Genomic DNA, 113,464 nt, shown 5'->3' with positions numbered 1-113,464 from the left:
CTAGCGATGGGTAACGCAGCAGCGCGCCACTTATGGAAGCTAGAAAACACAAGAATTTATTGGGGGTTACTCAAGGCCGGAGCGCTATTTGTTTTTACTCGTCGTACGAAAATACGTATGCCTCATAAAGGATGTCTAGTGAGCCAAACCCTGGTCCAGAAACTCTGCCGCACCAAGCCGATCGATACCACGGTCGAGTATGGTGAAGGCCTCAGCAGCAGCGGCTTGAGCCGCTCCATCGGCCTGTTTTCCCTCACCATGATCGGCGTCGGCGCCACCATCGGCACGGGCATCTTCTTTACCATGGTCGAAGCCGTGCCCAAGGCGGGCCCATCGGTCATCCTGTCCTTCCTGATCGCCGCCATTACGGCCGGCCTGACAGCCTTGTGCTATGCGGAATTGTCGTTCCGCATACCGGCCTCCGGCTCTTCGTATTCGTTTGCCTACGCCACCGTGGGCGAGTTTCTTGCTTTCATCATGGCGGCCTGTCTGCTGCTCGAATACGGGCTGGCCGGCAGTGCCGTGGCCATCGGCTGGTCGTCCTACCTGAACAATTTCCTGGAAAACGCCTTCGGCTGGCATATTCCGGAAATGCTGCGCACGCCGATGATCGTTTCCGGCCCGCATGGCATGGAGTTTCACGCCGGCCACATCAACTTGCCGCCCATCTTCCTGATCTGCATGTGCGGCTTCTTGCTGTTGCGCGGCGCTAAGGAATCGGCCCTGATGAACGCCATCATGGTCCTGATCAAGCTGGCGATCCTCGTGTTTTTCATCGTCATCGCGTTTTCCGGTTTCAACGCCGACAATTTCTTCCCTTTCTTCAATAGCGACAACAGCAAGGGCTTTGCCGGCATGACGGGCGTCACGGCCGCGGCCGGCACCGTGTTCTTCTCCTTCATCGGCCTCGATACGGTGGCGACGGCCGGCGACGAAGTGAAAAATCCCACGCGCAATGTGCCGCGCGGCATCCTTGGCGCCTTGCTGATCGTCACCGTGTTTTATCTGCTGGTGGCCGTGGCCGCCCTGGGCGCGCAACAGGCGAAACTGTTTGAAGGCCAGGAAGCGGGCCTGGCGGTGATCCTGCAAAACGTCACGGGCAAGACCTGGCCCGCGCTGGTGCTGTCGGCCGGCGCCGTCATTTCCGTCTTCAGCGTAACCCTGGTAACGATCTATGGCCAGACGCGCATCCTGTTCGCCGTCAGCCGCGACGGCCTGATCCCGAAATCGTTCCAGAAGATTCATCCGCGCACCCTGGTGCCTGTCAGCAATACCATCATGGTCTGCCTGGTGGTGGCCGTGGTGGCCGGTTCCGTCGATGCGACTTACTTGTGGGACATGGTCAGCATCGGCACCCTGACAGCCTTCATGGTGGTGTCGATCGCCGTGCCCGTGCTGCGCCACAAGCAGGGCGCGAACCGCATCGAAGGCTTCAGCGTGCCGTTCGGCCCCTACGTGATACCGGGCCTGAGCGTGTTTGCCTGCCTGTACATCATGCGCGACTTGCCGCATACGACGTTTGTCGTGTTCAGCGTGTGGATGGCGGTGACGGTGGCCATTTACTTCCTGTACAGCATGCGCCATTCACACCTGGGCAAGAAGGCCCGCTGATGCAGTCTGTTCCATCCAAAACCGCCGCGCTTGCCGGCGGTTTTTTTTATTTCTAACCGGAATTTACATGATGAAAATAACTGATCTGGCCGCTTGCGGCTTGCTGGCAAGCAGTCTTCTGGGTGCCGCGGCGCAGGCCGCGCCCGCCGGCGACCTGGCCTTGCGCGATTACCGCGCCGTGGCCCTGTCGGGCAATGGCCAGCGCATTGCCGCCATCGAATCGAGCAAGGCCGGTGAGCAGCCGCAGCGTCCGCATGCTGCCATCGTCGTGCGTGACGCCGCCAACGGCGCCATCGTGCAGCAGTTCGACCCGTGCGCCGCGTGTTCCTACGACAAGCCCAGCTGGTCGCCCGATGGCAGGCAGCTGGCCTTTATCGGCTACGACGCCAAGGCGGGCATGGCGCATCTGTACCTGGCCACAATGACACAGGCGCAGGCGCGCGTGTTGACCAGTATCAAAGGCGTGGCCAGCACGGCGCGCTGGTCGCCCGATGGCCTGCAACTGGGCCTGTTGGCCACGGTGGGGGCGCGCAAGCTGGCCGGCGCCGTCGAGGCGGGCGCGAGGCAGGTGGGCGAAGTGGGCAGCGATGATGATGCCCAGCGCATCGCCGTCGTGCCTGCCAGTGGGGGCGAGCCGCGTTTGCTGTCGCCCGCCGACACCTATGTGTATGAATACAACTGGACGCCCGATGGCCGCGGCTTTGTTGCCACCAGCGCGCAAGGCAATGGCGACAGCAACTGGTGGGTTGCCAAGCTCAGCCATATTGACGGGAACACGGGCGCCCTGCGCGTGATCGCCGCGCCGGCCATGCAGCTGAACCTGCCGTCCGTCTCGCCGGATGGCAAGACGGTGGCCTTCATCGGCGGCCTGATGAGCGATTTCGGCTCCATCGGCGGCGATATTTATACCGTGCCGCTGGCCGGCGGCATGCCGCGCAATCTCACGCCAGACTACCGCGGCACCTTCAATGGCGTCGTCTGGCGCGGCGCCGGCTTGCTGGCAACGGCCCTGATCGACTCGCAGCTGGCGCTGGTGCCTGTCGACGCGCAGAGCGGCCCTGCCCAGCCCGTGCTGCTTGGTGAACTGAGCAGCAGTGGCAGCGATGGCCGCCTGTCGTTCAGCGCCGATGGCAGGCAGGCAGCGGCCGCGCAGGAAGATTTTGCGCACGCCAGCTATTTGGTGGCCGGACCTTTGCGCCAGCTCAAGAAAATAACGCGCGACAATGACGGCTCCATGCCCCAGCTGACGGTGCAGAACGTGGGCTGGAACAACGAGCAATACAAGGTGCAAGGCTGGCTGCTGGGGCCGTTGAAGACGGAGGCCGGCAAGCGCTATCCGATGGTCGTCAACGTGCATGGCGGGCCCGGCGCTGCCGCCTCGCCCCGTTACGTGGCGGCGAGCACCCTGATCCACGAATTGACGCAAAAAGGCTATTTCGTCTTCCTGCCCAATCCGCGCGGCAGCTTTGGCCAGGGCCAGGCATTTACGCGCGCCAACATGGCCGACTTTGGCGGCGGCGACTGGCGCGACATTCTCACCGGCATCGATGCCGCGCAAAAAGTGGCGCCCATCGACGGCCAGCGCCTGGGCCTGATCGGCCATTCGTATGGCGGCTTCATGACCATGTGGGGCGTCACGCACAGCGACCGTTTCAAGGCGGCCGTGGCGGGCGCGGGCGTGTCGAACTGGATCAGTTATTACGGCCAGAACGGCATCAACCAGTGGATGATTCCCTTCTTCGGCGCCTCCGCGTATGACAATCCGGACGTCTACCGCCGTGCCTCGCCCATTGAATCGATCAAGGCGGCGAAGACGCCGACCCTGATCTATGTGGGCGAGCGCGACGTGGAAACGCCGGCCGCCCAGTCGCTGGAATTCTGGCACGGCTTGCGCGCCATGGGCGTGCCGTCCAGCCTGTTCATTTACGACGGCGAAGGCCATTCCTTCCGCAAGCCCGAGCACCAGCGCGACTTGCAGAAGCGCACCATTGGCTGGTTTGAACGTTATCTGAAATAAATCGCTGGTGTTTAGCGTGGCGACACGATATGCACGATCGCCGCGCTATGCACCACGATCTTGTCGGCATCTGCCTGCAACAATCGGATGCGGCGCTGCACCAGCGGCCAGCCCGACCAGGCCACGTCGCTGACGGGCGGCGCCGGCGGCGTGGGCAGGGGCGCGCTGATGGCCGCCTTGTCGTCGAGCTGGTCAAGCGCACGCGACAGTGTCAAACACACTTGCGTGTGGCTGTGGCTGAGCAAGGCATTGACGGGCGCGACGGGCAGCTGGCTGGCATGGCGCCCCAGGATGGAGCGCAGCGCCGCCACGTGGGCCACCAGCAGGTAATTTTGTACGATGAACAGATTGATGTCTTCCACGGCCCGCTGCTTGCTGGCCGGTTCATCGAGCATGCGCACCAGCGCCGAGCTGAGCGCGGCCAGGCTGTCCATCAGGCGCTTGCGTTCGATGCGGTAGGCAAAATCATCGAAGCATTTCCCCTGCAGCAACTCGAAGCTGGCTTGCATGTACGACAGGTTGACGTTGAGCACCTGGCGCACCAGCCGCGGCAAGCTCTGGTATTCCCAATTGGCCAGCACAAAGCTGAACACGGTGGCCACCGCCGCGCCGATCAGGGTGTCGATCAGGCGCTCGCTGACGAGGTTCGGGTTGCTGGGCGCCACCAGATGCATCTGCAACAGTATCATCAGGCTCACGGCGATGGCCGTGTAGCGGTAGCGCAGATAAATGAAGGTGGGCGTGGCCACGATGGAGAGGAACAAAATGGCCATCAGCACGATATTGCTGTGCACGAAGCGGATCACGATGGCCGTGATCACGCAGCCGATGATGGTGCCGATGATGCGGTCGGCACGGCGCTGGCGCGTCATGCTGAACGTGGGGCGCAGGATGATGACGATAGTCAGGACGATCCAGTAGCTGTGGGCCGCATACGGCAGCCAGTGGCCGATCAGCAATCCCACCGAGATGGCCATCGATACGCGCAGCGCGAAGCGGAAGACGGGCGATTCCAGACGCAGGTTAGACAGCAGGGTCTTCAGTTCGTATTTCTGCTGCGACAGGAAGGGCGCCATGTCCGCGCCGCTCCAGAACGGCACGTTGTCGTAGACTTTTTGCGTGGCCAGGTGTAACTCCGTGATCATTTTTAAGATGGCACGGATCTTGTTGCGTTGCGCGCGCAGGGTGGCCAGCGCTTCCTGTGCGGTGTCGCCTTGCGCCTGCAGGCGGGCGATTTCCGCTTCGATGTCGGCCCATTCCTTGTCGTAGCTGATCTGCGCATACGAGGCGCGCTTGCGCGTGACGGCATACGCCACGGATTCGATGTCGCGCGCCGCCTTGCAGGCCAGGTCGTGCAGGGAGTTGAGTACGTCGGAGTCGGCCAGGTGCTGGCGCAGCAGCGCGTAATCCGTGTGCGTGGACAGGATCAGTTCATATAAATCGAGCATGCACACATGCACTTGCACGACGATGGCATCCTTGCTGTTCTTGTGGCTGCGCAAAATCAAGTCGCGCGATGCTTGCTGGCGGTCGGCCAGGATGCTCTGGTGGCGCACCAGCTTGTTGAACTGCTCCGTCAAATTGAAGCGCGTGTCGTAGAAATCGGCCTTGATGTCGATGTAGGCGGCCAGTTCGAACAGGGCTTCGGCCAGCACTTGCTGCTTGATGCGGTGGCGCAAGACCCAGGCGATGGCCATGGCGTAGGCCAGATAGATCAAGCCGCCCAGCATGAACAGGCCCGCGTGGTGGAACGATTGCTGCCACGTCATCTGGTGTTCCATCGACATGGTCATGATGAACAGGGCGGCCAGCTGCAAGGGCATGGATTTCTTGCCGTACACCACCATCATGCTGGCGAGAAAACTGACGAGGACGAGTACCGTCATCAACAGCCACTGCACGGGACCGCACAGGCTGATCAATAACGTGACGGCGCTGCACAGCAGCACGGAAGCCAGCATTTCGTTGAGCTTGTGGCGCAGCGGGCTGGGCATGTCCATCAGGGTCGTGCACAGGGCGCCGATGCACACCGTCATGGCGGTGGTGCTGTCGCTGACTTCCTGGACCAGCAAGGCCAGGCCCACCAGGCCGATGGCCACGCGCAAGCCCAGGTAAAAATAATGGCTGTAAATAAAGGTGCGCAGGTTCAGTGCGTAGTGCATGGGATTACCTTGTGGGCAGGGCACAGAAAGAGGCGCCGCACCGGGGTCTCCGATGCGGCGCCAGGATGTTGCAGTCGCTACAGCCTTGATTTACATCAGGGCAATGACAGGATATCTCCGCCACTCGGGCTCGGCAAAGCGCTGGCAGTGCTCAAAAATGAAGTCGAGCACGGCTTCCTGGTTGCTCAGCAAGGCAGGATTCGCTGCCTTCCAGTCGGAAAACTTGGCCGCCAGTGCAGGTTCATCGCGCAGCAGCTCGGACGCCATGTCTTCAAAGACGTAATCGGAGAACGCTTCCTTCTTCTCCAGCACGCTGTTGAAGAAGCCCCAGCGGAAGAAGCTGTCGTGGGCCTGCGGTTCCAGCGTTTCCACGGCGTAGCGCGCCTTGTCCTGGTCCAGGCTGACCACATAATCGCCCGCCTGCAGCGTGAACTGGCCCGTGCGCGCTTCCACATCGACCGTGTCGTGGAACATGTGGCCTTCGTAGGCCGTGGCCCGCGTGCCGACGTTCTTGATATGGTAGTAGCGTGCCGTTAAGGTCTGTTCGGCGGTGATGCGGGTCATTTCGACGCCGTTCCAGCGCAAGCGTTCGATGACTTCGCGCCAGGCTTGCGGCACCACATAGGCTTTCGGCGCGGTGACGGTGACATCCGCATCAAAGCGGTTGTAATACTTGATATCGCGTTCCCACGGCTGCGAGCGGTCATACGACAGGCGCTGGTAGTCGCCCAGGATGCTCGGCGTGTATTGCGCCGCATAGCCCTTGAAGGGGAAGGTCGACGGTTGTTCTTCGTTCATGGCCCAGTGGATGGGCCACTCGGCTTGCGTGCGTCCGGCCGTCTTGGCCTGCGCGCGCAGTTGCCTGATCTGTTCGCCGTGTTTGACTGTAAACGCCATCGTGATGTCGAGCAGGGCGCGCATGGACGCGTAGCGGTCGGCAAACGGTTTCAACATGTGCGTTTCCGGCATGAAACCGATGACATGATGCAGGGCCGCAAAACCGGTCGAGAAACGGGGGACTTCGAGGAATTCGGCGATGCCGTGGTCCGGGCTGTCCTTGACGGGATTCACGTACGGGCAGGTGGGCCAGCCGGCGTGTTCCATCTGCGCAAAGATGTGCGGCAGCATGGTGTCTTGCAGGAAGGGACCGAGGCCATTGCCCAGCTTATCCGTCTGCGTGTGGATCAGGGTCATCGTGTACGGATAGTCGGCGCCGTTCGACGTGTGGGTGTCGACCATCACGTCCGGGTCCCAGCTGGCCAGCAGGCGGTTGAACACTTGCGCGTTCAGGCTGTCGCACTTGACGAAATCGCGGTTCAGGTCCAGGTGGCGGCTGTTGCCGCGGAAGCCGAATTGCTCCGGACCATCCTGGTTCACGCGCGAGGTATTGGCGCGGTTCAGGCTGCCATCGACGTTGTAGATCGGAATGAACAGCAGCACGGTGCTGCCCAGCGCCGCCAGGCGCTCGGGCTGCGTGCAGAGGTCGCGCACGATGGCCATGCAGGCGTCGATGCCTTCCGGTTCGCCCGGATGGATGCCGTTATTGTTGAAAAATACGGTGCGCCCTGCGCGCTTGATTTGCTCGCGGTCGAACACGCCATCCGCGCTGACGACGCCAGCGTGGATGGGCACGCCCGAGTCGGACAGGCCGATCTGTTCGAAGTGCAGCACCTGCGGGTAGCGTGCGGCGAGATCTTTATAGAAAGTAATGCATTCCAGCCAGGTCGTGGTCTGGTTGTGGTTACCGAGTTCGTAGGTCGTGCGCAAGTCTGGTGGCATAGCGGTCTGAGTCTGGGAGGGGGAAGGCGCACTGGGTAAGTACGCCCGCTAGGGGCCAATTGTAGCACCGGCGCCCTGGCCTTGATGTGCCGCAGCAGGCGGGCGCCAGACTTGTGTTATGAATACGTTTCACGCGCAAGGGAGGCGGTATGGGTAAGGTGGCGCTGGCGGCGCTGGTGTGGAGTATATGCCTGGCGGCGCAGGCGGCGCCGCTGCGCTTGCCGGCTGGCAAGGAGCCCGTGGCGCAGGGCGGCTCCGTCACGGCCGCCGCGCAGGGCGCGCTGATACGCTACCGGGACTGGCTGCTGGCCGTTGACGGAGCGCAAGCTGATGAAATGGCCGATGTGGTGTTGATTTCCGGAAGTGCCCGTCAGGCGCCCCGTCTGCAGGCGGGCAAGCTGGCGCGCACCTTGCCTGTGTGGGAGGCCTTCGAGTTGATCAAGGGCAGCACGCGTTTGCGCGTCACGGCGCTGCCGGGGCCGGATGGGCTTCCTGCCCTGCTGCTCGACTTTGGCGATGGCGATTACCGCATCGTGATTCCCGCCGCGCGCATCGAACGCCACGCTTATCCCTTGCTGGCGCAGCGCTTTCCCGGCGCCGACCTGGCCCTGCTGCTGCAGGATGGCCGGAGGGTGATGCTGCCGCTGGGAAAAAGCCGCGCACAGGTGTTTGGCGAGGAGCAAGCCGCGCCCTACCGCTTTGCCAAAGTAAAACGCCAGGCGAAAAAAAGCCACTCCCGCAGGAGTGGCTCAGGCTAAAGCGCCCGTTGCCGGGTTATTGCTTCTTGTTATTCAGCGCCCATTTCTTTCAGCAGGTTGTCTGCGTGGTCGATGTGTTTCATGTTCCACAGCATGTAGCGCAGGTCGACCTGGATCGAACGGGTGTTGGCCTTGTTGTAGTCCCAATCGGAAATGATCGAGTCCAGCGTGCCGTCGAAGGCCAGGCCGATGAATTCACCTTTCGAATTCAGGGCAGCCGAACCGGAGTTGCCGCCGGTGATGTCCAGGGTGGCCAGGTAGTCGACCGGCACGGTTTTCAGCTTAGGATCGACGAACTTGCCGAAGTCCTTGGCCTTGATCGCAGCCAGCTGATTCGCCGGCGCATTGAACTCGCCCTGGCCGGTGGCCTTGGCGGCGACGCCATTGACGGTGGTGAAGGCGGTCCAGGTGGTGCCGTCGGCGCCATGGTCACGGCCGGCAACTTTGCCGAACGTTACGCGCAGGGTGCTGTTGGCGTCAGGGTAGACGGCTTGGCCCTTGCTCTTCATGAAGGCGATTTTTGCTTTCATGTAGTTGGCGTAGGCTTGCTGGATCTTGCCTGCCAGTTCTTCGTCTTCCGCTTCGTTTTTCAGCGAATCCGGGTACATGGCGACGGCGGCCTGGATGAAGCTGTCTTTGCTGGCCTGGAACTCGGCTGGCGTGCGTTTCAGCCATGCAGCGCGCTCGGCCTTGTCGCCCAGCTTGCTGCCGGCATACAGTTTGTCCAGGGCGGCGGCCAGCTCGGCCTGCGACATGCCATCCTTGATGCCGATGGCGGCGTCGAAGCTGGCGCGGCGTTGTGCTGCCGGTTGCGCGGCGTACTTGGTCAGGCTGTTCAGTACCAGCGCCTTGTCGACTTTTTCATCGTAGGTGCGCTCGACCGAGGTGATGCCCGCTTCCAGGCGTGGCAAGTCGCGCGTCTGGTAGCCGGACTTGCGTTCCGTATCGGCCTTGGTGCCTTCGTTGGACAGGCGGTACAGGCTGCGTGCCGTGCTCAGCAGGCGTGGCTGGGCGTAGCTGAGGAAGAAATCGCGCTTGGTGTCGGCATCGCGCTCGGCGATCAGCTTTTCCACTTGCTCGATGTCGCCGGCAAATTCCGCCTTGCGTGCCGGCGTGGCGTTGACCCAGGTTTTCAGGGCTTCGTGTTGGGCCGTCTTGCGCGCCAGGAAGTCGCTGCCGGCGTAGGAATCGAGCATGCCTTGGCGGTTCTTGTAGTAATTGTTCACGCCGGCGACCTGACCCGCGTATTTCAGGGCTACATCCTTGTTGTCCTTGGTTTCGCGCGCGATGATGGCCAGGGTTTCACCCGACGCTTTCACGAAGGCCGGGTAGTTCCAGTCAAACGTAAACGCCACTTCCGACGGCAGGCGGTGACGGTTGGTGCGGCCAGGGTAACCCAGCGCCATGACGAAATCGCCTTCCTTCAAGCCATCCTTGGCCAGTTTCAGCACGTGTTTTGGCTGGTATGGCACGTTGTCCTTGCTGAAGTCGGCAGCTTTGCCGTCGCGGCTGACATAGGCGCGGTAGAAACCGTAGTCGCCCGTGTGGCGCGGCCACATCCAGTTGTCGGTGTCGCCGCCGAACTTGCCCACGCCGGCCGGAGGCGCGTGTACCAGGCGCACGTCGCGGATTTCCAGTTGCTTGATCAGGTAGAACTCCAGGCCGCCGTAGTAGCTCGACACGGTGCAGCGGAAACCGGCTTCTTTTTCGCACTCGGCGACCAGTTTCTTCTGGTTTTTCTCGATCGCGTCGATGCGTGCCTTGCCTTGCAGCTTGGCCACGTCGGCGGTGATGATCTTGTCGCTGACATTGGTCACGGCCGAGGTGACGAAGATGCGGCTGCCTGGGGCGGCCGGCAGTTCTTCAGCGAACGTTTTGGCCAGGAAACCGTTGGCCAGCAAATCGCGCTCCTTGGTCGAATTGACCGCCACGCTGTTGTAGACGCAATGGTGATTGGTGGCAACCAGGCCTTGCGGCGAAACAAACGAGGCCGAGCAGCCGCCCAGGCTGACGATGGCGCCCATCGGGAACTCGGTCAGTTTGGTCAGGGTGGTCGGATCGAGTTTCAGTCCGGCCGCTTTCAGTTCCTTGGCTACTTGTGGCAGCTGTTGGGGCATCCACATGCCTTCGTCGGCGTGTGCGAAGTTGCTCAGGATGGCGAGCGCGATGAGAGATTTTTTCATTCGAGTTCTGTTCTTTTACATTGTAGGGAAGTCGGAATCAGCGGAGTACCCGCTGATTGAGCAGCGGGCGACATAGAGTATCCGTATCGAACTCGCACTAGTCAATCACATTTTCCGGACAGCATGTTCGCGCGCGCTTGCTTGAAAGGTAATATTTTCGCTAATGCAGGGGCTGCAACCGGCTGCCAAGGCGCATTTTTCCGTGCGGCGGCTGTGGTATTGTCCATACAATTATCCTACCGGCAATAAAATATGGCCGGGCGCTTGCGCGGCCCGGCCACTTGCTCGGCGCTGCTTTTTTCCTGCCTAGCGTATTTTGCCGCGGCGCAAAAGATTCACGATGCCCAGCAGGATCACGGCGCCCAGGAACGAGACCAGCAGCGAAGACAGGCTGAAATTGTCGCTATTGATGGTGCCCGTGCCGAACAGGGGCGCCAGCAGCCAGCCGCCCAGGAAGGCGCCGACGATGCCGACGACGATATTGAGGAAGATGCCTTGTTGCGCATCGGTTTTCATGACCATGCTGGCCAGCCAGCCGATGACGCCGCCAATAACGATCCAGATAATGAAATTCATGTAATCCTCCGCGCGATGAATGAGTGGTTGTGCCATGTCAGAAAAACATCATGGCAAATCGATACTGATGCCGCACGATAGAAAAGTCCAGCGGATTCGCGTCGCGCATGCAAAAGCCCGCCTGGCTGCGGGCAGCGAGGCGGGCTTGTCGTGCGGCAAGGTCGTGTTTAGTCGGCCTTGATCGCTTCGACCTGGATGGCCAGCTTGACTTCCGGCGAGAACGCCGGCATGCCGTAGTTCAGGCCAAAGTCGCTGCGCTTGAATTCCGCGCTGGCATCGGCGCCGCACACTTCACGCTTGTAGCGCGGGTGCATGATGCACTTGAACTTGCTCACGTTCAGCTTGACGGGCTTGGTCACGCCCAGCAGGGTCAGCTCACCATCGACTTCCACCAGCTGCTCGCCGTTGAACTTGAACGACTTGCTCTTGTAGCTGATTTGCGGAAATTTCTCGACGTTGAACATATCCGCTTTTTTCGCGTGCGTATTCATGGCGTCCAGGCCGAAATCGATCGAATCGGCATCGATGACCAGGTCCAGGCTGCCGCTCTTGGCGGCGCGGTCCAGGGTCACGGTGCCCTTGGTCTTGTTGAACTTGCCACGCCACACGGACATGCCCATGTGATCGGCTTCAAAGCTGGGGAAGGTGTGCGTCGGGTCGAGGTTGTAGGTGTCGGTAGCGGCCATGGCCGAACCCGCGCCGGCGGCTGCCAGCACGGCGATCATCAAATGCTTGAATGTCATGAATATCCTAAGGTTGAACAAGGGGTGTGGCGATTACTGAGCAGAAACATGAAACTTAATCGTGACCTCGTCGGCAACCATGCTCGTGTCTTTCCACTCGCCTTCGCCGATGTTGTAGGTCAGGCGCTTGATCGGCAGGGCGCCGTCAAACGCGTATTTGCCGCCATCGGCCTTCACCGTTAGGGGGAAGGTCACGTCCGTGGTCTTGCCCTTGATGCTCAGCTTGCCGCTGACCGTCAGCTTGCCGGCGCCGGCGGCCTTGATGCTGCTCGAAACAAAGGTGGCTTTCGGGAACTGGGCCGAATTGAACCATTCTTTCTTGGCCACTTCCTTGTTGTATTCCGGATCGCCGATATCGATGCTGGCCGTCTCGATGTCCACCGACGCCTTCGAGGCGTCCGGCGCGGCCGGGTTGTAATCGATGGCGATATTGAATTTCTTGAATTTCGCTTCCACGGGCACGTTCATTTGCTTGAACACGGCCGACACGCTGGTCTTGGCGGGATCGACTTTCAGCAGGGTGGCGGCGGTGGCGGCCACGGACAGGCCCAGCAGGGAAGCGAGGACGATGCGTTGGGTGGTTTTCATCTTGTTTTTTCCTGTGTTTCAGTGAGCAAAGCAGATTGAGACGGACTTGGAACGCCGGACAAAACCGTAGCGAGCGGAAGTGCGGCTCGGCGCCCCCGTTGGTCCGAGAAGCGGAACTGTGCTTTTAGCACAGTGAGCATCGCAGGCCGCAAATCGCGACGCGCAGTAGGTTTGGTTCGACGTTCTTAGGGCAGCATGCGCTTAAGCACGCCGTCACGGTCGATGAACTGGTGCTTCAGCGCCGCCAGCACATGGGCGGCCACGGCGGCGGCCAGCGTCATGTTCAGAACATAATGAATTTCTTTTAAGAGCGGCTTAAGTTCCGGGTTCGGCGCCATGATGACAGGCAGCTGGAACAGGCCCAGGTAGACCACCGGCACGCCCGCGGCCAGCGTGTACAGGTAGCCGGAGATGGGGACGGCGAAGATCAGGATGTACAGCAGCACATGCATGGCGTCGGCCGCTTTCTTTTGCCAGGCAACCATGCTGGCCGGGTGCGGCGGCGGCACGTTGGCCTTGCGCCACAGCAAGCGGATGGCGGCGATGGCCAGCACGGTCACGCCCAGCCATTTGTGCCAGGAGAAATATTTGAGCTTGGTGGGCGTCAGGCCGGGAATATCCGTCATGACCAGGCCCATGACGAAGGCGCTGATGATCAGCAGGGCGGTCAGCCAGTGCAGGATGATGGCGGTGGTGGTGTAGCGTTGCATCGGCGGCTTTCTGGAATGTAGTACGTATTAGGACTAATTCGGCCTAATATACCAAAGAAAAGCAAATTGCGCTGCGTGCTGGAGATTCTACAAGAAAGATTGCGTGAAAAACCGCGGGGCAGGCAGCATTTGTATGCCGGCCGCCCCGCGGAGCGGGATCGGATGATCCCCGTGTGGTAAGGGCTTAGATGGCCTTGGCCAGCTGCGCCGCGATGCCGATGTAGTTACCTGGCGTCATCGTCAGCAAGACATCCTTGGCGTCCTGCGGGATGGCCAGGCCGTTGACGAATTCCTGCAGCGCTTCCTTTGAGATGCCCTTGCCACGCGTCAATTCCTTCAGCTGCTCGTACGGGTTTTCGATGCCATAGCGGCGCATCACGGTTTGTACGGGCTCGGCCAGCACTTCCCAGGTGGCGTCCAGGTCTTGCGCCAGGCGTGCATGGTTCACTTCCAGCTTGTTCAGGCCGCGCAGGCAGCTGTCATAGGCCAGCAAGGTGTAGCCGAGGCCCACGCCGATGTTGCGCAGCACGGTCGAATCGGTCAAATCGCGCTGCATGCGCGAGACGGGCAGTTTTTCCGACAAATGTTTCAGGACGGCATTGGCCAGGCCCAGGTTGCCTTCCGAGTTTTCGAAGTCGATCGGGTTGACCTTGTGCGGCATGGTCGAGGAACCGATTTCGCCCGCTTTCAGCTTTTGCTTGAAGTAGCCCAGCGAGACATACGTCCAGATGTCGCGGTTCAGGTCCAGCAGGATCGTGTTGGCGCGCGCGAAGGCGTCGAACAGCTCGGCCATGTAGTCGTGCGGCTCGATCTGGATGGTGTACGGGTTGAAGACCAGGCCCAGGCGCTGTTCGATGACGGCTTGCGAGAATGCGGGCCAGTCGAAGCCGGGGTAGGCCGACAGGTGGGCGTTGTAGTTGCCGACGGCGCCATTCATCTTGCCGAGGATTTCCACTTGCTCGATGCGTTTTACGGCGCGCTGCAGGCGGGCCACGACGTTGGCGAATTCCTTGCCCAGGGTGGTCGGGCTGGCCGTCTGGCCGTGCGTGCGCGACAGCATCGGCACGTCGGCGTTGTCGTGCGCGATCTGCGTCAGCCTGGTCACCAAGCCTTGCAGGGCCGGCAGCATCACGCCATCGCGCGCGGCCTTGAGCATCATGCCGTGCGAAGTGTTGTTGATGTCTTCCGAGGTGCAGGCGAAATGGATGAATTCCGACGCCGCCACCAGTTCCGGCACGTCCGCCACTTGTTCCTTCAGCCAGTACTCGACGGCCTTGACGTCATGGTTGGTGACCGCTTCGATGGCCTTGATGCGGGCCGCGTCGGCTTCCGAGAAGTCGGCCGCCATCTTGTCGAGCAGGGCGCTCGCTTCTGCCGAAAACGGCTTGATTTCGGCGAAACCGGCTTGCGACAGCGCTTGCAGCCAGGAGATTTCCACTTTCACGCGGTGGTGCATGAAACCGGCTTCGGACAGGATCGGGCGCAGCAGATCGGTCTTGCTGGCGTAGCGGCCATCGAGCGGAGACAGGGCCGACAGCGTGGAATACGGAGTAGTAGAAGTCATGAGAGCGGACGCAAGTTAAAGAAACGGTTGGCGCGTGGCGCGCGGGGAGGGCAGGGCTATTGAAATACAGCAACACTGACGGCGCCACAGTAAAGGGCGATTTTACCACCGCTGGGGGCTCGCCAGCCGTCCGTCGGGCGCCGGTGCACCGCAATCTGGCCGAATCCGGCCCCGATGCGGCATGCCTGCCACACTGGGCGGTGCGCCGGGCGCGCGCTGCCAAAAGGCGGCGGCCGCCGATGCTATACTGAGCGCTGCTCCTTACCTTAAAGTACCTATGAAACTGATCGGCTCCCTCGCCAGCCCGTATGTCCGCAAAGCCCGTATCGTGCTGGCGGAAAAAAAGCTCGACTATGTATTCGAGCTGGAAAACGTGTGGGTGCCGGAAACCCGCATCGCCCAGGCCAACCCGCTGGGCAAGGTGCCTTGCCTGGTGATGGAAGATGGCAGCGCGCTCATCGATTCGAGAGTCATCGTCGAATATCTCGACACGCTCACGCCCGTGTGCAAGCTGCTGCCGGCCGGCGGCAATGGCCGCGAGCGGGCCGACATCAAGAACTGGGAAGCGCTGGCCGACGGCATCCTCGACGCGGGCGTGCTGGTGCGCCTGGAGCGCACGCAGCGTCCGCCCGAGCAGCAGAGCGCGGCCTGGATCGCGCGCCAGCTGGAAAAAGTCACGCTGGGCCTGGCTGCGCTGGAAGCGCGCCTGGGCGAGAGCGCCTATTGCGCCGGCAAGAGCTATACCCTGGCCGACGTGGCCGTGGGCTGTACCCTGGGCTGGCTCAGCTTCCGCTTCCCGGAAATCGACTGGCGCGCGGATCACCCCGCGCTGGCGCGCCTGTTCGACAAGCTCTCCGAGCGGCCATCGTTCAAGGACACCGTGCCGCAGTAAGGCGCGGACGAAAAAAAACCGGCTGTTGCCGGTTTTTTTATTTCACCACCAAGGTTGCAACGCCTGATAAAACCGTAGCGAGCGGAAGGAAGAGGTGGCCGAGAAGCGCAACCGTACTCCAGTGCGGTGAGCATCGCGGGCCGCCGATGCCGACGCGCAGCAGGTTTTATCAGGTGTCATCACTCCTCAATCGCCATCTGGCTCTGCAGATAGTTCTGGATGCCGACCTTGTCGATCAGGTCGATCTGCGTTTCCAGCCAGTCGATATGCTCTTCCGTGTCTTCCAGGATCATCAGGAACAGGTCGCGCGAGACGTAGTCGCCCGCTTTTTCGCAGGTGGCGATGCCCTCCTTGACGGTGGCGTGCGCGGCGCGTTCCAGTTTCAGGTCGCAAGCCAGCATTTCCGGCGTGTTCTCGCCGATCAGCAGCTTGTGCAGCGCTTGCAGGTTAGGCAGGCCGTCGAGCATCAGGATGCGGTCGATCAGCTTGTCGGCGTGTTTCATTTCGCCGATCGATTCTTCGTATTCCTTCTTGCCCAGCTTTTCCAGGCCCCAGTGCTTGTACATGCGGGCATGCAGGAAATACTGGTTGATGGCGGACAGTTCGTTGGTGAGCTGTGCGTTGAGCAAGCGGATGACTTCTTTATCGCCCTTCATGGGATTTCCTTTGTTCTGTGTTCGATGATGAAACCGGAAGCTGTTGGCGTCCACGGCCGGGTGGCGCAAAGGCTGCCTGGTGGCGCGCATATTGCCGGTTTCGCTATGCCCGCATGATAGCGCAAAATGTTGGCGATTTCGGGTGGTAAACGGCATTTTTCCGTCTTTTTAACGTAAAAATCGTGCGAATAAAACCCATTCTCAAGTGGATCTCGCCACTTTCCCGTTTTTTATTTGTTAAGGAAAATGAAGGCCATTCTCATTCGCGTTCATGGCGCCGTTTGTGTGCGGCTGGCGCGCCTGCGCGGCGGCATGGAAACGCTGGAAATGTTTGCGCCATTCTTGCCTTTGGCTATTCTGGCCGGGCAGTGGCGGTGCGATAATCGGGCAGCGATTTTTACTGAGAGGATAGCAAGATGATGCTGCATATACCCGGCGTGCTGACGCCGGAACAGGTGACGCAGTTTCGCCAGCGACTGGCGCAGACGGACTGGATCGACGGGCGCGCCAGCGTGGGCGCGCAAGGGGCGCAAGTCAAGCGCAACCGCCAGCTGGCCGAAGGTTCGCCGCTGGCGCTGGAGCTGGGCGAGATCGTCAGCCGCGCACTGATGGCCAACCCGCTGTTCTTTGCCGCCGTGTTGCCGCTGCGCATCCTGCCGCCCTTCTTCAACAGCTATGCGGGCGGCGAGCACTACGGCCTGCACATCGACGGCGCCATCCGCACGCCGAAAAACGGCATGCAGTCGATGCGCGCCGACGTCTCATCGACCGTGTTTTTGAGCGAACCGGACGAATACGAGGGCGGCGAGCTGGTGGTGGTCGATGCGTACGGCACGCATGAAGTAAAGCTGCCGGCCGGCGACGTGATCGTGTATCCGTCGAGCAGCGTGCATCAGGTGCTGCCTGTCACCAGCGGCGAGCGCATCTGCTCCTTCCTGTGGACGCAAAGCATGGTGCGCGAGGACTGGAAGCGCAGCATGCTGTTTGAGCTCGATCAAAACATCCAGAGCGTGCGCGCAGAACACGGCGATTCGCCGGCGACCGTGGGACTGACGGGGCATTATCATAATCTGCTGCGCATGTGGGCGGAGATGTAACGCGAAACGCGCATGGCGGCGTTGCTTAGGCTCGCCGTACATTCGTACTGTCTTCGCCGTCGCGCCTTGCCCTGTGCGCTTCGCGGCGCAGTCGCGCAAATGCGCAGGCAAAAAAAAAGTCTGCCTGGCCCGGGGATGTAGGCTGGCAGACTGAAACAAGCAGTTGCTTGACTGGTACAGAAAACAGGGCGCAAAAAAGCCAGCAGGGCACACGGTGCGGTGCTTGCGGGCTGGCAGCGGCGCGGTGGCCGCCGAAGGCTAGCTCAGCTGGAAGGTCAGCGGTACTAAAACGTAGACGGGGACGGGTTTGCCGTTTTCGATCATCGGCTTGAACAGCGCGCGTTGCGCGGCCTGGCGGCCCGCTTCATCGAGGTTGCCGTAGCCGGTCGATTTGTGGATCAGGATTTGCTCCGGCAAGCCCTTTTCATTGATCAGGATGCGCAGCACCACGGTGCCGCTTTCGCCCAGGCGGCGCGACAGGTTCGGATACACCAGTTGCGGCGCCTTGATGTATTCGACGCTGCTGACGGTGCGCGGCGTCGCTGGGGCCGGCGGTGTGGGCGATGGGGCCGCTGGCGCTGTCGGCGCGGCCGTGGCCACGGGCGCCGCTTCGGCGCGCGTGGCCTGCGGCGGCGTGATCGTCGGTTCGGTAGGCGCCACGGCGATCAGCGGCAGCGGCGGGATCACGGCGCGCGGCACGGGCGCACTCAGTTCCACGGTTTTCGGTACGGATGGCGCCGGCGGTTTCGGCGGCGCCGGCGGGGCAATGATGCTGATGGTGGTGATGGTCGGCATGGCCGCCGTGACCACGCGGCTCAGCAGGCCGCTCTGGATGGCGTAAAAGCCGGCGATATGCAGGACGACGATGGCCATCAGCGGCGCGAATTTGTTGCGCTTCTTGTCGAAGTCGGCAAATTGCGGCACGGCCTGCACCGTTACGGGCGGGGGCATCATCGTCATGGCGTTATCGCTTTCTTTAGTTTGTCAGTACAGCTCGCATCAATACGGTTTCTTGCAGCACCGCGGTGGCGTTCAGGTGATCGTTCAGCACTTCCCGCGCGCAGGTGTGGCATTTGCCGCAGCAGGTGGCCACGCCCAGGTCGCGGCGCAGTTCGGCCATGCTGGACAGGCCAAGATCGACGGCTTGACGGATTTCACGATCAGATATGTTGTTGCAGACACATACAATCATTGATACACCTTCTGGCTGGAGGATGAACAGACACTAGTGCTTGAAAGCATTGTTGCTAGTGTTTTAATGAGAATCATTATCATTACGTTTCATTGTCGCGCAAAGTGCAGGACAATGCAAGCGATTTTGATCAAGTGTGCGGCAGTTGGCGGCGTGGCGCGGCGCGGTTGTCGGGGGAACATGCGCATGCTGCCGCCCTTGACAGGGGCGGCTCTCCGGGCTAAATAAAAACAATTCGCATTCATGTTTATAATGCTGGTATTGTCTCGGACGGTCGCCGTCCGGATAGATCGAAAGGCCGCTTGTCGGTAATGCGCAACAGTTGCGTTTTACCTCACAACACCCAGGGCATGCGCCATGCGCGGCAGGCTGTCCCCGGTGTTCTTAATTTGAACGGAATTTGCTCATGACTCTAGTTCCACCCCTGATGACGCTCGATGCGCTGGCAGTCGGCCAGAGCGGCACGGTGTTGCATATCACCCCCCATGCGGCCGGACAGATGGAAGACGGCGTCGACCTTGCCCGGCGCCTGATGGAGCTGGGATTCGTTCCCGGCGAACGAATCCGCATGCTCAAGCGCGGCCTTCCCGGCGGCGATCCGCTGGCCATCAAGGTCGGTAACGCCACGTTCGCACTGCGCCGCTTCGAAGCGGCACTGATTACGATTCAACCGCTGATTCAACCGGAATAATTATGGGTGCCGTAGAAACTATCGTGGAAGCGGGCGCGCACAAGCCGCCGCACCAGCCACAAATCGCCTTGCTGGGCAATCCGAACTGCGGCAAGACGGCCCTGTTCAACCGTTTGACGGGCGCGCGCCAGAAAGTGGCGAACTACGCGGGCGTGACCATCGAGCGCAAGGAAGGCCATTTCACCTCGCCCGCCGGCAAGCCCGTGCGCCTGCTCGACCTGCCGGGCGCCTACAGTCTGTCGGCCACCACGCCCGATGAAGCCATCACGCGCGACGTCGTGGGCGGCCTGCGCCGCGGCGATCCGCGTCCGGACGCCATCATCTGCGTCGTCGACGCCACCAATTTGCGCCTGAACCTGCGCCTGGTGCTGGAAGTCAGGCGCCTGGGCTTGCCCATGCTGCTGGCGCTGAACATGACGGACGTGGCGCGCAAGCGCGGCATGGTCATCGACACGGCCCGGCTGTCGCAGGAACTGGGCATGCCCGTGGTGGAAACCGTCGCGGTGCAGCACGATGGCGAAAAAGCCCTGCTCAATGCTATCGACGCCATGCTGCCGTTGCCGGCCGTGGAGGCGAAACCGCTGGCGGCCATCGACGCCGTCAGCGTCGAAGAAACCCAGCGCGAAGTGCGCCGCATTCTCGCTGCCGTCAGCAATGACGCCGGCGACACGGGCAACCTGACGGAAAAGATCGACGACGTGGTGCTGCACCCCGTCTTCGGCCCGATCATCCTGGCCGTGCTGATGTTCCTGATCTTCCAGGCCGTGTTTGCCTGGGCCGCCACGCCGATGGAAATGATCACCGATGGCGTGGGCCACCTGGGCGCCGTGCTGACGGCGAACATGCCCGACGGCCACCTGAAAAGCCTGCTGGTGGAAGGCATCATCGGCGGCGTCGGCAGCGTGCTGGTCTTCCTGCCGCAAATCCTGATCCTGTTCTTCTTCATCCTGAGCCTGGAAGACTGCGGCTACCTGCCGCGCGCGGCCTTTTTGCTGGACCGCCTGATGGGCGGCGTGGGCCTGTCGGGCCGCGCCTTCATCCCGCTGCTGTCGAGCTTTGCCTGCGCCATTCCCGGCGTGATGGCGGCGCGCACCATCCAGAACCCGCGCGACCGCCTGGTGACCATCATGATCGCGCCGCTGATGACATGCTCGGCGCGCCTGCCCGTGTATGCGCTGATCATCGCCGCCTTCATCCCCCAGCGCCAGGTGTGGGGCTACCTGAGCCTGCAAGGCCTGGTGCTGTTCATCCTGTACTTCGCCGGCATCATCTCGGCCATGGCCGTGGCCTGGGTCATGAAGCGCGGCATGGGCGTGCGCGGCAACCAGCCGCTGCTGCTGGAACTGCCGGCCTACCACTGGCCGCACTTGCGCAACCTGGCCGTCAGCCTGTGGGAGCGCGCGAAGATCTTCCTCACGCGCGTCGGCACCATCATCCTGAGCCTGATGATCATCCTGTGGTTCCTCAGCACCTTCCCCGGCGCGCCGGACAATGCCATCCATCCGCCCATCTACTACAGCCTGGCCGGCATCCTGGGCCGCGGCCTGGAAGTGATCTTCGCGCCCATCGGTTTCAACTGGCAGATCTGCATCGCGCTGGTGCCGGGCATGGCGGCGCGCGAAGTGGCCGTCGGCGCGCTGGGCACCGTGTATGCGCTGTCGCAGACGGGCGATGCGCTGGCCTCCACGCTGGAACCGCTGATCGCCCATTCGTGGTCGATGGCCACCGCGCTGTCCCTGCTGGCCTGGTATGTGTTCGCGCCGCAGTGCCTGTCGACCCTCTCCGTCGTCAAGCGCGAGACGGGCGGCTGGCGCTATCCGCTGCTGATGGCCGGCTATATGTTCGCGCTGGCCTATGCCGCCTCGTTCATCACGTACCGCGTCGCCCTGCTGTTCGGCGCCTAGGAGCACACCATGTGGCAAACCCTGATCGTCGCCCTGATCGTCGCAGCCGCGCTGCTGCATTTTTCGACCAAATACCTGCCGGCCGGCGTGCGCCGCGCCATCGTGCGCGGCCTGGTGCGCTGCGGCCTCGATGAAGCGAAGATGTCGACCTTCTTCAGGGTGGCGCCGGGCTGCGGCAGCGGCTGCGGTTCCTGCGGCTCCTGCGACAGCCCGCCGCCGCCGTCCGCCACGCCGCCGGCCGACGGCAGCAGCAAGCGCGTGATCCTGATGCAGGTGCAGCGCCAGGATTGATGTACATCTGGTCATGGGCGCGCCCGTGGGCTACACTGGGCTTTCCGCATGGCAAGGAGTGGCAATGGCGATACTGTTGATCTTCATGTTTTTGTTTGCCGTCGCCACCTGGCTGCTGGCCAGCCGGCGCGGCCGACACGGCGGACTCTGGTTCGGCATCGGCCTGTTCCTCGGGCCATTCGCCTTGCTGGCGGTAGCGGCCCTGCCGCCCGTGTCACCAGTTCAGCGGCCCTGAACGTAAAAAAACCCGCGACTGCGGGTTTTTTTACGCCGATACTGCGCTTACGCCTGGCCGGCCAGTTTTTCCACCACTGGCACGAGCGCGGCGGGGCGGCAGCCGAAGGCGGCCAGGCGGCCTTGCGCCTGCGGCGCCAGATCCAGGTCATACGGCAAACGGCCCGCCACCAGCCACAGTTTATCGTGCGGCAGGGCCTCGACGAGGCGGCGTTGGCCGTCGACGAACATGGCGTTATACGTTTGCAGCACGATCTGCTGCGCGCCTTGTGCAAAATCAATGGCAGCGGCCACTTCCTCGTCCAGCGCCTCGGCCGACAGGGCGTACTCGCGCACGTCCAGGCCCGCTTCGAGCAGCGCCGGCAGCATCGAGCTGCGCGCCTCCTTGTTGCGGCCCAGCGCCACTTCGTCGATTTCGCTGCGCGAGCGCACTTCCACCGTCAGCAGGGTCACGGGCAGGCCCGCGTCGAGCGGGCGGTATGCGCCCTGCACGCGCAGTGCCGCTTTTTGCAGCAGCTGCGACAGAGCCATGGCGGCCGGCTGCATCAGCGCCGGCGGGACGACAGGACGTTCGCGCCAGTCGCGCACGGCGCGGTTGCGCTTGAGTTCAGCCACGCGGGCGCAAGCGGCGTCGATGCGCGCCATGGCAATGTCGCCCCGTTCCACGGCGGCAAGGACGGCGTCGATGGCGGCCGTCTGCTGCGCTTCGCGGTGCGAGATGAGGACGATGTCGGCGCCCGCCTGCAAGGTGGCGATGGCGCCCTGGGCGATGCCGATGCCGTCGGCGATGGCGGCCATTTCCAGGCAGTCGGTGATGACCACGCCCTTGTATTGCATTTCGCCGCGCAGCAGGTCCGTCAGCACGCCTTTCGACAGCGTCGCCGGCACGCTGGTGTCGGCCTCGAAGGCGGGGAAGACCACGTGCGCCGTCATGATGGCGTCCACGCCGCCGGCAATGGCCGCGCGGAAGGGCGCCAGTTCCACCGCGCGCAGGCGTTCCTTGTCGTGCGGGACCAGCGCCATGGCGTAATGCGTGTCGATGGCCGTGTCGCCGTGGCCGGGGAAGTGCTTGGCGGTGACGGCCAGGCCGCTGGCGCGCTGGCCGCGCATGGCCGCCATGCCGTAGTCGATGACGGTGGCGGCGTCCTCGCCATACGCGCGCACGCCGATGACGGGGTTGCTGCGGTTGTTGTTCACGTCCAGCACGGGGGCGAGCAGCATATTGATGCCCACTTGGCGCATTTCATCGCCGCTGATCTGGTTCATGCGTTCGCAGTCTTCCACGGAGCCGGCCGCCTGGAAGGCCATCGCGGCGGGTATCGGCGTGACGCCCTGCTCGATGCGCATGACCATGCCGCCTTCCTGGTCGATGGAGATGAGCAGCGGGATGTCGGACACTTCCGCGTTGATTTCCTGCAGCTCGCGGCACAGGGCCGACACTTGCGCGGGCGTGTGCACATTGCGGCGGAACAAAATCACGCCGCCCACCTTCTTGTTGCGTATCAAGGTCTTGATATGCTCGTCCGCCTGCAGGGCGTCGAAGCCCACCATGAATAGCTGTCCTACTTTCTCGCGCAAACCCTGCTCCATGCTGCAACTCCTCCGGTATTCATTCAGATGACGACAAGTCCGTATTGTGGGCCACGGTGACGCATCGGAGCGGTCACCGGAAAAGCTGCCTTTGTTTTATGCTTATTTTGGTATTGTATTGGATTTGGATATTTGCGCAAGTGGTTATTAAGTGGTATTGCTTGCGCAAGGGCGGGCTCAGGCCAGGCTCTGGAACGATGCGGCCTGGGCCTTGGGCCAGTACTGGCCGAACACGGGCGGCAGCTGCGGCAGCTGGCTCGGATCGAGCAGCTGGCCCGCTTCCAGGAAGGGCAGCAGGGCCGAGGCCAGTTTCACCTGGTTCGGCGAGATGCGCCGCACCAGGTGATGCGGACGCAGCTCCTGCGGGTGCGACAGGCCGGCGGCGGCGATCAGTTCGGCCAGCGCCTTCATGGTGTTCTGGTGGAAGTGCGCCACGCGAGAAATCTTGTCGTCGACCACCAGCGCGCGCTGGCGCTGCGGGTCCTGCGTGGCCACGCCCGTGGGGCAGCGGTCCGTGTGGCAGCTTTGCGACTGGATGCAGCCCAGCGCGAACATGAAGCCGCGCGCCGAATTGCACCAGTCGGCGCCCAGCGCCAGCAGGCGGGCGATGTCGAAGGCCGTGATGATCTTGCCCGAGCAGCCGATCTTGATCCTGTCTCGCAGATTGGCGCCCACCAGCGTGTTATGCACGAGTACCAGCGCTTCCTGCAGCGGCGTGCCCACGTGGTCCGTAAATTCCAGGGGCGCCGCGCCCGTGCCGCCTTCGCTGCCGTCGACGACGATGAAGTCGGGCGTGATGTCCGTTTCCAGCATGGCCTTGACGATGGCAAAAAACTCCCAAGGGTGGCCGATGGCCAGCTTGAAGCCCGTCGGCTTGCCGCCCGAGAGCGTGCGCAGGCGGTCGATAAAGCGCAGCATTTCCAGTGGCGTGGAAAAGGCGCTGTGCGCCGCCGGCGAGACGCAATCCTCGCCCACCATCACGCCGCGCGTGGTGGCGATCTCGATCGTCACCTTGGGACCGGGCAGCACGCCGCCGTGGCCCGGCTTGGCACCCTGCGACATTTTCAGCTCGATCATTTTCACCTGTTCGGAGCTGGCGTTGGCGACGAAGCGCTCTTCGGAAAACGTGCCGTCCTGGTTGCGGCAGCCGAAGTAGCCGGAGCCGATTTCCCATACCAGGTCGCCGCCGTTTTCGCGGTGGTAGGGGCTGATGCTGCCTTCGCCCGTGTCGTGCATGAAGCCGCCGCTGCGCGCGCCGCCGTTCAGGGCCAGGATGGCGTTGGCCGACAGGGCGCCAAAGCTCATCGCCGAGATATTGAAGACGCTGGCCGAATACGGCTTGGCGCGCGGGCAATCCGGATGGTTGCCGATGTCGATGCGGAAATCGTGGCCCGTGACCTTGGCGGGGGCGATGGAGTGGTTGATCCATTCATAGCCCGCTTCATACACGTCGAGCTGGGTGCCGAACGGGCGCTTGTCCGTCTGTTCCTTGGCGCGCTGGTAGACGATGCTGCGCTGGCTGCGCGAGAACGGCGTCGCCTCGCTGTCGCTTTCCAGGAAATACTGGCGGATCTCGGGGCGGATGCTTTCAAAAAAGAAGCGGAAGTGGGCGAGGATGGGATAGTTGCGGCGCAGCGCGCGCTTCGTCTGCAGCAGGTCGCTGATGCCGACCAGGGTCAGCGCGCCGGCCAGCACGGGCAGCCAGTAATGGTCATAGTAAAACACGGACAGGACAAAGATGGCTGCCGTCGCAATGAAGGTCAGGTAGCGAAATGGTACTAGGTGCATGGGCACTCCGGGGAAGTCAGACTGATACTGCTGAGTGTACCGGTGATTTGTGGATCTTGCTGAATGGGAAAGTGTGCGGTTGGAGCGACGCTATCCACGCATGCGACACCTGACAAAACCGTAGCGAGCGGCAGTGATTTGTGGCCGAGAAGCGCAACCGTACTTTAGTACGGTGAGCATCGCCGGCCGCAAAGTGCGACGCGCAGTCGGTTTGGTCAGGTGTTCACCGTTGTGCCGCGCGGATACGTTCGACCCGTTCGGTGCTGGCCGGATGGCTCGACAGGTAGGGCGTGCCGTCGCCCAGCTTGCCCAGGGCGACAAACACCTGCGCCAGGTGTTCCAGCGCGATGCCGTTCTGGCGCAGCATGGCGATCGCGTAATCGTCCGCGTCGCGCTCGACGTCGCGCGAATACTTCAGGTCCAGCAGCATCGGCGGCAGGGTCGCCACCACCGTCGACACGTCGCCGAACAGCAGCGCCGCGCCGGCGCCCACGGCCGAAGTCTGGATGATGCGCCGCGTCAGGTGGCGCTGCTGCAGATGGCCCAGTTCATGCGCCAGCACGCCCATGATGGCCTGGTCGTCCGGCAGCAGTTCGACCATTTCATCGGTGAGCACGATGTCGCCGGAAGGCAGGGCGAACGCGTTCGGGCCGATCTTGCTCTTGCGGAAAACGATGCGGTGCTCGGGCGCGCTGTTGCCGGGCGTGGCCAGGCGCGCAAACTGGCTGCGCAAGGCTTGCTGGCGCGCCGCATCGAGTTGACTTGGCGCAAACACGTGCTGGTCGAGGAAATCGAGCACGCCCTGGCCCAGCTGGCGCTCGACCGATTGCGGAATCGCATGGGCGATGCCTTGCGCCGCCAGCGGCAGCAGGTATTGATAGCTGAGCCAGAGGGCCAGCACCGTGGCCACCGTCGCCAGCAGCGCGCCGCGCCAGCTTTGCTGCAGCCGCACCACCCAGCCGTCGCGGTGGCCGGTGGCGTGCAGCAGGCTGTTGAAGGCCGCCTGGTCGGCGATTTCCAGGTAGGCGCCGTCAGGAAAGCTGACCTTGCGCACGGCGTGGCTGCTGCGTTCGGACACGTGCAGCTCGCCCAGCGGGCAGCTGCGCGCGATGTCGCCCGCCAGCACGGCCACGCCATCGCGCACGCTGAGCGTGACGCGGTACAGGCGCGAACTCTGGCCGTCGAAATAGCGGGCGGCCAGCGCGGCGTGGTCTTCTTGCGTGTCGGCGTTCATTGCTTACATCGACAGGTCGAAGTCCAGCAGGTCGGCCATGCCTTCGCCCGTGGCCGACACTTGCTGGCCCGTGGCGGCGACAAACTCGTCCAGGCTGCCATGCACGAGCATCGACGTCGCCTCCAGGCGGTACTTCAGCCAGCGCACATGGGCGAATGGCGCGAACAGGCCCAGGGTGAAGACCACGCCCAGCAGGTTGGTCAGCATGATGAAGGTGGTGCGGCCCCAGGTCAGCTGCGACTGGAACTGGTGCTGCTGCAAGCGCGTATTGTTCCAGATCAGGTTCTGGATCATGGTCAGGAACAGCGGCAGCACGGTAAACGCCCACAGGTACAGGGCGCCGATGGCGAACAGCAGGCTGCCGACCTTGGCCCTGTCGTTCAGATTGGCGGCAAACGAGGCGAACACGCTGCCGAAGACGACGAAAATCAGGACCAGCAGGCCGCCCAGCAGCAGCGCGAAGAACAGCAGGTAGGTCTTGTAGAAGCTGCCGACCGTGGCGTCAAAGCTGAACGGGCTGGTGCCGAAGCGGCTTTGCGTGTGCTGGAAGCGCTTCAGGCGCTGGTGCAGGAAGGGCGTCATCAGGCCCAGGGTGAAGGTATTGAGGATGGGCAGCCACAGGAAATACTTGTAGGCCTCTTTGGCGCTGCCGCCGAAACCGAAGCGGATGCCCCGGTAGCTGGTGTTGTACAGCTTGAACTGCAGGCTTTTCCATACCAGCCAGGGCAGGATGGCGGCCAGCAGCACGAACATCAGCAGGCCCACGATGGGTGAAAGCTTCAGGGCGATGTTGTAGCCGCCGATCAGCACCACGGCCGCGATGCGGCCTTTCAGGATGGCGACGGCATTGCCATGGTATTCGAAGCTGCTGCCGGCCAGGTGGGTGCTGGAATAGAAATAGCGGTTGCGGCGCACCTTGGCCCAGGCCGAGTAAATGCCCAGGGTGACGATGCTCAGCAGCAGGTTGACGATCCAGATACGGAAGTATTCGCTGCCCGTGGCGCTGAAGGTGATGGCTTCGCGCCGGGGAGTAGTGTTGTTGGTGTCGAAATCCACAGGGGGGTTTCCTTACTTATTGGAAACAAAACAAGATAAGGGAATATTGAAAAGTTATCAATTGAAAATACTGTTTTTCGCAATTATTTTTGGTGCTCGGCCCCTGCCGCCGCGATTTTCCCGTCCCGGCTATACTGGAACTCAACCATCGCCTAACGGAACAACCATGATCGTCGTCCACCATCTGAACAATTCGCGCTCGCAGCGCGTGCTCTGGCTGCTCGAGGAACTGGGCCTCGACTACGAGGTCAAGCGCTACCAGCGCGATCCGCAAACCATGCTGGCGCCCGCCTCGCTGAAGGCCGTGCATCCGCTGGGCAAGTCGCCCGTGATCACGGACGGCGCCAACACGATCGCCGAATCGGGCGCCATCATCGATTACCTGGTGGAACGCTACGGCAATGGCCGCTTGATACCGGCGGCAGGTTCGCCCGAGAAGCTGCGCTGGACTTACTGGCTGCACTTCGCGGAAGGCTCGGCCATGCCGCCGCTGCTGATGAAGCTGGTATTCGACAAGGTCGAGTCGTCGCCGATGCCGTTTTTCGTCAAGCCGATTGCGCGCGGCATCGCCGGCAAGGTCAAAAGCAGCTTCATCTTGCCCAATATCAATAGCCAGCTGGCCTATATGGAAGCGGAACTGGAGAAAACAAAATGGTTTGCCGGCAACGAGTTCACGGCGGCCGACATCCAGATGAGCTTTCCGCTGGAAGCGGCCGCCATGCGCGCCGGGCTCGACGAGCGCCTGCCGAAACTGACGGCCTTTTTGCAGCGCATCCACGCGCGGCCCGCCTACCGGCGCGCGCTGGAGCGGGGCGGGCCCTACGATTTCGCAAAGTAATACGCCGTGCCTGGGGAGGTGGCATGCAAAGAAAGTAATATTACCTGTTTGCATGATTTTGCTATAAAATATTTTCCTTTATGCAACTATCTGACCGCGCTGCGATGCGCGCCCCCTCATGATCAAAAAAATTACGCTGCTCTCCGCCGTGGTCTTCCTCTTCACCGGTTGCGCCATTACGCAAACCGTCAAGCCGGTCGAGCATTTTGCCAGCAAAGAAGTGTGCATTCTGGAAAACCCCGATGTCCGCGTCGGGTTCATGGCTTCCTATAAACGTGCGCTCGAAGGCAAGGGATATGTCGCACGCCAGTTGCCTGCGGCCGCGTCGATCATCGAATGCCCGCTGACGTCCACGTACACGGCGAACTGGCGCTGGGATCTGGCGTTGTACATGAATTATGCAAACATCAAGGTGTACAACAAGGGCAAGGTGATCGGTGAAGCCATGTACGACGCCAATCGCGCCGGCATGAATACGGCCAAGTTCATCGATGCGGACAAAAAGATAGGCGAATTGGTCAACCAGCTTTTCCCGGGCGGCGCTGGCGGCTGAAACTGCGGATGGCCCTGTCCATGCGGTAAAATGCGTGCTTGAACAAGCATCAATAGTCCTTTTAACCGCATGGCCAGACTCCTCGCTATCGACGGCTTGAATATCGTACGCCGCGTCTACGAAGCCAGTCCTGAACCCGATTCCGACCTGAAGGCGGAGATCGCGCTGCGCCATGCGCTGTCGTCGTTCCGCACCCTCATCAACGACCACGAGCCGACGCACATCCTGCCGGCCTTCGACTATGGCGGCCCCACCTGGCGCCACGCCCTGTATGCGGGCTACCGCGAGGGGCGCCAGCCCATGCCGCAAGTGCTGCGCGACGCCTTGCCCGGCTTTTACGCCACGCTGGCCAGCTTCGGCATGCACGTGGTGAGCATCCCCGAAGTGGAGGCCGACGACGTGATCGGCACGGCCGTCATGCGCTGGCTGCACGAGGGGCGCGGCGCGGCCGTCATCGCCACCACCGACAAGGATTTGCACGGCCTGATCGCCCACGGCGCGCTGGTATGGGACCATTTCAAGGGCATCTGGCACGACCATGCCTGGGTCGAGAAAAAGTTCGGCGTGCCGCCGGACCTGCTGCCCGACCTGCTGGCGCTGATGGGCGACGTCACCGACAGCATCCCCGGCGTGTCGAAGATCGGCCTGAAGACGGGTGCGAAACTGTTGCGTGCGTACGGCAATATCGACGCCGTGATGGCCGGCGCGGGCATTTTGCCCGGCGCGCTCGGTGAAAGCCTGCGAAAAGAGCGGGAAATACTGTATCTTTCAAGAAAGTTGGTCGAACTCAAGACCGACGTGACGTTGGGCGTGACCTGGAACAAGCTGGCGTGGGAGAAGTAAGCGCTGGCGCAACACAAGAACAATCAAGCAAGGATGTAAATCATGATGTTAAAGACAGTCCTGATCGATAGCAGCGCCGTGGCGCGCGGCCTGCTGAACACGGTCCTGACCGATGGCGGCTACGATGTCTGCGGGCAGACGCATACCAGCGCGCTGGGACTGGCGCTGCTGGTCAAGCACCACCCGCATTTCGTCTGCATCGCGCGCGAGCAGGTGGAAGACGGGACCAACGTGGTGCAAACCATCCGCGCCCAGTACCCGAAGACGCTCATTTTCATGGTTTCGGGCGGCATAGACGCGGCCTCGCTGCAGGCGGCCCACGCCATGGGCGTGTCGGGCTTCATCGTGAAACCCTTCATGGCCGACACGGTCCTGAAAACCGTGCGCAATACCGTCATTGCCATGGTGCGCAAGCAGCAGCAGGCGCTGGCCGCCGCTGCGAAAGACACCTGATAAAATCTGCTGCGCGTCGCGATTTGCGGCCGGCGATGCTCACTGTACTAAAGTACAGTTGCGCTTCTCGGCCACAACTCACTGCCGCTCGCTACGATTGTCTCAGGTGTTGTTATTGAGTTGGATTGGTAAAAATCTACTTAACCAAGCTGACTTTAGGCCAGGCCCGTCGCGCTGGCGATGATGCCGCCACCGAGGCAGACGTCGCCGTCGTACAACACGGCCGACTGGCCCGGCGTGACGGCCCATTGCGCCTGATCAAAGGCCAGGCCAAAATTTTCATTTCCATCAGGCAGCAACTGGCAGGCCACGTCGGCCTGGCGGTAGCGCGTCTTGGCGGACAGGGCGCCCGCTTGCGGCGCGCTGCCGGCGACCCAGCTGGCCTGGTCGGCCGTCAAGGCCGGCGACAGCAGCCAAGGGTGGTCGTGGCCCTGCACCACCCACAGGGTGTTGTTGGCGATATCCTTGCGCGCCACATACCAGGCGTCGCTGCTGCCGTCGGCGTTCTGGTATGACTTCACGCCGCCGATGCCGATGCCCTTGCGCTGGCCCAGGGTATAAAAACTCAGTCCCACGTGTTCGCCCACGGTCTTGCCGTCGGCCGTTTTCATCGGACCCGGCTTGTACGACAGGTAGCGGTTCAAAAATTCGCGGAACGGGCGCTCGCCAATGAAGCAAATGCCCGTCGAATCCTTTTTTTGCGCATTCGGCAGGGCCAGCTTTTCCGCGATCTGGCGCACTTGCGTCTTCGGGATTTCACCGAGCGGAAACAAGGTCTTGGACAACTGCGCCTGGTTCAAGCGGTGCAGGAAGTAGCTTTGATCCTTGCTGGCGTCGACGGCCTTGAGCAGTTCGTAGCGGCCCGCGTCGGTGGGCGCCTGGCGCACGCGCGCATAGTGGCCGGTGGCGATCAGGTCGGCGCCCAGGGTCATGGCATGGTCAAGAAAAGCCTTGAACTTGATTTCGGCGTTGCACAGCACGTCCGGGTTCGGCGTGCGGCCGGCCTGGTATTCGCGCAGGAAGTCGGCGAAGACGCGGTCCTTGTATTCGGAGGCGAAATTGACGGCTTCGATATCGACGCCGATGACGTCGGCCACGCTGGCCGCGTCGATCCAGTCCTGGCGCGTGGAGCAGTATTCCGAATCGTCGTCATCTTCCCAGTTTTTCATGAACAGGCCGATGACTTCATAGCCTTGTTCCTTCAGCATCCATGCCGCGACCGAGGAATCGACCCCGCCCGACATGCCGATAACGACTTTCTTCTTGCTCATCTTGCTTTCCAGTGTACTTTAGATAATGTTGCCATGCGCGGGTCTATGCGCTGTTAAAGACCGACGTATGCGTGTGCAGCAGGGCCAGCGGCGCGCGCCGGCCAGCCAGGTATTCGTCCACGCACTGCAGCACCAGCGGGCTGCGGTGGCGCTCCTGGCACGCCGCCAGCTCGTCGCGCGTCATCCACAGGGTGCGGATGATGCCTTCGTCCAGCGGGCGGTCATGCTCGGCGCCGGCCGTGCCGCAAAAGGTGAAGCGCAGATAGGTCACATCCTCGCCCGTGCGCAGCGACTGGTAGCGCGACATGTACATGCCGACCAGCGCCGTGGGAATGAAATCATAGGCCGCTTCCTCCAGCGTTTCGCGGATGACGGCCTGCTCCAGCGATTCGAACGGGTCGAGATGGCCGGCCGGCTGATTGATCTTGATGCCTTCGCTGGTCTCTTCTTCAATCAGTAAAAACAGGCCGTCGCGCTCGACGATGGCGGCAACGGTGACAGAGGGTTTCCAGATTCTCGGCATGATTCCATCCTTGAAAGAGCCGACATTTTATCTTGTTCTGCGCGCGCGGTTTGAACGCGGCCTTCTGTTGCGCGGACATATTGATAAATGACAACGTTTTAGCAAATAGCGGTGGGAGGTACTTACGTCTTTCCCGGGGAGCGCACTAGCATGGGGGCTTAGGCGGCAAGGCGGCAGGAAGCGCTCGTCAATATAGGCCTTCCGCCTGGTCAAAACAAGCGCGCATGCGGCGTGGACTGTGGTGAGATTGACACACATTTCCCATAATACGGTCGCTGCACCGCATGGCGAAACGAGCGCTGCCATTTCGGGGGAATTAGTGTCCTGTGCCTAAAAGTTGCTGGTTCACAAACGTTTAACGCGCGGCTTTCCGTGTTAGATTCTAGTCAGTTTATCAATTTGCGGAGGCATCATGAGGATAGGCATACCGGCCGAAACGCGGCCCGGTGAGACCCGGGTGGCAGCGACGCCCGAGACAGTCAAGAAGCTGGCGGCCAGGCATCAGGTCGTCGTACAGGCGGGCGCGGGCGTGCAAGCGTCGATTCCCGACGACGCGTACGCCGCCGCCGGCGCGCAGATCGGCACCGCCCAGGAAGCCTACGGCTGCGCCATCGTGCTCAAGGTGCGCGCTCCCGATGCCGAAGAACGGACCCTGATGGCCGGCGGCACCGTGCTGGTCGGCATGTTGAACCCGTTTGACGCGGACAATATCGCCGCCATGGCCGCGGCCGGGCTGTCCGCCTTCGCCCTGGAAGCCGTGCCGCGCATCACGCGCGCGCAGTCGATGGACGTGCTGTCCTCGCAGGCAAATATTGCCGGCTACAAGGCCGTGCTGGTGGCCGCCAATACCTACCAGCGCTTCATGCCCATGCTGATGACAGCGGCCGGCACGGTGAAAGCGGCCCGCGTGCTGATCATGGGCGTGGGCGTGGCCGGTTTGCAGGCGATCGCCACGGCCAAGCGCCTGGGCGCCGTCATCGAGGCGTCCGACGTGCGCCCGCCCGTCAAGGAACAAGTTGAATCGCTGGGCGCCAAGTTCCTCGACGTGCCTTTCCTCACCGAGGAAGAAAAGGAAATCGCCAAGGGGTCGGGCGGCTATGCGCGCGCCATGCCGGCCGACTGGATGCGCCGCCAGGCCGAACTGGTGCACGAACGGGCGAAACTGGCCGACATCATCATCACCACGGCACTGATCCCCGGCCGCGCCGCGCCCGTGCTCATTTCCGAAGAAACGGTGAAAGCCATGAAACCCGGTTCCGTCATCGTCGACCTGGCCGTGGAGCAGGGCGGCAACTGCCCGCTGTCGGAACTGGGCAAGACGGTGCTCAAGCACGGCGTCTACATCGTGGGCGAGCCGAACCTGGCGACCCTGGTGGCGGCCGATGCCTCGGCCCTGTATGCGCGCAACGTGCTGGACTTTTTGAAGCTCATCATCGACAAGGACGATCAGCTGCTGATCGACCGCGAGGATGAAATCATCAAGGCCAGCCTGGTTTGCGCGGACAGCGTGATCTTGCGCAAATAAGTTACGAAAATAATGCGGCACAGGGAGAGAACAACATCATGGAAATCAGTCACACCATCACCAACCTGATCATCTTCGTGCTGGCCATTTATGTCGGCTACCACGTCGTCTGGACCGTCACGCCGGCGCTGCATACGCCGCTGATGGCCGTCACCAACGCCATTTCCGCCATCATCATCGTTGGCGCCATGCTGGCGGCCGGCCTGACGGATGGTCCGCTGGCGCAGGCGGCCGGCACGCTGGCAGTGGCGCTGGCCGCCGTCAACGTGTTCGGCGGCTTCCTCGTCACGCAGCGCATGCTCGAGATGTTCCGTAAAAAAGAACCGAAAGCCAAGCAAGGAGCGAAAGAATGAGTCACGCCATGAGCTTCGTCACCATGAACCTGGTGACGATGATGTACCTGATCGCGTCGGTGTGCTTCATCCAGGCCCTGAAAGGGCTGTCGTCGCCCTCGACGGCGCGCCGCGGCAATGCCTTCGGCATGAGCGGCATGGCCATTGCCGCCGTCACCACCGTGGCGCTGATCCTGAAACTCAAGGAGCAGCAGACGGGCGGCATGGGCCTGACCCTCGTCATCATCGGCATCGTCACGGGCGGCGCCATCGGCGCCTACCTGGCAAAAACCGTGGAAATGACGAAGATGCCGGAACTGGTGGCGGCCATGCACTCGCTGATCGGCCTGGCGGCCGTCTGCATCGCCGTGGCGGCCGTGTCGGAACCGTGGGCCTTCAATATCGCCAAAAACGGCGAGGCGCTGCCCATCGGCAACCGCTTCGAGCTGTTCATCGGCACCTTTGTCGGCGCCATCACGTTCTCCGGTTCGGTGATCGCCTTCGGCAAGCTGTCAGGCAAGTACAAGTTCCGCCTGTTCCAGGGCGCGCCCGTCAGCTTCAAGGGCCAGCACATGCTCAACCTGGTGCTGGCGCTGGTGATGGTGGGCCTGGGCCTGGCCTTCTGCTTCGCCGACGGCGTGCAGCCGGCGTGGACGCCGTTCATCATCATGGCCCTGATCGCCTTTGCGCTGGGCGTGCTGATCATCATCCCCATCGGCGGCGCCGACATGCCGGTGGTGGTGTCGATGCTCAACAGCTATTCGGGCTGGGCCGCGGCGGGCATCGGCTTTTCGCTGAATAACTCGATGCTGATCATCGCCGGCTCGCTCGTGGGGTCTTCGGGCGCGATCCTGTCGTACATCATGTGCAAGGCCATGAACCGCTCGTTCTTCAACGTCATCCTCGGCGGCTTTGGCGGCGATGCACCGGCCGCGGCCAGCGGCGGCGCGCAGGAACAGCGCCCCGTCAAATCGGGCTCGGCCGACGATGCCGCCTTCATCATGGGCAATGCGGAAACCGTCATCATCGTGCCAGGCTATGGCCTGGCCGTGGCGCGCGCGCAGCATTCGCTCAAGGAACTGGTGGAAAAGCTCACGCACAAGGGCGTCACCGTCAAGTATGCGATCCACCCGGTGGCGGGGCGCATGCCGGGCCACATGAACGTGCTGCTGGCCGAGGCCGAGGTGCCGTACGACCAGGTCTTCGAGATGGAAGACATCAACGGTGAATTCGGCCAGACCGACGTGGTGCTGGTGCTGGGCGCGAACGACGTCGTCAACCCGGCGGCAAAAGACCCGAAATCGCCGATCGCCGGCATGCCGATCCTCGAGGCGTACAAGGCCAAGAGCATCATCGTCAACAAGCGCTCGATGGCGTCCGGCTATGCGGGCCTGGACAATGAGCTGTTCTACCAGCCGAACACGATGATGGTATTTGGCGACGCCAAGAAGGTGATCGAGGACATGCTGAAAGCGGTCGAATAAACGCCAGCGCCGCAGGCGACGCCCGGACGGCCCGCCTTTGCGCGGGCTGTTTTTATTCGGCGGCGCTGGCCATGACCTGGTTGCGGCCCTGGTGCTTGGCCACGTACAGGGCCTTGTCGGCTTCCGACATGGCCGCATCCATGCTGGCGCCTCGCGCCAGCGGCGCCAGGCCGATGCTGATGGTGACATGCAGCGCGGAACCGTCCGGCAGCACGGTGACGGCCGCCGCCACGGCCGCGCGGATGCGCTCGGCCACCAGCTGCGCCTGCTGCAAGGTCGCGTCGGGGAACAGCAGGCCGAATTCCTCGCCGCCCATGCGCGCCGCCACGTCGGTGACGCGGCCCGTATCGCGCAGCACTTGCGCCACGTTGCGCAGCACGGCGTCGCCCACGGCGTGCCCATGGCGGTCGTTGATTTTCTTGAAATGGTCAAGGTCGGCCACGCCCACCGTCAGCGCGGCGCCGCTGCGCGCCGCGCGCGCCATGGCCTGCTCGGCCTGGGCCTCGTAGGCGCGCCGGTTCGGCAGCGAAGTGAGGGCATCGTACAGCGCCTGCTGTTCCAGCTGTGCCAGCAGGCTGGCGTTCTTGGCCGCCAGTTCGCGCCGTTCGCGCACGTCGAGCAAAAAGGCGCCGAAATAGCGCATGCCGTCCACCACGCCCAGGTCCAGCGCCTTCATTTCGATGGGGATCATCTGTGTGTCGCGGTGGCGGATGGCGAATTCGCGTATTTTTCCCAGCACGCTGGAGGTGCGCGAGCTGCGGATGTAATTGATCACATGGTTGTCGTGCTGCGCGCCGACGGCGTCTGGCAGCAGGCCATTCAGGGTCTGGCCCAGCAGTTCTCCGCTGGCATAGCCCGACAGCGCCTGCATGGCGCCATTGATGTAGCGGATGCGGCACTGCTCGTCGATGATGATGACGGCGTCGAGGGCGTCTTCCAGCAGGCGGGAAAAGAGTATTTCGGGAAGAGCGGCAGGCGGTGCTGCGGGCAATGCGTCTGTCATGGAACGGTCGCCAGAATCCAGGTGACAGTCATTGTCGCATCCGCGGGCCGTTTACTCCATGCCGGAGATGCTGCCTGTTTCTTTTTCGCCCGTGCTCTTTCTTTATTGATAAGGTTCAGCGGCGGCCGTACATCATCAGTTCCGCCAGGCTTTTGCGCGCCGGGCTGACGGCGTCGAGCAAGCCCAGCGACAGGCCCAGCAAGCCTTGCGTGGGCGCGCTGCCCGTAAAAATGCGCGCCATGGTGTCGGTGACGCGCACGGTCAGTCCGCGGTCGGCCTGGCGCAGGCTGGCATAGCGTTCCAGGCCGGCCGGGCTGCTGTCCTGCGCCAGTACGCGGGCCAGCACGGCGGCGTCGCGCAAGCCCAGGTTCAGGCCTTGTCCGGCCACCGGATGCAGGGTTTGCGCCGCATTGCCGATGGCGACCGTGCGCGCCGTGCCGCCCGCCTGCGCGTTCAGGCCCAGCGGATAGGCCAGGCGCGCCGACGTGCGGATAAAACGTCCCAGGCGGCTGCCGAAGGCCGCGCCCAGGCGCGCCAGGAAGGCGGCGTCGTCGAGCGCCAGCAATTGTTCGGCGCGCGTGGGCGGCACGCACCAGACCAGCGCGTAGCCGTCGTCCTGCGGCAGCAGGGCCAGCGGACCCTCGTCGGTGAAGCGCTCAAAGGCGCGGTGGGCGATGGGCGCGCTGACATGCACGTGGGCGATGATGGCGCTTTGGCCATAGTCGCGGCTGACGGCGCGCTCCTGCTGCTGGCCGAACAGGCCGCCCTCGGCCTGTACCAGCAATTGCGCGCGCAGGCTGGAAACGGCGCCGTCCTGTTCGATCTGCACGCTGACGCCATCGCCATCTTCGGCGCTGGCAGTCACCAGGGCCGGGCGCACGGTGGCCACGCCGAGGCGCCCGCATACCTCGGCCAGCGCGCCGACCACGGCGCCATAGCGGGCCACATAGCCCAGGGCTTCGACGCCATGCTCGCTGCGGTCCATCAGGCTGCGCCCGAAACGGCCGCGGCGCGAGACGTGGATGGCGTGGATGGGCGTCGCCTCGACGGGCCAGGCGCCAGCTTCCTCCAGAATCTGGCGGCTGCCATACGACAGGGCGATGGTGCGCGGGTCGCGTTTGGCCTGTTCGATGGACTTGGCGTCGAGCAGGGCGATGCCGGCGGCGCGGCTGCCGCGCTGCACCAGCAGGGCGGCCAGCGCCATGCCGACGGGGCCGGCGCCGCAGATGGCGAGATCGAAAGTGGACGGTGTATGCATGCGGCGGCGTTAATCCTGTGTCATCAGTTGTTCGATTTCAGCGACGCTTCTGGGCGCCGTGCTGAAGACTTCATGGCCTTGCGGCGTGACCAGCACATCATCTTCGATGCGGATGCCGGTGTGCCAGAACTGTTCCGGCACGCCGGCGCCGGGGCGCACGTAAATGCCCGGCTCCACCGTCAGCACCATGCCCGGTGCCAAAGCGCACCACGGCTTGCCGGGGGCGGTCGTGTCGCGGTAGGCACCCACGTCGTGCACGTCCATGCCCAGCCAGTGGCTGGTGCCGTGCATGTAGAACGGCGCGTAGCCCTTGTCGGCGATGACGTCCTGCACGCTGCCGCATTTTTGCGGATCCAGCAGTTTCAAGTCCAGCATGCCCTGCGCCAGCACCTGCACGGCTGCCTCGTGGATGGCGCTGTGCGGCAAGCCGGGACGCACCACGTCCAGCGCCGCCTGTTGCGCCGCCAGCACCAGTTCATACAGCGCCCGCTGCGGGCCGCTGAAGCGGCCATTGACGGGAAAGGTGCGCGTGATGTCGGAGGCGTAGCCATCAAGTTCGCAGCCGGCGTCGATCAATACCAGCTCGCCGTCTTTTAATGCCGCATTGTTGGCGCTGTAATGCAGGATGCAGGCGTTGCCGCCGCCGGCCACGATGGAGGAATAGGCGGGAAATTGCGCGCCGTTGCGGCGAAATTCGTACAGCAGCTCCGCTTCCAGCGCATATTCATGCATGCCGGGCCGCGTGGCGCGCATGGCGCGCGCGTGGGCGGCGCTGGAAATGGCCGCCGCGCGGCGCATCAGGCTTTGCTCTTGCGGGTCTTTCAGCAGGCGCATGGCGTCGAGCATGCCGTTGAGGTCAACCGCCATCGCGGGTGCCGTGACGCCGCTGCGGGCCTTTTGCCGCACGCCGTGCAGCCAGACCCTGACTTGCGCGTCGAGGCTGCCGCCCAGCGGGTAATACAGGGCAGGCGCATCGGCCAGCAGGCGCGCCATTTCCACGTCGCGCTCCTCGATGGGAAAGGCGGCGTCGAAGCCGAACGTGGCGCGCGCCGCCTCGGGACCATGGCGAAAGCCGTCCCAGATTTCGCGTTCCGTGTTCTTGGCGCGGCAGAACAGGATGGCGCGCGCGGGCGCCGTGGCGCTGGCGGCCACGAGGGCCAGCGCGCTGTCGGGTTCCGTAAAGCCGCTCAGGTAGTAAAAGTAGCTGTCGTGGCGATACGGATAGTCGCAATCGCTGTTGCGCGGCACTTCGGGCGCCGTGGCGAGGAAGGCCACGCTGCCCGGCAGCATCTGCGCCAGCAGCGCCGCGCGCCGTGCCGCGTAGTTGGCCATCATGGCGCTGGCGCCTTCGGGCTGGTGCCGGCGACGCCGTTGAGCGCGTCGAGCTGCTGCGGCGTGCCCACGTTGGTCCACTCTCCCGGGTAGACTTCGCCGCCCACGCGGCCCTGGTCCGCATACTTGCGCAGCAGGTCGCCCAGCCTGGCGTGGCTGCCCGGTTGGATGCCATCGAACATTTCAGGACGGTAGACGCCGATATTGGCGAAGGTCCATTTGGTGTCGTCCGTATTGTTGATCGAGAACAAGGTCAGGCCGAAGTCGCCCCGCGGGTGGAAATCGGGATTGGGTACCAGGTAAGTCCAGGCGATGTCGCGCTGGTCGGCCGGATACGGCGTGCCCAGCACATCCTTGTCGGCCAGCACGTCGAGTACTTGCGTAAAATCAAAATACGGACAATAGATGTCGCCGGAAATGGCGAGGAACGGTTCCTCTCCCAGCAAATGGCGGGCCTGGGCGATGCCGCCCGCCGTTTCCAGCGGCGTCGTTTCCGGCGAGTACGCGATGCGCGCGCCATACGCGCTGCCGTCGCCCAGGGTTTCCTCGATCAGATGGCCCAGGTGGGAATGGTTGATGACGATGTCCGTGATGCCGGCGCGCACCAGGTTCAGCACATGCCAGACGATCAGCGGACGGCCGCGCACTTTCAGCAGCGGTTTGGGGCAGGTGTCGGTGAGCGGACGCATCCGTTCACCGCGGCCTGCGGCAAAGATCATGGCTTTCATGGGTAGTCGTTTTCAGTATCGGTAAGTCGGCTGCGCGGACAGGCCGCGCAGCGGGAAAGCGCCTAGAAGGTATAACCGACCTGGGGCGTTTTATTCTCCAATGCATCGAGCAAACGCACCAGCGGCTTGAGTTCCGTGTAGCGGTTGGCTGTCTTGCGCACGTAATCGAGCACGGTCGGCAGGTCGCCCATGTACAGATCCTTGCCATCGCGGTAATTCAGGCGCGAGAACAGGCCGAGGATTTTCAGGTGGCGCTGCAGGGCCGTGAATTCGAAATCACGGTAGAAGGCGTCGATGTCGGGATTCACCGGCAAGCCCAGCTGTTTGGCGCGCTGCCAGTAGCGGATCACCCAGTCCAGCACCAGCTCTTCGTCCCACTGGATATACGCGTCGCGCAGCAGCGAGGCGATGTCGTAGGTGACGGGGCCGAAGACGGCGTCCTGGAAATCGAGGATGCCGGGATTGGGGATGGAACCATCGTTGATGTGCATCAAATTGCGCGAATGGTAGTCGCGGTGCATGAATACCTGTTGTTGCGACAGGATATTGGCCGTGATGGCATCGAAGACCTTGTCCAGCTGGGCTTGTTGCACATCCGTCAGGGTGGCGCCCAGGTGCTTGCCGATGAACCATTCCGGGAACAAATTCATTTCGCGCAGGATGAAGGCGCGGTCGAACTCGGGCAGCACGTCGGGGGCGCTGGCCAGCTGGATTTTCATCAGCGATTCCAGCGCTTCGGCATACAGCACGCTGGCGTTGTCGTGGTTCAGGGCGTCAAGATAAGTGGTCGTGCCCAGGTCGGAGATCAGCAGGAAGCCGTTATCCACGTCTTGCGCGATGATCTCGGGCACGGACACGCCTGCCCCCTTCAGCAAGCCGGCCACCTTGATGAAGGCGGGCACGTTTTCGCGTTCGGGCGGCGCATCCATGGCAATCAGTGTGCTTCCTGGCAAGGTTGTATTGCCTGGCAGCACATCAAGGCGGTAGTAGCGGCGGAAGCTGGCGTCGCTGGAGGCGGGGCGGGCGGAATCGGGTGAAACGAGGTTCAGCGGGGCCAGCCAGGCTTTCAACAGGGTCAGGCGGGCGTCGGCGGAGGCCGGCGCGGCAGGGGAATTGGGGGAGAGTGACATTAAGCGGCCTGTGGAATCGGGTTGATGGTGCGCAGGGCAGGAGTCCCCATTGCTGGAAGCTCTTCCCCCAAGAACCGTGCGCGTGAATATCACCGCACACGGCTCAAGCATGATAAAAGTCCCTGTACGGGGACCGGCTTCGCAACCTGTAAATCGTCTGCGTGCACATTTGTATGGCAATTTGGGTGCAATAATACGCGATTTCCAAGGGTGTCGGAACCACCGGCGACACGCTGTTCCATGTGCTGGCCACACCGTCGGGCTTGCATTTCATCGTGGATTGACACGCAGCGCACAAGTTGCGCTGCTCGCCATGGCGCCTGGCCCGCTCGCGCCGGCAAGCCCTGTTTTTTTTCACCAGGCGTTCCGCCGAAGGGGGGCCGTACAGTTCCCATCCGGCAAGACTGCCAGCGCTTGCCTTCATGCCGAACTTCGGCCCGCCGTTCCGGCGAGCAGCCCCGCATGGCCAGGATGACGCCGGATGCCGCGGGTGTCCTGGCTCGGGCCGGGACAAATCGTGAACCCTGCAGGGCATGGTTGAAATGTGAAAAATTGCAAATAAATGTAAAATATTGACACGCTTTGCAAATCAACTACAGGCGCGGCGCTCATGGAACAAAGCCGGCAAGGAAATAGCTGGTCGCCGCTGGTGCGGCGAGGCTGCAAGCCTGGCAGGGCGCCGATTCGCAGCGCGCCTGTGCTGCCGACCATAGCGACTGCGGGAGCGTTCCTGACGGTTTTATCGCTGCGATCCCGGTGATTTGCCGGTGCAGTTCCTGCGCCGCCAGCCCTTGCTGCCACGTTGCGAGCGGAGACAGCTACCTGAGCTTTCAGGCGTGTCGCACAGATTCCCATATAATAAGGGATTCAAATCAAAAAATCGCCTGTCAATGGTGCTTGCCCCTTCCAATTCATGAGCTGGTTTTCGGCCTCCCCCCCTTCGCAGCGCTGGGCTTTCGCCATCAGCGCGCTCGTCGCCGCCACGACGGTGCCTGTTCACGCCCAGAAGGCGCCACGCCCCGTGCATGCGGAGGATCCGGACGCGCCCACCGTCATGACGGCGGAAAGCATGCATGGCAGGCCGGAACGCGAGCTCAATCTCGACAGGAATGTCGTGATTGAGCGCGGAAAAACCACAAAAATGACCTCCGACACAGCTTGTTACAAACAAGTTGAAGATGAATTCGATGCGGACGGCCATATCAAGATGTGGCGTTTCGGCGACTACTACACGGGCGACGTGCTGAAGCTGAACATGGAAACGGGCAAGGGCTTCCTGCTCAATCCTACCTACCGCTTTGAAGTGGGCCACGGCCAGGGCAAGGCCGAGCGCGTCGACTTCATCAATCCCGACGAAGCCAACGTCATCGACGGTACCTACAGTACCTGCGAAGGACCGAACCCGGACTGGTACCTGAAGTCGAGCACCCTGAACCTCGATACGGGGCGCGATGTGGGCACGGGCAGCAAGACCATCATTTATTTCAAGGGCGTGCCCATTCTTGGCACCCCCGGCATCTCGTTTTCGCTGTCGGGCGCGCGCCGTTCGGGCTGGCTGGCGCCCACGCCGGGCTTTGCCTCGAAGAATGGCTTTGAGCTGACGGTACCGTATTACGTGAATATCGCGCCGAACCGCGACCTGACGCTGTACCCGAAATACATACAGCGGCGCGGCATCCAGCTGGGCGCCACGGGCCGTTACATGGGCGAGACGGACGCCGGCTTTTACAGTGGCGAAACGTCGTTCGAATTCTTGCCCAACGACAAACAGACCAAGACCAACCGCTATCTGATCAAGTCCAAGCACGAGCAGGCCTTGGCCACGGGCTGGACCTATGGCTGGGATGTGCGCGACGCGTCCGACAATAATTATCCGAACGATTTTTCGAAAAACGTGGCTTCCGCCACCGAGCGCCAGTTGCTGCGTGAATTGCGTACCGACTACCGTACCGAGGACTGGAGCCTGACGGCGCGCGTGCAGAATTACCAGGTGCTGCAGGATCCCGACCCCAGCGTGATCGTGCCGCGCCCGTATGACCGTTTGCCAGCGGTGAATTTCCACGCCGGCAAATATGACGTCTGGGGTGGTTTCGACTGGACGTTCGACGCGGAAGCGACGCGTTTCGTGCATCCGACCCTGGTGCAGGGTTCGCGCCTGGTGGCCGTGCCGCAGGTGAGTTTTCCGATTATCCACCCTGGCTATTTCATCACGCCCAAGCTGATGCTGAACGCCAGCGCATACCAGCTCGACAACAACGCCACGACCAAGGCGCAGTTTCCGAATACCTCGCTGACGCGCGCCGTGCCGACCTTCTCGGTCGACAGCGGCCTGGTGTTCGAGCGCGACACGAACCTGTTCGGCGCCAAGGGCGGCACGCAGACGCTGGAGCCGCGCCTGTTCTACGTCTACACGCCATACCGCGACCAGTCGCAGTTCCCGACCTTCGACACGGACAACGGCACCTTCAACCTGACGCAGATCTTCACGGAAAACCGCTTCGTCGGCAGCGACCGCATCGGCGATGCCAACCAGGTCACGGCGGCCGTCGTCTCGCGCTTCCTGCAGCCCGATGGCGCCGAGCGCATGCGCCTGACGTTTGGCCAGCGCTTCTATTTTGCCGACCAGCGCGTGCAGCTCAAGTCGACGACGCCGGTCAACCAGTCGCGTTCGGATATCCTGCTGGCGGCCACGGGCCGCGTGTCCGAGACTTGGACCGTCGACAGCCTGGTGCAGTACAATCCCAGCGACCGCCAGTTGATGAGCTATAACTACACGCTGCAATATCAGCCCGGCCCGAAGAAAGTATTGAATATCAGCAATCGTTTCCAGCGCGGCAGCATGCGCTATGCGGAAGTGTCGACGCAATGGCCGCTGACGGACCGCCTGTATGGCGTGGGCCGCATCAGTTACTCGCTGCTGGACCGGCGCCTGGTCGATAGCCTGATCGGCCTGGAATACAAGGGCGATTGCTGGGTATTCCGCATGGGCGCACAGCGTTTCGTGACGTCGACCAGAGATGCATCGACGCCGATTTTCTTCCAGTTGGAGCTGACAGGCTTGTCGAATGGCCTGGGACTGGGCGCGAACGGCCTGGAAACTTTTACAAAAACCATCCCTGGTTATCAGGCATTGAGCCAGCCACTCCGTTAAGATAGTCGTCGTTGCCGCCGCCGGTGTCCCCGGCGCTGGCGCAAACCGGTTTTTTTATTCACCTGAACTCATGAGCGCTCTACACATTATGCGTAATGCCAGTATGCACCAACTCAAAATTGCAACGGTTTTGTTGTGCGCCATTTCCGGCGCCGCGACCAGTAGTGTCTGGGCGCAACAGGCCGCGCCTGCGCCTGCCGCCGCTCCCGCCGTCAAGGGTTTCACGCCGCCAGCGTCGAGCAGCGGCAAGACCATCGACTCCATCGCCGTCGTCGTCAATGACGATGTGATCACGCGCAATGAAGTGGCGGCCCGCATCAAGAGCGTGGAGCAGCGCATGAAGGCGCAGAACATCCCGCTGCCCGATCCTGCCGACCTGCGCCGTCAATTGCTCGAACGCATGATCGTTGAGCGCGCGCAAATGCAGCTGGCCAAGGAAATGGGCGTGCGCGTGGATGACCTGACCCTGGACCGCGCGATTGCCCGTATTGCGGAACAGCAAAAAATGACAGTGCAAGACCTGCGCAACCAGATGGAAAAAGAAGGTACGCCGTTTGCAACTTTCCGTGAAGAAATTCGCGATGAGATCATCATGCAGCGCCTGCGCGAACATGAAGTCGACGCCAAGATCCAGATTTCGGATTCCGAAGTGGACAATTTCCTCGACGCGGAAAAAGCGGCGGCCAGCGAACAGGTGGAACTGAACCTGGCGCAAATTCTCGTGCGTATCCCGGAAAACTCCAGCCCGGAACAGATCGCCGCCCGCCGCGCGCGCGCCGAAGAAGTCAGCCGCCAGCTGCGCACGGGCGCCGATTTCGCCAAGATGGCCGCCACCTATTCCGACGCCAGCGATGCGCTGAGCGGCGGCGATATCGGCTGGCGCCAGAGCGACCGCCTGCCGCCCCTGTTCACCGAGCAGCTGCTCAAGCTGAAACCGGGCCAGATCACGCCCATCATCAAGAGCAACACCGGCTTCCATATCCTGAAACTGGTGGACCGCCGCAGCGCGGCCGAGGCGCAGGCCGTGGCCGCCGTGCAGCAGACGCATGCCCGCCACATCCTGCTGAAAGTGACGCCGACCCTGTCGGCCGCCGAAGCCAAGCGTAAATTGCTGGAATTGAAAGAGCGTCTCGACAACAAGGCCGCCAAGTTCGAAGACCTGGCCCGTTTGTTCTCGAACGACGGTTCGGCGGCCAAGGGCGGCGACCTGGGCTGGCTGTATCCGGGCGACACCGTGCCGGAATTCGAGACGGCCATGAATGCGCTGAAACCGGGCGAAGTGAGCCAGCCGATCGAATCGAGCTTCGGTTTCCATCTGATCGAAGTGCTGGAGCGCAAGAGCGACGACGTCTCGAAAGAGAAGCAGCGCAATGCCGCGCGCAACGCCTTGCGCGAACGCAAACTGGAAGAGGCGACGGAGAACTGGGCGCGTGAAGTGCGCGACCGTGCCTACGTCGAATTCCGCGCGGACGACCAGTAATGCTGCTGATTAATTGCGCATGAGTAACTTGCCCCTTGCACGCCGCCCGGCCATCGCCATCACCTGCGGCGAACCGGCCGGTGTCGGCCCGGAAATCTCCATACGCGCCGCCTGGGCCATGCGCAATGAAGTCAACTGCATCCTGCTGGGCGACGCCGCCTTCCTGGCCATGACGGCCAGCCTGATCGATCCGGAGATCCGCCTGGCGGCGCTGTCGCTGCAAGCCGTGCGCAACAGCGGCTTGCCCCAGTTCGGCCCCGGCCGCCTGGCCGTGATCGACATTCCTACCGTCAACAATGTCATCCCTGGCGTGCTCGACAAGGAAAATGGCCGCGCCGTGCTGGCCACCCTGGATGCGGCCGTGGAAGGCATCGCGGCCGGCTGGTTCGGCGCCATGGTCACGGCGCCCTTGCAAAAAAGCACCATCAACGATGCGGGCGTGGCCTTTTCCGGCCACACGGAATACCTGGCGGAAAAGACCGGCACGCCGCAAGTGGTCATGATGCTGGCCGGCGAACCTGGCCATGGCGAGCCGACCCTGCGCGTGGCGCTGGCCACCACGCACCTGCCATTGAAGGACGTGTCCGCTGCCATCACGATGGACAGCCTGGCCGTCACGCTCGATATCCTCCAGCTTGATCTGCAACAGAAATTCGGCATCGCCGCGCCGCGCATCCTCGTGACCGGCCTGAACCCGCATGCGGGCGAGGGCGGCTATCTGGGGCGCGAGGAAATCGACGTCATCGCCCCGGCGATTGCAGCCGCGCAAGCGCGCGGCATCGATGCGCGCGGCCCGTACCCGGCCGACACCTTGTTCCAGCACAAGTACCTGGCCGACGCCGACTGCGTGCTGGCCATGTACCACGACCAGGGCTTGCCCGTGCTGAAATACGCGACCTTCGGGCGCGGCATCAATGTCACCCTGGGCTTGCCGCTGATCCGCACCTCGGTCGACCACGGCACGGCGCTGGACCTGGCCGCGCAAGGACTGGGCCTGGCCGATTGCCACAGCATGGAGCAGGCCCTGCAAACGGCGCTGCACATGCTGCGCGCCAGCCGCCGCGCCTGATATCCACCGGTCTTMCCCCGCTACACCGCCTCTAGAATAGAAAAACAGAATATGAAACACGTTGCCCGCAAACGTTTTGGCCAGAACTTCCTGCATGACCGCTTCGTCCTCGACGACATCACGGCCGCCATCGCGCCGCAGGCGGACGACGCCATGGTCGAGATCGGCCCCGGCCTGGGCGCCATGACGGAGCAGCTGCTGCGTCACCTGAAGCAGATGCACGTGGTCGAGCTGGACCGCGACCTGATCGTGCGCCTGGAAAAGACCTTCAACCCTGCCAAGCTGACGATCCATTCGGGCGATGCGCTGAAGTTTGATTTCGCGCAAATCCCCGTGCCGGCCGGCCAGAAGCTGCGCATCGTGGGCAACTTGCCGTACAACATTTCCAGCCCGCTGCTGTTCCACCTGGCGGATTTTGCGCCGCGGGTGCAGGACCAGCATTTCATGTTGCAGAAGGAAGTCGTCGAGCGCATGGTGGCCGAGCCGGGCAGCAAGGCGTATGGCCGCCTGTCCGTGATGCTGCAGTGGCGCTACGACATGACCTTGATGTTCATCGTGCCGCCGACGGCGTTTGATCCGCCGCCGAAGGTGGAATCGGCCATCGTGCGCATGATCCCCGTGGCCGAACGCCTGGCGTGCGACCAGGAAACCCTGGAAGCGGTCGTCATGAAGGCGTTTTCGCAGCGCCGCAAGGTGATCCGCAACTGCCTGGCCGGCATGTTTACGGAAGAGCAGATCAAGGCGGCGGGCATCGACCCGACCCTGCGTCCGGAAACCGTGGGACTGGAGCAGTATGTTGCCTTGGCGAATCTGCTCAAAGCACCGCAGTAATCGCCAAGGCTGGGGTCAGACCCTCTCCACCACCAGCGCCTGAGCAGGCGTCGACGTGAGTGGGGGGCTGGCCCCGGCGGTGACAATCAAAACCACTGGTCGACCTGCTGTAAATCCTGCCGCAATGCTGAAAAACAGTCGTCCACATGGTGGTTGCGGCTGATCTCATTGCGCCGCATCAGGGCGATCTTGCGCTTGCATGTGGGATGGCGCAGGGGGGCCACGTGCAGATCCTCGTCGTTGAGGAAGGTCGTGTAGAGGCTGGGCATGATGCCCACGGCAATGCCGGCGCGCACCACGCCATACAGCGACTCGCTGTGTATCATCTGGTACAGGCTCGACGGGCTCAAGCCATGCTGGCGCAGCGCATTCGAGGCGAATTCCCAGATGCTGCCCTTGGTAAATACGACGATTTCCTGGCCCGCCAGCTGTTCCCAGCGCACTTCCTTCAGCGACGCCAGCGCATGGCGTCCCGCCGTCACCAGCACCAGCTCATCCTCGAACAGGCCGACGCTCTCCAGCGAGACGGAACCGGGCACCTCGATACCCACGCAAAAATCCAGCTGTCCCGAATGCAGCGCGTGCAGCAAGCCGTCGTTGGGCATGTCCGACAGGACGATTTCCACTTCATCGCCATGCTGTTCGCTGTAGCGCGCCACCACGGCCGCTGTCATGGCCATCGCCGACGGTATCGCGCCGATGCGGATGCGGTGCCGGCCGCTGCCGATGGCGCGCTGGATATCGGCAAAGGTATTGCTCGCCGTATTCAATAAATGCGTGGTGTAGTCGAGCGCCAGCTTGCCTTCGCGCGTCAGCTCCAGCTGGTGCGTTGTGCGGTTAAACAACTTTTTTCCCAGTTGATTTTCCAGCAGCTTGATCGATGCGCTGAGGGCCGGCTGGGTCACGCACAGCTCCTGCGCCGCCTTGCTGAAGCTGTTTACCCGGGCTAGGGTGGCAAACGCTTGTAAATGTCGTAAGGAAATCTTCTTGCTCAGTTCATGCATGCGCTTTGCTTATCAGAAAAAATAATGGATTTATAAAAATAAACAAATTTTCTTATCCCGCAATTTACCATATTCTGGACTGGTCTTTACTTGTCTTGAAAGCAACAATTTTCGGAGAAGCGCTTGCCATGGGGCGCCGGCACACGCGGCAGCCAGCATGCAAGGGACGCAGGCAATAACAATAATTCCAAAAAACTCAGGGTGTATTCTTTTTTAGGGTGGCGGCGATGAATAAATGGATGACTGGAACGATGGTGGTGGGTGGCTTGCTGGCGGCGCAGGGCGCGGCGCAGGCGCAAAGCAGCGTGCAAGTGTATGGCTTGCTGTCGGCCGGTATCGGCTATGTCTCGGACGAGGGTAACGGCAGCCGCACGCATGCGCTGAGCGGCACCAACCAGAATCCCCGCATCGGCTTCCGCGGCCAGGAAGACCTGGGCGACGGCAACAAGGCCGTCTTCGTGCTGGAAAACGGTTTTAACGTGATGACGGGCACGGCCTCGCAAAGCGGCCGCCTGTTCGGCCGCCAGTCGTATGTGGGCCTGTCCAGCAACGACAAGGGCACCCTGACCCTGGGCCGCCAGTACGAAGCCGTCAAGGACCTGCTGGGCCCGGTGGTCATCGCCAGTAACGGCGTGCACATCGGCGACAACGACAATGGCTATAACAACTTGCGCGTGCAAAATGCCGTCAAGTACGTCAGCCCGAACATCAGCAACCTGTCGTTCACGGGCCTGTATGGCTTCAGCGAAAACCCGGCGGACTCCAAGCGCAACCGCGTCTACAGCATGGGCGCCGGCTACAAGGTCGATGCCTTCAGCTGGGCCGTCGCCTACACCAAGATGGACCACCCGAACAGCCCCGATGCGCCGAATGGCGCCATCGGCAACGACTATGGCAGCTCCCTGTTGATCTTTAACAAGAGCGCCGTCAAGGGCGCCGGCGTGGACAGCCAGGCCATCGCCGGCACGGGAGGCTTTTATAATGTGGGCAGGACCAAGTTTGGCGCGCTGTACACCAACGTGCGCTACCACTACCTGGACCAAAGCAATCTGACCCTGCAAAACGTGGATCTGAACGTGAACCACAAGCTGACGGAAGCGCTGAACCTGGGCGCGTCGTATTTCTATACCACCGGAAAATATGACGTGATCAACAAGACGCCGAAATGGCATCAGGTCAACTTCCAGGCCGATTACTTCCTGTCCAAGCGCACCGACGTCGCCGTCACCTGGAGCTACCAGAAGGCGGCCGGCGATGCGACGTTCGCCCGCGTGTTCGGCTTCGGCGCGTCCGGCGGCAAGACGCAAAGCGTGCTGATCGTCGGCATGCGACATTATTTCTGATTCTGATTCATCTTTACAGGCGCTGTCCCGCAGCGCCGCCCCCTGAAAGGAAGCATCTTGAAAAAGCACCTCATGCTGGCTTTGAGCCTAGGCTTGCTGGCCAACGCCGCCCACGCGGAAAAACGCGAGCTGGTCATTTCGGCCTATCCGATTGCCCAGCCCCTGTTCATGAAGTATGTGTACGAGCCGTTCAAGGCCAAATGCGGTTGCGATATCAAGGTGGAAACGGGAAATAATGCTGACCGCATCGCCAAGCTGGTGGTACACGCCAAGAACCCGGTCATCGACCTGGTGCTGCTGTCCGATTCCGGCATGCTGGAAGCGGCACAGACGGGCGTGATCCAGCCCATGGATTACTCCAAACTGAGCAATTACAAGGCCCTGTATGACGTGGCGAAAAACCCCATCGGCGGCAACTTCGCCGTCGGCTACACCCTGTATTCCGTGGGCCTGGTGTACCGCAGCGACAAGATCGCCCCGCTGACGTCCTGGAAGGACCTGTGGCGCCCCGAACTGAAGGGCCGCGTGGCCTTCCCCGACGTGAGCACCACGCAGGGCCCCTTGATGCTGCGCATGGCCGATGCGGCCTGGGGCGGCAAGACGGATGACTATGCCGCCGGCTTTGCCAAGATCGTCGGCATGAAGGGCAGCGTCGTCACGTTCTCGAAAAACAGCGCGCAGCTGGCCGCCCTGTTCGCCCAGGATGAAATCTGGGCCGCGCCCGTGGCGCGTTTTACGTGGTCGCAAATGCTCAAGACGGGTCTGCCCCTGAAATGGAGCATCCCGGCCGAAGGCCAGGCGGCCGGCATGAACGTGATGGGCATCGTCGCCGGCTCGAAGAATGCGGACCTGGCGTACCAGCTGATGGATTTCTGGCTGTCCAAGGAAGTGCAGACGCAGCTGGCGACCAACCTGGTCGACTCGCCCGTCAACAAGGACGTGCGCCTGTCCGTGGCGGCCGCGCAATTCAACACCTACGGCCCTGACCAGATCAACTCGCTGAAATTCGTCAAGCCGGAAACCATCATCAAACAGCGCAGCAACTGGATGACGCAGTGGAACAAGGCCATGAGCAAATAGTGGTGACGAGGAGAGAACACCATGTTTGCTGATCCAAAAAAGCGCCTGGGCCTGCTGCTGGTCCTGCCCGCGCTGATCTTTATCGTTGTCTGCTTCCTGCTGCCCGTGCTGGCGCTGCTGGTCGACGCCTTCCGCGTCGGCGACGGCATGCAGTGGGGCGTTGACCGCTTCGTCGAATTCTTCTCGCAGGAATTCAACCGCACCATCTTCTGGCGCACCCTGCGCATCGCCGCGCTGGTGACGCTCGCTGCCGTCATCCTCGGCTACCCGGCCGCGCAGGCCGTGGCGCGCGTGTCGCCGAAGTGGCGCGGGCTGGTGGTGGGCATGATGATTTTGCCGCTGATGGTCTCGCCGATTGCGCGTACCTACGCCTGGATCGTCTTGCTGGGCCGTAATGGCGCCCTCAACGCGGCGCTGGTCAACATGGGTTTCACGGACGAGCCGCTGCGTTTGCTGTTCAGCGAGTTCGCCGTCTTTGTCGGCCTGCTGCAACTGCTGCTGCCCTTGATGCTGATGTCCTTGGCCGGCGCGCTGGAAAACCTGCCGCGCGACGTGGAACCGGCCGCGGCGACTTTGGGCGCCAATCCCTGGCAAGTCTTTTGCAAGGTCACCCTGCCGCTGACGCAGGAAGGCCTGGTGGTCGGCGGCACCCTGGTGTTTACGGGCTGCGTGACGGCCTATGTGACGCCGGCCCTGCTGGGCGGCACCAAGGTGCTGATGCTGGAAACCCTGCTGTACCAGAAGGTCAGCGTGGAGAGCGACTTCGGCGCGGCGAACGTCATCGCCGTCATCCTCGTCTGCATGACTTTGCTGGTGAATGCCGGCCTTAAACGTATTTCCTCGAGCCGGAGTTCCGTATGAAAGAAAGCTTATTCTCGCGCGCCGTCCTGTGGCTCGTGTTCCTGTTCCTGCTGGGCCCCTTCGCCATCGTCGTGCTGGCCGGCTTTAGCGGCGGCGAAACCCTGGCCTTCCCGCCCGAGTCGTATTCGCTGCGCTGGATAATCGAAGTGTGGTCGGCGCCCGAGTTCCGCCGGGCCTTCCAGACCAGCCTGGAAATCGGCCTGATCGCCACCGTCATCGCGCTGTTGCTGGGCATACCCGTCGCGTATGCGTTTTCACGCATGCCGCCGCCCGGCATCGGCGCCATCCGCCAGATCCTGACGTCGCCGCTGATCATTCCCGCCATCCTCGTCGGCCTGGGACTGCTGCACCACCTCGTGCTGACCATCAATGCGCCCGTCTACGTGGGCCTGTTGATCGGCCATATCGCGTTGCTGATCCCGTATTCGGTGCGCGTGGTGTACGCCAGCCTGGTGAACCTGCGCGTGGATATCGAGGATGCCGCCATCACGCTGGGCGCGTCGCGCCTGCGCGCGTTCTTCATGATCGTGCTGCCGAACATCCGCAACGCCGTGATCGCCGCCTTCTTCCTCGCCTTCGTCACTTCGTTCAACCAGGTGCCCGTCTCGCTGTTCCTGACGGGGCCTGGCATCAGCACCCTGCCCATCGAGATGCTGGGACATATGGAAAACAGCTTCGATCCGTCGATCGCTGCCCTGTCGACCTTGCTGGTCTTGTTCACCATGGCCTTCGTGATGGTGACCGAGAAGGTGCTGGGCATTTCTAAATACATGTAAGAGGCAATACACGATGAGTTATCTGGAACTGCACAAGCTGAACCTCGGCTACGCCAAGAACACGACGTCCGTGAAAGACCTGGACTTGCACGTCGAGCAGGGCGAACTGATTTCCCTGCTGGGCCCCAGCGGCTGCGGCAAGACCACCACCATGCGCGCGATTGCCGGCCTGATGCCGCTGCAGTCGGGCCGCATCGTGCTCGACGGCCGCGAGATCGGCAAGCTGGCGCCGAATAAACGCAATATCGGCATGGTCTTCCAGTCGTACGCCTTGTTTCCTCACCTGAATGTATACGACAACATCGCTTTCGGCTTGCGCCTGCGCAAGGTTGCGCCAGCTTTGCTGAAAACCAAGGTGGAAGCCGTGATCGCCGCCGTCGGCCTGGCGGGGTTCGAAACGCGCTTGCCGGCGCAGATGTCCGGCGGCCAGCAGCAGCGCGTGGCGCTGGCGCGCGCCATCGTCGTCGAGCCGGCCCTGCTGCTGCTCGATGAGCCGCTGTCGAACCTGGACGCCAAGCTGCGCGTGCAGATGCGCGCCGAATTGCGCCGCATCCAGCGCGAACTGGGCATCACCATGCTGTACGTGACGCATGACCAGGAAGAAGCGCTGGCTTTGTCCGACCGCATCGTCGTCATGAACAGCGGCCGCATCGAGCAGCTGGCCGCGCCGGAAGCCGTCTTCAATACGCCGTCGACGCGTTTTGTTGCCAACTTCATGGGCTTCGAGAACCTGTTCGACTACCGCGACGGCGCGCTGCACCACGCGGGCGCCAGCCTGCCGTACACGGCGCCGGTGACCTCGGGCACGACGGTGCTGGGCTGGCGTCCGGACAAGGTGCGCGTGTGCGCCGCCGACGATGCAAGCGGCCAGTACCCGGGCACCGTGCTGGCGCGCGGCTTCCTGGGCGACACCGTCGAATATCTGCTGCAAACGCCGCTGGGCCAGGTCAAGGGCATTTGCGCGGCCGGCGGCGCCGCCTGGCGCGAAGGCACGGCCGTCTCGTTCGTGCTGCCGTCCGACAGCGCCCTGTGTTTGGCTGCCTGATTTTTTAACTGGAAACCATCATGACCCAAGCCTTGAAAAAAATCTGGCTCGACACGGATCCCGGATTTGACGACTGGCTGACGATGTTGTTGCTGGGCAGCAATCCGGACATCGAGTGGCTGGGCGTGAGCGTGGTGGCGGGCAATGCGCCCGTCGCCATCACCTACGACAACGCCTTGCGCATCAAGGCCCATGACGGCTTGACGGTGCCCATCTACCGCGGCTGCGAAGAACCGCTGGCGGGCGTCATCGAAACGGCGCAGCGCATCCTCGGCGACAGCGGCATGCCGACGACCGGAGAAATCCTGCCGCCAGGCGCCGCCAGCGACGCTGCCGGCCACGCCGTCGACGCCCTGATCGCCGCCGTGCGCAAGCATCCGGGCCAGATCACCATCATGGCGATCGCGCCGATGACGAACCTGGCGACCGCCTTGACGCGCGCGCCCGATATCGCCGGAAAAATTGTCGAAATCATCCTGATGGGCGGCTCCACCGACCAGGGCAACCACACGGCGGCGGCCGAATTCAATATCTATGCGGACCCGGAAGCGGCCGCGCAGGTATTCAAGGCCGGCATCCCGCTGCGCATGTTCGGCCTGAACCTGTGCCGCCAGCTGCTGGTCACTAAACTGGAAGTGGCACGCCTGCGCGCCATCGCCACGCCGCGTGCCTTGCGTCTGGCTGGCTACCTGGAAGCGTATGTGCGCATCCGCAGTGCCGACGGTTCCGTGCCCATGCCCATGTACGACCCGGTCGTGGCGCTGTACCTGGAAGCGCCGCAGCTGTTCCAGTTCCAGCCGGCTCACGTGGCCATCGAATTGACGGGCGAACTGACGCGCGGCATGACGGTATGCGAGTTCCGCGTGCCGCGCCGCGCGCCCATCAACACGCAAGTGGCGATGCTGGCCGACGGCCCGGCTGCCATCGAGCGCCTGATGCGCCGCCTGGCCGCCATTCTCGTCTGATCTTTTTTCCACTAACGAAGCGAGCTTCATGAGTCACCCTGCCGACACCCTGCCTGCCCTGAGCATCGAACAGTTTTTACGCGCCATGCCGAAGGTGGAGCTGCATTGCCACCTGTTCGGCACGGTGCGCCAGGCCACTTTCCGCGCGCTGGCCGCCAAGGCGGGCAATGTCGTCACTCCCGAAGAGATCGACGCTTTCTATACGCGCGGCGACAAGCCCGTCGGCGTGCTGCGCGTGCTGCGCGCGCTCGACGCGCACCTGATCGTCACGCCGACCGACCTGTATTGCCTCGCCTACGAATACCTGGAAGACGCGCATGGCCACGGCGTGCGCTATGCGGAGTTCTTCTGGAATCCGACCGGCACGGTGCGCGTGTCGGGCATCCGCTACGGCTCGGCGCAGGACGCCATCGTGGCCGCCATCCGCGACGCGCAAAGGGATTTTGGCGTGATCGGCCGTCTGATCCCCAGCATCGACCGTGAAGCCGCTCCCGCGGAAGCCGTGCAGATGGTGGAATGGATGAAGGCGCACCGCGCGCCGGAAGTCATCGGCATCGGCATCGACTACCGCGAAAACGACCGTCCGCCGGAACTCTTCATCGAGGCCTACCGCGCCGCGCGCGAGGCCGGCTTCAAGTGCACGGCGCACGCGGGCGAATTCGGCATGCCGTGGATGAACGTGGAGACGGCCATCGAGCAATTGCAGGTGGACAGGGTCGACCACGGCTACACGATTGTTGATAATCCTCAACTGGCGCAGCGCTGCGTGGAGCGCGGCCTGGTGTTTACCGTCGTGCCCACCAATTCGTATTACCTGCGCACCCTGGCGCCCGAGCGCTGGGCCCTTGACCACCCGATCCGCGCCATGGCCAGGCTGGGCCTGAAACTGCATCCGAACACGGACGACCCGACCCTGCACCACGTGACGCCGACAGGCGCCTGGATGATGATGCGCGAATTCGGCTTCGGCCTCGATGACATGCGCGGCTTCATGTTGAATGGCCTGGACGCGGCCTGGATAGACGAGTCCACGCGGCGCGACTGGCGCGCGCAATTTACGCGTGAATTCGACGCGCTGCGCAGCCGGGTCGTCGAGTAAATCAGGCTGACACTGGCGGCGGCGCCAGCAGCGACGGAAACGCCCGCTGCGGGCAGCTTTGGCGCTCGCACACCTTGCAGCCCGTGCCGATCGGCGTGGCGCCGCCGGGATCGTGCAGGTCCAGCCCTTTCGAGTAAATCAGCCGGTGCGCCTGCGAGATGTCGCAGCCCAGCGCCACGGCGAAAGTCTTGCCGGGCGCGCGGAAGCCGGGCGACGCCGTGCTGACCTGGCGCGCGATCCATAAATAGGTGCAGCCGTCGGGCATGCTGGCCACTTGCGTCAGTACCTGGCCCGGATGGCTGAAGGCGTCGTAGACGATCCACAGGGGGCAAGTGCCGCCCACCCTGGAAAAATGGAAATCCGTCGCGGACTGGCGCTTCGACACGTTACCCGCGCGGTCAACGCGCACGAAGAAAAACGGCAGCCCCGCCGCATCGGGGCGCTGCATGGTGCTCAAACGGTGGCACACGGCTTCAAAACCCACACCGAACTGGTGCGCCAGGCGCTCGATATCGTAGGCGCGCGACTCCGCCGCCTGCAGGAAGCGCTGATACGGCATCAACAGGGCGCCGGCAAAATAATTGGAAAACGCCAGGCGCGCGCCCGTCTGCGCGGCCGCGCCGGACAATCCCGCCGCCAGCACCAGCGCGTCGATCAGCGAACTGTGTTCGAGCAGGCTGATTTGGGCCGCCATCTGGAAGGCGCGCTGGCCCCCTGTCAGGGTGTCGGGCAGAAACAGGATATGTTGTTGCGCATCAAAGCGGTGCTTGCGCACCATGCCCGCGTCGCCATCGGACAGCTGCACCTGGATGCCGTGGCGCTCCATCAGCCGGCTTTGCAGGGCGTCGAGCGTGCGCAGTTGCGGGTCGAGTTCGCCCGCCACCAGCTCGGCCGCCCGGTCCAGTTCATCGATGTAATTTTGTCGCCGGTTCAGGTATTCGCGCACTTCCTCGTCCGTGGATGGCGCGGCCGAACTGGCGCCGCGGCTGCCGTCATCGAGGCGCGCGGCCAGCGTATCGGCCCGTTCCGCCATCACCCGGTAGCGCCGCTGCAAGAGCAAGATCGAGCGCGCCAGTTCCGGCATGTTTTCCACCAGCATTTTCAGTTCCGCCATCGAGGTGGGCGGCGCGTCGGGCAATTCGCCGAACACGTCGCGCACGTCGGCCACCAGGCTGGCGCTGTCGTGCTCGGAAAAGATTTGCGGGTCGACCCCGAGAACACTGCCGATGCGCAACAGGATCGGCACCGTCAGCGGGCGCTGGTTGCGCTCCATCTGGTTCAGGTAGCTGGGCGAGATGCCCAGGGACTTGGCCAGCGCCACCTGCGTCATGCGCCTTTCCTCGCGCAGGCGCTGCAGGCGCACGCCCATGAAAACCTTTGCCATCGCGTTTACTCTCCCTCGGTTTGTGGAATCTGCAAATTTACAATCTTTGCAGATTAACAGATTCAGCTTTGCATTATCTCGCATTTTCACGCCTTGTTTGCGCTGGGGATTGTGCGAATAATGCAAACAGACCATACCCACACCAGGAGACACCGAGTGACCACGCAAAACATAATTCCGACCGTTCCCCTCTTGATCAACGGCGAATGGGTCGAATCCCGCACCACCGTCTGGCGCGACGTCGTCAACCCCGCCACGCAGGAAGTCCTGGCCAAGGTGCCGTTCGCCACGCCCGATGAAGTCAACGCCGCCATCGCCTCGGCCCAGCGCGCCTTCAAAACCTGGCGCAAGACGCCGATCGGCGCCCGCGCGCGCATTTTCCTGAAACTCCAGCAGCTGATCCGCGAAAACATGGCCGACCTGGCCGCCACCCTGACGATGGAACAGGGCAAGACCCTGCTCGACGCGGAAGGCGACGTGTTCCGCGGCTTGGAAGTGGTCGAGCATGCCGCCAATATCGGCACCCTGCAGATGGGCGAATACGCGCAAAACGTGGCCGGCGGCGTCGATACCTACAGCGTGATGCAGCCGCTGGGCGTGTGCGCCGGCATCACCCCGTTCAACTTCCCCGCCATGATTCCGCTGTGGATGTTTCCGATGGCGATTGCCTGCGGCAATACTTTCGTGCTGAAACCATCGGAGCAAGACCCGCTGGTGACGGAAAAACTCGTGCGCCTGGCCTTGCAGGCGGGCATTCCGGCTGGCGTGCTGAACGTCATTCACGGCGGCGAGGACGTGGTCAACGCCCTGTGCGACCACCCGGACATCAAGGCGATTTCGTTTGTCGGCTCGAGCAAGGTGGGCACGCATGTGTACCAGCGCGCCAGCCTGAACGGCAAACGCGCGCAGTGCATGATGGGCGCCAAGAACCATGCCGTCGTCTTGCCTGATGCAAATAAAGAACAGACCTTGAACCAGCTGCTGGGCGCAGGCTTCGGCGCGGCCGGCCAGCGCTGCATGGCGGCGTCCGTTGCCGTGCTGGTGGGCGAGGCGCGCGAGTGGCTGCCGGAACTGTCCGCCAAGGCGCAAACCCTGACGGTGGGCGCGGGCAAGGACAATCCTGACCTGGGCCCTGTGATTTCCTGCGCGGCAAAAGAGCGCGTGTTTGGCCTGATCGCCAAGGGCGTCGAGCAGGGCGCCGTGCTGACCCTCGACGGCCGCGATGTGAAGGTCGACGGCTATCCGAACGGCAACTTCGTCGGGCCGACGATCCTGTCCGGCGTGAAACCCGGCATGGCCGTGTATGACCAGGAAATCTTCGGCCCCGTCCTGATCGTCGTCGAAGTCGACACGCTCGATGAAGCGATCGCCCTGGTGAACGCGAATCCGAACGGCAATGGCACGGCCCTGTTCACGCAAAGCGGCGCCGCCGCGCGCTATTTCCAGGAAGAAATCGACGTGGGCCAGGTCGGCATCAACGTGCCCATTCCCGTGCCCGTTCCCCTGTTCAGCTTTACGGGCTCGCGCGGCTCCAAGCTCGGTGACCTGGGCCCGTTCGGCAAGCAGGTCGTGCTGTTCTACACGCAGACGCAGACGATCACCCAGCGCTGGTTCACGGATGCGGCGTCGGTGGGCAAGGTCAACACCACCATCAGCCTCAAGTAAGGAGCTGGCATGGACTTTGAACTGAGCGACGAGCAGCGCGAGTTCCAGCAGGCGGCGCGCGCGTTTGCCGAGGGCGAATTGGCGCCGCACGCGGCCCGCTGGGATGCGGAATCGATCTTTCCCGTGGAAACCATCGCCAAGGCGGGCGAGATGGGCTTTTGCGGCCTGTACACGCCGCAGCGCTGGGGCGGCCTGGGCCTGTCCCGCCAGGACGCGGCCATCGTCTTCGAGGAACTGGCCGGCGGCTGCACCTCGACCACGGCCTATATCACGATCCATAACATGGCCACCTGGATGCTGTCGCGCTGGGGACAGGAAGCCCTGTGCGACGAGTGGGTGCCAGCGCTGGCCGCCGGCCGGAAGCTGGCCAGCTATTGCCTGACGGAACCGCAATCGGGTTCCGACGCGGCATCCTTGCGCACCAAGGCAGTAAAAGAGGGCGATTTTTACGTGCTCGACGGTACGAAAGCGTTCATCTCGGGCGCGGGGCAGACGGACATGCTGATCGTCATGGCACGCACGGGCGGCGAGGGTGCGGCCGGCATTTCCGCCTTTGCCGTGCCGGCGGATCTGCCCGGCATCGTGTATGGCAAGAAAGAAGAAAAGATGGGCTGGAACAGCCAGCCTACGCGCATCATCAGCTTCGACCAGGTGAAAGTGCCTGTTGGCAACTTGCTGGGCGCGGAAGGCGAAGGTTTTGCGATTGCCATGAAGGGCATCGACGGCGGGCGCATCAACATCGCCGTGTGCTCGGTGGGCACGGCGCAGGCGGCCCTGACGCGCGCGCAAACGTATATGAAGGAGCGCACGCAGTTCGGCCGCGAGCTGGCCCAGTTCCAGGCCCTGCAATTCAAGCTGGCCGACATGCTGACGGAACTGGTGGCGGCGCGCCAGATGGTGCGCCTGGCAGCCTGGAAACTTGACCAGGAAAGCCCGGATGCGACGGCATATTGCGCCATGGCAAAACGTTTCGCGACGGATGTGGGTTTTAATGTCGCCAACGATGCGCTGCAATTGCACGGTGGCTACGGCTACATCCGCGAGTATCCGCTCGAGCGCCACGTGCGCGACACGCGGGTGCACCAGATCCTGGAAGGGACGAATGAAATCATGCGCCTGATCGTCGCGCGAGCGATTTTGAAAGACGGCGCCACGGAGACCTTACGATGACTAAAGTGTATACCAATCTGCTGCTGGAACGCCGTGGCCACACGGCCCTGGTGACTCTCGACAACCCGCCCGCCCATACCTGGACCCTGGCCAGCCTGCGCGCCCTGAAAGAACTGGTGGCCGACCTGAACGCGGACGCTGACGTGTACGCGCTCGTGATCACGGGCGGCGGCGCCAAGTTCTTCTCGGCCGGCGCCGACCTGAACGTGTTTGCCGATGGCAACAAGGACACGGCCTTCGCCATGGCCGCCGCCTTTGGCGAGGCCTTCGAGGCGCTGTCCGCATTCCGCGGCGTCAGCATCGCCGCCATCAACGGCTACGCCATGGGCGGCGGGCTCGAATGCGCGCTGGCCTGCGATATCCGCATCGCCGAGGAACACGCGCAGATGGCCTTGCCGGAAGCGTCCGTCGGCTTGCTGCCGTGCGCGGGCGGCACGCAGCACCTGCCGTGGCTGGTGGGCGAAGGCTGGGCCAAGCGCATGATTTTATGCGGCGAGCGCGTCGATGCGGCCAGGGCCCTGGCCATCGGCCTCGTCGAGGAAGTCGTGCCAACCGGCAAGGCTGCCGCCACGGCCCTGGCCCTGGCGGCCAAGGTGGCGCGCCAGAGTCCCAGCAGCGTGACGGCGTGCAAGTCACTGATCCAGGGCGCGCGCAGCCGTCCCCTGGTCCATTCACTGCCCGATGAACGCACCTTGTTCCTGGGCCTGTTCGATACGCAAGATCAGAAGGAAGGCGTGCAGGCGTTCCTGGAAAAACGTCCGGCGGAGTGGAAGAATGGTTGAGACTTTGCTTGAAACCGTGAAAATCGAGGAACGCGACTGTCCCGGCGGCATGAAGCTGGGCGTCATCACCCTCGATGCGCCCAAATCCTTGCACGCGCTGACCCTGGACATGATACGCGCCATCGACAGCGCCCTCGTGCGCTGGGCCGCTGACGACGCCATCGCCTGCGTGGTGCTGCAATCGTCGACGGACAAGGCCTTTTGCGCGGGCGGCGACGTGCGCAGCCTGCGCGCGGCCATCGTCGAGCAGCCCGGCGTCGTGCCGAACCCGCAGGCGCTGGCCTTCTTTGCCGAGGAATACCGGCTCGACCACCGCATCCATACGTATGCGAAACCGTTGCTGGTGTGGGGCGGCGGCATCGTCATGGGCGGCGGCCTGGGTCTGATGGCCGGTGCTAGCCACCGGGTCGTGACGGAAAGCACGCGCATCGCCATGCCGGAAATCACCATCGGCCTGTTTCCCGACGTGGGCGGCAGCTGGTTTCTGGGCCGCATGCCAGGGCGCAGCGGCCTGTTCCTGGGCTTGACGGGCGCGCCGCTGAACGCGGCCGACGCCCTGTTTGCGGGCCTGGGCGACTATTTCCTGCGTCAGGAAGAACGGAACATGGTGCTCGACGCGCTGGCGCTGGCGCAATGGCAAGCCAGTCCGCAGGCGAATCACCAGCAGCTGGACCGCCTGCTGCGCGGCTTCTCGGCTCCCGCATCCATGTTGCCCGTGTCCGAAGTGCGCGCCAACTTCGACGCCATCGCCGCGCTGACGCAAGCGCCCACCTTGCCCGAAGTGGTGGCCGCCATTGCCGCCTATGACGGTGATTCGGCCTGGCTGCAAAAGGCGGCCCACTCGCTGGACAAGGGCGCGCCCAGCTCGGCCGCCCTGGTCTGGGCCATGCGTGTACGCACGCGTCATCTGAGCCTGGCGCAAGTGTTCCAGCTGGAACTGATCGTCGCCGTGCAATGTTGCGCCCATGCTGACTTCAGCGAAGGCGTGCGCGCCTTGCTGATTGACAAGGACAACGCGCCGCAATGGCAGCCGGCCACCCTGGGTGACGTCAGCGCAGCGTACCTGGACGAGTATTTTGCGGCGCCGTGGACACAGCATCCGCTGGCCGACCTGCCCATTTAAACATTTAAGTAGTGCATAAAAATGCTCAGGGCTAGGCAACAACGCCATGGGCTTTTTTAGGCGCTACAGGAGACTCTAAAAATGCAACATATCGCTTTTATCGGCCTGGGCAACATGGGCGCGCCGATGGCCCGCAACCTGGTGGCCGCCGGTTTCCACGTATCCGTGTTCGACCTGGCGCCGGCGGCAGTGGCGTCCCTCGTCGAGGCGGGCGCCACGGCGGCCGCGTCCGCCAGTGCGGCCGTGCAGACGGCCGACGCCGTCATCACCATGCTGCCCGCCAACAAGCACGTGCAGGAACTGTACCTGGGGGCCGGCGGCGTGCTGGACTCGGCCAAGCCGGGCGCCTTGCTCATCGATTGCAGCACTATCGCCGCCGACGTGGCGCGCCAGGTGGCGCAGACGGCCAGCGAGCGCGGTTTTGCCATGATCGATGCGCCCGTCTCGGGCGGCACGGCGGGCGCGGCGGCCGGCACCCTGACCTTCATCGTCGGCGGCCCGGACGCCGCCGTGCAGCAGGCGCGACCCCTGCTGGAAAAGATGGGCAAGAATATCTTCCATGCCGGCGAGGCGGGCGCGGGCCAGGTGGCGAAGATTTGCAACAACATGCTGCTGGGCATTCTGATGGCGGGCACGGCCGAGGCGCTGAACCTGGGCGTGGCGCATGGCCTGGACCCGAAAGTGTTGTCCGAGATCATGGCCAAGAGTTCCGGCCGCAACTGGACCCTGGAAGTGTACAACCCGTGGCCTGGCGTCATGGACGGCACGCCCGCTTCGCGCAACTACAGCGGCGGCTTCGGCACGGCGCTGATGCTGAAGGACCTGGGCCTGGCGCAGCAGTCGGCCTTGTCGGCGAACGCGCCCACGCCCTTGGGCGGCCTGGTGCGCCAGCTGTACCAGATGCATGCGCAAGCCGGTTATGCGCAGCAGGATTTCTCCAGCATCGTGCAAATGCTGCAGCCGGGTCTGAACAAACCCGGTTGAGGAATGTTGGGCAAAAAAAAAGCCCGCTGGTGAAAGCGGGCTAAATCCAATTCTTGGAAGAGTTGGAGGAGACAGATGCATTATGCTGCATCGCCACATATAACTCCAATTTATCTTTGGAATATCAAATATAGATTTCCGTGATATCTCTTCCCGGTAGCCGCCTGGCGGCTACCGTCGTCGCAACTCAGGCCGGATTGCAGGCGACCTTCACCGTCGTCACATTCGCTTCGCCCATCGTGCCGACGCCGGTGCCTTGTTGTACCACGCACAGCAGCCCCTTCGGCTGGGTGAAGACGCTGACGTTATAGGTGGTGCCATCGGCAACAGGGCCGGTCATGGTAAAGGCCGTGGCGTCCTTGGCCACCGTTGTCTGCGTATTGCCGTTAATCAGCACCAGGCCGTCCACCGTCAGGCCGGAAACCGTGCCGCCCACGCTATAGGTATTTTGTGAACAAGAAACAAAGGCGCTGATATTGAGGTAGTGACCAGCCGAACCGGAACCGCCGCTGATGCTGCAGGTCATGTGGGCCGGTTGTTGCTTGAAGGTGATGTTGTACTCGGTGCCGTAGTCGATGCGCTTGGCAAAGGTGAAAGATGTCTTGCCGGCCGCGACGGGCAGGGATTCGCCGCCATTGGCCAGGATCAGTCCTTCATTGTTCAAGCCGGAGATTGTGCCGCTGACATCGTACGAGGCCTTGCCGCCGCAAGCGGCCAGTCCCAGGGTCAGCAGCAGCGCGGCGAGTGGGCGCAAGCAGGATAACTTCATGTATTTCTCCAAAAAATAGGTGACGGATCGCAAGGATTACTGCGGCGTGCAGTCAAGTGTGGCCGCGGTCGTGGCGGCAGAGCCCATCGTGCCGACCGTATCGCTGCCGTCGGCACTTTTCGAACCCTGGAAGCGGCACGTCTGGCCCGTTGGCTGAGTCCTTATGGAAATACTGTACGGGGCGCCGTCAGCAACGGTTTTGAATTCGTAGGAGGTGGCGCCAGCCAGTGGGCTGATGCCGTTGGAACCCATCACCAGGCGCAAGCCGCCAGCGTTCAGGCCCGTGATGGTGCCGCTCAGCGCGTAGGTATTGGTCTGGCAGGTCACCTGGGCCGTGGTCACGGAGTAGCTCGACGCCTTGCCGCTGCCGTTGATAATGGTGCAGACGGCGCCCTTGGGCTGTTGCGCAATGGTGATATCGTAGCGGTCATCGGTGTTGACCAGCTTGGTGAAAACAAACGAGGTCTGGTTCGCAGAGATCGGCAAGCTTTCGCCATTATTCAGGAGAACCAGGCCATCTTTTGCCAGGTTGACGACCTGGCCTTGCAGATACAGGTTGCCGCCGCTGCCGCCGCAGGCTGCCAGGGTGACGGCGCAAGCCGCCGCCAGCATCGAGCGCAGGTACAAATTTTTCATACATTCTCCAAAACGAATTAGGTGGGGTAGCGCAACACGGACGCTGGCGCCGCATTGGAATGGCGCCTATTTTAGTCTATCTGGCAAGCCGGATGACCTTGCCTTGTATCACCCTGTAACAATTTTTTGCCGGGAAGCGCCGGTCCGGCCCCATTTCACGGGGGCGGCGCCATGCCGGCGGCGGCGATCGGTGCGACAATAGAGGCAAGCTGCGCACCGTGGCGCGGCATCCATCGTGAGTTCCATGTCCCTTGCCCCTGTAAAAGCTGTCGTGCCGCCCAAGGCCATCCTGTTCGACCTCGACGATACGCTGTGGCCTATCGCACCCGTGATCGCCGCCGCCGAAATCCTGTTGCACGACTGGCTGGCCACGCATGCGCCCAAGGTGGCGCAGCAGTTCTCCAGCGAGATGTTGCGTCAGCACCGTTTGACCATGCTCAACGAACAGCCGCATTTTCATGGCAATCTGATCGAGTTGCGCCGCGCGGGCCTGCTGGCCGCTTTTGAAGCGGCAGGCGAGGATGCCGCCCTGGTCGATGGCGCCATCGTGCACTTTTTGGCCGCCCGCAACCGTGTCCAGCCCTATGACGATGTCTTGCCTGGCCTGGCCTGGCTGCGCCAGCGCATGCTGGTCGGCTCCATCTCGAATGGCAACGCGGACCTTGAAATTATCGGCCTGGCGCAGCATTTCAAGGTGTCCATCGCCGCCAGCGATTTCGGCGTGGCCAAGCCCGATGCCAGCATCTTCCTGGCCGGTTGCGCCGCGCTGGGCGTGGCGCCGCACGAAGCCGTGTACGTGGGCGACGACCTGTATTTCGACGTGACGGGGGCGCAGGGGGCGGGCATGCGCGCCGTCTGGATGAACCGCAAGGGCAGCGACGCGCACCTGGCGGCTGGCGTGCAGCCGGACGCCATCTGCGCGAACTTTGACGAATTGCTGCTGTGGCTGCAAAGGCAACTGGAAGATTGATCGCCGCTGACCGGGCGAACGTGCATAATAGACGCTGTTGACGCACGTTTGGCCGCCTTCGTTGCCGTTTGCGTCACAGTACCTTGCTTAACTACACACCATGCAACTCGATACACGTGCCCAAACACTGCTGAAAGCCCTGGTCGAGCGCTATATCGCCGACGGCCTGCCGGTCGGTTCGCGCGCCTTGTCGAAAATTTCCGGTCTCGACCTGTCGCCGGCCACGATCCGCAACATCATGGCCGATCTGGAAGAGCTCGGTTATGTGGCCAGTCCCCATACCTCGGCCGGACGCATCCCCACGCCGCGCGGCTACCGCATCTTTGTCGACACCTTGCTGACGGTCAAGCATCTCGATGAACACCTGGTGGAGTCGCGCCTGCGCCTGCAGACGCCGCAGCCGCAAAAAACCATCGCCAATGCGGCGCAGATGCTGTCGTCGCTGTCGCAATTTGCCGGCGTCGTGCTCAGCCCGCGCCGCGAATCCGTGTTCCAGCAAATCGAATTCCTGCGCCTGTCCGAAAAACGCATCCTGCTCGTCATCGTCGCCCCCGGTGGCGACGTGCAGAACCGTTTATTGCTGACGGAGGCGGACTATACGCCGGCGCAACTGGTGCAATCGGCCAATTACATCAACCAGAACTATGGCGGCCTGTCGTTTGACGCCGTGCGCGTGCGCCTGCAGGGCGAGTTGCGTCAGCTGCGCGACGATATGGGCAGCCTGATGCAGGCGGCCGTGGAGGCGGGCAGCGAAGCGATGGCCGATCATAGCGACGATATGGTGATTTCCGGCGAGCGCAACTTGCTCAGCGTGAGCGATTTGTCATCGAATATGCACTCGCTGCGCCAGATGTTCGACATGTTCGAGCAAAAAACGGGCCTGATGCAGCTGCTCGACGTGTCGAGCAAGGCGACGGGCGTGCAGATTTTCATCGGCGGCGAGTCGAACCTGGTGCCGATGGATGAGATGAGCGTGGTGACGGCGCCGTATGAAGTCAACGGCAAGATCGTGGGAACGCTGGGAGTGATCGGACCGACGCGCATGGCTTACGAGCGCGTCATTCCGATAGTCGATATCACGGCGAAATTACTGTCCAACGCACTCAGTCATCATTGAACGTCAGGCCGGCCGTTCCCTTGCGGAAACGGCCGGCTCGTATCAGGCGGATTTGTGCGGGCAGGCCGTCTTGATGCAGTTGCCGTAGATAGCCAAGGCGTGTTCGGCGATCTTGAAGCCGCGCTCTTCGGCCACTTTTTGCTGGCGGATTTCGATGTCTTCGTCGAAGAATTCTTCGACCCGGCCACAATCGAGGCAAACCAGGTGGTCGTGGTGGGAACCTTCGTTGAGCTCGAAGATGGCCTTGCCGGTTTCAAAATGGTTGCGGTTGAGCAAGCCTGCCTGTTCGAATTGCGTCAGGACACGGTAGACAGTTGCCAAACCGACATCCATATTGTCGGCCAGCAGAATTTTGTAGACATCTTCCGCTGTCAGGTGGCGTACCGGGCTACTCTGGAAGATATCGAGTATCTTCAGCCGTGGCAGGGTCGCTTTCAGGCCGCTTGCCTTGAGATCACTAGGATTGTTACTCATGTTTGTTGCTCGTATGTGGGTCAGGTGCTTTATCATATAGCGTTTTGTCGGGGAGTGCCAAAATATGCATTTTTTGGCGGGCCGGTCACTCCTGGCGTTTTGTTCATTCAATTGAGGTCATTTATGCGCGTAACACCGGCTGTATTGCCATCTCTCTGGCACCGTCTTTCATTTCGAGCCCCAGTCGTGGCAGGCATGGTCTGTGTCGCGCTGGTGGCGTCTGGTTGCGCCAGCCGTGGCATCCTCGGCGAAAAGCCCGCCATTACCCAGAAAGAGGGCAAGGAAGTCGTGCCTGAAAATGGCGCGCAGACGACAACCATCACGCCGCTGCAGAAATTCATGTGGTTTTTCTCGCCATATCGCCCAGATATTCAACAAGGCAACTTTGTTTCCGAAGAAATGCTGGCCCAGTTGAAGGTAGGCATGACGCGCGACCAGGTGCGTTTTGTTCTCGGCACTTCGTTGTTGACCGATATCTTCCATGCCGACCGCTGGGATTATCCCTTCCGCCTGGCCCGGGGCAGCGGCGAAACCACCAGCAGCCGCGTGGTCGTGTTCTTTGACAAGGAAGGCAAGGTTGCGCGTTTCGAAGGCGGCAACCTGCCGACAGAAAAAGAATATATCGACCGCATCGCCGGTCCGTCGCCGTTCGCCAAAGTGGCCAAGGCCGATGTGCCCGCCGCCGTCGTGCCGTCGCCCGTGGCGCCAAGCGCCGTGCCGGTACCGGCCGATGCCACGCCCGCCATTCCTGTGAGCAAGCCTGAAGTTGCACCAGCGCCGGCGCCTGCCGCCGAGCCTGCGCCCACAGCCGAGCCCACCAAATAAGTTGCTGTAAGAGAATAAAATGACTGAACTGAAAATTGCCATCGCTGGCGCCAGCGGCCGCATGGGCCATATCCTGATCGAAGCCGTCAGCAACGCCCCGGACGCCGTGCTGGCCGGCGCCCTTGACCGCGCCGGCTCGCCGTCCGTCGGCCAGGACGCGGCCGCCTTCCTGGGCAAGCCTGCCGGCGTGCTGATCGCGTCCGACCTGGCCGCCGGCCTGGCCAATGCCGATTACCTGATCGATTTCACGCGTCCCGAAGGCACTTTGCAGCACCTGGCGTACTGCGCCGAACACGGCATCAAGATGATCATCGGCACCACCGGTTTCGATGACGCGGGCAAGGCCGCCATTGCCGCCGCCGCCGAAAAGACGGCCATCATGTTCGCGCCGAACATGAGCGTGGGCGTGAATGTCACCATGAAACTGCTGGAACTGGCCGCGAAAAGCCTGTCCGAAGGCTACGACATCGAGATTATCGAAGCGCATCACCGCTTCAAGGTCGATGCGCCGTCGGGCACGGCCCTGCAAATGGGTGAAGTGGTGGCCGGCGCCCTGGGCCGCGACCTGAAGGAATGCGCCGTGTACGGCCGCGAAGGCGTGACGGGCGAACGCGATCCGTCCACCATCGGCTTTGCGACCATCCGCGGCGGCGATATCGTCGGCGACCATACGGTGCTGTTTGCCGGCATCGGCGAGCGCATCGAGATCAGCCACAAGTCGAGCAGCCGCGTCACCTACGCCCACGGCGCCCTGCGCGCCGCGCGTTTCCTGGCCGACAAGCCGACCGGCCTGTTCGACATGCAGGACGTGCTGTCGCTGAAGAACTGAGGACGACCATGGCCACTGCCATCCTGAATGGAAAAGACATCACCGACGCAGCGAGCTTTCACGCGCAATGCGCGCAAGCCTTCGGTTTCCCTGAGTTCTACGGCAACAGCATGGATGCCTGGGTCGATTGTCTCAGCTACCTGCGCGACGATGAAAACATGACGCAGTTCCGTTTGAAACCGAATGAAGTGCTGGAAATCGTGGTGCAGGACGCGGATGCGATGAAGGCGCAAGTGCCTGATTTGCTGGAAGAAATCACCTTCTGTATCGCCGGCATCAATGAGCGCTACGACGATTATGGCGAAAAGCCGGCGTTGAAACTGACGCTGAAGTAACGCTGAAGACATAAAAAACGCCGGACAGTTTTGCAACTGGCCGGCGTTTTTGTTTAGACGACCTTGCGTTCGCGCAAACCGTCAATCTCCCCACTCTCCAACCCCAGCCACTGCTGCAGCACTTCCTGCGTATGCTGCCCCAGCAATGGCGGCGGCAAGCGGTACTGCACCGGCGAGCCGGACAGGCGCACGGGATTGGCCACCAGCGCAACAGTCCCCGCCGTCGGATGCGGCATCTCCACTTTCAAGCCCCGCGCCACCACTTGCGGGTCGGCAAAGACCTGGTCGATGCGGTTGACGGGGCCGCAAGGCACGGCTTGCGCCTCGAAGGCCGCTATCCATTCGGCCGTCGTGCGCATGACCGTGGTCTGGCGCATCAAGGGGATCAACACCGCCCGGTGCGCCACCCGCTGCGGGTTGGTGGCGAAGCGTTCATCCTGCGCCCATTCCGGGTGGCCGGCGACGGCGCAGAAGCGCGAAAACTGGCCGTCGTTGCCGATCGCCAGAATCATGTCGCCATCGGCCGTGGGAAAGTCTTGATATGGAACAATGTTCGGATGCGCATTGCCCATGCGCTGGGGCACCTTGCCGCCGCACAAGTAATTGGCCGCCTGGTTGCCCAGGGCTGCCACTTGCACGTCCAGCAGGGCCAGGTCGATGTGCTGGCCCAGGCCCGAGCGCGCGCGTTCGGCCAGCGCCGCCTGCACGGCGATGGTGGCGTACAGGCCCGTCATGATGTCCGTCTGCGCCACGCCCACTTTTTGCGGCCCGGCGCCCGGCTGGCCATCGGGCACGCCGGTGATGCTCATCAGGCCGCCCATGCCCTGGATCAGGAAGTCGTAGCCGGCGCGCGCCGCGTACGGCCCATCCTGGCCAAAGCCGGTAATCGAGCAATACACGAGGCGCGGGTTGAGCGCCAGCAAGCTGGCAGAGTCCAGGCCATATTGCTTCAAGCCATCCAGCTTGAAATTTTCCAGCAACACGTCTGCTTCTTGCGCCAGCCGGCGCACCAGCGCCTGGCCTTCGGGCGCGGCCAGGTCGATGCACAAGGAGCGCTTGTTGCGGTTGGCGCACTGGAAATAGGCGGCCTCGGCCGTGTCGCGGCCGTCCTCGTCCTTCAGATACGGCGGACCCCAGGAGCGCGTGTCGTCGCCGCGGCCCGGCTGCTCGACCTTGACGACGTCGGCACCGAGGTCGGCCAGCAATTGTCCGGCCCACGGACCGGCCAGCACGCGCGACAGGTCGAGCACGCGCAAGCCTTCCAGCGGCGCGGGCCGCAGGGTGGAAGCCAAGGCGTCCATCAGTTGCTGAAGGCGGCGATGCCGGTGATGGCGCGGCCGATGATCAGCGCGTGCACATCGTGCGTGCCTTCATAGGTGTTGACCACTTCCAGGTTGACCAGGTGGCGGATGACGCCGAACTCGTCGGAAATGCCGTTGCCACCCATCATGTCGCGCGCCATGCGGGCGATGTCGAGCGCCTTGCCGCAGCTGTTGCGCTTCATGATGGAGGTGATTTCCACGGCGGGCGAGCCTTCATCCTTCATGCGACCCAGGCGCAAACAGCCTTGCAAGCCCATGGTGATTTCCGTCAACATGTCCGCCAGTTTCTTTTGCACCAACTGGTTTGCAGCCAGCGGGCGGCCGAATTGCTGGCGGTCCATCGTGTACTGGCGCGCCTTCAGGTAGCAGTCTTCGGCCGCGCCCAGCGCGCCCCAGGCGATGCCGTAGCGGGCGCTGTTCAGGCAAGTAAACGGACCTTTCAGGCCGCGCACGTCGGGGAAGGCATTTTCTTCCGGGCAAAATACTTCATCCATGACGATTTCGCCGGTGATGCTGGTGCGCAAGCCGACCTTGCCGTGGATTTCCGGCGCCGACAGGCCTTTCCAGCCTTTTTCCAGCACGAAACCGCGGATCGCGCCTTCGTCGTCCTTGGCCCAGACGACGAACACGTCGGCAATCGGGCTGTTGGTGATCCACATCTTGGCGCCGGAGATACTGTAGCCGCCCGGCACCTTGCGCGCGCGCGTGACCATGCTGCCCGGGTCGGAGCCGTGGTTCGGTTCCGTCAGGCCGAAGCAGCCGATGAATTCGCCCGTCGCCAGTTTCGGCAGGTATTTCTGTTTGGTTTCTTCGTTGCCGAAGGCATTGATCGGCACCATCACCAGCGACGATTGCACGCTCATCATCGAGCGGTAGCCCGAATCGACGCGCTCGACTTCGCGCGCGGCCAGGCCGTAGCAAACGTAGTTCAGGCCGGCGCCGCCGTATTCTTCGGGAATGGTGGTGCCCAGCAAGCCCAATTCTCCCATTTCGCGGAAGATGGCGGCGTCCGTGCGGCCATGGCGGAACGATTCAAGCACGCGCGGCACCAGGCTGCCCTGGCAATAGTCGCGGGCCGCTTCCAGCACGGCGCGCTCGTCGCCCGTCAGTTGTTCTTCCAGCAGCAGGGGGGAATTCCAGTCGAATACGGTTTTGCTCATCACAGGCCTCGCAGGTGAGCGCCGGTGATCGGCGCAAAATTGAATATGGCTCATGGTAGATTTTTGCCTTACCTTGCGCAAACGATTTTTTCGCACCCAGACATGCGTATTGCGCATATCTTGGGGCATACTGGCGTATCTTTTCCTTCCTTTGAGATGCCATGTCGCGAAAAATTCCCATGCTGCAAGCTTTAAATTGCTTCGAGGCGGCCGCGCGCCACCAGAGCTACACGCATGCGGCGCGCGAACTGTCGCTGACGCAAAGCGCCGTCTCGCGGCAGATATCCTCCCTGGAAAGCTTTCTTGGTGTGCAACTGTTCCAGCGCACGCGCCACGGCGTGCTGCTGACCAGCGCCGGCGCCGCGTATGCGCGCCAGATTGCGGCACGGCTCGATGGCCTGGAACGCGATACGCTCGACACCATGGCGCGCCAGGGCGGTGGCGGCGCGCTGCAACTGGCGTCCGTGCCGACGTTTGCCACGCGCTGGCTGATGCCGCGGTTGTCGTCACTGGCGGGCTTGCATCCCGACATCGTCGTGCATATCGATGCTTACACGAAGCCGTTCATGTTTGCCGATACGGAATACGATGGCGCCCTGTATGCGGGCACGCCCGAGCAGCTGGCGCGCTGGCCCGGCACGCGCGCCACCCTGCTCATGCATGAGGAAATCGTGCCCGTCGCCAGTCCGCGCCTGCTGGCCGCGCGCAGTCACTGGCAGCCGCAGGATATGCTGGAATTGACGTTATTGCAGCAAAGCACGCGCCCCGGCGCCTGGCGCCAATGGTGCGACGCCATGCAGGTCGATGGCGAGCTGGCCCGTTATGGCGCCCGCTATGAACTGTTTTCCATGCTGGCCATGGCGGCCGTGCAGGGGCAGGGCGTGGTCTTGCTGCCGCGTATGCTGGTGGAGGCGGAACTGGCGCGTGGCGAGCTGCGCATTGTATGCGAGCGCCCACTGCGCGGCCAGCGGGCATATTATCTGATCACGCCCGAGGCGGCGCATGAAAAGCTGGCCTTGCAGCAGTTCCGGCTGTGGCTGCAAGGCGAAGCGGCCTAGGCGACCTTGGCCGTATCGAAGTGGGGATTGTCGATCAGGCCGATCTGGTTGCCGAACGGATCGAGCAATTCCACCGTGCGGATGCCGTCGCCCACGTCCGTGATCGGGTGGTGCAGGGTGCCGCCCAGCGTAACGATGCGCTCGACTTCCGCTTCGATGCCTTCCACGCCCCAGTAGGTGACGCTGCCCTGCGTGCCAGGCTGGCCGCCCGGCAGCAAGCCCAGCTCGAAGCCGCCGATGGCAAAGCCGACATAAAAAGGCTGGTCGAAATACGGTGCCGTGCCGAACACCTGGCTGTACCAGGCCTTGGCCTGGTCCAGGTCGGGGACGGGATAGGTGACGGTGCGCAAGCCCTTGATCATGTTTTGCTCCTGTTGGTTGAAATAGTCGGCGAAATAGCTGGCATCATCATGCCACCGGCGCGCGCCGCGCGATTGGAAAAATGGAAGGTGCTCATGCGCGCCGGCCCGTCAGCCACGCCTCGGGCGAAGTATGGGCGAAATCCTGGAAATCGTGGATCAGGTGCGACTGGTCGAAATAGCCATATTCCAAGGCAATTTGCGCCCAGTCCGGCTGCCCCGGCAGGCTTTTCAAGCCAGCGCTGGCGGCCCGGAAACGGCAGATGCGGGCAAACAGCTTCGGGCTGATGCCCACTTGTCGCCGGAATTGCAGCGCCAGGTGCTGGCGCGACACGCCCAGCCGCTCGGCCAGGCCATCCACGCGCAGCATGCCGTGCGCGCCTTCGATGGCGGCAATCGCGTGTTCGGCGACGCCGGCCGGGCGCAGCGGCGGCCCCTGGCGCAGGCGCAGCAGCAGATAATCTTGCAAAATGGCAATTCTTTGTGCATTGGACAAGGGTTCGCTCCACAGTGCATCGCCGAGGCGCGCCGCCAGATCGCGGCCCCACAGTTGCCGCAGATCGGCACGTCCATCATTGAGTTCGCACAGGGGCAGCCGGAAGAAACGGGCCGCCGCGCCCGGCTTGAAGCGGGCCGCCACCGTCTGCACGAGGCCATGGCTGACGACGGCAATCGGCGCCGTCATCATGCCCACGGCAAAGCTGGCATCCTGCTGGTCCTGGCACAAAATATCGATGCAATTGTCCGGCAAGACATGGTGCGTCAGGGGCGTGGCGCCCGTCTGCACGCGGCAGGTCCAGACGCAGTCCAGCCATGGCCGCAGGGCGGGGATGGGGGCGACTTCCTGGTAGACGATCATGGCCGGCTTTGATGCAAAGAACAAGATTGTGTATATATCACACAGCATAATTGTGCGCTCGCAAAAATATGCCGGCCCGGGCCGCCAGCGCGCCGCGCTATCGGGCGGCGACAACCAGTATAATGCTCGGTTCATATCCACTATTGGCCGCACATCATGCAAGATAAATATAGTCCCGCCGACGTCGAACAAGCCGCCCAATCGCACTGGAAGGCGATCGACGCCTATAAAGCCGTCGAACACGACCCGCGTTTCCCAAAAGGCAAGTATTTTGCCTGCTCGATGCTGCCTTACCCTTCGGGCAAGCTGCACATGGGTCACGTGCGCAACTATACGATCAATGACGTGATGTACCGCTACCTGCGCATGAACGGCTACAACGTGCTCATGCCGATGGGCTGGGATGCGTTCGGCATGCCGGCGGAAAACGCGGCCATGGCCAACAACGTGCCGCCCGCGCAATGGACGTATTCGAACATCGCCCACATGAAGCAGCAGATGGAATCGATGGGCCTGGCCATCGACTGGTCGCGCGAAATGACCGCCTGCAAGCCTGAATACTACAAATGGAACCAGTGGATGTTCCTCAAGATGCTGGAAAAAGGCATCATCTACAAGAAAACCGGTACCGTGAACTGGGACCCGATCGACCAGACCGTGCTGGCCAACGAGCAAGTGGTCGATGGCCGCGGCTGGCGTTCCGGCGCGCTGATCGAAAAGCGCGAAATACCCATGTACTACGCGCGCATCACCGATTACGCGGAAGAGCTGCTGGCGTATGTGGACGACAAGCTGCCGGGCTGGCCCGAGCGCGTGCGCATCATGCAGACCAACTGGATCGGCAAGTCGACGGGCGTGCGCTTCGCCTTCCCACACCAGATCAAGGACGCGAATGGCGCCCTGATCGGCGACGGCAAGCTGTATGTCTTCACCACCCGTCCGGACACCGTCATGGGCGTGACCTTCTGCGCCGTGGCCGCCGAGCATCCGCTGGCCATCCACGCCGCGCAGACGAATCCTGCACTGGCCGCTTTCAACGCCGAGTGCAAGCTGGGCTCCGTGATCGAAGCGGACATGGCGACGATGGAGAAGAAGGGCATGCCGACCGGCCTGTTCGTCACGCATCCGCTGACGGGCGCGCAGGTGGAAGTCTGGGTCGGCAACTACGTGCTGATCACCTATGGCGACGGCGCCGTGATGGGCGTGCCGGCGCACGACGAACGCGATTTCGGCTTCGCCAAGAAATACAATCTGCCGATCAAGCAAGTGATCGAAGTCACGGGCCAGGAATTTTCGACGGACGCCTGGCAGGAATCGTATGGCAGCAAGGACGGCGTCTGCGTCGCTTCCGGCAAATACGACGGCCTGCATTTCGCTTCCGCCGTCGACGCGGTGGCCGCCGACTTGGCGGAACTGGGCCTGGGCGAAAAGAAAACCACGTTCCGCCTGCGCGACTGGGGCATTTCGCGCCAGCGCTACTGGGGCACGCCGATTCCGATGATCCATTGCGCCGACTGCGGCGTGGTGCCGGTGCCGGAAAAAGACCTGCCGGTGGTGCTGCCGGAAGACTGCGTGCCGGACGGCACGGGCAATCCGCTGAACAAGTACGAAGCCTTTTTGCAGTGCGACTGCCCGCAGTGCGGCAAGCCGGCGCGCCGCGAGACGGACACCATGGATACCTTCGTCGATTCGTCGTGGTACTACATGCGCTATACCTCGCCGGGCTCGAACGACGCCATGGTCGATGCGCGCAACGATTACTGGATGCCGATGGACCAGTACATCGGCGGCATCGAACACGCCGTCATGCACTTGCTGTACGCGCGCTTCTGGACCAAGATCATGCGCGACTTCGGCCTGGTCAAGTTCGACGAGCCTTTCGTCAACCTGCTGACGCAGGGCATGGTGCTCAACGAAACGTACTTCCGCAAGGACGCCGCGGGCAAGACCACCTGGTTCAACCCGGACGACGTGCGCCTGTCCCTCGATGACAAGGGCCGTCCGCAGTCCGCCATCCTGGTGGCCGACGGCCAGCCGGTGGAAATCGGCGGCACGGAAAAAATGTCGAAGTCGAAGAACAACGGCATTGACCCGCAAGCGCAGATCGAACAGTATGGCGCCGACACGGCCCGACTGTTCACCATGTTCGCTTCGCCGCCGGAACAGACGCTGGAGTGGTCGGGCAGCGGCGTCGAAGGCGCGAACCGCTTCCTGCGCCGCGTGTGGAACTTCGGCTACGCCCAGTCGGCAACGATCCAGGCCGCACTGGCTGGCGGCGCCGCTCCTGCCACGGGCGACGCACAGAAAAACCTGCGCCGCGAATTGCACAAGCTGCTGCAGCAGGCCGATTACGACTTGAAGCGCATCCAGTACAACACCGTGGTGTCTGCCTGCATGAAGATGCTCAATACCCTGGAATCGGCCAAGCTGGACGACAGCGCGCAGTCGAAGGCGCTGATCGCCGAAGGCTTCTCCATCTTCCTGCGCCTGCTCAATCCCGTCGCGCCGCACATCACCCACGTGTTGTGGCAGGAACTGGGCTACGCCGGCGTGCACGGCGACCTGCTCAACGCTGAATGGCCGCAAGTCGACCCGCAAGCGCTGGAGCAGTCCGAGATCGAGATGATGATCCAGGTGAACGGCAAGCTGCGCGGCTCGATCACGGTGGCCAAGGATGCGGACAAGGCCAGCATCGAAGCGGCCGCGCTGGCGTGCGAAAGTGTACAGAAGTATGTTGAAACCACGCCGAAGAAGATCATCGTCGTGCCGGGCAAGTTAATCAGCATCGTGGTGTAATCATGACGATTTCCTCTCAAGTATCGCTGTCGGGCCGCCGCGCCGTGCTGGCGTTGGGCCTGACAGTCCTGCTGTCGGCCTGCGGCTTTCACCTGCGCGGTTCGAATGGCAGTTTCATGCTGCCGTTCGCGACGATGTATATCGGCTTGCCCGACTCATCGCCGCTGGCGATTGACCTGAAACGCTATATCCGCGCCATCGGCAGCACGGAAGTGGTTAACCTCAAGGATGGCGCGGACGCCGTCCTTGAAGTCCTCAGCGATCCGGAGAGGACTCGTACCAAGACCATCCTGTCCCTGAACAAAAATGGCCGCGTAAGCGAGTACCAGCTCGGATACTCGATCAATTTCCGTGTGCTGGACAAGGCGGGGAACCAGTTGCTGGCGCCGACGACCATCAGCCTGGTGCGTCCGATCACGTTCAATGAAGCGCAGTTGCTGGCCATGGAGACGGAAGAAACGCAGCTGTACCGTGACATGCGCAACGATATGGTGCAGCAGATCATGCGTCGCCTGGCCGCCATCAAGCCGCTGCTGCCAGCCATGTCGGTGGCGCCAGTGGCGCCCGTGACGCCGGTCGCGCCGGCAACCCCGCAGCAGTAACGGGGCCGCCATGCAATTGCGGATAGACGCGCTCGATGGGCATGTGGCCAAGCCGCTGGCGCAGCTGTATGTGATCACCAGCGACGAGCATCTGCTGGCGCTGGAAGCTGCCGACAAGATCCGCCGCGCGGCGCGCGCGCAAGGGTTTTCCGAGCGCGACGTGCTGACGGTGGAGCGCAGCTTCAAGTGGGGCGAACTGCTGGCGGCGAATCAGGAGCTGTCGCTGTTCGGCGATAAAAAATTGATCGAGCTGCGCATCCCCACCGGCAAGCCGGGCAAGGATGGCGGCGCGGCGCTGCAAAGCTATGCAAAAAACCTCAGCCCCGACAATCTGACGCTGATCACCTTGCCCAAGCTGGACTGGGCCACGCAAAAGGCGGCCTGGGTGGCCAGCCTGCAGCAGGCAGCCGTCTACATCGAGATTCCGAATGTGGAACGGGCGCAGTTACCGCTGTGGATAGGCCAGCGCCTGGCGGCGCAGGGGCAGAGCGCGGAGCGGGCCAGCATCGACTTCATCGCCGAACGCGTCGAAGGCAACCTGCTGGCGGCGCACCAGGAAATCCAGAAGCTGGGCTTGCTGCACGCAGCGGGCAAGCTGACGTATGAGCAAGTGCAGGACGCGGTGCTGAACGTGGCCCGCTACGATGTCTTCAAGCTGTCCGAAGCCATGCTGGCAGGCGACCCTGCGCGCCTGGTGCGCATGCTGGAAGGCTTGAAAGGCGAGGGCGAGGCGCTGCCGCTGGTCTTGTGGGCCGTCTCCGAGGAAATCCGCACGCTGTTAAAATTGAAATCGGGCATGGCGCAGGGACGTCCGCTGAGCGCTCTGCTGAAGGAATGCCGCATCTGGGGGCCGCGCGAGCGCATGATGGAGCCAGCCCTGCGGCGCATTTCGCTGCCCGTGCTGGAAGCGGCGCTGCAACAGGCGGCGCAGGTGGACAAGATGATCAAGGGCTTGCGCGCCAGGGGCTACGCGGGTGATGCCTGGGACGCCATGCTGCAACTGGGTCTGAAGATCGCCAAGGGTTAACTTTTATGGATACGAGCATGGATATCACCGAATATATGCAGGACGTGGGCACGCGCGCGCGCGCCGCTTCGCGCGCCATGGCGCGTGCCGACAGCGCCACGCGCAACCGCGCCCTGAGCCTGATCGCCGCGGCCATCGTGCGCGATGCGGATCTGCTGCGCGCGGCCAACCAGCGTGACCTCGATGCGGCAGCGGCCGCCGGCCTGGCGCCGGCCATGCTTGACCGCCTGACCCTGTCCGACTCTGCCATTGCCACCATGGTCGAAGGCTTGACGCAAATCGTCGCGCTGGCCGACCCGATCGGCGAGATCTCGAACATGAAATTTCGCCCGACGGGCATACAGGTGGGGCAGATGCGCGTGCCGCTGGGCGTCATCGGCATCATCTATGAAGCCCGCCCCAACGTGACGGTGGATGCGGCCGGTCTATGCATCAAGAGCGGCAACGCGACGATCCTGCGCGGCGGCTCGGAAGCCATCCATTGCAACCGCGCGCTGGCCAGGCTGGTGCAGGAAGGACTGCTGGGAGCAGGTCTTCCTGCCGATGCCGTGCAAGTGATCGACACCACCGACCGTGCCGCCGTCGGCGCCCTCATCACCATGCCGCAGTACGTGGATGTTATCGTGCCGCGCGGCGGCAAGGGCTTGATCGCGCGCCTGATGAACGAAGCCACCGTGCCGATGATCAAGCACCTCGATGGCATCTGCCACGTCTACATCGACGCCAAGGCCGATATCAAGAAAGCGCTGGACATCGGCTTCAACGCCAAGTGCCACCGCTATGGCACCTGCAACACCATGGAAACTTTGCTCGTGTCGCGTGCCATCGCCGCCACCGTGCTGCCACAGCTGGCCGAACTGTACCTCAGCAAGCAGGTGGAACTGCGCGCCGATGCGGAAAGCCATGCGATCCTGGCCGCTGCCGCTTACCCGCACCTGGTGGCAGCCACCGAGGAAGACTGGCGCACCGAATACCTGGCCGCCATCCTGTCGGTGAAGGTGGTCGAGGGCATCGACGAGGCGATGGACCACATCAACCGGTATTCGTCCAAGCACACGGAGTCCATCATCACGGAAGATTACAGCGACGCGCTGCGCTTCCTGCGGGAAGTAGATTCCGCCTCGGTGATGGTGAATGCTTCCACGCGCTTCGCCGACGGCTTCGAGTATGGCCTGGGCGCCGAAATCGGCATCTCGAACGACAAGCTGCATGCGCGCGGTCCCGTGGGGCTGGAAGGCCTGACGTCGCTCAAGTATGTGGTCTTCGGCCACGGCGAAGTGCGCAAATAGTCTCTTTCGCGGGCGGCCCACAAGGCGGTCCGCGCTCTCCTTTTTCGATACCTCTGACACTGGGAACCCCATGCTCTTTCTCTGGACTAAAGCCTTCCATATCATTTTTGTCATGTCCTGGTTCGCCGGCCTGTTTTATTTGCCGCGCATCTTCGTGAACCTGGCGATGGAGACGGAAACGGTGGCCACCGAGCGGCTGCTGCTGATGGCGCGCAAGCTGTACCGCTTTATGTCCCTGCTGGCGCTGCCGGCCATGGTGTTGGGGCTGGCACTGATGTGGATGCTGTACGGCGGGGGGGAAGGCCGCATGAAGATGCCGGGCTGGATGCATGCCAAGCTGACGTTCGTGGTGCTCCTGCTCGGCTATCACCACGCCTGCGGTTCCATCCTGCGCAAGTTTGAAAAAGGCGTCAACAAGCGCAGCCACACCTGGTTCCGCTGGTTTAACGAGGTGCCCGTGGTGATGCTGCTGGCCGTCGTCGTGCTGGTCGTGGTCAAGCCTTTCTAAGGGAGTCGAGATGAGTGCAAGCCAGAGCAAAGTCGTGCAGTATTTTTTTGCGCCCCACTCGCCATGGACCTACCTGGGGCATGCGCGTCTGATGGCCATCGCCGCGAAGACGGGCGCACAGATCGACGTGCGTCCCTTCGACCTGGGCAAGGTCTTCAGCGTTTCGGGCGGCCTGCCGCTGGCCAAGCGCGCGCCGCAGCGCCAGGCCTACCGCCTGGCCGAGCTGGCGCGCTGGTCGGCCTTTTTGCAAGTGCCATTGACCCTGCAGCCGAAGTTCTTTCCCGTCTCGCCGGAAGCGTCGGCCAAGCTGATCATCGCCACGCGCCTGGCGCATGGCGTGGACGCTTCGCTGAACCTGGCGCACGCCATCATGCGCGGCCTGTGGGCCGAGGAACGCAACATCGGTGACGAGGAAACCCTGGTGCAGATCGCGCTCGATGCCGGCTTCGATGGCCGCCAGTTGCTGAAGACGTCGGAAACGGCCAGCGTGCAGGCGGAATACGATGCCAACACGGATGCGGCCACCGCCGCTTCCGTCTTCGGTTCGCCGTGGTATATCGTCGATGGCGAAGGGTACTGGGGCCAGGACCGCCTCGATTTCGTCGAGCGGGAGCTGGAGAAATAAGTTTAGTTTTGATGCCGGGGTCTGACCCGGCGGGTCTGACCCCATTTTTTGCTTGTGGGTTTTAGTAAATTGTTTTTCAACGGATAAAGGGTACACCACCATGGCTTCATATTTTTGCCCATGCCCGCGCGGCATGGAAGCGGCGCTGGCCGAGGAACTGGGCGAGATCGCCCAGGATAGTGCGACCATGAAGGTCCACAACCAGGTGCCGGGCGGCGTACACTGCTCGGGCGACCTGCTCGATGCTTACCGCATCAACCTGCATTCGCGCATCGCTTCGCGCGTGCTGATGCGCATGGCCCATTCCGGCTACAAGACGGAAAATGACATTTATGACCTGACCCTGGCGCAAGCATGGGAAGACTGGTTCGGCGTGCACCATACGATCCGCGTCGACGTTACGGCCGTGAAATCGCCGCTGCGCAGCCTGGAGTTCACGACGTTGAAGATCAAGGATGCGATCTGCGACCGCTTCCGCGACCAGTTCAACGAGCGTCCATCCGTCAACACCAAGACGCCGGACATGCGCATCGTCGGCTTCCTTGACGCGCACACGTTTACCGTCTATCTCGACACTTCAGGCGAAGCCCTGTTCAAACGCGGCTGGCGCGAAGAGACGGGCGACGCGCCGCTGCGCGAAAACCTGGCCGCCGGCCTGCTGCGCGTGTCGGGCTGGAAGCCTGGCATGGTGCTGTTCGACCCGATGTGCGGTTCCGGCACCATCCTGGCCGAAGCGGCGCAGATGCTGCAGGGCATTCCACCGGGCGCGTCGCGCCAGTTCGCGTTTGAAAACTTCCACGACTTCGATCCCGCGCCGTGGAATGCCATGAAAAACGCCATCAAGGTCAATCCGCTGCCGGCAGAACCGACCATTTTCGGCAGCGACATCTCGGGCGACATGGTCGCCATGACGCGTCATAACCTGCGTTGCGCCGGCGTGCGCTTCGACGTGCCGTTGAAGCAGATCGAGGCACAGGAAGTCAAGCCACCAAGCGACGTGCCCGGCATCATGCTGACCAACCCGCCGTACGGTGAGCGTATCGGCGTGCGCGGCGACAGCACCATCCCGGAAGATGAACTGTCGACTTCCTTTTATTCGGCCATGGGCACGACCCTGAAGCAGCGCTTCGCCGGCTGGACCGTGTTCCTGTTTACGGCCGACCTGGGCCTGCCCAAGCTGCTGCGGCTGAAGGAGGCGCGCAAGACGCCATTCTTCAACGGCGCGCTGGAATGCCGTTTGTTCCGCTTTGATATGGTCGCCGGCTACAATCGCCGCGAAGAAGCCAAGCCAAAAAATAACTGATCAAACCTGCTGCGCGTCGGGATAGGCGGCCTGTGATGCTCGCCGTACTCGTGTACGGCTGCGCTTCTCGGCCACCTCTCCCTTCCGCTCGCGACGGTTTTATCAGCTATTTTGGAGTCTGTAGACGTTTGTAGTAACGCAGTACCTCGCGCGGACCGAAACCGGTCCGCGCGCCACCTTGGATCCGCCATGTTTCCCACCCCTCCGGCCAATGTACCGCCCGACCCGGTCACGCCCGTTCCGCCTCCTACACCAAGCCACATGGCGCCGCTGAGCCGCGGTGCGCTGGCCATGATGCTGGCCGGGCTATCGATGCTGGGACCCTTGTCGATCGACACCTATTTGCCCGCCTTTGGCGCGATACAGGGATCGCTGCAGGCCTCGCCGCTGGAGGTGCAGCAGTCGTTGACGTTCTACATGCTGGCCTTTGCCGGCATGGTGCTGTGGCATGGCGCGATCTCGGATACCTTCGGCCGGCGCAATGTCATCCTCGTGTCGCTGCTGATGTTTGCCATTGGCTCGCTCGGCTGCGCCTCGGCGCACACGGTGCACTATCTGTGGTTCTTCCGCATCATGCAGGGCGTCTCGGCGGGTGCTGGCGTGGTGATCAGCCGCGCCATCATTCGTGATCTGTATGCCGATGCGGCAGCGGCGCGGCTGCTGTCGCTGGTGACGATGATCTTTTCCATCGCTCCGGCCGTAGCGCCCATTCTAGGCGGCTGGATCGTCATCTGGTTCGACTGGCGCTCGATCTTCCTGTTCCTCGCCTTTTACACGGTGGTGCTGCTGGCGTTCTGCTACTGGCGCCTGCCCGAGACCCTGCCGATGGAAAAGCGCCAGCCTTTCAACCCCCGCTTCCTGGCGTCGAGCTATGGCCAAATCCTGCGCTCGCCCCTGTTCCACATCAAGGCCGGCATCGTCGCGCTCAATTTCGCGGGCCTGTTCCTGTTCATTACGGCCGCACCGGAAATGCTGCCCAAGCAGCTGCACCTGGGACCGTCGCAGTTCGGCTGGTTGTTCATTCCCTGCGTGAGCGGCATTTTCATGGGGGCGCTGGCGGCCAACCGCATCGCCGGCAAGGTCACGTTCGCGCGCCAGATCGGCATCGGCTTTACCTTCCTGCTGTGTGCGGCCAGCGTCAATGTCGTGTACCACCTGTTCCTGCCGCCATCCTTGCCATGGTCGGTGCTGCCGCTGTTCTTTTACACCTTCGGCATGTCCCTGGTAGGGCCGGGTGCTACTTTGCTGGCGCTGGACCTGTTCCCGCATATCCGCGGCACAGTGGCGTCGTGCCAGTCGTTCGCCAGCACCTTGCTGGGCGCTGTGGTGGCTGGCGTGATTTCGCCGTTACTGTCCGGCTCCGTGTTGTGGCTGGCGTCCGGCCAGTTGGCGTTTACAGGTCTGGCCTTGGCGCTGTGGCTGATTTCCCGGCGTTTCCGTCACCGTTTGCTCGGTGTCTTGAAGGCATAGTTTCCAACGCAGAACGCTGGATTTATTTCAACTTAATTTTCTATATTGCAAGTAATATCCGGCGCTTATGATAAGATGACTTTTTTTCCCGGCATCCTCTCAGGCAGTTTATTTTTGGTTACAGGAGTGGAGGATTCCTCTGAACGTGGCCGCGCTTCGCTGCTGAGCGCTCTTCCTTTTCAAACCGGCAATGCCTGATACGATGCATCAATCTGATCAAGATATTCGCAATCGCCTGCTGATTGCCCGCCTGCCGGCCATGCCGCAGATCCTCATCAAGCTGATCGCCCACCTGCAGGCCGACGATGCCGGCATGCCGGAACTGGCGGCACTGATCGCCAAGGATGCGGGCATGACCAGCAAGATCCTCGGTGTGGCCAACAGTTCCGCCTACCATCGCCAGGATAAGGCCGTCAGCCTGGAGCAGTCGCTCGTCTCGCTGGGCACGGACATGATCAAGACCCTGGTCATCAGCGAATCCGTCTTCCAGACCTTCAGCAGCTTTCCCCATTCCGGCAGCACCGATTTGCGCGCTTTCTGGAAAAGCTCGCTGTCGGCTGCCGTCATGGCGCGTGCACTGGCCAAGGCCATGGCTTATCCGCACGTCGAGGAAGCTTATCTGGCCGGCTTGCTGCACAACGTGGGCCGCCTGGCCCTGCTGGCCACGGCGCCGAAAGAATATGCGTTCAATTTTACGGCGCGTGATGACGCCGCCCTGTGCGCGGTGGAGCAGCGCACCTTGCAGATCACGCATGCGGAAGCGGGCGCCTGGCTGATCGAACGCTGGCACCTCGATTCCTTCCTGGCCGATAGCGTGCTGTATCACCATGAGCCGCTGGCCCGCCTGGAGGCGAGCCACCCGCTGATCCGCATCGTGCGCCTGGCGCATGTACTGTGCTGCCATGCCGACGATGCCGGGTCGATCACGCAGGCGGCAAGCCTGTGCGGGCTGGAGGTCGAGGTGCTGGAAACCCTGATCGGCAGTGCCGCGCGCCAAGTGGAGCTGGCCGCGCAGCATCTGGGCATCGACCTGGCTGGCGCCGACGATATCGCCGTGCCACCCGCGTTTGCGCCGCCGCTCGATCCGGTGCAGCAGCGGCTTTCCGATGAAGTGCGCAATATGGTGCTGGTGTCGGAAGTGGGCCAGACCTTCGCGCGCCAGCAGGGCGAAACCAGCTTGCTGGAAGCCATCACGCGCTCGGCGCGCATCCTGTTCGATTTCGAGACGACCGTCATCCTGCTGCAAGACCCTACCGGCCATGCACTTGTCGGCGTGGCGGCGGGCGAACAGCAGCAGCGCCTGGCCGGCTTTTCGATACCGCTGGCCAAGGGGGGGGCCCTTGCCGCCTCGGCGCTTGAGTGCCGTCCTGCCTTCCTGAAGCGCGACATGCCGGCGCTGGGCGTCGTCGAGGAGCAGCTGTTCCGCATCCTCGGCACGGACAGCCTGGTGTGCCTGCCGCTGGTGGCGGGGCAGCGCAGCCTGGGCGTACTGATAGGCGGCGTGGCAGCATGGCAGATTCCCGCCAGCCAGAAGCGCGAGGGCTTTCTGCGCGCATTTGGCAACCAGGCCGCGAGCGCACTGGAGACTGCAATCAGCGCGCGCGGACTGGCGCGACGCCAGCTCGATCACGTGGCCGACGAATACCGCGCCGCCTCGCGTCGCGTCGTGCACGAAGTGAATAACCCGCTATCCATCATCAAGAATTACCTGAGCGTGCTCGATCACAAGCTGGAAAAGCAGGAGCCGGTGGCGGGAGAAATGTCGATCCTCAACGAGGAGATCGACCGGGTCGGCCAGCTGATTAACGGCCTGGCCGATCTGCAGCCGGTGGCGGCCAGTGGCGTTACCGATTGCGCGCGCGTGGTTGACGACGTGCTGCGCTTGTTCCGCACCACCGAATTTTTGCCGGCGAAGATCGAAGTGCTCACGCGCCTGCAGGATGGACCCAGCGAGGTGGAAGCGGATGCGGATACGCTCAAGCAAATCCTGCTCAACCTGCTGAAAAATGCCGTCGAAGCCTTGCCGGACGGCGGACGCATCGAGGTGGTCAACCGCGGCCATGTGAACCGCGACCGGCGGCTGTACCTGGAGTTGTGCATCAGCGACAATGGCGCTGGCCTGGCGCCGGACGTGCTGGCCAATCTGTTCTCGCCGGTGCGCAGCGGCAAGGCGGGCGCGCATCACGGCCTGGGCCTGTCCATCGTGCATGAGCTGGTCACGCGCCTGCATGGCTTGATCAGCTGCCGCAGCAGCAAGGCCGGTACCTCGTTTGAAATCCTGCTGCCCGTTCCCGTGTCCAACGGGGCTGCCGCCGCTTCCGGCGCCATGCCCGCGCTCGGCAATACTGCTCTGTCTTCGTAACGTTCATGAATTCCTCCGCCATTCCGTTCGACCTGGAAAATAGCCCACGCATCCTGCTGGTCGACGACGAGCCCCGGCTGCTCTCCTCCCTGCATGAATTGCTGAAGGACCGCGGCTATCAGCTGCATACGGCCACCTGCGGCAGCGAGGCGCTGGCGCAATTGTCGAAGTTGCGCTTCGACCTGATCCTGCTGGACCTGCGCCTGCCGGACATGAACGGCCATGAAATCATGGACCATATCAACCGGCGCGGCATCGAGGGCGACGTGATCGTCATGAGCGGCGATGTCGGCATCGAGGCGGCCATCGGCGCCCTGAAGCGCGGCGCCTACGATTATCTGCGCAAGCCGTACAGCCGCGAGGAGCTGCTCAAGACGGTGGAAAATGCGCTGCAAAAGCGCAAGCTGGCGTACGATAACGAGCGCATTGCGCTGCAACTGGAAAACTCGGAAAAGATGTACCGGTATCTGGTCGACAGTTCGCCAGACATCATCTATACCCTGAATCACGAAGGCCGCATTACCTTCATCAACGACCGCGTGCACCAGTTGCTGGGATTTAGCCGCGAGGAGCTGATCGGCAGCCATTATTCCATCCTTGTCCACGACGAAGACCAGGAGCGCGCACGCTATGCCTTCAACGAGCGTCGGCTCGACGAGCGCGCCTCGCGCAATGTGGAGCTGCGCCTGAAGTGCCACAGCGGCAGCGGCAGCGACCGCACCTTCAACAACACCCTGATGACGATCCCGCTCAACTCGATCGGCGTGCACAGCCTCGATCACGAGGCGAGGAAGCAGGAATACTTCGGTACCTATGGCGTGGCGCGCGATATCACCGACCGCAAGCGCGCGGAGGAAGTCATCTCCTATCAGGCCTACCACGATATCCTGACGGACTTGCCGAACCGTATGCTGTTCAAGGATCGCCTGGGTCTGGCGGTGATCCAGGCACGGCGCAAGCTGACGGAACTGGCCGTAATGTTCATCGACCTGGACCGTTTCAAGCTGGTCAACGACACCCTTGGCCACGTGAAGGGCGACGAGTTGCTGCAGCAGGTGGCGCTGCGCCTGAAGGATTGTCTGCGTCGCGGTGATACCCTGGCACGCCAGGGCGGCGATGAATTTACCATCGTTCTGCCTGAATTGCGCGACCGCCAGGACGCGCGTCTGATCGCCGACAAGTTCCTCGAATGCCTGCATCAGCCGTTCGACCTTGATGGCAACCAGGTGCACATCTCCGCGTCAATCGGCATCGCCATTTATCCGGGCGACGGCGAGACCATCGACGAGCTGCTGCGCCATGCCGACATCGCCATGTATCAGGTCAAGGCGCTGGGCAAGAATGGCCACAGTTTTTATCACGAGTCCATGCTCGATGTGTCGCACCAGAAAATCGCACTGGAACAGAGCTTGCGCAAGGCGCTGGAACTGAACCAGCTGGAGATGTACTACCAGCCGCAGGTCGACGTGACGACGGGCCGTATCGTCGGCGCGGAAGGATTGATGCGCTGGAACCATCCGCAGCGCGGTTTGCTGACGGCTGGAGAATTCCTGCCGTTTGCCGAGGAAAACGGCTTGATGCTGCCGATTTCGGACTGGATGCTGGGCGCGCTGTGCCGCGACCTGCTGCAGTGGGATGCGGCCGGTGGCGAAGCCGTGCGCCTGTCGCTGAATCTGTCGCCGCAGTACCTGGACCGGGGCGACTTTTTCGAGAAGATGCGCGGCGCGCTGACGCGCTACGGCATCGCGCCGGAAAAGATTGAAGTGGAGATCACGGAAAACATCTGCATCCGCAATCCGCAGTACGCGATCGAGCAGTTGAACAAGCTGTGCCAGCTGGGCGTTTCGGTCGCCATCGATGATTTCGGCACCGGCTATTCCTCGCTATCGTACCTGCACCGTTTCCCTATCCACACGATCAAGATCGACCAGTCGTTTGTGAAGGAAATCCACGACGAGCACGGACATTACCCCGTCATCCTGGCCATCATCTCGATTGCGCGCGGGCTGGGTCTGCACCTGATCGCGGAGGGGGTGGAGACGGAAGGCCAGGCGCGCTATCTGCAGGACAAGGGCTGTACCACCATGCAGGGCTATCTGTATCACCGGCCCATTTCGCTGGGCAGTTTTATCAACGTGCTGCAGGAACAGAACCGCCTGATTGCCGATCGCGCCCCCGGCGCCGCGCAGGCGCTGAGTGTCGAGGCTTGAGCATGCCGCTTGCCGACGCCCGCTACACGGCCGACTACCTGCGCCTGAAGGGCCTGGCCGAGAAAGGCAATGCGAATGCCCAGCATAGCCTGGGTTTCATGCATTTCAATGGCCAGGGAATCGAACAAAGCTATGCGCTGGCGCTGCACTGGTACGGCCTGGCTGCGGCGCAGGGACTCGAGCATGCACAATACAACCTGGGCGTGATGTGCCAGAAGGGCCAGGGCGTGGCGCAGGACTTCAAGCAGGCCGCACACTGGTACCAGCAGGCGGCCGAGCAGGGCTATGCGGCGGCGCAGTACAACCTGGGCTGGCTGTACGCCAAGGGCCAGGGCATCGCGCAGGACAGCGCCCAGGCCATGCTGTGGTTCAGCCGTGCCGCCGAGCAGGGCGATGCGGGCGCACAAAACAATCTGGGCATGATGTACGACAACGGCAAGGGCGTGCCACAGGATTTTGCGCAAGCCATCGCCTGGTACCGCAAGGCGGCTGAGCAAGGTTATGCGCGCGCGCAGTTCAACCTGGCACTGCGCTATGACAATGGCCAGGGCGTGCGCCAGGATCGCCAGCAGGCGAGCGCCTGGCTGCGCAAGGCGGCCGAGCAAGACTATGCACCGGCCCAGTTCAACCTGGCGCTGCGTTATGAAAACGGCGACGTGCTGCCACAGGACAGTCAGCTGGCCATCCATTGGTATCGCCGCGCGGCGCAGCAGGGTCACGCCAGCTCGCTGTTCAACCTGGGCCTGATCTATGACAATGGCCAGGGCGTGCCTTGCGATAAACAGGCGGCGCTGGAATGGTATGTCAAGGCGGCGGACCTGGGCCATGCGGCGGCCCAGCATAACCTGGGTCTGCATCACGAGCATGGCGCGCACGATTACGCGCAGGCGCAGGCGTTTTACCGCCAGGCAGCCGAACAGGGCTTCCCCGCCGCCCAGTACCAGCTGGGACTGTTGTCTGAACAAGGACAGGGTATGCCGGAGGATGCGCAGCAAGCCGTGTACTGGTACCGCAAGGCGGCCGAGCAGGGGCACGTGCGGGCGCAGTTCGACCTGGGCCTGCGTTATGAAAACGGCAGGGGCGTACCGCAGGATTTACTGCTGGCGCTGGAGTGGTACCGCCGTGCGGCCGAGCAGGATTACGCGCCGGCGCAATACATGCAGGGCGTATTGCATGACCGCGACGACGGTCCCGCGCCCGACAGCCAGCAGGCCTGCGCCTGCTATTGCCGCGCCGCCGCGCAGGGCCACAGCCTGGCGCAGTTCGCACTGGGACTGCGTCATGACAATGGCCAGGATGTGCCGCAAGACTACGCCGCCGCCTGGGATTGGTATGCGCTGGCCGCGCGCCAGGGGCATGCGCGGGCCCAGTTGAACCTGGGCCTGATGGCCGCCAGCGGCCAGGGCGGTCCGCTCGATTTGCAGCAGGCGTATATCTGGCTGTCGATGGCGGCAGCGGCCGGCGTGTCCGGTGCGGAAAAGTCCTTGCGCCAGACGGCGGCGCGCATGCGCGAGGCGGATCTGATCCAGGTGCGCCAGCGCCTGGAGGCGCTGGCCGATAATTCACTTTCTCATTAAAAATCATGGCAGGCGCTGGCGCCTACGGTGCGTGGCTGGCCTGCCGACGCTGCAAAGGCATTTGTGTCCGCGCCCGTCAGGTCGGGGAAGTCGCGCTTGTCGCACAGCTTGCGTGCCCACGGCGAGAATCCCGGCGCGCGTCCCTTGGCCCACGCGCCAGCCTGCGCTGGCGTTGCTCTGCACATCGCCGTGCAGGCGCCAATAGCACGAGTTGTTGATGTCGCCAAAGCTTCCCGGTGCGCAGTGCCCGGCCGGCGTCGGCACTGCTCCACCGGCCATTGCACGCGGGCGTAGAAAATCCCTTGCGGGACACCGTTGACGCGGTTGCCAGCGATGCTGTGGCTGCCCTTGCCGTAGCCCGCAGGGGGAGCGTATTGCGCAGGCCATGGAGGGGCAGGGGCAAGGCAGTGGCCGCAATGCCGTCAGGTACGATGCGCGTGCCTATCTGGCTGCCTGGCATCTCAAGAAGTGGTCTGTATTTAGTGACATCGTTATTTTTACTGAAAACGGTTAAAGTCATCTTCAAGAAAGATGGTGCATATTCGTCACGAATGATAGTATCATAATAGTCACAAAAGATATTAAATACTTAATGTTATGTCGCAGTGGCACGTTCAGTCAGGTCGTCCATCGGCGAATGCACACTCGGGAATGCCTGTGAATTCGTTCAAGTGAACAAAGGAAAGCAATATGATTTTAGTGACTGGCGGCGCCGGCTTCATCGGTTCCAACTTTGTAAGAGACTGGCTGGCGCTCAACGATGAGCCCGTAATCAATTTTGACAAACTGACCTATGCTGGCAATCTCAGCAATCTGGCCAGTCTGGAACAAGACCCGCGCCATATCTTTGTGCGCGGTGATATTTGCGATACTGCCCATGTCTCGCGCTTGCTGGCAGAGCACCAGCCGCGCGCGATCGTGCATTTTGCCGCGGAAAGCCATGTCGATCGTTCGATTCATAGCCCTGGCGAATTCATTACCACCAACGTCAACGGCACCTTCAGCCTGCTCGAGGCCGCGCGCGCCTATTGGTCAGGTTTGGCAGGCGATGCCAGGGACGGCTTCCGCTTCCTGCACGTCTCTACCGACGAGGTATACGGCACACTGGGTCCGCATGACCCGCCGTTCACGGAAACGACGCCTTATGCGCCAAACAGCCCGTATTCGGCATCAAAGGCGGCCTCTGACCATCTGGTGCGCTCCTACTTCCATACCTATGGCATGCCGGTGCTGACGACGAACTGTTCGAACAATTATGGCGCCTGCCATTTCCCGGAAAAACTGATCCCACTCGTTATTAGCAATGCCCGCGCTGGCAAGGCCCTGCCTATCTATGGCGATGGCATGCAGGTGCGCGACTGGCTGTACGTGGGCGACCATTGCTCGGCGATTCGCCGCGTGCTCGAGGCAGGACGATTGGGCGAGGTGTACAACGTGGGTGGCTGGAACGAGATGGCCAACCTGGAAGTCGTGCACACCTTGTGCGATATCCTCGACACGCTCGATCCGAAAGCCTCCGGCAGCTATCGCGAGCAAATCACCTACGTGCAGGATCGCCCTGGCCACGACCGCCGCTATGCCATTGATGCACGCAAGATCGAACGCGAACTGGGCTGGAAGCCGGCCGAAACGTTCGCCACCGGCATACGCAAAACCGTCCAGTGGTATCTGGACAACCAGGCTTGGGTGCACGATGTTCAATCGGGCGACTACCTGAAGTGGGTAGAAAAAAATTACGCGGCACGCGATGCGGTCCAGGAGCAGCAATAATGGAAACAAGCAACGAACGCAAGGGCATCATCCTGGCTGGCGGTTCCGGCACGCGCCTGTATCCCGTCACCATGGCGGTATCGAAGCAGCTGCTGCCCGTGTATGACAAACCGATGATCTACTATCCGCTGACGACCCTGATGCTGGCCGGAATACGCGACATCCTCATCATTTCCACGCCGCAAGACACGCCGCGCTTCCAGGAATTGCTGGGTGACGGCAGCCAGTGGGGTATCAAGCTCAGCTACGCTGTGCAACCCACACCCGATGGCCTGGCACAAGCCTTCATCATCGGCCGTGAATTCGTCGGTGACGCACCGTCGGCGCTGATCTTGGGCGACAACATCTATTACGGCAATGACTTCGAAACGCAGTTGCGCCAAGCATCCGCGCGCACCAGCGGTTCTACCGTGTTCGCCTACCATGTCACCGATCCGGAACGCTATGGCGTGGTCGATTTCGATGAGCAGCGTCGCGCCATCAACATCGAGGAAAAGCCGCTCAAGCCAAAATCGAATTACGCCGTGACCGGCTTGTACTTCTACGACAGCCAGGTGTGCGACATCGCCGCCGCCATTGTCCCCTCGGCGCGTGGCGAACTGGAAATTACCGACGTCAACCGTGCCTACCTGGAACGCGGCCAGCTGAACGTCGAACTGATGGGCCGCGGCATGGCCTGGCTCGATACCGGCACGCATGAATCCCTGCTCGAGGCGGGTCAGTTCATCGCCACCATCGAAAATCGCCAGGGCTTAAAGGTTGCCTGTCCGGAGGAAATCGCCTACCGTCGCGGCTACATTGATGCGGCCAAGCTTGATGCGTTGGCGCAACCCCTGAAAAAGAACGCTTACGGGCAATACCTGCTGCGTCTGCTCGAAGAAAAAGTATACAAGGCCTGAGCGATTCATTTTATATTATGCAAATCCAAACTACCGCAATACCAGGCGTTCTGATGATCGAGCCTACCGTGTTCGGCGATGACCGTGGCTTTTTCTACGAAAGCTTCAACCAGAAGCGCTTTACCGAATTGACTGGCGTCACGCGCGACTTCGTGCAGGACAATCATTCCAAGTCCGCCAAGGGGGTCTTGCGCGGTTTGCATTATCAGATTCAGCAGCCGCAAGGCAAGTTAGTACGTGTGACCGCCGGCCAGGTCTTTGACGTCGCCGTCGACCTGCGCAAAAGCTCGCCGACGTTTGGTCAATGGGTGGGCGTGACCTTATCAGCGGCCAACAAACGCCAGCTATGGATACCGGAAGGCTTTGCGCACGGCTTCATGGTCACCAGCGACAGTGCCGAGTTTTTGTACAAGACGACCGACTACTGGGCACCAGAGTTCGAGCGCAGCCTCCTCTGGAACGACCCGGCCATCGGCATCGACTGGCCGCTCGATGGCGAGCCACTGCTGTCCGGCAAAGATAAAATCGCTACCTTGCTGGCCAATGCCGACGTTTTTTCCTGACCGCTCCCGATCAATTTTCCACACTGAAACAAGCCTATTTCATGAGCCGTATTTTAATCACAGGAAAAACCGGTCAGGTCGGTTATGAACTCGAACGCAGCCTGCAGGGCCTGGGAGAAATCTTTGCACTCGATCGCAGCCAGATGGACCTGGCCGACCTGGACCAGGTACGCGACGTCATCCGCCGCATCAAGCCGACCCTGATCGTCAACCCCGCCGCCTATACTGCGGTGGACAAGGCGGAGAGCGAGCCAGACCTGGCACTGCGTATCAATGGCGAGGCGCCGAGTGTCATGGCCGAGGAAGCAAAGAGACTAGGCGCAGCAATGATTCATTACAGCACCGATTATGTCTTTGATGGATCGAAAAACGGTCCCTACGTCGAAGCCGATCCGACCGGCCCTGTAAATGTGTATGGCAGCAGCAAGCTGGCCGGCGAACAGGCAATCGAGGCAGCCGGCATTCCGCACCTGATCCTGCGTACCAGCTGGGTCTACAGCACGCATGGGAAGAACTTTCTGCTGACCATGCTCCGCCTGGCGCAGGAGCGCGAAGAGCTGAGTATCGTTTCCGACCAGTTCGGTGCGCCGACCTGGAGCCGAACCATCGCCGACACCACCGCGCATATCGTGGCGCAAAGCGTGGCTGCCGCAGATCGTCAAGCGTGGTGGAACAACTATTCTGGGTTGTATCACCTGACGGCACAAGGACAAACCAGCTGGTTTGGCTTCACCGAAGCGATCATGGCACATGCCTCGATTGCTAAGAAGCCGCGTCTCAAACCGATACTGGCGCAAGCCTATCCGCTTCCAGCACGGCGACCTGCCAATTCGGTGCTGTCCTCGGAACGGTTGAAGAAGACCTTCTGCGGACTGCCGCAATGGCAGGATGCGTTGACGCTATGCCAAGACCAAGGGTGTAAATAACTTTGTGAAAACGGTCATGTGGCAGGACACTGCCGCCCTCAAGGAGAAACCATGACCGTTGCAAAAGCCGGACAAGCGGGCCAGCTACGATCCCTGGCTGCTCAAGCCAAGCCAAGCCAAGCCAAGCCAAGCCAAGCCAAGCCAAGCCAAGCCAAGATTGCTGGCCCACTACCGTAAGCCCGAAGACCTGATCGGTGAAAATGGCATCTATATTTGCCATATAGTCCAGATTCCTGCTGGGTACGCCGCCGCACCGGGCGCCATTCTACAAATTTGCCAAGTCCTCGCTATCCCGCGTAAAATGCAGGCTTCGCGGGTGTAGCTCAATGGTAGAGCAGAAGCTTCCCAAGCTTACGACGAGGGTTCGATTCCCTTCACCCGCTCCATTTTCCGCTGGCGCCTGGCATTGTGCGGCGCGGCTACTTACTTCTTCACTCCCATGTCTTCAGATATCCCAGCAAACGGCCCTGCGCGGCCGATGATGTACGATCCGACCGAACACCGCATCCGCAGCTTCGTGACCCGCGCGGGAAGGTTGTCTGTCGCGCAGGCGCGCGCGCTTGAGACCTTGGGGCCACAGTTCCTGTTGCCTTTTGCTAAAGAACCTATGGATTTCGAGCAGGTGTTCGGCCGCAAGGCGCCCGTCATCCTGGAAATCGGCTTTGGCATGGGCGCGACCACGGCGCATATCGCCAAGGCCATGCCGGAGAAGGATTTTGTTGGCGTCGAAGTGCATACGCCGGGTGTCGGCAGCCTGTTGAAACTGATCGGTGAAGAATCGCTGACGAATCTGCGTCTGTTGCAGCACGATGCCGTGGAAGTGCTTACGCACATGATTCCAGCCAATTCGCTGGCCGGCATCCACGTGTTTTTCCCAGATCCATGGCACAAGGCGCGGCACAACAAGCGCCGGCTGATCCAGTCGCCGTTCGTCAAGCAGTTGACCGATCGTCTGGCGCCGGGCGGCTATCTGCATTGCGCCACCGATTGGGAAGATTACGCAGTGCAAATGCTGGAAGTGCTGGGCGCCGAGCCGCAATTGCAAAACAGTGCGGAAGGCTATGCGCCGCAGCCAGCATATCGTCCGCTGACCAAGTTTGAAAACCGCGGCCTGAAGCTGGGCCATGGCGTGTGGGATCTGGTGTTCATCAAGAAGTAAACGCATTGGGCGGCTTGCCTGCCGGTATCGTTTACACGAGAATTAGCCTGCTGCGGTGACGCAGCGGGCTTTTTTATTGTTCGCGCTGCCGTGTGCACGCTTGGCAAGGTGGCCAAATTCCGTTAATCTTATCTTTTTTATATTGATTGAGATTATGACCAAGAAAATACTCGTGACTGGCGCATCGGGTTTTATCGGCTCGCACACTTGCGTCGAATTGCTGGCGGCTGGTTTTGATGTGGTCGCGGTGGATAATCTCAGCAATAGCGCACGCGAGGCGATGGTCCGCGTGGAGCGCATCTCCGGCAAGAGCGTGCCCTTCCATGAAGCCGACGTGCGCGACCGGGCCGCCATGTCTGCCGTCTTGCGCGAACACGCTATCGATGCGGTGATCCACTTCGCTGGCCTGAAGGCCGTGGGCGAATCCGTAGCGCAACCGTTGATGTACATGGATAACAACGTCACGGGTACCGTAGCCTTGCTGGAGGTGCTGGCGGCGGCGAATGTGAAGCGATTTTTGTTCAGCTCGTCGGCGACCGTGTATGGCGATCCGGAAGCCTTGCCCATCGTGGAGACGTCGCGCCTGTCCGTGACCAACCCATATGGCCGCTCCAAGCTGATGGTCGAGCAGATCCTGGCCGATCTCGTGCGTGCCGACGCCCAGTGGCAAGTGGGCGTGTTGCGCTACTTCAACCCCGTTGGAGCGCATGCCAGCGGCTTGATCGGCGAAGATCCGGCCGGTATCCCGAACAACCTGATGCCCTTCATCGCCCAGGTAGCCGTGGGTCGCCGCGAGCGCCTCGCCGTCTTCGGCGACGACTACCCGACGCCAGATGGCACGGGCGTGCGCGACTACATTCACGTGGTCGACCTGGCGCTCGGCCATGTAGCCGCGCTGAACCGCCTGTTCTCCACCGAGGGCGGCTTTACCGTCAACCTGGGCACGGGCCACGGCTACAGCGTGCTCGATACCGTGCGCGCCTTCGAGGCCGCCAGCGGGCGCCAGGTCCCCTACGACATCGTCCCGCGCCGCCCCGGCGACATCGCCAGCTGCTACGCCTCCGCCGACAAGGCGAAGGAACTCCTGGGCTGGCAAGCGCAGAAAACCATCGACGACATGTGCCGCGACCACTGGCGCTGGCAGCACCAGAACCCGCAAGGCTACGCGGCGTAAAAAAGTCATCGGATACAAAAAATCCCGCTCACATGGCAATGTGGCGGGATTTTTTTGAGGTGCCAGCAAGCCAATGCGCCTGAAACCAATGCCCAGGGATGGATGCCAGTATGCTGCACCCTGCTTCGGGTAGCGATCAGTACAAAAAATCCCGCTCACACAAAGTGTGGCGGGATTTTTTTAAAAGCGCCAATAACCCGATGGCGCCTGAAAAATGTCCAGGGCTAGGCGTCGCCCCGAAGACAGTACGCTAGTACGGCGAGGGGCAGGCAACAACGCCCTGGGCTTTTTCTCAGGCAGCCATTAAGGATAGAGACCGCGCACTTCGCGAGCTTGCAGCACGCGCGTGCATGCCAGGATGAAGGTGGCGGTACGCATCGACACTTTCTTCTCTTGCGACACTTGCCATACCGCGTCGAACGCTTCGCGCATGATGCGGGTCAGGCGGCTGTTGATTTCCTCTTCCGTCCAGAAGAAGCTCGAGAAGTTCTGTGCCCACTCGAAGTAGCTGACGGTCACGCCGCCGGCGTTGGCCAGCACGTCGGGCACGATCAGCACGCCGCGGTCGGTCAGGATGTCGTCCGCTGCCGGCAGGGTCGGGCCATTGGCGCCTTCCAGGATGATCTTGGCGCGGATGACTTGCGCGCGTTCGGCGGTGATCTGCTGTTCCAGCGCGGCCGGGATCAGGATGTCGCAATCGATGCCCCAGAAATCTTCGCGCGGCACGAATGCCTCGGCGCCCGGGAAGCCTTCGACGCTGCCCACTTCGGCCACGTGTGCCAGCAGTTGCGGGATGTTCAGGCCGCCGGAATGAACGACGGTGGTCTTGTGATCCTGTACCGCGACGATTTTCGAACCGGCTTCAGCGAACATGCGTGCGGCGACGCCGCCCACGTTGCCGAAACCCTGAACGATGACTTTCGCGCCTTCGAGCGACATGCCGACCTTGGCGGCCGCATCGCTGCCGACGACGAACACGCCGCGGCCCGTCGCATCGCGGCGGCCCAGGCTGCCGCCCAGCGAGATAGGCTTGCCGGTTACCACGCCGGTCGACATATTGCCGCCGATCATGGCATAGCTGTCCATCATCCACGCCATGACTTGTTCATTCGTGTTGACGTCCGGTGCCGGGATATCCTTGTTCGGTCCGATGATCATGCTGATCTCGCTCGTGTAGCGGCGCGTCAGGCGCTGCAACTCGTTGCGCGACAGGGTCTTCGGATCGACGCGGATACCGCCCTTGGCGCCGCCGTATGGCACGTTGACCGCTGCATTCTTGACCGTCATCCAGGCCGACAGCGCCATCACTTCCGACAGGGTCACGTCCTGGTGGAAGCGCACGCCGCCCTTGCCCGGGCCGCGCGACAGATTGTGCTGCACGCGGTAGCCTTCGTAGTGGGCAATGGTGCCGTCATCGCGCTCGATAGGCACGTCGACCGTCAGGATGCGCTTTGGACGCTTCAGCGTTTCCACCCAGCGCGACAGGTTGCCCAGGTACGGCGTAACGCGGTCGATCTGCTCGAGGTAGACGCCCCATGGGCCCAGGTCTTCAGGATTGAGGTAGGAAGGAAGTGCGTGCTTGCTGGTCATGCTTGATAAGCTCCTGACAAAACGGTGGTGTAATGCCGAAAAATCTACTGCGCGTCGTGCTTTGCGGCCGCCGATGCTCGCTGTACCTTGGTACAGCTGCGCTTCTCGGCCACCAATCACTGCCGTTCGCTACGATTTTTCCTGGCATTCAAAAATGCTGTGGTAGGCGCAATCAATTGAGTTGCGCGCAGCGGAACCGCATCGTAGGCGATAGCCTCACGCCCCGGCCAATGCTTTGTGCGCATCCGGTTATGCATTTATTGCATAGTTGTATTGCCAGGATTGCCAGTCAGGAGCGAGGCGCCTCGGTGGCGCGTTTGCGGCGCTTGCCCATGCGCGTCTTGCCGTCCTGCGCCTGCACCAGGTACTGCCACAGGCTCTCGACGATCTGCTTGCCCGGGCGCAGGCTTGACGGGCGTTCGCGGTACAGACGGATTTCCAGTTCGATTTCCCAACCCGGGGCACCGCCGTCGGCGCGCGCCAGGTGCTTGTACTTGACATCGCGCATGACGGCCGATTCGGGCAGGAAAGCGATGCCGCGGCCTTCCAGCGCCATCATCTTGAGACCTTCGGCCATGTCCGTTTCGTAGCAGGTTTCGAGGAACAGCGGCATCTTGGCGTCGGCCACCAGCAGTTCCACCATGCGTCCCAGGTAGGCGTTGCTGGTGTAGGAGAGGAAGGGCAGCGGCTCTTTGGCGCTGCCGGGCAGGACGAAGTCAGGCACCTTGTCCTGGCCGCAGCGGGCATACGCGCGCAGGGTTTCGCGGCCCATCACCAGCATGTCGTAGCGGCCCGGATCGAGCTGCACCGGCTGGCGCGGATGGTGATAGCACAGCAGCAGGTCGCAGCCGCCGTCGACCAGCTGCAGCACGGCGTCGTGCACGTTCAGCGCCATTAAACGGCTGTTGATGGGCGCAAAACCCTCTTCCAGCGCCGTCAGCCACTTCGGCATGAAGGTCAGCGACAGGGTATGCGGCACGGCGAAGTCGACGCTCGTTTGCGTGGCCGCGCGCTTGCCGCGCAACAGGGCGCGCACGCCGTTGATTTGTCCCAGCATTTCCAGCGCCTGCTCGTAGAACACGGCGCCGGCCGGCGTCAGCCGCGTCGGGTACGAGGTGCGGTCGACCAGGTCGATGCCGAGCCAGTTTTCCAGCGACTGGATGCGCCGCGAGAAGGCCGGCTGGGTGACGTGGCGCAGGGCCGCGGAACGGCTGAAATTATGCGTTTCAGCGAGCGAGATGAAGTCTTCCAGCCATTTGGTTTCCATCGCGGCGGCGTTCCTTTATCAAGGGCAGAGGCAAGATGACGTGGTCAGGGCGTATCGGGAGATGCCGCCGGCTGGTACAGGGCGGCGGGCAGGCCGAAGAAGGACGGCGGGCCCAGGGTCGTGCCGTCGAGCGAGCCGCCCGCGTTCAGGGCCTTGTTGATGGCCGCCAGCAGGGAGCTGCGGTCGGCGAGATTTTTTATCAGGGCGCGCGGGCCGTTGTGGAAGGTATGCTGGGCGATGTCCGCAGCGACGACAAAGATCGGCTCGCGGCGCAGGGGGAACTCCACCCACTCGCCATCCTCGTCCTGGGCGCAGAAGGTGTTGGGCAAGGTCATGTTTTCGGCGCCGGGAAGGTGCGAGGCCAGCACCAGGCCGAAGGCTTCCGGCACCACGTCGGCCAGGCGGCGCACGGTGAGGTCGTCCTGCACCAGCGTACGTACTTGCGCTTCCACCGCGTCTTCGGCGTCAGGCTGGGCGCCAAGGATTTTCACGGCCTGGTAAATCAGGTCCGGCGAGAGTGCTTCCATCAAATCATCTCCAGAATCATGGCGACGATTTCGTCGCCGTACGAGGCCAGTTTTTTCTCGCCCACGCCGCTCACGCCGCGCATCTGCTCCAGCGAGGTGGGTTTGGCCTTGGCGATTTCGCGCAGCGTGGCGTCGACGAAAATCACGTAGGCGGGCACGTTGTGCGTGCGCGCCGTCTCCACGCGCCACCAGCGCAGCTTGTCGAAGATCGCCTGCTCGCTGGTAGACAAGTCCGTCTCGACATAACCTTTCGCCACGCTGGTGCTGCGCTTGCTGGTCTTCACCGGTTTCTGGTACTGGCGCAGCTGCACTTTCTGGCCGCCCTTGAGCACGGGGCGCGAGGCGTCCGTCAGTTTCAGCGAGCTGTATTGTTCATGGTCGACCGAGACGAGACCGAGCGCGATGGCCTGGCGCAGGATCGATTTCCATTCCGCTTCGCCCAAATCCGAGCCGATGCCGAAGACGGAAAGGGAATCGTGGTGCCAGGTCTTGATGCGTTCCGATTCCACGCCGCGCAGCACGTCGATCACGTGGCCGCCGGCGAAGCGCTGGTCGACGCGGTAGATGGCCGACAGCAGTTTTTGCACGGGCACGGTGCCGTCGAAGGACACGGGCGGCACCAGACAGGTGTCGCAATTGCCGCACGGCGAAGCCGGTTCGCCGAAGTATTCGAGCAAGCGCATGCGGCGGCAGCTGAGCGTTTCGCACAGGCCCAGCATGGCATCGAGTTTCACGCCCAGCACGCGCTTGAAAGTGTCGTCCGCTTCCGACTCGTCGATCATGCGCCGCTGCAGCACTACGTCCTGCAAGCCGTACGCCATCCAGGCGTTGGCGGCCATGCCGTCGCGGCCCGCGCGCCCCGTTTCCTGGTAATAGCCCTCGATGCTTTTCGGCAGATCCAGGTGGGCTACGAAACGTACGTCGGGCTTGTCGATGCCCATGCCGAAGGCGATGGTGGCGACCATGACGATGTTTTCTTCGCGCAGGAAGCGCGCCTGGTTGGCACTGCGCTTGGCGTATTCCATGCCTGCGTGGTAGGGCAGGGCGCGGATGCCGCTCTGGTTCAGAAATTCCGCCGTCTCTTCCACTTTTTTACGCGACAGGCAGTAGACGATGCCGCAGTCGCCCGCGTGTTCCGTGTTGATGAAGTCGAGCAGCTGCTTGCGGCCATTCGCCTTTTCCACGATCTGGTAGCGGATGTTCGGCCGGTCGAAGGAAGAGACGAACTGGCGCGCGTCTTCCAGTTGCAGGCGCAGGGCGATTTCGGCGCGCGTCTGCGGGTCGGCCGTGGCTGTCAGCGCGATGCGCGGCACGTCCGGGAACTGCTCGTGCAGCACCGACAGTTTGATGTATTCGGGGCGGAAGTCGTGGCCCCACTGGGCCACGCAATGCGCTTCGTCGATGGCGAACAGCGAAATTTTCGAGGCCTGGAACAGGTCCAGGCAGCGCTGCGTCATCAGGCGCTCGGGCGCCACGTAGACGACGTCGATGCCGCCCGTGCGCACCAGGCGTTCGATGCGGCTCGCTTCTTCGTAGGTCTGGGTGGAGTTCAGGAAGGCGGCGCGCACGCCCACTTCTTCCAGCGCATCGACCTGGTCCTGCATCAGTGCGATCAGCGGCGAGACGACGACGCCGACGCCGTCGCGCAGCAGCGCGGGAATCTGGTAGCACAGCGACTTGCCGCCGCCCGTGGGCATCAGCACCAGCGCGTCGCCGCCATGGCTGACGTGGTCGACGATGTCGGCCTGCTGGCCGCGGAAGGCCGGGTAGCCGAAAACGGTTTGCAGCAGGTGCAGCGCGCGCTGGTTAAGATCTTGATTCATAGTGCCTTATTCTGCCCAAACAACCCAGCCGTAGTGGGCGCTGGCCAACACCAGCAAGCCGAACACGATGCGGTACCAGGCAAAAAACGTGAAGTCGTGCGAGCTGATATAGCGCAGCAGCCAGCGCACGCACAGGAAGGCGGAAATGAAGGCGGCCACGGTGCCCAGGCCGAACAGGGGCACGTCGGTGGCCGACAGGATGTCGCGCGCTTTATACAGCGAGTAGAAGGTGGCCGCCAGCAGGGTCGGGATGGCCAGGAAGAACGAGAATTCGGTGGCCGTCTTGCGCGACAGGCCCAGCAGCATGCCGCCGATGATGGTCGAGCCGGAACGGCTGGTGCCGGGAATCAGCGCGAACGCCTGCGCGCAGCCCACCTTCAGGGCGTCGAACGGCGTCATTTCATCGACCGAATTGACGCGCACGGTGACGGGATTGGTGCGCGCGCGGCGCTCCACCAGCAAAATCACGACGCCGCCGATGATGAAGGCCATGGCGACCGGTACTGGCTTGAACAGCGCATGCTTGATCATCTTGCCTACGCCTAAGCCGATGACGGCCAGCGGCAGGAAGGCGATGGCCACGTTCAGCACGAACTTGCGCGACTTCGCTTCGCTGCCGAAGGTGGCAAGCACGCTGCCGATGCGCTGGCGGTACTCCCAGCACACGGCCAGGATGGCGCCGGCCTGGATGGCGATCTCGAAGACATCCATGACTTCTTTCGAGACATCCTTGGTAAAGTCGAGCAGGCTGCCGGCCAGGATCAGATGTCCCGTGGACGAAATCGGCAAGAATTCGGTAAAACCTTCGACCAGCCCCATGATGATGGCTTTTAACGCAAGAATGAGATCCATAGATGTATAAACGGGTATAAGTGACAGGATGGGGGGACCGCGTTGCGCCAGCAATGTACGCGGGGTCGAAGCTTACCATGCCGGAGGTCCGGCGAGCCGATTTGGACGCTGGCGGGCAGCGGTTTTTTGCCGCTGTCCGCCAGGCGGGGGGAGGCTTCAGGAAGCCTTTTGGGGCGGCGCAGCCAGGCGCGCGCTGGCCGCCACCAGCAGCAGGGCGGCGCCCAGCATGGCGAAGGCGATATTCAGGCTGGTGGCGTGCGCCACGAAGCCGATCACGGCCGGACCGGCCAGGATGCCCGCGTAGCCGATGGTGGTGATGGCCGCCACGGCCAGGCTGGCCGGCATCGCTTGCTGGTTGCCTGCCGCCGTAAACAGGATGGGCACGATATTGGCCGCCCCCAGGCCGATCAGCACGAAGCCAAGCATGGCCACGCTGGCATGCGGCGCCAGCACGGCCAGGAAGAAGCCGCCAGCCGCGCACAGACCGCCGAAAGTGAGCACACGCTTGCCGCCAAAGCGGCTGACCACCTTGTCGCCCGTGAAGCGGCCCACCGTCATGGCGATGGCGAAGGCGGCGTAACCGAGGCCTCCCTTGGCTTCCTCCACGCCGCGCGTGGTGGTGAGGAACAGGGCGCTCCAGTCGAGGATGGCGCCTTCGGCCAGGAAGACGATAAAGCACAGCAGACCGATGAAAATGACGGCGCCATGCGGCATGACGAACAGCGGCGTCTTTTCGCCGGAGACAGACGCCGTCGGCAGCAGGTGGCCTTGCGCCGCGCCCAGCACGCCGCACAGCAGCAGCATCACCACCACGCAGGACCAGGCCGGCGTCAGGCCCAGCCACAACAGCAGGGCCATGCAGGCCGCGCCGGCAAAGCCGCCCACGCTGAACAGCGCGTGAAAGCCCGACATCATGGCGCCGCCGTTGGCCTTTTCGATGATCACGGCCTGGATATTGATGGCCACGTCGAAGGTGCCCATGGCCGCGCCGAACACCAGCAGTACCAGGCCCAGTTGCAGCGGCGTGGCCGCCAGCGCCAGGCCGGGCAGGATGGCGATCAGCAACAGGCCGGCGCCGACGATGACCTTGCGGCAGCCGAAGCGGCTTGAAAGCATGCCTGTAAACGGCATCGCGCACAGCGAGCCGGCGCCCAGGCACAGCAGCAAAATGCCGAGAGTCGCTTCATCGAGGCCCAGGCGCGACTTGGCATAGGGAACCAGCGGGGCCCAGGCGGCCATGCCGAGGCCGGCCGCGAAGAAGACCAGGCGCGTGGCGCGTTGCTGCAGGGTGCCGGTAAGGTGCATGAGGGAGATTTTCTAGGGACAGAGGGATGAATGAAGATCAGGCGCGGGCACGTATTACGTGCACGCCCAGCCGTTCAAAGGCGGCGGCATGGGCTGCATCGGCGTCCGCTTCCAGCACCAGATGCTGCAGCAAGCCCGTGGCCAGCACGCCGAACGGCGCGGCCGTGCCCAGCTTGTCGCTGGTGGCGGCCACGACGACGGCCTTGCTGGCGCCGGCGATGCTGCGCTTGAATTCCGCCTCGTCATAGTTGAACGCCGTTATGCCCGCGTGCGCATCGGCGCCGCAGGCGCCGAGGAAGCACAGGTCGGGGTGCATGCGCTCGACTGTGCGCAGCGCCTGCGGACCGAGGCTGGCGCCCGCACGGCGGTCGACCCTGCCGCCAGCCATGATCAGCTCGATCTCGGGATGTTCCATCAGGGCCATGGCAATGGATGGCGCGTTGGTGATGACAGTGAGCGCCAACTGCGGCAAGGCGCTGGCGATGGCCAGGTTGGTCGAGCCCGCATCGAGGAACAGCACCTGGCCGGCGCGCACGAGGGATGCGGCGGCCTGCGCCAGGCGCGCCTTGCGCTCGGGCGCCGCCTGCTTGCGCTGCGTCAAGGTACCGCCGTCCGGCGCCAGCGGCAGCGCGCCGCCATACACGCGCTGGCACAGGCCGGCCGCCGCCATCTCGCGCAAATCGCGCCGTATCGTATCTTCGGACACGTCGAGCTGGCGCGCCAGGTCCAGCGCCAGCACGCGGCCGTCGGCGTGCAGTTGTTGCTGGATCAGCGCGTGGCGTTGTTTGAGGAGCAGGGCGGCGGACATAGGTTTTAATTAAAACGTGCAGGAATGTGCATGAATATACGCAAACGTGCAAATGTGGTCAACAGTTATCTGTCAGCCGCAGCCTTATGCGCGGCCATGGATGGTCATCAGGAATACTGATTCTGGGGCGGTGCGCGCCGCCAAGCCGCTCAGGGCGCCGTCAGCCGTTCCAGCTCCGCCAGCCAGTGCACCGCATGTTCGCGGCTGCTGCCGCACATCTCATCGGATGGCTGCAGGCCGCCGCAAAACGCGGGGCGCTCCGGCTGGCCGAAGATATTGCAGCGGTTGTCGTCGGCCAGCTGGATGCAGCGCACGCCCGCAGGCTTGCCATCAGGCATGCCGGGAATCGGGCTGGTGATGGACGGTGCGGTGCAGCAGGCGCCGCAGGATGGACGGCATGCCAGGGTGGCAAGTGGTGACATGGGATTTCAGACGAGCGGGTGAGGAGCCGACAGTATAGCAAGCCGGCCCCCGTGTCTCGCCAGGGCGGTGTTTAGCGCACGATGCTGACGCGCTTGCCCGACAAGGTGCGGCGGAGCGGATCGCCATGCACGGTGATGCGGCCCGAGCCGCTGGTGCGGGCGTTGACTTCGCTCTGCACGGTGACATCGATGTCGCCGGAACCGTTGCTCGCCAGGTAGGCCACGTCGCTGCTCAGCGCCGCCAGGTTGATGTCGCCCGAGCCGTTGACGTTGGTGTCGAGGCGCTGCACGGCGCCGCTGGCGCTGATGTTGCCGGAGCCGTTGACGGCCACGTTGATGCGTTCGCCGCGCACATCGCCCAGCTGGATGCGGCCCGAGCCGTTCTGCACGGCGTCCGTATTGCCGCTGGCGAGGGCGGCCGCGTTGATGCTGCCCGAACCGTTGTTGGCCACGTCAAGGCGGCCCACCTTGCCGGACAGCTCGCTCTTCATCGAGCCGCGCTGCACCAGGCTGAAGTCCTGGCCGTTGAAACCGCTGGCCACCAGGCGGCCCGAGCCTGAGATATTGATCTTGCTCAAGCGCGGCGTCGTGTAGATGACATGGATGCCATTGCCGCTACGAATGTTGCTGTCACTCCAGATACGCAGTGTATTGCCGCTCACGTCGCTATGGATCAGTGGTTGCAGATTGCTGTCCGCCTCGATCACCAGCGAGCTTGCCGGTCCGACGCGCACGTCGATCTTGATATCGATGCGCTTCATGCTGTCGATGTCGAGTGTGTCGACGTTGCTGACCTGGCGCACGTCGCGGCTCACTTGCTCGTTGCCCTGGATGGCACTGCCACCCGAGTCGGCATGGCGTACTTCGCCATCGCCGGGGTTGATGACGATGGCGCAACCGCCAAGGGCAAGGGCACAGCACAGGGCCAGCAAGGTACGCATGGTGTTTCCTCTATGATTGTTTTAGTTTGGAACAGGAAATAAGCCGGCTGCCGCGCCGCGGCTGCCGTGCTGTCGATGGCAAGATAGCAAAGCGGCGCGGGGGCGTGAATGGAAATGCGATGAACTGCGCAAAATGGGGACTGAACTGCATGTTGCCTTGCCCGAAACTGCATGTCGGCGGCGTAATACCGGCGCGGCGGCGAGGAGGGGGGGCAGTAGCATCGACAGGCGCCAGCGCATGGAAGCGGCATGCAGGGAGTGCTGGCTTATCCGATGGCATTGCGCATTGCTATACTGTATCGGTATGCCGTCGTCTATAGATGTGCCGCAACGGCACTCTTGCATGAGTTGCACGGTTGAAGGCTGGCGTGGCGGCATGCATCTGCCGCACCGGCCTATCTCGAGGGGTACAATGCCTGTGCTTTGCTGCAAGGTGAGCCGTCCTCCATGGTGCCGGCGGGCTGTTACGTCGGAATAGAATCTTGAATCGTGGCTGTTTGGAATCAAGGATTTACGATTCTCGTCCAGTTTTTTTCGTCCAGCAGCGTTCTTGAATGGCCGCTAGATCGGGCATCTTGTCGTTGACTTATTTTAATATATTCTTGAATGGCGCTGGTTACGAGCGAACCTCATATGAGTATGGCTTGGCCAACCTGATCGATGTTTCATGTGTCGTCTTTTTTGTGGATGTCTCAGGGGGCAAGAGAGCCTCGCGCCTAGCGTTGCCCTCTACGCAAGATATATGATATTTCCGCGCTACTCGTTATATGCAGTCGGCATGACGCCTGAGAAAATCGACCCCAGACGATTTTTACAGTATGCAATCAAGAACAGTCATTGATTGCTTCGGATGCGGTGACTTGGTCAAGATGCCACAATAGATGGTGTTTGCTGACCGATAACCAAATTTGACTCTTCAGTAGCTTTTCGTATCAATGTTTCTGTTGCGTCAATATGCTTGTCTTTGATGTGTCCCAAAAGTGGAGTTCCCTGACCAGTTAGTACCCAATGAAGATTCGGACAGGCCCCCGCAAATATTTTGAGCTGTCCTAGAGTCGCCAATCGTTCTGAATCCAAAAAAGCCTCTCCACGTCGCATGCGAGCCAAGGTTGCAGGATTCGCGTAGCCTAGCAAACGGCTAATCTCAGAATCCGAAATTCGAGTCGAATCCAGCATAGCAGACAGCCGCGCGCACATTTCTCGCATTAATGATCTATTTTTTGATGGCCTCGACATTTCATCATAATATCATCAAATTCATGATATTATGATAGATAATGACTGAAGATTTCTAAAGTCTATGACAACAACGAGAGATTCAATGGATCGTAGCAGCAATGGACCGACGCATGAAGCCTTGGCTGGAGAGGGGGTCAACTCCTGGCTAGCCGGATGGCTTTCGCCTGCCCCAACGACCAACCAAGGGACCGCTGCAGTGGGATTCCAGCGATGGTTCCATTTCAAAGAAGCATTTTCTCCGTCGTTTGTCGAAGGAGTAATCAAACGTCAACCAAATGCTCCCACAAATATCCTTGACCCATTTTCAGGATCAGGCACAACTGCGCTGACTTCCCAGTTTTTTGGGATCATACCAACAGCAATTGAAGTAAACCCTTTTTTGGCGGATCTTACCGAGGCCAAGCTTTCTGTGCTTGATGCCGCCCGCTTACTTCATGCCAAGCGTTCACTTATTCGTAGAGCTAGAGCTCTCCGTGGCCCCGACTTATTAGGCAACTATTTCCTTCCTCCAACATTTATTGAGCCAGGCGTCAAAGAGCGCTGGATCTTTAATCATGCCGTAGCTGAGCAAGTACTTAGCTATCGCGCTGCTATCGATGAACTAGAAGACCCAAGCGTTCAGCGTCTCGCACGTGTGGCATTGGGATCGGTACTCATCCCTGCTAGCAACGCAGTAGTCAACGGTAAAGGCCGTAGATATCGGAAGGGCTGGCAACAACGTGCCATACCCGACGTCGACACCTTGTTCGAGGACGCCTTCTCGAAAATAATTGAAGACGCACCATTAACCGCTCGAAAAAAAATTACTGAATACAAACTGCTCCGCGGTGATTCTCGCGAACAGATAGGTCATGTTGACGCCGGCGTCGACCTCGCTCTTTTTTCACCGCCCTATCCGAACTCATTCGATTATACCGACGTCTATAACGTCGAGTTGTGGATGCTTGGCTACTTGGACTCTTCGCAAGGAAACCGTTCTCTACGCGAGCAAACACTCCGTTCTCATGTTCAGATTAGAAGAGATTTAACTTTCAACCTGAATTCACAGACCTTGGCAGATGTTTATCAGCAATTATCCGCGAAACGAGGGGAACTCTGGGATGGGCGAATTCCTGAAATGATCGGAGCATATTTCGCCGACCTTATAGGTATCGTGAGCGAAATTGGTACCCGTCTTAGTGAAGCCGGTAGAATCGAACTGGTAGTCGGCGATTCTCAATATTTAGGTGTGCACCTCCCTGTACCAAAAATTTTGGAAGAACTTGCTCCGGCACACGGATTACAGGTAATCGCACAACACAAGGTACGTTCAATGCGGTCGAGCGCGCAGCAAGGCGGCACACTCAACCTGCCTGAATCTCTAGTCACTATTTGCCGGAATTAATTGTACTTGAGGAAGCCAATTCCTTGGCAACCTTAGCATTACGTTTGTCTTGCACCGTGCGGTGAATCTCACTAACCCAGAGTTCCACTGATAATTTATCAGCAAGCTCTTTAGACTTTACTTTGATTTTTGTATCGGCATGCGACTTGCGCATATCATATAAACGTGCGCAAGCGCGATATGCCGTAAATTGCTTGCGATAGGCATAGGCTTGCTTTACGACTTCAAGGGCGCTCGCCTCGTTCGTTGCATCAGAGACAGGGGATACTTTTCCATCTTTCCTCGTTTTAGGGAAGCTGAATGACCGCAAAACTTTCAGCTCCAGAACTACCGAGTGCGTGCCTGCAGGGGTCTCAGATTTCAAAAGCAAATCGGCACGTCCGTCAGGGTTTAGTATCTCGTGCATAACCAAACTTCCCATGTCTGCTATGCTTAACGCCAATTGGAGCTGATTCTGTATTAGCTTTTCCGTGTTCTCTGCAGGAACATGGGTATAGTCTTCATTTTTTGCCCAGACCATTGCATGCCCCAACTGTGCGTTCAACCATGTGTCATCAAAATAATCGAGAGCTTTCTCAAGTGCATCCCCGATCAACAACTGAGAAACTGTCCCAAATGCTCGTTCCTCGTTCACGTTTCCTATGATGCCATCGTGATATAGAGTTACTACAGAACTGTGAAGCTGAAAAATCAATGCAGAAGAGGCTCCGAATCCCATTTTTGCCAAAGCATTTGCATGATCACTCATCTTGACAAAGACGTTCTTCGAACGACAACCGGCGCCGCCATTGCGACTGATCAGTACAATTCTGTTCTCTATGTCACCCAATCGAACAGACGTGTCAGTCGTCCAAACAAGATTAATCGGGTCGAAATCGCTTTCCGTTGAAGCCCTCTCCAAGTCACTACAAAAAACATACGTCACGCACGTTGCCGTTGGCAATGGCAAGCTCGTGTCCTTGCACGCATGTCGAACTTGATCTATCGACTTACCTGCGGCCCGTTCGAAGCTAAAAGCAGGACCGATGCCGGCAGTCGGCAAAATATCAATTGATGCGGCCAAGTCGCTTGCGTTAGCAGCGCCAAAACTGGTAGTTGAACTCATAGCTATACCCCGACCGTGCTTTTCGCTTGCTGAACAAGCCGATGGACTAGGTAGTGGGCATAGAGATGGAAAGATCTTGAGTGCTGCGCATCTGCCGACCAATTAACACGATAAGGTGATCTCCCGGTGGGCGACGATTCTTGTGTAGGGCTGGACGGAATTGCAGTCGAAGAAGCCGGCGCGCCAGATATAGGAATAATTTTGGAGAGCCAGGTTTGAAAAAGAAATTCTGCAGCATCACGTGAATGATTCTCCTTGGTCCATTCGCCGAAGTCGATTATTTCACCATCGCGTACGGTGTCTTGACCGAAGTTGGCATCCAATTTTGCGGCGAGCGTAGAAAGGGCTCCAGGGGTCGAAAGAAAAGCGCTCACCATTTCTGATATCGCACGTTCGATGTCCGCCAATCCAGTCGTGCCTTGAGATAATTTTTCTGCTAATGTCCGGCCGGCTTGTGTAATTCGGTACTTTCCAAAAAAACGCTGGTCGGTAGAAATCCAAGCCAAATCTGCGACCTCGACCAAGTTAGCACCAACGAGCCGGTCCAGTTCCCACTGATATTCTGGAAAAAAAGGGCCGTAGCTAGCTTTCATGACGCGCGCAGTTTCTGCAGGCAATCCTACGGTAGGTAATAGCGCATTCACATAATAAACAAGCCGGTGAAAAAAATCTGATGAAACGGTGCCTGATCCGGAAAGGCACGTCGCGCGCAATACCAGTAAAATCCAATAGCGTCGGATGAAACTTGGAAGAGGAGATGTCATTTCACTGACTCCAGTACCACATCGAATTTTTCCCAAGATGGGAAGACAGCTTTGTGGAATTCTTCTTTGTATTCTTCCTCATATTTAATCAATGCAGCATTTTTTGCGGCAATTTCCAACAAATTTATCATACGGGTCGTTCGTTCTTCTGAAGGTACCGATTGGATTGCCCTTGCCTCGAACTCGGTTCGATTATTCTCCTTCGCATACTGTAAGGCTTCCGTTTCTGGAATCACCCCGAACAACGCAGGTATCATCGCCTCGCGATTCAAGTTGGTACTAGCAATTAAGAAATTCGATGAATTTTCAGCTACTTGAAGAAATTGTCTAATCATCGTACCAGCGCGTGGAACAAAAACAGAATCCAAGCTCGCCTCCGGGGTCTCCACAACCATCATCGCAGCGCTTCTAGTAGTAATTTCCGCGATAAGACTCATACGAAATGCCAAGTCTATAAATTCGCGCTGAGATTCAGAAACATCATTTGAAGAGAGGCGATTCGCCGCCTCATCTTTGAACACGCCAGAGGTCAGGCGAACCGAAAAGCCCGGGAAGCGGAACTTAACAGTCGAGGGCCCTTGACCGATCTTCTTTTCGCGAACATCGTACTGAAGCGTACAAGTCTCGGCCATGAATCCGGTAATGTATTCTTTGAAGCGCCTTATGATCGCGCCAGCCATGTCAGCAACGATGGCCTCACCAGGATCAACAATGGACGCCAAGGCCGCCTCCGCCTCCGCCTTCTCTTGCTTAGAATAATCAAGTAAATCCCTAAAGCCAAGCAATTTTTCTTGTAGATCTTTTATTTCATCAGCATCTTTTGGAAGGCCGCTCTCCAATATTTTTATTTGCAGCTGAACCTCTTGGTGCTGCTTGCGCTGTTCTATCAACTTGCCCATTGATGTTTGATATTGATCCGAAACTTTTTGAATTAGTGCATCCACTCTGGAAATTTGCTCTGCACTATCCTCTGCCTGGACCTCAAAAACCTGAGCTGCGGCCAGTAGTTCCAACTTATCGTTACTCTGGTGATCATGCGGGTGTTCTCGTTCGCTCGGACCGGCATCACACAGCGGGCAATGGTGAACATCCAGTTTTTGCTGGACCGCTGCTCGCGCCCGGTCTGTATGTGATCCACAGAAAATACAACCTCGTTCACTAATCACGGATGCAACCGCATACAAAGCCTCATGTTCAGCTGCTGCAAACTCTGTCCTCAGATACTCTTCATGCATTGAACGTGCTTTGCTTACTTTTGTTTCTCTCTCGACTCGCAAAGCTTCAACTTGATCGCGATATGCTATTCGATTATTATTTAGTGCATCAGTTTTCTCCTCCAAGACCGACATAGAATCTTTTAAGGAGACCAGGGTCTTATGTAGAGACTTTAGCTCACGGGCAGAAGTATCATCAGCACGCTTCAGCAACTCGATTTGAATTTTCTTTTCATGACGGCTTAATACCGCCTGAGTATTTCGAATTTCAGAATCAAATTGCGCAATTTTATTATATAAATCTCTATAGGTAATCTGAGAGGTTGGATTGTAGTACAAGACACGTAAGACTTCCGCCTGCGCATCTTCATCCCAAACCAGTGCTTGTCGATCTTCAAGGAAGAAAAATATAAAATGAACTAACAAGAGATAATCGTAAAATTGCTGAAGGCCAGATAATTGCAGAACACCGCTTTTAAAACGGTTTTCATAAGCTTCAGCGTTAACTTCAGACGATTCTATTCCGTCAATTTTTAAGTAAGTTATTTCGAGATTCGTAAGTTTTCTTGTTACGGTGAGAGTTCGATCACCAAACCCTAAAGTTGCAGTCGCAGTCGCGGTAGCGGCTGCATCCTTAACACGCGCAGAAAAGAAACGCGCAACAGATCGGCCCTCTTCCCGACTCCCCATACCAAGCCCAGCGGCAGCTTGAATTTGGCTTGGCCCAGCTATGAGCTTAAGCAACAAATTCAATAATGTTGTTTTCCCTAAGCCGTTGACGCCGACAACTATATTTACGCCAGACTTTACGTCGTAGGAAAAACCCTGACCGCTATCTCCAGGGTAGAGTTGGTAATTTGACACGGCAAAATGATGTATTACCGGAAATCGAAGGTCGTTCTGCACAGGTGCCGCTTTCTGATGAATACTTCCAATGAGAATTTATTGATATAATATCAACAAAAAAATAGTGTTTAGCATAGCCTATTTCCAGGCGACAAATATTCACACTTTGTAACAACTTATCACTAGAAACGCAATTTCTTCCGGTCACTCGTTAGCGACCAAATTGATTACAAAGTATTTCCACCGACGGCATTTGAGTTGAGGGTTAAAAAGCAAGCGAGCGCCGGGCGCGTTAGGTTTCCTTGTCGTCCCCCACGATCTCCCGTGACTTAATCCTATACTGAAGTTCTAGATACAGTTGCTCGTATCTGCGCGCTTCGCGCATGTTTTTCGCGAAGAAACTTTCGCCGGGATCTGTAGTGGTCAACCCATCCCGGACACTACGTTAAGTTTTTCTTCGGCGACGGCCGGTGCCAGTCCCTGGTTGAACTGATGTGGCCGTATCCAGTTATACCGGTGCATCAGGTAATGGCTAATGTCCCGTTGTGCTTCCTGTGCCGTCANTCTGAATTTCCAGAGATCATTTTCATGTTTGACTCCGAAGAGAATGTTAAGACTAATTTTCAAGGGGATTATTTTTTACGGCTAAGGTAGTGTCTCGTTACCACCGTTTAATTCGCAATCCAGTTGCTGACACTCATTTTGGAAGGGGTGAATTGCCACCCGTCGCTTAAACTCTCCTGATCCATAGTTCCCAGAAGATGAAAGTGTAGTGGTCAACCCATCCCGGACACTACGTTAAGTTTTTCTTCGGCGACGGCCGGTGCCAGTCCCTGGTTGAACTGATGTGGCCGTATCCAGTTATACCGGTGCATCAGGTAATGGCTAATGTCCCGTTGTGCTTCCTGTGCCGTCATGTAACCAGTTGACGGCAGCCATTCCGTTTTGAAGCTGCGGAACAGCCGTTCCATCGGGGAGTTATCCCAGCAATTTCCCCGCCGGCTCATGCTCTGTCGTATCCGATAGCGCCATAAGCGCTGACGGAATTTTCGACTGGCGTACTGGCTACCTTGATCCGAATGCAACAGTAGGCCCTGTGGTCGACCTCGCTGCTCGTAAGCCATTTCCAGCGCTTGCACAACAAGGTCAGCGTCGGGTCGTAGCGAGAATGCCCAGCCCACCGCTCGGCGAGCGAACAAATCCAACACCACTGCCAAGTAATACCATCGGCCTTGCGCCCAGACATAGGTGATGTCCCCGCACCAGACCTGATTTGGCGCCGCCACTGTGAATTCACGATTGAGGTGGTTTGGAATATCGACCCGCTCCACCGTAGCCTGCTTATAGGCATGGCTGCCAGGTTGTTTGCAGACCAGCCCCAACTCTTCCATCAAACGACTGACTTTGAAGCGGCCAATTGCCGTGCCTTCCTCGCGCATCATGCCCATGATACTGCGGCTTCCCGCCGAACTGCGACTCTCGACGAACAGCTCGTGCACGCGGCTACGCAATGCCATGCGCTCAACATCAATGTGCCGGGCGCGCTCCCGATATGCATACAGGCATGACCGCGCTACGTCGAACACCGCGCAGATCAACTCGATTGATTCGTCACCACAAATCTGATCGATTACCTCGTACGTTCTATCCCTTCCGACATCAAGAGCGCGGTAGCCTTTTTTAAAATAGACTTCTCCCGCTCGAGACGCTCAATGCGTGCTTCGAGTTCCTGTATTCGCTGCTGATCAGGCGTCATTGCCTTACTCTGTGGCGTGATGCCATGCCGCTCTAACTGAAGCTGCTGCACCCAGCGGCGCAGCACTGATTCGCCGATGCCGACCGACCGGCTTGCCTCCACGTGGCTGTATCCTTGATCCAGCACCAAGCATGCTGCCTGCTGTTTGAATTCAGGGGAAAACGTACGTCTTTGCTTGCTCATCAAACACCTCTCTGTGGCGAGCATTCTCGCCTAAATCAGTGTCCGGGTACATTAAACCACTACA

104 protein-coding genes, 1 tRNA gene and 1 pseudogene are annotated in these 113,464 nt (G+C 61.5%); 59 read left to right on the top strand and 47 right to left on the bottom strand.

Translation table 11 applies throughout. From position 1 onward, the window contains the following. The first annotated feature begins 138 nt into the window (after positions 1-138). A complete protein-coding gene (locus tag CBW50_RS06100) occupies positions 139-1,611 on the top strand; it encodes an amino acid permease (RefSeq protein ID WP_086144708.1) in 1,473 nt (490 codons plus the stop codon). Positions 1,612-1,678: 67 nt separating this feature from the next. Continuing rightward, positions 1,679-3,628: a S9 family peptidase gene (locus tag CBW50_RS06095; RefSeq protein WP_226936400.1), complete on the top strand. Its 1,950-nt coding sequence runs from the start codon at positions 1,679-1,681 to the stop codon at positions 3,626-3,628. Between the two features lie 11 nt (positions 3,629-3,639). Here the strand turns inward: CBW50_RS06095 and CBW50_RS06090 are convergent, their stop codons facing one another. Both CBW50_RS06090 and CBW50_RS06085 read right to left on the bottom strand, forming a co-directional pair. Beyond that, positions 3,640-5,790, bottom strand: a complete 2,151-nt coding sequence (locus CBW50_RS06090) for an FUSC family membrane protein (RefSeq protein WP_086144707.1) — start codon at positions 5,788-5,790, stop codon at positions 3,640-3,642. Between the two features lie 90 nt (positions 5,791-5,880). Further along, the gene (locus CBW50_RS06085; RefSeq protein ID WP_086144706.1) at positions 5,881-7,569 is read right to left on the bottom strand and encodes a M14 family zinc carboxypeptidase; all 1,689 of its coding nucleotides are present in this window, start codon (positions 7,567-7,569) and stop codon (positions 5,881-5,883) included. Between the two features lie 149 nt (positions 7,570-7,718). Between CBW50_RS06085 and CBW50_RS06080 the strand changes: the two genes are divergently transcribed. Further along, the gene (locus tag CBW50_RS06080) at positions 7,719-8,327 is read left to right on the top strand and encodes a hypothetical protein (protein WP_086144705.1); all 609 of its coding nucleotides are present in this window, start codon (positions 7,719-7,721) and stop codon (positions 8,325-8,327) included. 29 nt (positions 8,328-8,356) lie between these two features. Here CBW50_RS06080 and CBW50_RS06075 read toward each other — a convergent pair whose 3' ends face one another. The 7 genes from CBW50_RS06075 to purB all read right to left on the bottom strand — a co-directional run bounded on the left by CBW50_RS06075 (position 8,357) and on the right by purB (position 14,691). Then, the gene (locus tag CBW50_RS06075) at positions 8,357-10,510 is read right to left on the bottom strand and encodes a S46 family peptidase (protein ID WP_086144704.1); all 2,154 of its coding nucleotides are present in this window, start codon (positions 10,508-10,510) and stop codon (positions 8,357-8,359) included. Between the two features lie 101 nt (positions 10,511-10,611). Then, entirely contained in the window at positions 10,612-10,737 is a 126-nt protein-coding gene (locus CBW50_RS30150; protein WP_264296514.1) for a hypothetical protein, read from the bottom strand. A gap of 79 nt (positions 10,738-10,816) precedes the next feature. After that, a complete protein-coding gene (locus tag CBW50_RS06070; RefSeq protein ID WP_071075198.1) occupies positions 10,817-11,086 on the bottom strand; it encodes a GlsB/YeaQ/YmgE family stress response membrane protein in 270 nt (89 codons plus the stop codon). A gap of 167 nt (positions 11,087-11,253) precedes the next feature. Beyond that, complete coding sequence (locus CBW50_RS06065) at positions 11,254-11,829, bottom strand: YceI family protein (RefSeq protein WP_086144703.1); 576 nt, start codon at positions 11,827-11,829, stop codon at positions 11,254-11,256. A 33-nt stretch (positions 11,830-11,862) separates the two neighbouring features. Next, on the bottom strand, positions 11,863-12,417 hold the full coding sequence (locus CBW50_RS06060) for a YceI family protein (protein WP_086144702.1): 555 nt from the start codon (positions 12,415-12,417) through the stop codon (positions 11,863-11,865). A 185-nt stretch (positions 12,418-12,602) separates the two neighbouring features. Next, positions 12,603-13,127, bottom strand: coding sequence for a cytochrome b (locus CBW50_RS06055; protein WP_086144701.1), 525 nt, complete (start codon positions 13,125-13,127; stop codon positions 12,603-12,605). A 184-nt stretch (positions 13,128-13,311) separates the two neighbouring features. Further along, the gene (purB, locus tag CBW50_RS06050; protein ID WP_086144700.1) at positions 13,312-14,691 is read right to left on the bottom strand and encodes an adenylosuccinate lyase; all 1,380 of its coding nucleotides are present in this window, start codon (positions 14,689-14,691) and stop codon (positions 13,312-13,314) included. A gap of 277 nt (positions 14,692-14,968) precedes the next feature. Between purB and CBW50_RS06045 the strand changes: the two genes are divergently transcribed. Next, positions 14,969-15,583, top strand: coding sequence for a glutathione S-transferase N-terminal domain-containing protein (locus CBW50_RS06045; RefSeq protein WP_086144699.1), 615 nt, complete (start codon positions 14,969-14,971; stop codon positions 15,581-15,583). A 179-nt stretch (positions 15,584-15,762) separates the two neighbouring features. Here the strand turns inward: CBW50_RS06045 and bfr are convergent, their stop codons facing one another. Then, positions 15,763-16,239, bottom strand: a complete 477-nt coding sequence (bfr, locus tag CBW50_RS06040) for a bacterioferritin (protein ID WP_086144698.1) — start codon at positions 16,237-16,239, stop codon at positions 15,763-15,765. A gap of 246 nt (positions 16,240-16,485) precedes the next feature. On the opposite strand from bfr, the gene CBW50_RS29270 reads away from it, so the two are divergent. Both CBW50_RS29270 and CBW50_RS06035 read left to right on the top strand, forming a co-directional pair. Next, complete coding sequence (locus CBW50_RS29270) at positions 16,486-16,659, top strand: hypothetical protein (RefSeq protein WP_172404686.1); 174 nt, start codon at positions 16,486-16,488, stop codon at positions 16,657-16,659. Beyond that, complete coding sequence (locus tag CBW50_RS06035; RefSeq protein WP_086144697.1) at positions 16,656-17,336, top strand: Fe2+-dependent dioxygenase; 681 nt, start codon at positions 16,656-16,658, stop codon at positions 17,334-17,336. The genes CBW50_RS29270 and CBW50_RS06035 overlap by 4 nt, the downstream gene beginning before the upstream one ends. A 258-nt stretch (positions 17,337-17,594) precedes the next feature. On the opposite strand, the gene CBW50_RS06030 is transcribed toward CBW50_RS06035, so the two are convergent. Next, complete coding sequence (locus CBW50_RS06030; RefSeq protein WP_086144696.1) at positions 17,595-18,296, bottom strand: energy transducer TonB; 702 nt, start codon at positions 18,294-18,296, stop codon at positions 17,595-17,597. 16 nt (positions 18,297-18,312) lie between these two features. After that, on the bottom strand, positions 18,313-18,528 hold the full coding sequence (locus tag CBW50_RS06025) for a bacterioferritin-associated ferredoxin (protein WP_086144695.1): 216 nt from the start codon (positions 18,526-18,528) through the stop codon (positions 18,313-18,315). Positions 18,529-18,934: 406 nt separating this feature from the next. Between CBW50_RS06025 and CBW50_RS06020 the strand changes: the two genes are divergently transcribed. From CBW50_RS06020 to CBW50_RS29265, 4 genes are all read left to right on the top strand, one after another. Beyond that, positions 18,935-19,219 (top strand): FeoA family protein, encoded by a 285-nt coding sequence (locus CBW50_RS06020; protein WP_086144754.1) that lies wholly within the window; start codon positions 18,935-18,937, stop codon positions 19,217-19,219. A 2-nt stretch (positions 19,220-19,221) separates the two neighbouring features. Beyond that, on the top strand, positions 19,222-21,123 hold the full coding sequence (locus tag CBW50_RS06015) for a ferrous iron transporter B (protein WP_086144694.1): 1,902 nt from the start codon (positions 19,222-19,224) through the stop codon (positions 21,121-21,123). A 9-nt stretch (positions 21,124-21,132) separates the two neighbouring features. Then, a complete protein-coding gene (locus CBW50_RS06010) occupies positions 21,133-21,414 on the top strand; it encodes a DUF6587 family protein (RefSeq protein WP_086144693.1) in 282 nt (93 codons plus the stop codon). Positions 21,415-21,478: 64 nt separating this feature from the next. After that, positions 21,479-21,649 (top strand): hypothetical protein, encoded by a 171-nt coding sequence (locus tag CBW50_RS29265; RefSeq protein ID WP_172404685.1) that lies wholly within the window; start codon positions 21,479-21,481, stop codon positions 21,647-21,649. A 47-nt stretch (positions 21,650-21,696) separates the two neighbouring features. Here the strand turns inward: CBW50_RS29265 and nagZ are convergent, their stop codons facing one another. The 4 genes from nagZ to CBW50_RS05990 all read right to left on the bottom strand — a co-directional run bounded on the left by nagZ (position 21,697) and on the right by CBW50_RS05990 (position 27,316). Beyond that, positions 21,697-23,238 (bottom strand): beta-N-acetylhexosaminidase, encoded by a 1,542-nt coding sequence (nagZ, locus tag CBW50_RS06005; RefSeq protein ID WP_086144692.1) that lies wholly within the window; start codon positions 23,236-23,238, stop codon positions 21,697-21,699. 177 nt (positions 23,239-23,415) lie between these two features. Beyond that, a complete protein-coding gene (locus CBW50_RS06000) occupies positions 23,416-25,026 on the bottom strand; it encodes an FMN-binding glutamate synthase family protein (protein ID WP_086144691.1) in 1,611 nt (536 codons plus the stop codon). Between the two features lie 223 nt (positions 25,027-25,249). Next, complete coding sequence (locus tag CBW50_RS05995) at positions 25,250-26,260, bottom strand: M48 family metallopeptidase (protein WP_086144690.1); 1,011 nt, start codon at positions 26,258-26,260, stop codon at positions 25,250-25,252. 3 nt (positions 26,261-26,263) lie between these two features. Beyond that, positions 26,264-27,316 (bottom strand): YjgN family protein, encoded by a 1,053-nt coding sequence (locus CBW50_RS05990; protein ID WP_086144689.1) that lies wholly within the window; start codon positions 27,314-27,316, stop codon positions 26,264-26,266. Positions 27,317-27,482: 166 nt separating this feature from the next. On the opposite strand from CBW50_RS05990, the gene CBW50_RS05985 reads away from it, so the two are divergent. The 4 genes from CBW50_RS05985 to CBW50_RS05970 all read left to right on the top strand — a co-directional run bounded on the left by CBW50_RS05985 (position 27,483) and on the right by CBW50_RS05970 (position 30,003). Further along, on the top strand, positions 27,483-28,154 hold the full coding sequence (locus CBW50_RS05985; RefSeq protein WP_086144688.1) for a glutathione S-transferase: 672 nt from the start codon (positions 27,483-27,485) through the stop codon (positions 28,152-28,154). A gap of 118 nt (positions 28,155-28,272) precedes the next feature. After that, entirely contained in the window at positions 28,273-28,707 is a 435-nt protein-coding gene (locus CBW50_RS05980) for an Sbal_3080 family lipoprotein (RefSeq protein ID WP_086144687.1), read from the top strand. A 69-nt stretch (positions 28,708-28,776) separates the two neighbouring features. Then, positions 28,777-29,550 (top strand): 5'-3' exonuclease H3TH domain-containing protein, encoded by a 774-nt coding sequence (locus tag CBW50_RS05975; protein ID WP_086144686.1) that lies wholly within the window; start codon positions 28,777-28,779, stop codon positions 29,548-29,550. 45 nt (positions 29,551-29,595) lie between these two features. Further along, positions 29,596-30,003, top strand: a complete 408-nt coding sequence (locus CBW50_RS05970; protein WP_086144753.1) for a response regulator — start codon at positions 29,596-29,598, stop codon at positions 30,001-30,003. 155 nt (positions 30,004-30,158) lie between these two features. Here the strand turns inward: CBW50_RS05970 and mnmA are convergent, their stop codons facing one another. Both mnmA and CBW50_RS05960 read right to left on the bottom strand, forming a co-directional pair. Beyond that, positions 30,159-31,274 carry a tRNA 2-thiouridine(34) synthase MnmA gene (mnmA, locus tag CBW50_RS05965; RefSeq protein ID WP_086144685.1) on the bottom strand — a complete coding sequence of 372 codons (1,116 nt, stop codon included), beginning with the start codon at positions 31,272-31,274 and terminating at the stop codon, positions 30,159-30,161. 43 nt (positions 31,275-31,317) lie between these two features. Continuing rightward, on the bottom strand, positions 31,318-31,797 hold the full coding sequence (locus CBW50_RS05960; RefSeq protein ID WP_076571927.1) for an NUDIX hydrolase: 480 nt from the start codon (positions 31,795-31,797) through the stop codon (positions 31,318-31,320). 412 nt (positions 31,798-32,209) lie between these two features. On the opposite strand from CBW50_RS05960, the gene CBW50_RS05955 reads away from it, so the two are divergent. The 3 genes from CBW50_RS05955 to CBW50_RS05945 are packed head-to-tail and all read left to right on the top strand — an operon-like array spanning position 32,210 to position 35,138. Then, complete coding sequence (locus tag CBW50_RS05955) at positions 32,210-33,322, top strand: Re/Si-specific NAD(P)(+) transhydrogenase subunit alpha (protein WP_086144684.1); 1,113 nt, start codon at positions 32,210-32,212, stop codon at positions 33,320-33,322. Positions 33,323-33,360: 38 nt separating this feature from the next. Further along, entirely contained in the window at positions 33,361-33,675 is a 315-nt protein-coding gene (locus CBW50_RS05950; RefSeq protein ID WP_071321726.1) for an NAD(P) transhydrogenase subunit alpha, read from the top strand. A gap of 8 nt (positions 33,676-33,683) precedes the next feature. Next, the gene (locus CBW50_RS05945; RefSeq protein ID WP_086144683.1) at positions 33,684-35,138 is read left to right on the top strand and encodes an NAD(P)(+) transhydrogenase (Re/Si-specific) subunit beta; all 1,455 of its coding nucleotides are present in this window, start codon (positions 33,684-33,686) and stop codon (positions 35,136-35,138) included. 52 nt (positions 35,139-35,190) lie between these two features. Here the strand turns inward: CBW50_RS05945 and CBW50_RS05940 are convergent, their stop codons facing one another. The 6 genes from CBW50_RS05940 to CBW50_RS30275 all read right to left on the bottom strand — a co-directional run bounded on the left by CBW50_RS05940 (position 35,191) and on the right by CBW50_RS30275 (position 40,831). Beyond that, complete coding sequence (locus CBW50_RS05940) at positions 35,191-36,141, bottom strand: sensor domain-containing diguanylate cyclase (protein WP_086144682.1); 951 nt, start codon at positions 36,139-36,141, stop codon at positions 35,191-35,193. Between the two features lie 115 nt (positions 36,142-36,256). Further along, positions 36,257-37,399, bottom strand: a complete 1,143-nt coding sequence (locus CBW50_RS05935) for a UbiH/UbiF/VisC/COQ6 family ubiquinone biosynthesis hydroxylase (protein ID WP_086144681.1) — start codon at positions 37,397-37,399, stop codon at positions 36,257-36,259. A gap of 9 nt (positions 37,400-37,408) precedes the next feature. Continuing rightward, positions 37,409-38,731, bottom strand: coding sequence for an aminopeptidase P N-terminal domain-containing protein (locus CBW50_RS05930; protein ID WP_172404691.1), 1,323 nt, complete (start codon positions 38,729-38,731; stop codon positions 37,409-37,411). Beyond that, complete coding sequence (gene murU, locus CBW50_RS05925; RefSeq protein ID WP_086144679.1) at positions 38,731-39,459, bottom strand: N-acetylmuramate alpha-1-phosphate uridylyltransferase MurU; 729 nt, start codon at positions 39,457-39,459, stop codon at positions 38,731-38,733. The genes CBW50_RS05930 and murU overlap by 1 nt, the downstream gene beginning before the upstream one ends. A 62-nt stretch (positions 39,460-39,521) precedes the next feature. Then, positions 39,522-40,589 carry a phosphotransferase gene (locus CBW50_RS05920; RefSeq protein ID WP_086144678.1) on the bottom strand — a complete coding sequence of 356 codons (1,068 nt, stop codon included), beginning with the start codon at positions 40,587-40,589 and terminating at the stop codon, positions 39,522-39,524. 89 nt (positions 40,590-40,678) lie between these two features. After that, complete coding sequence (locus tag CBW50_RS30275) at positions 40,679-40,831, bottom strand: HNH endonuclease (protein WP_367301821.1); 153 nt, start codon at positions 40,829-40,831, stop codon at positions 40,679-40,681. A 671-nt stretch (positions 40,832-41,502) separates the two neighbouring features. Here CBW50_RS30275 and CBW50_RS05915 point away from each other — a divergent pair. The 4 genes from CBW50_RS05915 to rsmA all read left to right on the top strand — a co-directional run bounded on the left by CBW50_RS05915 (position 41,503) and on the right by rsmA (position 47,120). Beyond that, positions 41,503-43,740, top strand: a complete 2,238-nt coding sequence (locus tag CBW50_RS05915; protein WP_086144677.1) for an LPS-assembly protein LptD — start codon at positions 41,503-41,505, stop codon at positions 43,738-43,740. A 103-nt stretch (positions 43,741-43,843) separates the two neighbouring features. Further along, a complete protein-coding gene (locus CBW50_RS05910) occupies positions 43,844-45,220 on the top strand; it encodes a peptidylprolyl isomerase (RefSeq protein ID WP_226936402.1) in 1,377 nt (458 codons plus the stop codon). Positions 45,221-45,239: 19 nt separating this feature from the next. Beyond that, positions 45,240-46,289 carry a 4-hydroxythreonine-4-phosphate dehydrogenase PdxA gene (gene pdxA / locus CBW50_RS05905; RefSeq protein WP_086144675.1) on the top strand — a complete coding sequence of 350 codons (1,050 nt, stop codon included), beginning with the start codon at positions 45,240-45,242 and terminating at the stop codon, positions 46,287-46,289. Between the two features lie 51 nt (positions 46,290-46,340). Then, positions 46,341-47,120 carry a 16S rRNA (adenine(1518)-N(6)/adenine(1519)-N(6))-dimethyltransferase RsmA gene (gene rsmA, locus CBW50_RS05900; RefSeq protein ID WP_086144674.1) on the top strand — a complete coding sequence of 260 codons (780 nt, stop codon included), beginning with the start codon at positions 46,341-46,343 and terminating at the stop codon, positions 47,118-47,120. Between the two features lie 86 nt (positions 47,121-47,206). Here the strand turns inward: rsmA and CBW50_RS05895 are convergent, their stop codons facing one another. After that, positions 47,207-48,124 carry a LysR family transcriptional regulator gene (locus tag CBW50_RS05895; protein WP_086144673.1) on the bottom strand — a complete coding sequence of 306 codons (918 nt, stop codon included), beginning with the start codon at positions 48,122-48,124 and terminating at the stop codon, positions 47,207-47,209. 239 nt (positions 48,125-48,363) lie between these two features. Between CBW50_RS05895 and CBW50_RS05890 the strand changes: the two genes are divergently transcribed. Genes CBW50_RS05890 through CBW50_RS05860 form a run of 7 tightly spaced genes read left to right on the top strand, consistent with a single transcriptional unit; the run spans position 48,364 to position 55,293 of the window. Then, a complete protein-coding gene (locus CBW50_RS05890) occupies positions 48,364-49,467 on the top strand; it encodes a porin (RefSeq protein ID WP_086144672.1) in 1,104 nt (367 codons plus the stop codon). Positions 49,468-49,524: 57 nt separating this feature from the next. Then, positions 49,525-50,547 carry an ABC transporter substrate-binding protein gene (locus tag CBW50_RS05885; RefSeq protein WP_226936406.1) on the top strand — a complete coding sequence of 341 codons (1,023 nt, stop codon included), beginning with the start codon at positions 49,525-49,527 and terminating at the stop codon, positions 50,545-50,547. Between the two features lie 21 nt (positions 50,548-50,568). Next, positions 50,569-51,408, top strand: coding sequence for an ABC transporter permease (locus tag CBW50_RS05880; RefSeq protein WP_086144671.1), 840 nt, complete (start codon positions 50,569-50,571; stop codon positions 51,406-51,408). Continuing rightward, the gene (locus CBW50_RS05875; RefSeq protein WP_034778814.1) at positions 51,405-52,184 is read left to right on the top strand and encodes an ABC transporter permease; all 780 of its coding nucleotides are present in this window, start codon (positions 51,405-51,407) and stop codon (positions 52,182-52,184) included. Before CBW50_RS05880 ends, CBW50_RS05875 begins: the two co-directional genes overlap by 4 nt. A 13-nt stretch (positions 52,185-52,197) precedes the next feature. Beyond that, positions 52,198-53,229, top strand: a complete 1,032-nt coding sequence (locus CBW50_RS05870; protein WP_086144670.1) for an ABC transporter ATP-binding protein — start codon at positions 52,198-52,200, stop codon at positions 53,227-53,229. A 20-nt stretch (positions 53,230-53,249) separates the two neighbouring features. Then, positions 53,250-54,194 carry a nucleoside hydrolase gene (locus CBW50_RS05865; RefSeq protein WP_226936408.1) on the top strand — a complete coding sequence of 315 codons (945 nt, stop codon included), beginning with the start codon at positions 53,250-53,252 and terminating at the stop codon, positions 54,192-54,194. Between the two features lie 28 nt (positions 54,195-54,222). Then, positions 54,223-55,293, top strand: coding sequence for an adenosine deaminase (locus tag CBW50_RS05860; RefSeq protein WP_086144669.1), 1,071 nt, complete (start codon positions 54,223-54,225; stop codon positions 55,291-55,293). A 1-nt stretch (position 55,294) separates the two neighbouring features. Here the strand turns inward: CBW50_RS05860 and CBW50_RS05855 are convergent, their stop codons facing one another. Beyond that, a complete protein-coding gene (locus CBW50_RS05855) occupies positions 55,295-56,677 on the bottom strand; it encodes a short-chain fatty acyl-CoA regulator family protein (protein WP_086144668.1) in 1,383 nt (460 codons plus the stop codon). Positions 56,678-56,833: 156 nt separating this feature from the next. On the opposite strand from CBW50_RS05855, the gene CBW50_RS05850 reads away from it, so the two are divergent. The 5 genes from CBW50_RS05850 (at position 56,834) to mmsB (ending at position 62,401) form a co-directional block, all read left to right on the top strand. Beyond that, positions 56,834-58,342, top strand: a complete 1,509-nt coding sequence (locus tag CBW50_RS05850) for a CoA-acylating methylmalonate-semialdehyde dehydrogenase (RefSeq protein ID WP_253251905.1) — start codon at positions 56,834-56,836, stop codon at positions 58,340-58,342. A gap of 9 nt (positions 58,343-58,351) precedes the next feature. Beyond that, on the top strand, positions 58,352-59,512 hold the full coding sequence (locus CBW50_RS05845; RefSeq protein WP_086144666.1) for an acyl-CoA dehydrogenase family protein: 1,161 nt from the start codon (positions 58,352-58,354) through the stop codon (positions 59,510-59,512). Next, entirely contained in the window at positions 59,509-60,294 is a 786-nt protein-coding gene (locus tag CBW50_RS05840; protein WP_086144665.1) for an enoyl-CoA hydratase, read from the top strand. The genes CBW50_RS05845 and CBW50_RS05840 overlap by 4 nt, the downstream gene beginning before the upstream one ends. Further along, positions 60,287-61,417, top strand: coding sequence for an enoyl-CoA hydratase/isomerase family protein (locus tag CBW50_RS05835; RefSeq protein ID WP_086144664.1), 1,131 nt, complete (start codon positions 60,287-60,289; stop codon positions 61,415-61,417). Before CBW50_RS05840 ends, CBW50_RS05835 begins: the two co-directional genes overlap by 8 nt. 81 nt (positions 61,418-61,498) lie before the next feature. Next, a complete protein-coding gene (mmsB, locus tag CBW50_RS05830) occupies positions 61,499-62,401 on the top strand; it encodes a 3-hydroxyisobutyrate dehydrogenase (protein WP_086144663.1) in 903 nt (300 codons plus the stop codon). 187 nt (positions 62,402-62,588) lie between these two features. Here mmsB and CBW50_RS05825 read toward each other — a convergent pair whose 3' ends face one another. Together CBW50_RS05825 and CBW50_RS05820 are read right to left on the bottom strand one after the other, a co-directional pair. Continuing rightward, positions 62,589-63,170 (bottom strand): hypothetical protein, encoded by a 582-nt coding sequence (locus CBW50_RS05825; protein WP_099419382.1) that lies wholly within the window; start codon positions 63,168-63,170, stop codon positions 62,589-62,591. Positions 63,171-63,206: 36 nt separating this feature from the next. Further along, positions 63,207-63,806: a hypothetical protein gene (locus CBW50_RS05820; RefSeq protein WP_086144661.1), complete on the bottom strand. Its 600-nt coding sequence runs from the start codon at positions 63,804-63,806 to the stop codon at positions 63,207-63,209. A gap of 244 nt (positions 63,807-64,050) precedes the next feature. Between CBW50_RS05820 and CBW50_RS05815 the strand changes: the two genes are divergently transcribed. Further along, positions 64,051-64,776, top strand: coding sequence for an HAD family hydrolase (locus CBW50_RS05815; RefSeq protein WP_172404684.1), 726 nt, complete (start codon positions 64,051-64,053; stop codon positions 64,774-64,776). 100 nt (positions 64,777-64,876) lie between these two features. Then, the gene (hrcA, locus tag CBW50_RS05810; RefSeq protein WP_086144659.1) at positions 64,877-65,893 is read left to right on the top strand and encodes a heat-inducible transcriptional repressor HrcA; all 1,017 of its coding nucleotides are present in this window, start codon (positions 64,877-64,879) and stop codon (positions 65,891-65,893) included. Positions 65,894-65,935: 42 nt separating this feature from the next. Here the strand turns inward: hrcA and fur are convergent, their stop codons facing one another. Beyond that, positions 65,936-66,367, bottom strand: coding sequence for a ferric iron uptake transcriptional regulator (fur, locus tag CBW50_RS05805; protein WP_086144658.1), 432 nt, complete (start codon positions 66,365-66,367; stop codon positions 65,936-65,938). 123 nt (positions 66,368-66,490) lie between these two features. Between fur and CBW50_RS05800 the strand changes: the two genes are divergently transcribed. The 3 genes from CBW50_RS05800 to CBW50_RS05790 are packed head-to-tail and all read left to right on the top strand — an operon-like array spanning position 66,491 to position 68,356. Then, positions 66,491-67,192, top strand: coding sequence for an outer membrane protein assembly factor BamE (locus CBW50_RS05800; RefSeq protein ID WP_226936411.1), 702 nt, complete (start codon positions 66,491-66,493; stop codon positions 67,190-67,192). A gap of 19 nt (positions 67,193-67,211) precedes the next feature. Beyond that, positions 67,212-68,021, top strand: a complete 810-nt coding sequence (gene dapB / locus CBW50_RS05795; protein ID WP_086144656.1) for a 4-hydroxy-tetrahydrodipicolinate reductase — start codon at positions 67,212-67,214, stop codon at positions 68,019-68,021. An 8-nt stretch (positions 68,022-68,029) separates the two neighbouring features. After that, positions 68,030-68,356: a barstar family protein gene (locus tag CBW50_RS05790; protein WP_086144655.1), complete on the top strand. Its 327-nt coding sequence runs from the start codon at positions 68,030-68,032 to the stop codon at positions 68,354-68,356. Between the two features lie 53 nt (positions 68,357-68,409). On the opposite strand, the gene CBW50_RS05785 is transcribed toward CBW50_RS05790, so the two are convergent. After that, entirely contained in the window at positions 68,410-69,657 is a 1,248-nt protein-coding gene (locus CBW50_RS05785; protein WP_086144654.1) for a CaiB/BaiF CoA-transferase family protein, read from the bottom strand. Then, complete coding sequence (locus tag CBW50_RS05780; protein WP_070220528.1) at positions 69,657-70,838, bottom strand: acyl-CoA dehydrogenase; 1,182 nt, start codon at positions 70,836-70,838, stop codon at positions 69,657-69,659. Before CBW50_RS05780 ends, CBW50_RS05785 begins: the two co-directional genes overlap by 1 nt. A 161-nt stretch (positions 70,839-70,999) precedes the next feature. Here CBW50_RS05780 and CBW50_RS05775 point away from each other — a divergent pair, with 161 nt between their 5' ends. Further along, on the top strand, positions 71,000-71,896 hold the full coding sequence (locus CBW50_RS05775) for a LysR substrate-binding domain-containing protein (RefSeq protein ID WP_172404683.1): 897 nt from the start codon (positions 71,000-71,002) through the stop codon (positions 71,894-71,896). Here CBW50_RS05775 and CBW50_RS05770 read toward each other — a convergent pair. Further along, on the bottom strand, positions 71,893-72,258 hold the full coding sequence (locus CBW50_RS05770) for a VOC family protein (RefSeq protein WP_086144652.1): 366 nt from the start codon (positions 72,256-72,258) through the stop codon (positions 71,893-71,895). The genes CBW50_RS05775 and CBW50_RS05770 overlap by 4 nt on opposite strands. Positions 72,259-72,349: 91 nt before the next feature. After that, positions 72,350-73,138, bottom strand: coding sequence for a helix-turn-helix domain-containing protein (locus CBW50_RS05765; protein ID WP_226936414.1), 789 nt, complete (start codon positions 73,136-73,138; stop codon positions 72,350-72,352). A gap of 132 nt (positions 73,139-73,270) precedes the next feature. Between CBW50_RS05765 and leuS the strand changes: the two genes are divergently transcribed. The 19 genes from leuS (at position 73,271) to galE (ending at position 95,374) form a co-directional block, all read left to right on the top strand. Next, the gene (gene leuS / locus CBW50_RS05760) at positions 73,271-75,910 is read left to right on the top strand and encodes a leucine--tRNA ligase (RefSeq protein WP_086144651.1); all 2,640 of its coding nucleotides are present in this window, start codon (positions 73,271-73,273) and stop codon (positions 75,908-75,910) included. Between the two features lie 2 nt (positions 75,911-75,912). Then, positions 75,913-76,512: an LPS assembly lipoprotein LptE gene (gene lptE, locus CBW50_RS05755; protein ID WP_086144650.1), complete on the top strand. Its 600-nt coding sequence runs from the start codon at positions 75,913-75,915 to the stop codon at positions 76,510-76,512. 10 nt (positions 76,513-76,522) lie between these two features. Further along, positions 76,523-77,539, top strand: a complete 1,017-nt coding sequence (holA, locus tag CBW50_RS05750) for a DNA polymerase III subunit delta (protein ID WP_086144649.1) — start codon at positions 76,523-76,525, stop codon at positions 77,537-77,539. Positions 77,540-77,556: 17 nt separating this feature from the next. Continuing rightward, a complete protein-coding gene (locus CBW50_RS05745; protein ID WP_086144648.1) occupies positions 77,557-78,828 on the top strand; it encodes a glutamate-5-semialdehyde dehydrogenase in 1,272 nt (423 codons plus the stop codon). 70 nt (positions 78,829-78,898) lie between these two features. Further along, positions 78,899-79,336: a CopD family protein gene (locus CBW50_RS05740; RefSeq protein WP_086144647.1), complete on the top strand. Its 438-nt coding sequence runs from the start codon at positions 78,899-78,901 to the stop codon at positions 79,334-79,336. Between the two features lie 10 nt (positions 79,337-79,346). Further along, the gene (locus CBW50_RS05735) at positions 79,347-79,961 is read left to right on the top strand and encodes a 2-hydroxychromene-2-carboxylate isomerase (protein ID WP_086144646.1); all 615 of its coding nucleotides are present in this window, start codon (positions 79,347-79,349) and stop codon (positions 79,959-79,961) included. Between the two features lie 133 nt (positions 79,962-80,094). Continuing rightward, on the top strand, positions 80,095-81,264 hold the full coding sequence (locus CBW50_RS05730) for a class I SAM-dependent RNA methyltransferase (RefSeq protein ID WP_086144645.1): 1,170 nt from the start codon (positions 80,095-80,097) through the stop codon (positions 81,262-81,264). Positions 81,265-81,453: 189 nt separating this feature from the next. After that, complete coding sequence (locus CBW50_RS05725) at positions 81,454-82,734, top strand: multidrug effflux MFS transporter (protein WP_216356321.1); 1,281 nt, start codon at positions 81,454-81,456, stop codon at positions 82,732-82,734. Positions 82,735-82,936: 202 nt separating this feature from the next. Continuing rightward, complete coding sequence (locus tag CBW50_RS05720; RefSeq protein ID WP_172404682.1) at positions 82,937-85,096, top strand: HDOD domain-containing protein; 2,160 nt, start codon at positions 82,937-82,939, stop codon at positions 85,094-85,096. A 5-nt stretch (positions 85,097-85,101) separates the two neighbouring features. Beyond that, positions 85,102-87,306, top strand: a complete 2,205-nt coding sequence (locus CBW50_RS05715) for an EAL domain-containing protein (RefSeq protein ID WP_086144642.1) — start codon at positions 85,102-85,104, stop codon at positions 87,304-87,306. A gap of 2 nt (positions 87,307-87,308) precedes the next feature. After that, positions 87,309-88,883, top strand: coding sequence for an SEL1-like repeat protein (locus CBW50_RS05710; protein WP_086144641.1), 1,575 nt, complete (start codon positions 87,309-87,311; stop codon positions 88,881-88,883). 690 nt (positions 88,884-89,573) lie between these two features. After that, positions 89,574-90,653, top strand: coding sequence for a dTDP-glucose 4,6-dehydratase (rfbB, locus tag CBW50_RS05705; RefSeq protein WP_086144640.1), 1,080 nt, complete (start codon positions 89,574-89,576; stop codon positions 90,651-90,653). Next, on the top strand, positions 90,653-91,552 hold the full coding sequence (gene rfbA / locus CBW50_RS05700) for a glucose-1-phosphate thymidylyltransferase RfbA (RefSeq protein WP_086144639.1): 900 nt from the start codon (positions 90,653-90,655) through the stop codon (positions 91,550-91,552). The genes rfbB and rfbA overlap by 1 nt, the downstream gene beginning before the upstream one ends. A 17-nt stretch (positions 91,553-91,569) precedes the next feature. Continuing rightward, complete coding sequence (gene rfbC, locus CBW50_RS05695) at positions 91,570-92,115, top strand: dTDP-4-dehydrorhamnose 3,5-epimerase (protein ID WP_086144638.1); 546 nt, start codon at positions 91,570-91,572, stop codon at positions 92,113-92,115. Positions 92,116-92,156: 41 nt separating this feature from the next. Beyond that, positions 92,157-93,041 (top strand): dTDP-4-dehydrorhamnose reductase, encoded by an 885-nt coding sequence (gene rfbD, locus CBW50_RS05690; protein ID WP_086144637.1) that lies wholly within the window; start codon positions 92,157-92,159, stop codon positions 93,039-93,041. Positions 93,042-93,099: 58 nt separating this feature from the next. Continuing rightward, positions 93,100-93,363: a hypothetical protein gene (locus tag CBW50_RS05685; RefSeq protein WP_086144636.1), complete on the top strand. Its 264-nt coding sequence runs from the start codon at positions 93,100-93,102 to the stop codon at positions 93,361-93,363. Then, positions 93,354-93,427, top strand: a tRNA-Gly gene (locus CBW50_RS05680). Before CBW50_RS05685 ends, CBW50_RS05680 begins: the two co-directional genes overlap by 10 nt. 92 nt (positions 93,428-93,519) lie before the next feature. Then, a complete protein-coding gene (trmB, locus tag CBW50_RS05675; protein WP_086144635.1) occupies positions 93,520-94,200 on the top strand; it encodes a tRNA (guanosine(46)-N7)-methyltransferase TrmB in 681 nt (226 codons plus the stop codon). A 154-nt stretch (positions 94,201-94,354) separates the two neighbouring features. After that, entirely contained in the window at positions 94,355-95,374 is a 1,020-nt protein-coding gene (gene galE, locus CBW50_RS05670; protein ID WP_086144634.1) for a UDP-glucose 4-epimerase GalE, read from the top strand. Between the two features lie 303 nt (positions 95,375-95,677). Here the strand turns inward: galE and CBW50_RS05665 are convergent, their stop codons facing one another. The 9 genes from CBW50_RS05665 to CBW50_RS05625 all read right to left on the bottom strand — a co-directional run bounded on the left by CBW50_RS05665 (position 95,678) and on the right by CBW50_RS05625 (position 104,909). Next, the gene (locus tag CBW50_RS05665; protein WP_086144633.1) at positions 95,678-96,964 is read right to left on the bottom strand and encodes a Glu/Leu/Phe/Val dehydrogenase; all 1,287 of its coding nucleotides are present in this window, start codon (positions 96,962-96,964) and stop codon (positions 95,678-95,680) included. A 289-nt stretch (positions 96,965-97,253) separates the two neighbouring features. Continuing rightward, a complete protein-coding gene (locus tag CBW50_RS05660) occupies positions 97,254-98,231 on the bottom strand; it encodes a LysR family transcriptional regulator (protein WP_086144632.1) in 978 nt (325 codons plus the stop codon). A gap of 44 nt (positions 98,232-98,275) precedes the next feature. Next, complete coding sequence (locus CBW50_RS05655) at positions 98,276-98,758, bottom strand: hypothetical protein (RefSeq protein ID WP_086144631.1); 483 nt, start codon at positions 98,756-98,758, stop codon at positions 98,276-98,278. Next, entirely contained in the window at positions 98,758-100,581 is a 1,824-nt protein-coding gene (gene recQ / locus CBW50_RS05650) for a DNA helicase RecQ (protein ID WP_070220494.1), read from the bottom strand. Before recQ ends, CBW50_RS05655 begins: the two co-directional genes overlap by 1 nt. 6 nt (positions 100,582-100,587) lie before the next feature. Continuing rightward, entirely contained in the window at positions 100,588-101,433 is an 846-nt protein-coding gene (locus CBW50_RS05645; RefSeq protein WP_086144630.1) for an undecaprenyl-diphosphate phosphatase, read from the bottom strand. Positions 101,434-101,589: 156 nt separating this feature from the next. Next, positions 101,590-102,738, bottom strand: a complete 1,149-nt coding sequence (locus tag CBW50_RS05640) for an MFS transporter (RefSeq protein ID WP_086144629.1) — start codon at positions 102,736-102,738, stop codon at positions 101,590-101,592. Between the two features lie 37 nt (positions 102,739-102,775). Next, on the bottom strand, positions 102,776-103,546 hold the full coding sequence (locus CBW50_RS05635; protein WP_086144628.1) for a DeoR/GlpR family DNA-binding transcription regulator: 771 nt from the start codon (positions 103,544-103,546) through the stop codon (positions 102,776-102,778). Between the two features lie 149 nt (positions 103,547-103,695). Next, positions 103,696-103,968, bottom strand: a complete 273-nt coding sequence (locus tag CBW50_RS05630; protein ID WP_086144627.1) for a YkgJ family cysteine cluster protein — start codon at positions 103,966-103,968, stop codon at positions 103,696-103,698. Positions 103,969-104,039: 71 nt separating this feature from the next. Then, positions 104,040-104,909 carry a head GIN domain-containing protein gene (locus tag CBW50_RS05625; RefSeq protein WP_086144626.1) on the bottom strand — a complete coding sequence of 290 codons (870 nt, stop codon included), beginning with the start codon at positions 104,907-104,909 and terminating at the stop codon, positions 104,040-104,042. A 1,321-nt stretch (positions 104,910-106,230) separates the two neighbouring features. On the opposite strand from CBW50_RS05625, the gene CBW50_RS28665 reads away from it, so the two are divergent. Then, positions 106,231-107,532 carry a hypothetical protein gene (locus CBW50_RS28665; RefSeq protein ID WP_139842411.1) on the top strand — a complete coding sequence of 434 codons (1,302 nt, stop codon included), beginning with the start codon at positions 106,231-106,233 and terminating at the stop codon, positions 107,530-107,532. On the opposite strand, the gene CBW50_RS28660 is transcribed toward CBW50_RS28665, so the two are convergent. The 5 genes and pseudogenes from CBW50_RS28660 to CBW50_RS05605 form a co-directional block, all read right to left on the bottom strand. Next, positions 107,516-108,637 carry a hypothetical protein gene (locus CBW50_RS28660; RefSeq protein ID WP_139842409.1) on the bottom strand — a complete coding sequence of 374 codons (1,122 nt, stop codon included), beginning with the start codon at positions 108,635-108,637 and terminating at the stop codon, positions 107,516-107,518. The genes CBW50_RS28665 and CBW50_RS28660 overlap by 17 nt on opposite strands. 2 nt (positions 108,638-108,639) lie before the next feature. Continuing rightward, positions 108,640-109,401, bottom strand: coding sequence for a hypothetical protein (locus CBW50_RS28655; RefSeq protein WP_139842408.1), 762 nt, complete (start codon positions 109,399-109,401; stop codon positions 108,640-108,642). Further along, positions 109,398-111,521, bottom strand: coding sequence for a hypothetical protein (locus tag CBW50_RS28650; protein ID WP_139842407.1), 2,124 nt, complete (start codon positions 111,519-111,521; stop codon positions 109,398-109,400). Before CBW50_RS28650 ends, CBW50_RS28655 begins: the two co-directional genes overlap by 4 nt. A gap of 363 nt (positions 111,522-111,884) precedes the next feature. Further along, positions 111,885-112,022: pseudogene (locus tag CBW50_RS28645) on the bottom strand (IS3 family transposase); the annotation flags it as partial. 215 nt (positions 112,023-112,237) lie between these two features. Beyond that, positions 112,238-113,400, bottom strand: a protein-coding gene (locus CBW50_RS05605) for an IS3 family transposase (protein WP_139842406.1) whose coding sequence is annotated in 2 segments (ribosomal slippage) — positions 112,238-113,145 and positions 113,145-113,400 — 1,164 coding nt in all. Because the reading frame shifts where the segments join, the coding sequence is not laid out codon by codon here. Positions 113,401-113,464 lie beyond the last annotated feature (64 nt).

Source organism: Janthinobacterium sp. GW458P, from assembly GCF_002127585.1.
Lineage (GTDB): Bacteria > Pseudomonadota > Gammaproteobacteria > Burkholderiales > Burkholderiaceae_D > Janthinobacterium.
This window is presented reverse-complemented; position numbering and strand designations above follow the sequence as displayed.

What these genes read in the sequence shown, in the direction of transcription:
- CBW50_RS05740 (WP_086144647.1), top strand. Translation starts at nt 78,899, where the DNA reads ATGCTCTTTCTCTGGACTAAAGCCTTCCATATCATTTTTGTCATGTCC.
- dapB (WP_086144656.1), top strand. Translation starts at nt 67,212, where the DNA reads ATGACTGAACTGAAAATTGCCATCGCTGGCGCCAGCGGCCGCATGGGC.
- CBW50_RS30275 (WP_367301821.1), bottom strand. Translation starts at nt 40,831, where the DNA reads ATGGAACAGCGTGTCGCCGGTGGTTCCGACACCCTTGGAAATCGCGTA.
- CBW50_RS28655 (WP_139842408.1), bottom strand. Translation starts at nt 109,401, where the DNA reads ATGACATCTCCTCTTCCAAGTTTCATCCGACGCTATTGGATTTTACTG.
- CBW50_RS05880 (WP_086144671.1), top strand. Translation starts at nt 50,569, where the DNA reads ATGTTTGCTGATCCAAAAAAGCGCCTGGGCCTGCTGCTGGTCCTGCCC.
- CBW50_RS05975 (WP_086144686.1), top strand. Translation starts at nt 28,777, where the DNA reads ATGGCCAGACTCCTCGCTATCGACGGCTTGAATATCGTACGCCGCGTC.
- CBW50_RS06055 (WP_086144701.1), bottom strand. Translation starts at nt 13,127, where the DNA reads ATGCAACGCTACACCACCACCGCCATCATCCTGCACTGGCTGACCGCC.
- CBW50_RS05710 (WP_086144641.1), top strand. Translation starts at nt 87,309, where the DNA reads ATGCCGCTTGCCGACGCCCGCTACACGGCCGACTACCTGCGCCTGAAG.
- mnmA (WP_086144685.1), bottom strand. Translation starts at nt 31,274, where the DNA reads ATGAGCAAGAAGAAAGTCGTTATCGGCATGTCGGGCGGGGTCGATTCC.
- CBW50_RS06035 (WP_086144697.1), top strand. Translation starts at nt 16,656, where the DNA reads ATGATGCTGCATATACCCGGCGTGCTGACGCCGGAACAGGTGACGCAG.
- CBW50_RS05920 (WP_086144678.1), bottom strand. Translation starts at nt 40,589, where the DNA reads ATGTCACTCTCCCCCAATTCCCCTGCCGCGCCGGCCTCCGCCGACGCC.
- CBW50_RS30150 (WP_264296514.1), bottom strand. Translation starts at nt 10,737, where the DNA reads ATGGACAATACCACAGCCGCCGCACGGAAAAATGCGCCTTGGCAGCCG.
- CBW50_RS29265 (WP_172404685.1), top strand. Translation starts at nt 21,479, where the DNA reads ATGGCGATACTGTTGATCTTCATGTTTTTGTTTGCCGTCGCCACCTGG.
- CBW50_RS05655 (WP_086144631.1), bottom strand. Translation starts at nt 98,758, where the DNA reads ATGGAAGCACTCTCGCCGGACCTGATTTACCAGGCCGTGAAAATCCTT.
- hrcA (WP_086144659.1), top strand. Translation starts at nt 64,877, where the DNA reads ATGCAACTCGATACACGTGCCCAAACACTGCTGAAAGCCCTGGTCGAG.
- CBW50_RS05950 (WP_071321726.1), top strand. Translation starts at nt 33,361, where the DNA reads ATGGAAATCAGTCACACCATCACCAACCTGATCATCTTCGTGCTGGCC.
- CBW50_RS05785 (WP_086144654.1), bottom strand. Translation starts at nt 69,657, where the DNA reads ATGGACGCCTTGGCTTCCACCCTGCGGCCCGCGCCGCTGGAAGGCTTG.
- pdxA (WP_086144675.1), top strand. Translation starts at nt 45,240, where the DNA reads ATGAGTAACTTGCCCCTTGCACGCCGCCCGGCCATCGCCATCACCTGC.
- holA (WP_086144649.1), top strand. Translation starts at nt 76,523, where the DNA reads ATGCAATTGCGGATAGACGCGCTCGATGGGCATGTGGCCAAGCCGCTG.
- CBW50_RS06065 (WP_086144703.1), bottom strand. Translation starts at nt 11,829, where the DNA reads ATGACATTCAAGCATTTGATGATCGCCGTGCTGGCAGCCGCCGGCGCG.
- CBW50_RS05840 (WP_086144665.1), top strand. Translation starts at nt 59,509, where the DNA reads ATGACTAAAGTGTATACCAATCTGCTGCTGGAACGCCGTGGCCACACG.
- CBW50_RS05970 (WP_086144753.1), top strand. Translation starts at nt 29,596, where the DNA reads ATGTTAAAGACAGTCCTGATCGATAGCAGCGCCGTGGCGCGCGGCCTG.
- CBW50_RS06045 (WP_086144699.1), top strand. Translation starts at nt 14,969, where the DNA reads ATGAAACTGATCGGCTCCCTCGCCAGCCCGTATGTCCGCAAAGCCCGT.
- CBW50_RS05875 (WP_034778814.1), top strand. Translation starts at nt 51,405, where the DNA reads ATGAAAGAAAGCTTATTCTCGCGCGCCGTCCTGTGGCTCGTGTTCCTG.
- leuS (WP_086144651.1), top strand. Translation starts at nt 73,271, where the DNA reads ATGCAAGATAAATATAGTCCCGCCGACGTCGAACAAGCCGCCCAATCG.
- CBW50_RS06075 (WP_086144704.1), bottom strand. Translation starts at nt 10,510, where the DNA reads ATGAAAAAATCTCTCATCGCGCTCGCCATCCTGAGCAACTTCGCACAC.
- trmB (WP_086144635.1), top strand. Translation starts at nt 93,520, where the DNA reads ATGATGTACGATCCGACCGAACACCGCATCCGCAGCTTCGTGACCCGC.
- CBW50_RS05935 (WP_086144681.1), bottom strand. Translation starts at nt 37,399, where the DNA reads ATGCATACACCGTCCACTTTCGATCTCGCCATCTGCGGCGCCGGCCCC.
- CBW50_RS05820 (WP_086144661.1), bottom strand. Translation starts at nt 63,806, where the DNA reads ATGAAAAATTTGTACCTGCGCTCGATGCTGGCGGCGGCTTGCGCCGTC.
- CBW50_RS05895 (WP_086144673.1), bottom strand. Translation starts at nt 48,124, where the DNA reads ATGCATGAACTGAGCAAGAAGATTTCCTTACGACATTTACAAGCGTTT.
- CBW50_RS06010 (WP_086144693.1), top strand. Translation starts at nt 21,133, where the DNA reads ATGTGGCAAACCCTGATCGTCGCCCTGATCGTCGCAGCCGCGCTGCTG.
- CBW50_RS28660 (WP_139842409.1), bottom strand. Translation starts at nt 108,637, where the DNA reads ATGAGTTCAACTACCAGTTTTGGCGCTGCTAACGCAAGCGACTTGGCC.
- CBW50_RS05980 (WP_086144687.1), top strand. Translation starts at nt 28,273, where the DNA reads ATGATCAAAAAAATTACGCTGCTCTCCGCCGTGGTCTTCCTCTTCACC.
- CBW50_RS05825 (WP_099419382.1), bottom strand. Translation starts at nt 63,170, where the DNA reads ATGAAGTTATCCTGCTTGCGCCCACTCGCCGCGCTGCTGCTGACCCTG.
- CBW50_RS05725 (WP_216356321.1), top strand. Translation starts at nt 81,454, where the DNA reads ATGTTTCCCACCCCTCCGGCCAATGTACCGCCCGACCCGGTCACGCCC.
- bfr (WP_086144698.1), bottom strand. Translation starts at nt 16,239, where the DNA reads ATGAAGGGCGATAAAGAAGTCATCCGCTTGCTCAACGCACAGCTCACC.
- CBW50_RS05735 (WP_086144646.1), top strand. Translation starts at nt 79,347, where the DNA reads ATGAGTGCAAGCCAGAGCAAAGTCGTGCAGTATTTTTTTGCGCCCCAC.
- nagZ (WP_086144692.1), bottom strand. Translation starts at nt 23,238, where the DNA reads ATGGAGCAGGGTTTGCGCGAGAAAGTAGGACAGCTATTCATGGTGGGC.
- CBW50_RS05940 (WP_086144682.1), bottom strand. Translation starts at nt 36,141, where the DNA reads ATGACAGACGCATTGCCCGCAGCACCGCCTGCCGCTCTTCCCGAAATA.
- CBW50_RS05625 (WP_086144626.1), bottom strand. Translation starts at nt 104,909, where the DNA reads ATGCGTACCTTGCTGGCCCTGTGCTGTGCCCTTGCCCTTGGCGGTTGC.
- lptE (WP_086144650.1), top strand. Translation starts at nt 75,913, where the DNA reads ATGACGATTTCCTCTCAAGTATCGCTGTCGGGCCGCCGCGCCGTGCTG.
- CBW50_RS05775 (WP_172404683.1), top strand. Translation starts at nt 71,000, where the DNA reads ATGTCGCGAAAAATTCCCATGCTGCAAGCTTTAAATTGCTTCGAGGCG.
- CBW50_RS05855 (WP_086144668.1), bottom strand. Translation starts at nt 56,677, where the DNA reads ATGGCAAAGGTTTTCATGGGCGTGCGCCTGCAGCGCCTGCGCGAGGAA.
- CBW50_RS05645 (WP_086144630.1), bottom strand. Translation starts at nt 101,433, where the DNA reads ATGGATCTCATTCTTGCGTTAAAAGCCATCATCATGGGGCTGGTCGAA.
- CBW50_RS05665 (WP_086144633.1), bottom strand. Translation starts at nt 96,964, where the DNA reads ATGACCAGCAAGCACGCACTTCCTTCCTACCTCAATCCTGAAGACCTG.
- CBW50_RS05860 (WP_086144669.1), top strand. Translation starts at nt 54,223, where the DNA reads ATGAGTCACCCTGCCGACACCCTGCCTGCCCTGAGCATCGAACAGTTT.
- CBW50_RS05720 (WP_172404682.1), top strand. Translation starts at nt 82,937, where the DNA reads ATGCATCAATCTGATCAAGATATTCGCAATCGCCTGCTGATTGCCCGC.
- recQ (WP_070220494.1), bottom strand. Translation starts at nt 100,581, where the DNA reads ATGAATCAAGATCTTAACCAGCGCGCGCTGCACCTGCTGCAAACCGTT.
- CBW50_RS06015 (WP_086144694.1), top strand. Translation starts at nt 19,222, where the DNA reads ATGGGTGCCGTAGAAACTATCGTGGAAGCGGGCGCGCACAAGCCGCCG.
- mmsB (WP_086144663.1), top strand. Translation starts at nt 61,499, where the DNA reads ATGCAACATATCGCTTTTATCGGCCTGGGCAACATGGGCGCGCCGATG.
- rfbA (WP_086144639.1), top strand. Translation starts at nt 90,653, where the DNA reads ATGGAAACAAGCAACGAACGCAAGGGCATCATCCTGGCTGGCGGTTCC.
- CBW50_RS05745 (WP_086144648.1), top strand. Translation starts at nt 77,557, where the DNA reads ATGGATATCACCGAATATATGCAGGACGTGGGCACGCGCGCGCGCGCC.
- CBW50_RS05770 (WP_086144652.1), bottom strand. Translation starts at nt 72,258, where the DNA reads ATGATCAAGGGCTTGCGCACCGTCACCTATCCCGTCCCCGACCTGGAC.
- CBW50_RS06090 (WP_086144707.1), bottom strand. Translation starts at nt 5,790, where the DNA reads ATGCACTACGCACTGAACCTGCGCACCTTTATTTACAGCCATTATTTT.
- purB (WP_086144700.1), bottom strand. Translation starts at nt 14,691, where the DNA reads ATGACTTCTACTACTCCGTATTCCACGCTGTCGGCCCTGTCTCCGCTC.
- CBW50_RS05800 (WP_226936411.1), top strand. Translation starts at nt 66,491, where the DNA reads ATGCGCGTAACACCGGCTGTATTGCCATCTCTCTGGCACCGTCTTTCA.
- rsmA (WP_086144674.1), top strand. Translation starts at nt 46,341, where the DNA reads ATGAAACACGTTGCCCGCAAACGTTTTGGCCAGAACTTCCTGCATGAC.
- CBW50_RS06020 (WP_086144754.1), top strand. Translation starts at nt 18,935, where the DNA reads ATGACTCTAGTTCCACCCCTGATGACGCTCGATGCGCTGGCAGTCGGC.
- CBW50_RS05640 (WP_086144629.1), bottom strand. Translation starts at nt 102,738, where the DNA reads ATGCACCTTACCGGCACCCTGCAGCAACGCGCCACGCGCCTGGTCTTC.
- CBW50_RS06000 (WP_086144691.1), bottom strand. Translation starts at nt 25,026, where the DNA reads ATGCACCTAGTACCATTTCGCTACCTGACCTTCATTGCGACGGCAGCC.
- CBW50_RS05985 (WP_086144688.1), top strand. Translation starts at nt 27,483, where the DNA reads ATGATCGTCGTCCACCATCTGAACAATTCGCGCTCGCAGCGCGTGCTC.
- CBW50_RS29270 (WP_172404686.1), top strand. Translation starts at nt 16,486, where the DNA reads ATGAAGGCCATTCTCATTCGCGTTCATGGCGCCGTTTGTGTGCGGCTG.
- CBW50_RS06080 (WP_086144705.1), top strand. Translation starts at nt 7,719, where the DNA reads ATGGGTAAGGTGGCGCTGGCGGCGCTGGTGTGGAGTATATGCCTGGCG.
- CBW50_RS05955 (WP_086144684.1), top strand. Translation starts at nt 32,210, where the DNA reads ATGAGGATAGGCATACCGGCCGAAACGCGGCCCGGTGAGACCCGGGTG.
- galE (WP_086144634.1), top strand. Translation starts at nt 94,355, where the DNA reads ATGACCAAGAAAATACTCGTGACTGGCGCATCGGGTTTTATCGGCTCG.
- CBW50_RS05945 (WP_086144683.1), top strand. Translation starts at nt 33,684, where the DNA reads ATGAGCTTCGTCACCATGAACCTGGTGACGATGATGTACCTGATCGCG.
- CBW50_RS06085 (WP_086144706.1), bottom strand. Translation starts at nt 7,569, where the DNA reads ATGCCACCAGACTTGCGCACGACCTACGAACTCGGTAACCACAACCAG.
- murU (WP_086144679.1), bottom strand. Translation starts at nt 39,459, where the DNA reads ATGAAAGCCATGATCTTTGCCGCAGGCCGCGGTGAACGGATGCGTCCG.
- CBW50_RS05865 (WP_226936408.1), top strand. Translation starts at nt 53,250, where the DNA reads ATGACCCAAGCCTTGAAAAAAATCTGGCTCGACACGGATCCCGGATTT.
- CBW50_RS05630 (WP_086144627.1), bottom strand. Translation starts at nt 103,968, where the DNA reads ATGTCACCACTTGCCACCCTGGCATGCCGTCCATCCTGCGGCGCCTGC.
- CBW50_RS05815 (WP_172404684.1), top strand. Translation starts at nt 64,051, where the DNA reads ATGTCCCTTGCCCCTGTAAAAGCTGTCGTGCCGCCCAAGGCCATCCTG.
- CBW50_RS05660 (WP_086144632.1), bottom strand. Translation starts at nt 98,231, where the DNA reads ATGGAAACCAAATGGCTGGAAGACTTCATCTCGCTCGCTGAAACGCAT.
- CBW50_RS05890 (WP_086144672.1), top strand. Translation starts at nt 48,364, where the DNA reads ATGACTGGAACGATGGTGGTGGGTGGCTTGCTGGCGGCGCAGGGCGCG.
- CBW50_RS05780 (WP_070220528.1), bottom strand. Translation starts at nt 70,838, where the DNA reads ATGAGCAAAACCGTATTCGACTGGAATTCCCCCCTGCTGCTGGAAGAA.
- rfbD (WP_086144637.1), top strand. Translation starts at nt 92,157, where the DNA reads ATGAGCCGTATTTTAATCACAGGAAAAACCGGTCAGGTCGGTTATGAA.
- CBW50_RS05930 (WP_172404691.1), bottom strand. Translation starts at nt 38,731, where the DNA reads ATGGCCAACTACGCGGCACGGCGCGCGGCGCTGCTGGCGCAGATGCTG.
- CBW50_RS05730 (WP_086144645.1), top strand. Translation starts at nt 80,095, where the DNA reads ATGGAAGCGGCGCTGGCCGAGGAACTGGGCGAGATCGCCCAGGATAGT.
- CBW50_RS06070 (WP_071075198.1), bottom strand. Translation starts at nt 11,086, where the DNA reads ATGAATTTCATTATCTGGATCGTTATTGGCGGCGTCATCGGCTGGCTG.
- CBW50_RS05995 (WP_086144690.1), bottom strand. Translation starts at nt 26,260, where the DNA reads ATGAACGCCGACACGCAAGAAGACCACGCCGCGCTGGCCGCCCGCTAT.
- CBW50_RS05960 (WP_076571927.1), bottom strand. Translation starts at nt 31,797, where the DNA reads ATGCCGAGAATCTGGAAACCCTCTGTCACCGTTGCCGCCATCGTCGAG.
- CBW50_RS06025 (WP_086144695.1), bottom strand. Translation starts at nt 18,528, where the DNA reads ATGATTGTATGTGTCTGCAACAACATATCTGATCGTGAAATCCGTCAA.
- CBW50_RS05915 (WP_086144677.1), top strand. Translation starts at nt 41,503, where the DNA reads ATGAGCTGGTTTTCGGCCTCCCCCCCTTCGCAGCGCTGGGCTTTCGCC.
- CBW50_RS06060 (WP_086144702.1), bottom strand. Translation starts at nt 12,417, where the DNA reads ATGAAAACCACCCAACGCATCGTCCTCGCTTCCCTGCTGGGCCTGTCC.
- CBW50_RS05870 (WP_086144670.1), top strand. Translation starts at nt 52,198, where the DNA reads ATGAGTTATCTGGAACTGCACAAGCTGAACCTCGGCTACGCCAAGAAC.
- CBW50_RS05845 (WP_086144666.1), top strand. Translation starts at nt 58,352, where the DNA reads ATGGACTTTGAACTGAGCGACGAGCAGCGCGAGTTCCAGCAGGCGGCG.
- CBW50_RS05790 (WP_086144655.1), top strand. Translation starts at nt 68,030, where the DNA reads ATGGCCACTGCCATCCTGAATGGAAAAGACATCACCGACGCAGCGAGC.
- fur (WP_086144658.1), bottom strand. Translation starts at nt 66,367, where the DNA reads ATGAGTAACAATCCTAGTGATCTCAAGGCAAGCGGCCTGAAAGCGACC.
- rfbB (WP_086144640.1), top strand. Translation starts at nt 89,574, where the DNA reads ATGATTTTAGTGACTGGCGGCGCCGGCTTCATCGGTTCCAACTTTGTA.
- rfbC (WP_086144638.1), top strand. Translation starts at nt 91,570, where the DNA reads ATGCAAATCCAAACTACCGCAATACCAGGCGTTCTGATGATCGAGCCT.
- CBW50_RS28665 (WP_139842411.1), top strand. Translation starts at nt 106,231, where the DNA reads ATGGATCGTAGCAGCAATGGACCGACGCATGAAGCCTTGGCTGGAGAG.
- CBW50_RS05635 (WP_086144628.1), bottom strand. Translation starts at nt 103,546, where the DNA reads ATGTCCGCCGCCCTGCTCCTCAAACAACGCCACGCGCTGATCCAGCAA.
- CBW50_RS05715 (WP_086144642.1), top strand. Translation starts at nt 85,102, where the DNA reads ATGAATTCCTCCGCCATTCCGTTCGACCTGGAAAATAGCCCACGCATC.
- CBW50_RS06030 (WP_086144696.1), bottom strand. Translation starts at nt 18,296, where the DNA reads ATGACGATGATGCCCCCGCCCGTAACGGTGCAGGCCGTGCCGCAATTT.
- CBW50_RS05835 (WP_086144664.1), top strand. Translation starts at nt 60,287, where the DNA reads ATGGTTGAGACTTTGCTTGAAACCGTGAAAATCGAGGAACGCGACTGT.
- CBW50_RS05910 (WP_226936402.1), top strand. Translation starts at nt 43,844, where the DNA reads ATGCACCAACTCAAAATTGCAACGGTTTTGTTGTGCGCCATTTCCGGC.
- CBW50_RS06095 (WP_226936400.1), top strand. Translation starts at nt 1,679, where the DNA reads ATGATGAAAATAACTGATCTGGCCGCTTGCGGCTTGCTGGCAAGCAGT.